This is a genomic window from Paraburkholderia phymatum, from assembly GCF_038900715.1.
Taxonomy (GTDB): domain Bacteria; phylum Pseudomonadota; class Gammaproteobacteria; order Burkholderiales; family Burkholderiaceae; genus Paraburkholderia; species Paraburkholderia phymatum_A.
In genome coordinates, this window is the sequence record NZ_JAYMRZ010000002.1 from 1 (window position 1) to 115,343 (window position 115,343).

General features: G+C 60.8%; 97 protein-coding genes and 3 pseudogenes (1 of these 100 running past the window's edge). 38 read left to right on the forward strand and 62 right to left on the reverse strand.

Features of this window, described 5'->3' with window-relative positions:
- Positions 1-89: DUF5372 family protein (locus tag VSR68_RS42730; protein ID WP_342944118.1), on the reverse strand; the 89-nt coding region annotated here is incomplete at its 3' end.
- Positions 90-106: 17 nt separating this feature from the next.
- On the opposite strand from VSR68_RS42730, the gene VSR68_RS03385 reads away from it, so the two are divergent.
- The gene (locus tag VSR68_RS03385) at positions 107-1,111 is read left to right on the forward strand and encodes a reverse transcriptase domain-containing protein (protein WP_342938440.1); all 1,005 of its coding nucleotides are present in this window, start codon (positions 107-109) and stop codon (positions 1,109-1,111) included.
- A 464-nt stretch (positions 1,112-1,575) separates the two neighbouring features.
- Here the strand turns inward: VSR68_RS03385 and VSR68_RS03390 are convergent, their stop codons facing one another.
- Positions 1,576-2,022 carry a GreA/GreB family elongation factor gene (locus tag VSR68_RS03390; RefSeq protein ID WP_342938441.1) on the reverse strand — a complete coding sequence of 149 codons (447 nt, stop codon included), beginning with the start codon at positions 2,020-2,022 and terminating at the stop codon, positions 1,576-1,578.
- A gap of 1,484 nt (positions 2,023-3,506) precedes the next feature.
- On the opposite strand from VSR68_RS03390, the gene VSR68_RS03395 reads away from it, so the two are divergent.
- On the forward strand, positions 3,507-3,923 hold the full coding sequence (locus tag VSR68_RS03395; RefSeq protein ID WP_428983446.1) for an EAL domain-containing protein: 417 nt from the start codon (positions 3,507-3,509) through the stop codon (positions 3,921-3,923).
- Positions 3,924-4,289: 366 nt separating this feature from the next.
- Here the strand turns inward: VSR68_RS03395 and VSR68_RS03400 are convergent, their stop codons facing one another.
- The gene (locus tag VSR68_RS03400) at positions 4,290-5,186 is read right to left on the reverse strand and encodes an ATP-grasp fold amidoligase family protein (RefSeq protein WP_342938443.1); all 897 of its coding nucleotides are present in this window, start codon (positions 5,184-5,186) and stop codon (positions 4,290-4,292) included.
- Between the two features lie 411 nt (positions 5,187-5,597).
- On the opposite strand from VSR68_RS03400, the gene VSR68_RS03405 reads away from it, so the two are divergent.
- The 6 genes from VSR68_RS03405 (at position 5,598) to VSR68_RS03430 (ending at position 11,875) form a co-directional block, all read left to right on the forward strand.
- Positions 5,598-6,776 carry a glycosyltransferase family 4 protein gene (locus VSR68_RS03405; RefSeq protein ID WP_342938444.1) on the forward strand — a complete coding sequence of 393 codons (1,179 nt, stop codon included), beginning with the start codon at positions 5,598-5,600 and terminating at the stop codon, positions 6,774-6,776.
- Positions 6,777-6,883: 107 nt separating this feature from the next.
- On the forward strand, positions 6,884-8,107 hold the full coding sequence (locus VSR68_RS03410; RefSeq protein ID WP_342938445.1) for a glycosyltransferase: 1,224 nt from the start codon (positions 6,884-6,886) through the stop codon (positions 8,105-8,107).
- Positions 8,108-8,529: 422 nt separating this feature from the next.
- Positions 8,530-8,718 carry a hypothetical protein gene (locus VSR68_RS03415; RefSeq protein ID WP_342938446.1) on the forward strand — a complete coding sequence of 63 codons (189 nt, stop codon included), beginning with the start codon at positions 8,530-8,532 and terminating at the stop codon, positions 8,716-8,718.
- 323 nt (positions 8,719-9,041) lie between these two features.
- Positions 9,042-10,277 (forward strand): Crp/Fnr family transcriptional regulator, encoded by a 1,236-nt coding sequence (locus VSR68_RS03420; protein WP_342938963.1) that lies wholly within the window; start codon positions 9,042-9,044, stop codon positions 10,275-10,277.
- Positions 10,278-10,353: 76 nt separating this feature from the next.
- Positions 10,354-11,118, forward strand: coding sequence for a flagellar motor protein (locus VSR68_RS03425; protein WP_342938447.1), 765 nt, complete (start codon positions 10,354-10,356; stop codon positions 11,116-11,118).
- A gap of 58 nt (positions 11,119-11,176) precedes the next feature.
- Positions 11,177-11,875 (forward strand): OmpA/MotB family protein, encoded by a 699-nt coding sequence (locus VSR68_RS03430; protein WP_342938448.1) that lies wholly within the window; start codon positions 11,177-11,179, stop codon positions 11,873-11,875.
- A gap of 675 nt (positions 11,876-12,550) precedes the next feature.
- Here the strand turns inward: VSR68_RS03430 and VSR68_RS03435 are convergent.
- Positions 12,551-12,780 (reverse strand): annotated as a pseudogene (locus VSR68_RS03435) (ATP-binding protein); the annotation flags it as partial.
- On the opposite strand from VSR68_RS03435, the pseudogene VSR68_RS03440 reads away from it, so the two are divergent.
- The 3 genes and pseudogenes from VSR68_RS03440 to dctA all read left to right on the forward strand — a co-directional run.
- Positions 12,771-13,163: pseudogene (locus VSR68_RS03440) on the forward strand (tyrosine-type recombinase/integrase); the annotation flags it as partial. The pseudogenes VSR68_RS03435 and VSR68_RS03440 overlap by 10 nt on opposite strands.
- A 208-nt stretch (positions 13,164-13,371) precedes the next feature.
- Positions 13,372-14,340: a LysR family transcriptional regulator gene (locus VSR68_RS03445; protein ID WP_342938449.1), complete on the forward strand. Its 969-nt coding sequence runs from the start codon at positions 13,372-13,374 to the stop codon at positions 14,338-14,340.
- Entirely contained in the window at positions 14,337-15,644 is a 1,308-nt protein-coding gene (dctA, locus tag VSR68_RS03450; protein WP_342938450.1) for a C4-dicarboxylate transporter DctA, read from the forward strand. Before VSR68_RS03445 ends, dctA begins: the two co-directional genes overlap by 4 nt.
- 40 nt (positions 15,645-15,684) lie before the next feature.
- Here the strand turns inward: dctA and VSR68_RS03455 are convergent, their stop codons facing one another.
- The 3 genes from VSR68_RS03455 to VSR68_RS03465 form a co-directional block, all read right to left on the reverse strand.
- Complete coding sequence (locus VSR68_RS03455) at positions 15,685-16,467, reverse strand: substrate-binding domain-containing protein (RefSeq protein WP_342938451.1); 783 nt, start codon at positions 16,465-16,467, stop codon at positions 15,685-15,687.
- A 53-nt stretch (positions 16,468-16,520) separates the two neighbouring features.
- Entirely contained in the window at positions 16,521-17,816 is a 1,296-nt protein-coding gene (locus tag VSR68_RS03460) for an MFS transporter (RefSeq protein WP_342938452.1), read from the reverse strand.
- A gap of 195 nt (positions 17,817-18,011) precedes the next feature.
- Entirely contained in the window at positions 18,012-19,835 is a 1,824-nt protein-coding gene (locus VSR68_RS03465; protein ID WP_342938453.1) for a helix-turn-helix domain-containing protein, read from the reverse strand.
- Between the two features lie 311 nt (positions 19,836-20,146).
- Here VSR68_RS03465 and VSR68_RS03470 point away from each other — a divergent pair, with 311 nt between their 5' ends.
- Positions 20,147-20,899 carry a GntR family transcriptional regulator gene (locus VSR68_RS03470; RefSeq protein ID WP_342938454.1) on the forward strand — a complete coding sequence of 251 codons (753 nt, stop codon included), beginning with the start codon at positions 20,147-20,149 and terminating at the stop codon, positions 20,897-20,899.
- A 236-nt stretch (positions 20,900-21,135) separates the two neighbouring features.
- Here VSR68_RS03470 and VSR68_RS03475 read toward each other — a convergent pair whose 3' ends face one another.
- Positions 21,136-22,164 carry an ABC transporter substrate-binding protein gene (locus tag VSR68_RS03475; RefSeq protein WP_342938455.1) on the reverse strand — a complete coding sequence of 343 codons (1,029 nt, stop codon included), beginning with the start codon at positions 22,162-22,164 and terminating at the stop codon, positions 21,136-21,138.
- 243 nt (positions 22,165-22,407) lie between these two features.
- On the opposite strand from VSR68_RS03475, the gene VSR68_RS03480 reads away from it, so the two are divergent.
- The 5 genes from VSR68_RS03480 to VSR68_RS03500 all read left to right on the forward strand — a co-directional run bounded on the left by VSR68_RS03480 (position 22,408) and on the right by VSR68_RS03500 (position 28,296).
- The gene (locus tag VSR68_RS03480) at positions 22,408-24,093 is read left to right on the forward strand and encodes a thiamine pyrophosphate-binding protein (RefSeq protein ID WP_342938456.1); all 1,686 of its coding nucleotides are present in this window, start codon (positions 22,408-22,410) and stop codon (positions 24,091-24,093) included.
- On the forward strand, positions 24,090-25,715 hold the full coding sequence (locus VSR68_RS03485; protein ID WP_342938457.1) for a GMC family oxidoreductase: 1,626 nt from the start codon (positions 24,090-24,092) through the stop codon (positions 25,713-25,715). The genes VSR68_RS03480 and VSR68_RS03485 overlap by 4 nt, the downstream gene beginning before the upstream one ends.
- A gap of 1 nt (position 25,716) precedes the next feature.
- The gene (locus VSR68_RS03490; RefSeq protein ID WP_342938458.1) at positions 25,717-26,166 is read left to right on the forward strand and encodes a carboxymuconolactone decarboxylase family protein; all 450 of its coding nucleotides are present in this window, start codon (positions 25,717-25,719) and stop codon (positions 26,164-26,166) included.
- Complete coding sequence (locus VSR68_RS03495) at positions 26,163-26,891, forward strand: N-acyl homoserine lactonase family protein (RefSeq protein ID WP_342938459.1); 729 nt, start codon at positions 26,163-26,165, stop codon at positions 26,889-26,891. Before VSR68_RS03490 ends, VSR68_RS03495 begins: the two co-directional genes overlap by 4 nt.
- A 76-nt stretch (positions 26,892-26,967) precedes the next feature.
- Positions 26,968-28,296 carry an MFS transporter gene (locus VSR68_RS03500; protein WP_342938460.1) on the forward strand — a complete coding sequence of 443 codons (1,329 nt, stop codon included), beginning with the start codon at positions 26,968-26,970 and terminating at the stop codon, positions 28,294-28,296.
- Between the two features lie 218 nt (positions 28,297-28,514).
- Here the strand turns inward: VSR68_RS03500 and VSR68_RS03505 are convergent, their stop codons facing one another.
- From VSR68_RS03505 to gcvA, 6 genes are all read right to left on the reverse strand, one after another.
- A complete protein-coding gene (locus VSR68_RS03505) occupies positions 28,515-28,697 on the reverse strand; it encodes a hypothetical protein (protein WP_342938461.1) in 183 nt (60 codons plus the stop codon).
- A 186-nt stretch (positions 28,698-28,883) separates the two neighbouring features.
- Positions 28,884-29,534, reverse strand: coding sequence for a phytanoyl-CoA dioxygenase family protein (locus tag VSR68_RS03510; RefSeq protein WP_342938462.1), 651 nt, complete (start codon positions 29,532-29,534; stop codon positions 28,884-28,886).
- Positions 29,535-29,580: 46 nt separating this feature from the next.
- The gene (locus VSR68_RS03515) at positions 29,581-29,931 is read right to left on the reverse strand and encodes a RidA family protein (RefSeq protein WP_342938463.1); all 351 of its coding nucleotides are present in this window, start codon (positions 29,929-29,931) and stop codon (positions 29,581-29,583) included.
- 37 nt (positions 29,932-29,968) lie between these two features.
- Positions 29,969-31,300, reverse strand: a complete 1,332-nt coding sequence (locus VSR68_RS03520; protein WP_428983464.1) for an NAD(P)/FAD-dependent oxidoreductase — start codon at positions 31,298-31,300, stop codon at positions 29,969-29,971.
- 23 nt (positions 31,301-31,323) lie between these two features.
- Complete coding sequence (locus VSR68_RS03525) at positions 31,324-31,542, reverse strand: hypothetical protein (RefSeq protein WP_342938464.1); 219 nt, start codon at positions 31,540-31,542, stop codon at positions 31,324-31,326.
- A gap of 101 nt (positions 31,543-31,643) precedes the next feature.
- Entirely contained in the window at positions 31,644-32,552 is a 909-nt protein-coding gene (gene gcvA / locus VSR68_RS03530) for a transcriptional regulator GcvA (protein ID WP_342938465.1), read from the reverse strand.
- A gap of 247 nt (positions 32,553-32,799) precedes the next feature.
- Between gcvA and VSR68_RS03535 the strand changes: the two genes are divergently transcribed.
- Positions 32,800-34,206 carry a lysine 2,3-aminomutase gene (locus VSR68_RS03535; protein WP_342938466.1) on the forward strand — a complete coding sequence of 469 codons (1,407 nt, stop codon included), beginning with the start codon at positions 32,800-32,802 and terminating at the stop codon, positions 34,204-34,206.
- Positions 34,207-34,269: 63 nt separating this feature from the next.
- The gene (fdxA, locus tag VSR68_RS03540; RefSeq protein WP_342938467.1) at positions 34,270-34,608 is read left to right on the forward strand and encodes a ferredoxin FdxA; all 339 of its coding nucleotides are present in this window, start codon (positions 34,270-34,272) and stop codon (positions 34,606-34,608) included.
- Positions 34,609-34,683: 75 nt separating this feature from the next.
- Here the strand turns inward: fdxA and VSR68_RS03545 are convergent, their stop codons facing one another.
- Both VSR68_RS03545 and VSR68_RS03550 read right to left on the reverse strand, forming a co-directional pair.
- Entirely contained in the window at positions 34,684-34,977 is a 294-nt protein-coding gene (locus tag VSR68_RS03545) for a DUF1330 domain-containing protein (protein ID WP_342938468.1), read from the reverse strand.
- A gap of 42 nt (positions 34,978-35,019) precedes the next feature.
- Positions 35,020-35,898 carry a LysR substrate-binding domain-containing protein gene (locus VSR68_RS03550; protein ID WP_342938469.1) on the reverse strand — a complete coding sequence of 293 codons (879 nt, stop codon included), beginning with the start codon at positions 35,896-35,898 and terminating at the stop codon, positions 35,020-35,022.
- A gap of 303 nt (positions 35,899-36,201) precedes the next feature.
- Here VSR68_RS03550 and VSR68_RS03555 point away from each other — a divergent pair, with 303 nt between their 5' ends.
- Entirely contained in the window at positions 36,202-37,461 is a 1,260-nt protein-coding gene (locus VSR68_RS03555) for an aromatic ring-hydroxylating dioxygenase subunit alpha (protein ID WP_342938470.1), read from the forward strand.
- An 81-nt stretch (positions 37,462-37,542) separates the two neighbouring features.
- On the opposite strand, the gene VSR68_RS03560 is transcribed toward VSR68_RS03555, so the two are convergent.
- Together VSR68_RS03560 and VSR68_RS03565 are read right to left on the reverse strand one after the other, a co-directional pair.
- On the reverse strand, positions 37,543-38,517 hold the full coding sequence (locus VSR68_RS03560) for an Ldh family oxidoreductase (RefSeq protein ID WP_342938471.1): 975 nt from the start codon (positions 38,515-38,517) through the stop codon (positions 37,543-37,545).
- A 112-nt stretch (positions 38,518-38,629) separates the two neighbouring features.
- Positions 38,630-39,682: a proline racemase family protein gene (locus tag VSR68_RS03565; RefSeq protein WP_342938965.1), complete on the reverse strand. Its 1,053-nt coding sequence runs from the start codon at positions 39,680-39,682 to the stop codon at positions 38,630-38,632.
- Positions 39,683-39,998: 316 nt separating this feature from the next.
- On the opposite strand from VSR68_RS03565, the gene VSR68_RS03570 reads away from it, so the two are divergent.
- Entirely contained in the window at positions 39,999-40,586 is a 588-nt protein-coding gene (locus VSR68_RS03570) for a dimethylsulfonioproprionate lyase family protein (protein WP_342938472.1), read from the forward strand.
- Between the two features lie 191 nt (positions 40,587-40,777).
- Here VSR68_RS03570 and VSR68_RS03575 read toward each other — a convergent pair whose 3' ends face one another.
- Entirely contained in the window at positions 40,778-41,854 is a 1,077-nt protein-coding gene (locus VSR68_RS03575; protein ID WP_342938473.1) for an ABC transporter substrate-binding protein, read from the reverse strand.
- A 799-nt stretch (positions 41,855-42,653) separates the two neighbouring features.
- Between VSR68_RS03575 and betI the strand changes: the two genes are divergently transcribed.
- Positions 42,654-43,322, forward strand: coding sequence for a transcriptional regulator BetI (gene betI / locus VSR68_RS03580; protein WP_342938474.1), 669 nt, complete (start codon positions 42,654-42,656; stop codon positions 43,320-43,322).
- 22 nt (positions 43,323-43,344) lie between these two features.
- Here the strand turns inward: betI and VSR68_RS03585 are convergent, their stop codons facing one another.
- A complete protein-coding gene (locus VSR68_RS03585; protein WP_342938475.1) occupies positions 43,345-45,018 on the reverse strand; it encodes an electron transfer flavoprotein-ubiquinone oxidoreductase in 1,674 nt (557 codons plus the stop codon).
- A 674-nt stretch (positions 45,019-45,692) separates the two neighbouring features.
- Here VSR68_RS03585 and VSR68_RS03590 point away from each other — a divergent pair.
- Genes VSR68_RS03590 through VSR68_RS03605 form a run of 4 tightly spaced genes read left to right on the forward strand, consistent with a single transcriptional unit; the run spans position 45,693 to position 49,174 of the window.
- Positions 45,693-46,880 carry an FAD-binding oxidoreductase gene (locus tag VSR68_RS03590; RefSeq protein WP_342938476.1) on the forward strand — a complete coding sequence of 396 codons (1,188 nt, stop codon included), beginning with the start codon at positions 45,693-45,695 and terminating at the stop codon, positions 46,878-46,880.
- A 10-nt stretch (positions 46,881-46,890) separates the two neighbouring features.
- Positions 46,891-47,478: a HutD/Ves family protein gene (locus VSR68_RS03595; RefSeq protein ID WP_342938477.1), complete on the forward strand. Its 588-nt coding sequence runs from the start codon at positions 46,891-46,893 to the stop codon at positions 47,476-47,478.
- Between the two features lie 16 nt (positions 47,479-47,494).
- Complete coding sequence (locus VSR68_RS03600; RefSeq protein ID WP_342938966.1) at positions 47,495-48,244, forward strand: electron transfer flavoprotein subunit beta/FixA family protein; 750 nt, start codon at positions 47,495-47,497, stop codon at positions 48,242-48,244.
- Entirely contained in the window at positions 48,245-49,174 is a 930-nt protein-coding gene (locus VSR68_RS03605; RefSeq protein ID WP_342938478.1) for an electron transfer flavoprotein subunit alpha/FixB family protein, read from the forward strand.
- A gap of 191 nt (positions 49,175-49,365) precedes the next feature.
- On the opposite strand, the gene hutG is transcribed toward VSR68_RS03605, so the two are convergent.
- The 6 genes from hutG to pruA form a co-directional block, all read right to left on the reverse strand.
- Positions 49,366-50,181, reverse strand: a complete 816-nt coding sequence (gene hutG, locus VSR68_RS03610) for an N-formylglutamate deformylase (RefSeq protein ID WP_342938479.1) — start codon at positions 50,179-50,181, stop codon at positions 49,366-49,368.
- A gap of 277 nt (positions 50,182-50,458) precedes the next feature.
- A complete protein-coding gene (putA, locus tag VSR68_RS03615) occupies positions 50,459-54,226 on the reverse strand; it encodes a bifunctional proline dehydrogenase/L-glutamate gamma-semialdehyde dehydrogenase PutA (RefSeq protein ID WP_342938480.1) in 3,768 nt (1,255 codons plus the stop codon).
- 41 nt (positions 54,227-54,267) lie between these two features.
- On the reverse strand, positions 54,268-55,104 hold the full coding sequence (locus VSR68_RS03620; RefSeq protein WP_342938481.1) for an ABC transporter permease: 837 nt from the start codon (positions 55,102-55,104) through the stop codon (positions 54,268-54,270).
- Between the two features lie 5 nt (positions 55,105-55,109).
- Positions 55,110-56,342: an ABC transporter permease gene (locus VSR68_RS03625; protein ID WP_342938482.1), complete on the reverse strand. Its 1,233-nt coding sequence runs from the start codon at positions 56,340-56,342 to the stop codon at positions 55,110-55,112.
- A 341-nt stretch (positions 56,343-56,683) separates the two neighbouring features.
- On the reverse strand, positions 56,684-57,760 hold the full coding sequence (locus VSR68_RS03630; RefSeq protein WP_342938483.1) for an ABC transporter ATP-binding protein: 1,077 nt from the start codon (positions 57,758-57,760) through the stop codon (positions 56,684-56,686).
- 45 nt (positions 57,761-57,805) lie between these two features.
- Positions 57,806-59,416 (reverse strand): L-glutamate gamma-semialdehyde dehydrogenase, encoded by a 1,611-nt coding sequence (gene pruA / locus VSR68_RS03635; RefSeq protein WP_342938484.1) that lies wholly within the window; start codon positions 59,414-59,416, stop codon positions 57,806-57,808.
- A 742-nt stretch (positions 59,417-60,158) separates the two neighbouring features.
- Here pruA and VSR68_RS03640 point away from each other — a divergent pair.
- Together VSR68_RS03640 and VSR68_RS03645 are read left to right on the forward strand one after the other, a co-directional pair.
- Positions 60,159-60,944 (forward strand): TetR family transcriptional regulator C-terminal domain-containing protein, encoded by a 786-nt coding sequence (locus VSR68_RS03640; RefSeq protein ID WP_342938485.1) that lies wholly within the window; start codon positions 60,159-60,161, stop codon positions 60,942-60,944.
- Between the two features lie 131 nt (positions 60,945-61,075).
- On the forward strand, positions 61,076-62,086 hold the full coding sequence (locus VSR68_RS03645; RefSeq protein WP_342938486.1) for a LysR family transcriptional regulator: 1,011 nt from the start codon (positions 61,076-61,078) through the stop codon (positions 62,084-62,086).
- A 61-nt stretch (positions 62,087-62,147) separates the two neighbouring features.
- Here the strand turns inward: VSR68_RS03645 and VSR68_RS03650 are convergent, their stop codons facing one another.
- The 13 genes and pseudogenes from VSR68_RS03650 to VSR68_RS03710 form a co-directional block, all read right to left on the reverse strand.
- A complete protein-coding gene (locus tag VSR68_RS03650; protein WP_342938487.1) occupies positions 62,148-63,092 on the reverse strand; it encodes an N-formylglutamate amidohydrolase in 945 nt (314 codons plus the stop codon).
- Positions 63,093-63,312: 220 nt separating this feature from the next.
- Positions 63,313-64,449 (reverse strand): branched-chain amino acid ABC transporter substrate-binding protein, encoded by a 1,137-nt coding sequence (locus VSR68_RS03655; protein WP_342938488.1) that lies wholly within the window; start codon positions 64,447-64,449, stop codon positions 63,313-63,315.
- 398 nt (positions 64,450-64,847) lie between these two features.
- A complete protein-coding gene (locus tag VSR68_RS03660; protein WP_342938489.1) occupies positions 64,848-65,744 on the reverse strand; it encodes a DMT family transporter in 897 nt (298 codons plus the stop codon).
- 158 nt (positions 65,745-65,902) lie between these two features.
- Positions 65,903-67,159, reverse strand: a complete 1,257-nt coding sequence (locus VSR68_RS03665) for an aromatic ring-hydroxylating dioxygenase subunit alpha (protein WP_342938490.1) — start codon at positions 67,157-67,159, stop codon at positions 65,903-65,905.
- A gap of 304 nt (positions 67,160-67,463) precedes the next feature.
- Positions 67,464-68,381 (reverse strand): LysR substrate-binding domain-containing protein, encoded by a 918-nt coding sequence (locus VSR68_RS03670; protein ID WP_342938491.1) that lies wholly within the window; start codon positions 68,379-68,381, stop codon positions 67,464-67,466.
- Positions 68,382-68,509: 128 nt separating this feature from the next.
- Complete coding sequence (locus VSR68_RS03675) at positions 68,510-69,511, reverse strand: glycine betaine ABC transporter substrate-binding protein (protein WP_342938492.1); 1,002 nt, start codon at positions 69,509-69,511, stop codon at positions 68,510-68,512.
- A gap of 228 nt (positions 69,512-69,739) precedes the next feature.
- A pseudogene (gene glyA, locus VSR68_RS03680) lies at positions 69,740-69,916 on the reverse strand (serine hydroxymethyltransferase); the annotation flags it as partial.
- Positions 69,917-69,942: 26 nt separating this feature from the next.
- A complete protein-coding gene (locus VSR68_RS03685; RefSeq protein ID WP_342938493.1) occupies positions 69,943-71,058 on the reverse strand; it encodes a glycine betaine/L-proline ABC transporter ATP-binding protein in 1,116 nt (371 codons plus the stop codon).
- Positions 71,051-71,887, reverse strand: coding sequence for a proline/glycine betaine ABC transporter permease (locus VSR68_RS03690; RefSeq protein WP_342938494.1), 837 nt, complete (start codon positions 71,885-71,887; stop codon positions 71,051-71,053). The genes VSR68_RS03685 and VSR68_RS03690 overlap by 8 nt, the downstream gene beginning before the upstream one ends.
- A gap of 110 nt (positions 71,888-71,997) precedes the next feature.
- On the reverse strand, positions 71,998-73,323 hold the full coding sequence (locus tag VSR68_RS03695) for an FAD-binding oxidoreductase (RefSeq protein ID WP_342938495.1): 1,326 nt from the start codon (positions 73,321-73,323) through the stop codon (positions 71,998-72,000).
- A gap of 18 nt (positions 73,324-73,341) precedes the next feature.
- Entirely contained in the window at positions 73,342-74,235 is an 894-nt protein-coding gene (locus VSR68_RS03700; RefSeq protein WP_342938496.1) for a dihydrodipicolinate synthase family protein, read from the reverse strand.
- Positions 74,236-74,239: 4 nt separating this feature from the next.
- Positions 74,240-74,365, reverse strand: a complete 126-nt coding sequence (locus VSR68_RS03705) for a hypothetical protein (RefSeq protein ID WP_342939000.1) — start codon at positions 74,363-74,365, stop codon at positions 74,240-74,242.
- A 61-nt stretch (positions 74,366-74,426) separates the two neighbouring features.
- Positions 74,427-75,149: a GntR family transcriptional regulator gene (locus tag VSR68_RS03710; protein WP_342938497.1), complete on the reverse strand. Its 723-nt coding sequence runs from the start codon at positions 75,147-75,149 to the stop codon at positions 74,427-74,429.
- A 723-nt stretch (positions 75,150-75,872) separates the two neighbouring features.
- Here VSR68_RS03710 and VSR68_RS03715 point away from each other — a divergent pair.
- From VSR68_RS03715 to fdhA, 3 genes are all read left to right on the forward strand, one after another.
- The gene (locus VSR68_RS03715; RefSeq protein WP_342938498.1) at positions 75,873-77,003 is read left to right on the forward strand and encodes a hybrid-cluster NAD(P)-dependent oxidoreductase; all 1,131 of its coding nucleotides are present in this window, start codon (positions 75,873-75,875) and stop codon (positions 77,001-77,003) included.
- A 131-nt stretch (positions 77,004-77,134) separates the two neighbouring features.
- Complete coding sequence (locus tag VSR68_RS03720) at positions 77,135-78,364, forward strand: Xaa-Pro peptidase family protein (protein ID WP_342938499.1); 1,230 nt, start codon at positions 77,135-77,137, stop codon at positions 78,362-78,364.
- 57 nt (positions 78,365-78,421) lie between these two features.
- Entirely contained in the window at positions 78,422-79,624 is a 1,203-nt protein-coding gene (gene fdhA / locus VSR68_RS03725; RefSeq protein WP_342938500.1) for a formaldehyde dehydrogenase, glutathione-independent, read from the forward strand.
- A 326-nt stretch (positions 79,625-79,950) separates the two neighbouring features.
- Here fdhA and VSR68_RS03730 read toward each other — a convergent pair whose 3' ends face one another.
- From VSR68_RS03730 to VSR68_RS03785, 12 genes are all read right to left on the reverse strand, one after another.
- The gene (locus VSR68_RS03730) at positions 79,951-80,973 is read right to left on the reverse strand and encodes an aldose epimerase (protein ID WP_342938501.1); all 1,023 of its coding nucleotides are present in this window, start codon (positions 80,971-80,973) and stop codon (positions 79,951-79,953) included.
- 21 nt (positions 80,974-80,994) lie between these two features.
- On the reverse strand, positions 80,995-82,074 hold the full coding sequence (yjfF, locus tag VSR68_RS03735; RefSeq protein ID WP_342938502.1) for a galactofuranose ABC transporter, permease protein YjfF: 1,080 nt from the start codon (positions 82,072-82,074) through the stop codon (positions 80,995-80,997).
- Positions 82,071-83,111: an ABC transporter permease gene (locus VSR68_RS03740; RefSeq protein ID WP_342938503.1), complete on the reverse strand. Its 1,041-nt coding sequence runs from the start codon at positions 83,109-83,111 to the stop codon at positions 82,071-82,073. The genes yjfF and VSR68_RS03740 overlap by 4 nt, the downstream gene beginning before the upstream one ends.
- Entirely contained in the window at positions 83,108-84,622 is a 1,515-nt protein-coding gene (locus tag VSR68_RS03745) for a sugar ABC transporter ATP-binding protein (RefSeq protein ID WP_342938504.1), read from the reverse strand. The genes VSR68_RS03740 and VSR68_RS03745 overlap by 4 nt, the downstream gene beginning before the upstream one ends.
- A gap of 136 nt (positions 84,623-84,758) precedes the next feature.
- On the reverse strand, positions 84,759-85,727 hold the full coding sequence (locus VSR68_RS03750) for an ABC transporter substrate-binding protein (protein ID WP_342938505.1): 969 nt from the start codon (positions 85,725-85,727) through the stop codon (positions 84,759-84,761).
- Positions 85,728-85,931: 204 nt separating this feature from the next.
- Positions 85,932-86,942, reverse strand: coding sequence for an L-arabinose ABC transporter permease AraH (gene araH, locus VSR68_RS03755; protein ID WP_342938506.1), 1,011 nt, complete (start codon positions 86,940-86,942; stop codon positions 85,932-85,934).
- 66 nt (positions 86,943-87,008) lie between these two features.
- Positions 87,009-88,559, reverse strand: a complete 1,551-nt coding sequence (gene araG, locus VSR68_RS03760; RefSeq protein WP_428983447.1) for an L-arabinose ABC transporter ATP-binding protein AraG — start codon at positions 88,557-88,559, stop codon at positions 87,009-87,011.
- Between the two features lie 42 nt (positions 88,560-88,601).
- Complete coding sequence (locus VSR68_RS03765; protein ID WP_342938507.1) at positions 88,602-89,606, reverse strand: arabinose ABC transporter substrate-binding protein; 1,005 nt, start codon at positions 89,604-89,606, stop codon at positions 88,602-88,604.
- 48 nt (positions 89,607-89,654) lie between these two features.
- Entirely contained in the window at positions 89,655-90,584 is a 930-nt protein-coding gene (locus VSR68_RS03770; RefSeq protein WP_342938508.1) for a Gfo/Idh/MocA family oxidoreductase, read from the reverse strand.
- Between the two features lie 5 nt (positions 90,585-90,589).
- Positions 90,590-91,549: a dihydrodipicolinate synthase family protein gene (locus tag VSR68_RS03775; RefSeq protein WP_342938509.1), complete on the reverse strand. Its 960-nt coding sequence runs from the start codon at positions 91,547-91,549 to the stop codon at positions 90,590-90,592.
- A 77-nt stretch (positions 91,550-91,626) separates the two neighbouring features.
- Positions 91,627-93,216, reverse strand: coding sequence for an aldehyde dehydrogenase (NADP(+)) (locus tag VSR68_RS03780; RefSeq protein WP_428983448.1), 1,590 nt, complete (start codon positions 93,214-93,216; stop codon positions 91,627-91,629).
- 19 nt (positions 93,217-93,235) lie between these two features.
- Positions 93,236-94,987, reverse strand: coding sequence for an IlvD/Edd family dehydratase (locus VSR68_RS03785; protein ID WP_342938510.1), 1,752 nt, complete (start codon positions 94,985-94,987; stop codon positions 93,236-93,238).
- 117 nt (positions 94,988-95,104) lie between these two features.
- Between VSR68_RS03785 and VSR68_RS03790 the strand changes: the two genes are divergently transcribed.
- Positions 95,105-96,061 carry a LysR substrate-binding domain-containing protein gene (locus tag VSR68_RS03790; protein WP_342938511.1) on the forward strand — a complete coding sequence of 319 codons (957 nt, stop codon included), beginning with the start codon at positions 95,105-95,107 and terminating at the stop codon, positions 96,059-96,061.
- A gap of 260 nt (positions 96,062-96,321) precedes the next feature.
- Here the strand turns inward: VSR68_RS03790 and VSR68_RS03795 are convergent, their stop codons facing one another.
- The gene (locus tag VSR68_RS03795) at positions 96,322-97,707 is read right to left on the reverse strand and encodes a gluconate:H+ symporter (RefSeq protein WP_342938512.1); all 1,386 of its coding nucleotides are present in this window, start codon (positions 97,705-97,707) and stop codon (positions 96,322-96,324) included.
- A 622-nt stretch (positions 97,708-98,329) separates the two neighbouring features.
- On the opposite strand from VSR68_RS03795, the gene VSR68_RS03800 reads away from it, so the two are divergent.
- Positions 98,330-99,094, forward strand: coding sequence for an alpha/beta hydrolase (locus VSR68_RS03800; RefSeq protein WP_342938513.1), 765 nt, complete (start codon positions 98,330-98,332; stop codon positions 99,092-99,094).
- A 41-nt stretch (positions 99,095-99,135) separates the two neighbouring features.
- Here VSR68_RS03800 and VSR68_RS03805 read toward each other — a convergent pair whose 3' ends face one another.
- Positions 99,136-99,702, reverse strand: a complete 567-nt coding sequence (locus VSR68_RS03805) for a hypothetical protein (RefSeq protein ID WP_342938514.1) — start codon at positions 99,700-99,702, stop codon at positions 99,136-99,138.
- A 360-nt stretch (positions 99,703-100,062) separates the two neighbouring features.
- Between VSR68_RS03805 and VSR68_RS03810 the strand changes: the two genes are divergently transcribed.
- Positions 100,063-100,332, forward strand: a complete 270-nt coding sequence (locus VSR68_RS03810; RefSeq protein WP_342938515.1) for a hypothetical protein — start codon at positions 100,063-100,065, stop codon at positions 100,330-100,332.
- Positions 100,333-100,382: 50 nt separating this feature from the next.
- Here the strand turns inward: VSR68_RS03810 and VSR68_RS03815 are convergent, their stop codons facing one another.
- Entirely contained in the window at positions 100,383-101,636 is a 1,254-nt protein-coding gene (locus VSR68_RS03815) for a serine hydrolase domain-containing protein (RefSeq protein ID WP_342938516.1), read from the reverse strand.
- Positions 101,637-102,143: 507 nt separating this feature from the next.
- Positions 102,144-103,397: a GDSL-type esterase/lipase family protein gene (locus tag VSR68_RS03820; protein ID WP_342938517.1), complete on the reverse strand. Its 1,254-nt coding sequence runs from the start codon at positions 103,395-103,397 to the stop codon at positions 102,144-102,146.
- Positions 103,398-103,993: 596 nt separating this feature from the next.
- Between VSR68_RS03820 and VSR68_RS03825 the strand changes: the two genes are divergently transcribed.
- The 4 genes from VSR68_RS03825 (at position 103,994) to VSR68_RS03840 (ending at position 108,090) form a co-directional block, all read left to right on the forward strand.
- Positions 103,994-104,362 carry a YciI family protein gene (locus VSR68_RS03825; RefSeq protein WP_342938518.1) on the forward strand — a complete coding sequence of 123 codons (369 nt, stop codon included), beginning with the start codon at positions 103,994-103,996 and terminating at the stop codon, positions 104,360-104,362.
- Positions 104,359-105,630 carry an RNA polymerase sigma factor gene (locus VSR68_RS03830; protein ID WP_342938519.1) on the forward strand — a complete coding sequence of 424 codons (1,272 nt, stop codon included), beginning with the start codon at positions 104,359-104,361 and terminating at the stop codon, positions 105,628-105,630. Before VSR68_RS03825 ends, VSR68_RS03830 begins: the two co-directional genes overlap by 4 nt.
- Before the next feature lie 450 nt (positions 105,631-106,080).
- Positions 106,081-107,394: a DUF2254 domain-containing protein gene (locus tag VSR68_RS03835; RefSeq protein WP_342938520.1), complete on the forward strand. Its 1,314-nt coding sequence runs from the start codon at positions 106,081-106,083 to the stop codon at positions 107,392-107,394.
- Between the two features lie 18 nt (positions 107,395-107,412).
- A complete protein-coding gene (locus VSR68_RS03840) occupies positions 107,413-108,090 on the forward strand; it encodes a carbonic anhydrase (RefSeq protein WP_342938521.1) in 678 nt (225 codons plus the stop codon).
- A 65-nt stretch (positions 108,091-108,155) separates the two neighbouring features.
- Here VSR68_RS03840 and VSR68_RS03845 read toward each other — a convergent pair whose 3' ends face one another.
- From VSR68_RS03845 to VSR68_RS03875, 7 genes are all read right to left on the reverse strand, one after another.
- Positions 108,156-108,920 (reverse strand): hypothetical protein, encoded by a 765-nt coding sequence (locus tag VSR68_RS03845; RefSeq protein ID WP_342938522.1) that lies wholly within the window; start codon positions 108,918-108,920, stop codon positions 108,156-108,158.
- 139 nt (positions 108,921-109,059) lie between these two features.
- Positions 109,060-109,812: a class I SAM-dependent methyltransferase gene (locus tag VSR68_RS03850; protein ID WP_342938523.1), complete on the reverse strand. Its 753-nt coding sequence runs from the start codon at positions 109,810-109,812 to the stop codon at positions 109,060-109,062.
- A gap of 67 nt (positions 109,813-109,879) precedes the next feature.
- Positions 109,880-111,274, reverse strand: coding sequence for a 3-deoxy-D-arabino-heptulosonate 7-phosphate synthase (locus tag VSR68_RS03855; RefSeq protein WP_342938524.1), 1,395 nt, complete (start codon positions 111,272-111,274; stop codon positions 109,880-109,882).
- Positions 111,275-111,718: 444 nt separating this feature from the next.
- A complete protein-coding gene (locus tag VSR68_RS03860) occupies positions 111,719-112,528 on the reverse strand; it encodes an IclR family transcriptional regulator (RefSeq protein ID WP_342938525.1) in 810 nt (269 codons plus the stop codon).
- Positions 112,529-112,613: 85 nt separating this feature from the next.
- Entirely contained in the window at positions 112,614-113,345 is a 732-nt protein-coding gene (locus tag VSR68_RS03865; protein ID WP_342938526.1) for an SDR family NAD(P)-dependent oxidoreductase, read from the reverse strand.
- A 14-nt stretch (positions 113,346-113,359) separates the two neighbouring features.
- Entirely contained in the window at positions 113,360-114,673 is a 1,314-nt protein-coding gene (locus tag VSR68_RS03870) for an MFS transporter (RefSeq protein WP_342938527.1), read from the reverse strand.
- A gap of 63 nt (positions 114,674-114,736) precedes the next feature.
- Positions 114,737-115,343 carry the 3' portion of an SDR family NAD(P)-dependent oxidoreductase gene (locus VSR68_RS03875; RefSeq protein ID WP_342938528.1) on the reverse strand. The gene runs 158 nt beyond the window's last position, so only the last 607 of its 765 coding nucleotides appear in the window; the start codon falls outside the window, past its right edge; the stop codon is at positions 114,737-114,739.

The following is a 115,343-nucleotide window of genomic DNA, read 5'->3' on the forward strand; positions in this document are numbered from 1 at the left end:
TCGATACCCGAGACGCGTCGCCTCTTCAGCACCGGAAAGCGTTGGCCCTTAAGCGGATGAAATGGATGACAGATCTCCGCCCAACCCAAATGCTCGTTGAGCGCTTGTGCAGTTCGCGCTGACCGTCTCGACCTTGCGTGATCGGGTGTGCATGACGGCAGCGATGCTGGTGCTCGAACCGATCTTCGAAGCGGACCTTCCGCCGGAGCAATACGCTTACCGTCCGGGCCGCAATGCCCAGCAGGCGGTGATCGAGGTGGAGGAACGGCTGCACCGAGGGCAAACGGACGTCGTTGACGCGGACTTGGCGGACTACTTCGGAAGTATTCCGCACGCCGAATTGATGTTGTCGCTCGCGCGACGCATCGTGGATCGGCGTGTGCTGCACCTGATCAAGATGTGGCTGGAATGCCCCGTTGAAGAAACCGATGATCGAGGACGGAGGAAACGGACGACGGAGGCCAGGGACAGCCGGCGAGGTATCCCACAGGGCTCCCCCATCTCACCGCTGCTGGCGAATGTGTACATGCGTCGGTTTGTGCTGGCGTGGAAGAAGCTCGGACTTCAGCGCAGTCTTGGCAGTCGCATTGTGACCTACGCGGACGATCTCGTAATCCTGTGCAAGCGAGGCAAGGCCGAAGAGGCGTTGCTGAAACTGCGCGAGATCATGGGCAAACTGAAGCTGACCGTCAATGAGGAGAAGACACGCATCTGCAAGGTGCCGGAAGGCACATTCGACTTCCTGGGTTACACGTTTGGGCGGCTGTACTCTGCGGTGACTGGGCAGGCCCGCATGGGCATGCGTCCGTCAAAGAAGAGTATCCGTCGCATGGTCGAAAAGATTCATGCGATGACCGCCCTCAAGACGGTATGGCAAGAGACCACGGAGCTGGTGGGCAAGTTGAACCGCACGTTGCGCGGCTGGGCGAACTACTTCAAGGTAGGAACGGACAGACCCGCGTATCGGGCGCTCGACAACTACACCGCTGCGCGGTTGCGTCGGTGGTTACGCAACAAGTACAAAGCCAGGCGAAGCAGGCGCGGGGGCTATCCACGCCCGCACCTCTATAAGCACTTCGGTCTTGTGCGCCTGACGGGGCCTTGGGTGTAACGTGCCGTGTACGAAGGCGTGATGTCTTGTCCGAGAGCCGGATGCGGGAGATCTGCATGTCCGGTTCGATGAGCGGGGTGTGGAAACGGGGCTACGGCGAGGTTACTTGGGCACCGCCAGACGAAAGGGGCGGCAACAGACAAACCGAACCTACCGCTACCGCGCCACATCTCGACTCTACCGGCTGCTGCCTGACGCGGTCGACGAGCGATGCAACAATCGCGACGGCACGATGTCAGGCAGGGATGGGCCATGTTCAGCCGTTCGCCCGCTCACTCGGCCGGACATTCAAACGTCGTTTTCATGCGGAAAGCTGCCGCTCGCTATGCTCTGTTTCCGGAAGCGGCTTGCCGTTGAAGCGCCGACTATGGGTTATTGCGCGCTTCCATCCACAACGGTTTAGCCGCCTGAAGGTTGTGACTGCCCGGCTACCACCTCGCGAGTGAGGTGGTAGCGCACCGGCGTCACTGCGCCAGGTGGCGACTCTCCGGCTGCAGCAATATCGCTTTGATCACGTAAAGGATCTGTGCGCCGCTCGGTGGTCGGCACACCACGGTCTGACCACATCGCGCACCCAAAAGTGAAATGCCGGCAGGCGACAGGACGGACAGACACCCCATCAGATAGTCCGCCTTATCGGGATAAACCAGCGTCCAATGATACGCGTTAGCGCTGTCGACAACTGTGCACTCAATGGTCGTGTTCATCGTGACGACGTCAGGGGGAATCTGCTCAGGGCTGACGAGTACAGCGGTGGTTTCGAGAGTTTCCACCATCGCTCGCTGCTGCGGCGTCACCGTCGGCAGATGTACACACGCCTTCAGTTGCACCAGGTCGCTTTCGGATACGATGCGCTCGGTTTCCCCAAGTGTGTTCGCATCCATGGAAAAATGAATTTGCGAGAGCAGCATGATTGCCTCCGGCAAGAAGACAGATTGCAGATGTCCGAGCAATGGCTGTCATCCCATATATTCAGCCAGGACTCATCGAAAAAGATTAGCCGCGTGACCGCGCCAGACTGATGCGCTTCGCGGACGGCATCCCGGTTGACGAATGCGCCGGGACGCTCCTCAGGAAAGACGACCTGCATGAGCGGGGCGAAGCGTTGGGTAACTTCAGCAAAGCTCGCGTCCGTTGAAGGTCTCGCAGCGCCAAGCCAGTAAAGCAGTGCTGCGGTCGGGTTGGCCGTATCCCGCAGGATAAAGCGCAGAGCCCGCGCGTCAGGCAGTGTGGTAAGGATGTGCATGACTGAGTACTCCCGAGTTGCGCGAACAGCATCAAGTCTGCCGTTCCACCGTGTCCATACGTATGGCTCTTTCTGCGATTTTTCGCAGTCGGTAATTGACCCATATCCTGCCCCATCGTGTCGCATAACCTAAGGCCTCTGCCGCGGTGTAGAAATAGTCTAGGGCGCGGAAGTGACATGTTGAGCACCCCGGGCGTTCAATCACAACATCAGCCGCATACAGATCGGTATTCGTTGGCTGCGCATGGGCTGTCAGACCGTAACCTTTATATATCGAGTAGTAACTCAATGAGCCGGCGTTTGGCGCCTGCGGAACAGGCATCTGCAAAACTGCGGGCCGATTCGTGCCCTCAATGGCGCGTGCCCGCCTGACTTGAACGACGTCGAAGGGATGTTTCGTTTGCTTTGTCATGGCTTTCCCGTTTCCCTAACACGCAGTGAGCCCCGCCGCTTTTCAAGCGCGGCACGTGCCGCGCTTTTAGCAACGCAACGGGGATCCCATGGACGCGGCACACGAGCGCGCTTCCCCGCGCGATGCTTACCTCGCCCGTTATCAGGTGAGGCGCGAGAGCAGGTAGTCGTGGGCCGTCAGGTCTGGTAGGGGGCCCGGTTCGTCGCTGTTATGCGAAGAACCGGGCAAAGGGAAGTGCTGACTTGTCCGCGGGAATAACGCGGCTCCGTGTGCGTTTCGCAGTCCCCGGGTTTTGAAGCCCACACGTGTGCTTTTCGGGCAGGCTCCGAAAATCGAAACACGCAAGGACAGGAGGATTCGAGACGAAATGCACGGCTATGGCCTCAAACAGGGCCGCTCGATGAGCGACTCGGGATGCAGACAGCCTCATTAAAGCTTGATTGTTAGAAATTTGCAAGCTTTGATGTGACTGTCCCCGTCACTCGCCGGCGTGCCCGTGGCGATTCGTGACTGCTGCTTACCGCAAGACGGAGCGAGTAGCGCGTCTGTGCCAGACTCGCTTGCGCTTAAATTCAGCTTCGAGCGACAGTTACTGCCACGAAGTTGCAGAAGAAGAGCTTCCATCAACAATTGACCGTTTGGAACCTGTCATTGCGGCTATGACTGGCTGAAGGGCTGTTCAGGGTGTGCGCCGTTCGACTTGGGCCCCAGGCGAGTTCACCAGGGTGTTGAGAGGAATGCCGCGCAGGCGTGTGGTGCTGGAACTCACGGAACATAGCCATGTGGCGGACTATGGAGCGCTTATCGAAGCCCTTGCGCCGCTCAGGGCGGCGTCAGTACGCGTCGCGGTTGATGACGCCGGTGCCGGTTTCGCCAGCATGCGTCACGTCCTGCGCCTGCATCCCGATCTCATCAAGCTCGACGCAAGCCTGATTCGTGGCATCGAAGACGATTCGAGCAAGCGTGCCCTGACATCGGCAATGGTGGTCTTTGCCAGGGAGACGCATTGCCTCCTCATCGTTGAGGGCGTCGAAACTGCCGCCGAACTGGCCATGCTACAGTCGTTGGATATCAAAATGGTGCAAGGCGATTTGCTTGCCCGCCCTATGTTGTTGGAAAGGGCCGCGGCATTGATCGATACCCAGTCGGGCTAACATTTGTGGCTGTGGACCTGGCAGGCGGTCTGGTGGAGAACGCTTCCATACAATAATGCGTCAACTTATGAGATAGAAGTCGACAATCAGCTACGTCGCCTTGTAATTCATCGAAGAAGGCTTGTTCGCCGCTTCGCCCGATGCGGTCACAAGCACTTCATCGTTGAAAACGATATCTTTCATTTCCCGGTATTTTCCTTGGTCCCCGCGCAATCCACAGCTTGAGCTGCCTTGAGCACAAGTGGGTGAGAGGCTTTACTTTCAACGATTACAGTTGGACTCTACCTGCACGCCCCGCCTGGCCAACCTTCGATCCTCGCGTTGTCGCAACCCCGGGCGTTCGCCGGTGGCTTGTGGGACTTATCCTTAAGCGACGGAGTAGTTGGCGTTTTTCAGGATACTTCCCCACTCATAATCGCAATGATCGGGGGTATAGGGCATCGTCCCGCCGCCGGGCGTAAACGTTAGCTCACCGAAAAATATCTGCTCGTCATGCGCGTAGAGATCAACGCGCACGTAGCCGAGCCCATCAGCCAGCAGCATGGCAACACTGCTCAGTTCTTCCCAATTCGACGGTCGCGCCACGGCGCGTTCGCTGCGCGCGTAGTCGCCCCACGCCAGGTCAAGCCTGTTCCACCGGGGGTCGTAGACATCGGCGCGAGGCTTGCCAAAACGATCGGAAATGATACCCGTATAAATCATCGGACCGTCTGGACCGTGGCCGAACATGTGCATTTTGTAATCGGCCGGAACGGTGCCGGATCGGTCGAGAAGCAGGGTCTCAAAGAAGATCCGGGGCTGAATGCCCTTGTAGTGCTGTTCACGCGCGACCCGGTAATAGTCAATGCTCAACCATCTGTCGGCGAGGCGACGCAGTTCTTCGAACGATCTCTTCGACTTGTCCCAGACGACTTCGACGAAGTTGGAACCGTGATTCGCTTTCATGACGAACGATGAGGGAAGTGAGTCGAAGACCTCTTTCGTAAAAACGTCGGGCGCCGCAAGCAACGGAATAAGGTGCTTTTCCCCGATGCGTTCCCTCACGTATTCGCGAACCCTCAGCTTGTCGGTCAGACCGCTCCAGCGCGGATCCGGGTGCAGGCATCGCATCAGAATCATTTCGTTGAAAGCCGTCGGATCCTTCATGTTCGGGAACCGCCCGATTCTTCGACGATGGGAAAGAGCCAAATACAAATCGTCGGGCATAAGCGACGCTGCACCTTTGATCACGCGACGCGTGCTCCTGAAGAAGAGATTCTTCATGGTTTTTTGTCCTCCCATGCGCTTACTACCTGCTCGTGCCCAACCAGCACTTCGCCTTCTCGCGCGTCGGCGCAGCAACTGACGCATAAATCACGCCAGCGGCCATTTGCAGCTCACCGCGCTTGGTGGGAAGCACTCCACTGGCATGAAATTGGTTGTTGACCCAATGTTCGTGCGCGTTGCCGATGGCGCAAACGAGCCAGATTCTGGCGTAAAGACGCACTAGTCAAAATGTAAAAAAGGGAGTCGGGCTGACGAGGCCAGTCCAATGATTGCAGTTCGGAGACGGCTTTTTTTCTCTGTGCGCCAGGCCGTTCGCATTGAGGCCAACTCGTTCGTGCGGACGGACGTCCCGCGCCTTCACGCAGCAGCAGCGAAATGCGATGTATCGCACCTGGTGAGACCGCTTCTATGCGCATTCAATTCGTTATCGGCAACCTCAGCGACTATCACATACCACGCTATCGCGCGCTCGTGCAGCTCGCGTTGAGACACGGATGTCAGGTATCCCTCGTAGAGCTGTTCGAATACACCAGCTTCTATGACTATCCGCAAAGCGATCGTAGGGCGTTCCTGCAAGATGTGCCGTCCGAGATGATTACAGTCTTCAAGGGTACCGTTGCAGGCCGCAAGCATTGGCTGACGATGGCGGCCCGGCTCGGCGTGATCGTCCGTGCCACGCGCCCCGACGTTGTCATCACGCTCGGCTACAACACCAGCTATTCGATTTACTTGTGTCTGCTGAGGACGCTGACGCGTCGATTCAAGCTGGTCTATATGTCGGACTCGAAGGCTGACGACGGCAAACGGCACCGACTCAAGGAAGCCTTAAAAAGAATCCTCGTCTCACGCTTCGATGGTGCACTTGTGGCCGGTGAGAAACATCGCCGATACGCCGAGTCACTTGGCATTCCCTTGCACCGATCACGTGTCGGCTTCGATGTCATCGACGTTGCGTACTTCCGCGACGGCGCAAGGCACGCGCGCGCGCACGCCGACAGCGAGCGATGCCGCTTCGCCTTGCCGACGCGATACGTGTTGTGCGTGAGCCGCTTTGTGGAGCGCAAGAATGTACCGCTCGTTTTGGAGGCATTCGCCTGCTCAGGAATTGCGCAAAGAGGGTTATCCCTCGTCCTGGTCGGGCAGGGTCCGCTCGAGCAGAGGATACGCGAAAAGGTCGCCGCGCTCGGGCTAAGCGAGCGAGTCCTGATTTTCAGGGCGGTGCTGAACAGCGACATGCCGGCCTTTTATGCCCTTGCCGACTTCATTGTGCTCGCCAGCGCATTCGACCAGTGGGGGCTGTGCGTCAACGAGGCGATGGCTGCGGGGCGGCCAGCGATCGTGTCGCAGACTTGCGGATGCGCGAACGAAGTCGTGTACGACGGAATCAACGGCTTCATCGTTCGACCCGGCGACGTCGAGCAACTCGCGAAGAAAATGCGGCAGCTCGCCGAAGACCATGCGCTTCGCGAAAAGCTCGCCCGCGACGCGGAAACAACAATCCATGACTGGACACCCGAGCTCTTCGCCAAAAACGTGTTTGCTCTCGCAAACGTATGCCTGAAGCGCAATGACGTCCACGAAAGCTAACAGGGTCGAAAGGGAATGGGAATTGCTGAAGAGGAATTGCTCCATCCCCGCAATGCTGTTAGAAGACGCATTGGCAGGGCCGATCGCGATTTAAAGGGCTCACTTTCATGGGTTTGCGAATTCTTCACGCCATCATCACGGTCGATCCTGCATATGGCGGGCCGATTGAAGGAATCATTCAGGCGGCCCGCGAGCATCGGCGCAGAGGAAATTCGATCGAGATCCTCACGCTCGACGGACCCGACGAGCGCTCACTCTATCAGTGCGAGATCATCTGCCACCCCGTCGGCCCGGGGTTCGGCAAGTACAGATATTCACCGAGCCTGGTCCCATGGCTGCAGGCCAACGCGCCGAAATACGACCTTGTCATTGTCAACGGCATCTGGAATTACACATCGTTTGGCGTTTGGCGTGCGCTACGCGGTTCGGCGATACCTTATTACGTATTCACGCACGGGATGCTGGATCCGTACTTCAAGCAACGCTACCCGTTAAAGCACTTCAAAAAGATGCTCTATTGGCCATGGGCGGACTACCGGGTGCTTCGTGATGCAAATGCCGTGTTCTTTACGTGCGAGGAAGAACGTCGACTGGCGCGCCAATCGTTCCGTCCATACCGCTGCAACGAACACGTCGTCAGTTACGGCACAGCGGGTGCCGTTGGCAATCCGGACATGCAGCGCGAACTTTTTCTGTCGAGGTTTCCGCATCTGCGCGGTAAAAAGAATCTGCTCTTTCTTGGGCGGATCCACGAAAAGAAGGGAATCGACCTTACCCTGAGAGCGCTGGCTCAATGTGTACGCGACACTCCACAGAACAGGATTAACGATGTGAAACTGATCATCGTCGGCCCCGATGACGGCGAGTACGCGAGAGTGGCGAAGACCCTGTGCTACGAATTGAAGTTGACAGACAGGGTGACGTGGACGGGAATGCTTGACAACGACCTCAAGTGGGGCGCATTCCTTGTATCCGACGCCTTTGTGCTTAACTCGCATCAGGAGAACTTTGGGGTTTCCGTGGCGGAAGCGTTATCTGCGGGTTTGCCGACGCTGATTACAGACAAGGTCAACATCTGGCGTGAGATCGAGCAGGCTGGCGCGGGTTTCGTGGACAAGGACGACCTCGCAGGGGCAGTGCGCTTGTTGAACCACTGGCTGGGCGCTTCGCGACGCGAGTGGGCCGACATGCACACGCGTGCCAGACAGTGCTTCACTTCCCGATTTCATATCGCTCAGTCCACGCAATCGTTGCTCGACGCGCTTGCCGTGTACAAGGTGCAACAAGGCTCAACCACGAGCGGTTGCGATGGAGCCGCCTCGACTGGGTGAAAATTTCAGAAAGGGCGGTGAAAAGTGAACAACACCGCCCTGAGCACAACATCGCTATATTGATTTTGCCGGCCTCGTTGAGAGAACGGCCGGTGAACGATTTCCCATGCGTTGCGCAATTGAGCCAAACGTTGCCGTTCTAAGTCGACCTTTCCACATGTCGACCTAGCAATGGAAATGGCCATTGCCATGCTGGATGGCGGTTGGCGCCAATGCGATCCAGTAGATCACTGATCGAGTCCGTCGTCTGTGGCGCACGGTCTTATACGACAGGAAAACTAAATATTTCTGCGAGGAATCCGGGTCGAAAATATTATGTGCCCAGACTCACTGCGGGTACGCATGACCGCTGCGAACGCCGTTATCCTTTGGAACACAGAAGGACAGGGTTCATTTCTTCCCATCCCTGCCGTTATACAGATATGGAAAAGAAAACGTCCCTACAGATCCTCCAGTCAGCTCATAGGGCTGCGCTGGCCATAGCTTCCGCACGCATCGATCTATCGGTGTGCGACCAGGAGACCCTGTACGACAAGGCCTTTTTGGGTTTGCTCGAAGACAGTATCCGCGTCATGAGCATTGAGCAGTTGCTGGACGTTCTGGCAGCGTGACTGTATCGCTGTCCTCGAATCCGCCGGCCCACGCCATCTGTAAAATTCTATATCACGGTGCGCCGTCCTCGCGCACCCTCCATCACGCAAATGCACCTGTCGACTATTGTCCGCGCCGCGGCAACAGTCGAGGTCGCGCAAACGATTGCGCCAGGACATTCTTTCGGCGACGCTTGGTAACGCCTGCACACGTTCAAAATCGTCGCTCGTGACGCTAAAGATGGGACCGGGCCTGTCGATAACTAGTCACAATTCGGCGCCGTCGAAAACCCCGCACAGGCGGCGTCGGCATGCGCATCGGCAAACGTTAACGGGGTATGAAATTGCAACAGCAGAAATCAACCTGGTCGCGAACGGCGGCACCGGGCGAGCTGATCTATTCCGAAGGATTCGGCGGGGAATCCGTCATGTACGTCATTGCGGACGGAAAGGTGGAGATTTCGACGCAGTGCGAGGACAAGAAAGTTGTCGTCGCCACGCTCGGCAAAGGCGAGTTCTTCGGGGAGACGGCGCTGCTTCCGGCCGAGCCACGAGGGAACACGGCAAAAGCGTTGACGTTCTGTCAACTGACAGTGGTCAATGCCCGTGTGGTTGAAGAGGAACTCGAACGTGTCTCGCCACTGCTCAGGCACATTGTGCGCACCATGATTCGCCGCGTGAAAAGGAAGGACGATCTGCTCGCGACCTATACCCATGCGGACTTCATGCCGGGCGTGATCTCCTACGCCCATGTCCTTTCGCTGATGGCGGGCGCCGAAGCGCCCGCCGAGCGCGGCTGGCGAAGCCAGACGGAAGAAGTCTCGGTGCCCTTGCGTGAGGTGATCAAGAAGTGCCGCGCCATCGCGGGGCACTCGCGTCTTCACGTGATGGTGATGCTCAGGCGCATGGAAAAACTCAACCTGATCTCGATGGAAGCCGGCCGCCCGGAATTCACGGGTTCAGCGGCCACCAGGCATAACGCGTCCGAAGGTGCATCGGACCGTCAACTCGTCACGTTCGATCCGAAGCGGATCACCGAACGTGCGCACAACGTCGCGGACCAGGATCTTGAAGTGTCGGTGGCGAGCGAGCTCGAGTTGATCGAACTGAACGACCTTGAGGCACTGATCGGCGTCGAGAGGAAAATGATCCTCAACAAGCTTTCCCGGGCCGAAATTGCCGAAGACGTCTTTGCCTTCCGCAAGACAAAGGTGTTGAACTACGTGGAAGAAAAAGGGATCACGTATTTTTCCCGGCCCGCGCGCCGCGCGCCGGGAGAGGTCGCCGCTTTCGAAGATCTCGAATTCGTCGACCAGCGCTCGCTCTTCGACGCGGTGAGCGCCTTTGACACCTACGATCTGGCCAAGATGCTCGTCGCGATGCCGGATCAGTCCATTGCAGACCGCCTGCTGGGCGTGATGACTGAGGCGCGAAAGAAAGAAGTGTCCTGGGTCATGCGGCGCGACATCAAGATCGATCCGGTGGAAGTCGGCGATATCGAACAGCGGTTCCTGGAGACCGTCCGGATGATCCGATCGTCTGCTTCGGCCGCGGGGCCGGCTCCGGCTCTGGGCGTCTGAGCGTACTGGCGGACAGGAAGCCACGACCGCACCCTTCCTGGATGCGGGCACGGCTTCGCAATTCATCGAGGATCTCATGGACCTTCTCACACTATTCGGCGCCCTGCTGGGGCTCGCGGCGATCGTGGTCGGCTTTTCGCTCGAAGGCGGGCACTTCGCTGCGCTGCTGCAGCCGCAGGCACTCGTCATCGTTCTGGGCGGCACGCTGGCCGCAGTGATGATCCAGAACACGTGGGCTCGATTCTTCGACGGCGTGGGCCAGATTCGCCTTGCGTTCCTCAAGGCACGCCAGGTTGACCGGGAAAACCTGGCGCTGTTGCTCGAGTGGGGCGATCAGGCCAAACTCAACGGCATGCTTGCGCTCGAGTCGATCGATACGGGGGGACTCAACCCATTCGCGCAGAAAGGCCTGGAGCTTCTTGCCAGTGGCGTCCCTACGGCGGTGCTTGAGGATGCCTTGCAGCGCGAACTGGATGCATACGAGCGCAACCACATGGCCGCGGCGCGCATCTGGCAACAGGCGGGGGGCTACGCACCGACGTTCGGCATTCTGGGCGCGGTGCTGGGTCTCATCCAGGTGACGGGACACATACTCGAACCGGCCGAACTCGGGCAGGGCATTGCGGTCGCCTTCGTGGCGACGCTATACGGGCTGGCCACCGCAAATCTCGTCTTTCTGCCGCTGCACGGCAAGATCAGGGCGCAGATCGATAGCGAGCTGCGCTTCCGCCGCCTGTACCTCGATGGCCTGCTGGCGATCTCGCGCAAGGAATCGCCGCACATGATCGAGACGCGGCTGGCAGGGGATGTCCGCAGGCGGGCTGCGGAGCTGCTCGCCTGACAGGACGGACGACGCGACTATCGCATTCGGGCGTAACTCGAAGAAAGGTATTCAGTCAATGGACACCCAATACGGCTACCGGCGTCAAGCCGCCACGACATCCGGCTCGCACGAGGAAGCCGACTCCGACGCAGGTTCGGATCGTTGGCTGCTCTCATATGCTGATCTGATCACTACGCTGATGGTGTTCTTCCTTGCGCTTTACGTGCTGCAGCTTGCCAAAACCAGGGAAGTCGAAATCAAGTCTCTGGAGGCGCACGCCAGTCACGACAGGGCCGCAGTGGCAAAGGGCGGCGTCGACGCAGTCGCTGCCGAGCGGGAGGCTGCCAGGAAGGATCTGCTGTTGCAGCTCGAGACGATCAAGGACAAGAGGCAGATCACGGTCAAGAACGATGTGCAGGGAGTCGAGATCGGCATCGATGCACGTGTTCTCTTCAATTCCGGCGACGCGCGCCTGCTACCCCAGTCATCCGATGTACTCGATGAGATCGCGACGGTCCTGCGCAAACAGACGGAGAACAACGTACTCGTCGAAGGGCACACGGATAGCGTGCCCATTTCGAATGTGCGATACGCATCGAACTGGGAGTTGTCGTCGGCGAGGGCGGGAGCCGTCGTGCGTTTTCTCGTCGACAGGGGTGTTGAACCACGGCGCCTTGCCGCTGTCGGCCGGGCTGACAACTTTCCGCTGATCGTAGGTGATGATCCCGTTGCACGCTTAATGAATCGTCGCGTGACCATTCTCGTCCAGTACTAGAGGCGAAGCATTTCCCTGCTGTTCCCAGCGATTGCGTGTTCGCGGCATCCACGTTCAGCGCTTCGTCAAGAATGATGTGCCAGCGTCGCCAGTTCAGGGAAACGGTTCTCGTGGAAATATGCCGTGACGCCTCCGATCACAGCGTGCATCGGACCTGGGGCACCTCTCGCGGTAAGTGTCAGGGGCGACGTCGGCATCCGCATCATCAGTATGCCTATCGACGCCAGTGACGGATTTCCCGATCGGCGTACACAGCGAGGAACAAACCGATCACGATTGCCGCCACGGCCAGCGATTCGTCCCCCCGGGTGGCGCGATGCTTCATTGCCAGCGTGTTGCGAACCGTGCGATGTTATCTCCACCGCAGCGTATCCCGGCATCCAGACGCTGCAAGACGACAAAACCACTACCTCGAAGCGTCGAAGCACTCGGGGACGCAGTTGGACGCATGACCATACGGGACGTGCACGATGCTGGCAGCCCCCCAACCGGAATCCACAATTCCTGTGTGGAACGGCCAGATAAGGGAATCGGCAACGCCCAACGTCGGGGCGTTGGAGTGTATGACGACGAAAATGTCACACAGGTCGCCGTCGCATACATTGAGACCGGTTTTGGGACTGCTGTCTGGACTGTTCATGACGATCATCGGGAGTTGTTTGTGATATTACGCGCGGGTTCGATGACCGTGCCCGTCGACCCCGGGAAGTACATCTTGACCGCGGTACCGTGATTTAACTCGCTATACAGACGGATGTGCCCGCTGCTCTGCTTGACGTACCCGTACGCCATGCGCTCAGGCCAAGGCCGCTACCTTCACCCTCCCGCTTGGTCGTGAAAAACGGATCAAACGCCTTCTGCATCACCGCCGGCGCCATGCCGGTGCCGGTGTCGGTCACGGCCAACGTTCATGCAGCAGAAGACGCAACGGCATGTGCAGTTCGCGATCACGGAGCAGACTTGGCAGAGTGTCGCGGCATGGATTACGGCGCAAGAACTGAAACCTGCCGACTATCTCTTTCCGAGTCGGCTACATACTTCGCCCCATGTGTCGACACGCCAGTATGCCCGCATTGTCCACCGCTGGGTCGCATCGATCGGGCTCGACGATGCGGCGTACGGTACGCACACGATGCGCCGTACCAAGGCTTCGTTGATCTATCGGCGCACAAAGAACCTGCACGCCGTTCAGCTGTTGCTGGGTCATACCAAGCTGGAAAGTACGGTGCGATACCTCGGAATCGAGGTGGATGACGCGCTCGAAATGGCCGAGCAAACTGAAGTCTGATTGAGCAAAGGTCGGCGAGCGGACGCTTGCCGGCGATGAAGAGACAGTTGCGTCCCTAACGCGAATGACGGCTGACTCTATAAAACCGGCCCGTCGCGCCTCACGTCCGTGGCACCTATCAAGGGCTGCGCAGACGGGCGTAGTCCCGATGGGCGCTCCCGGCTGAATCATGCAAAATACCCGGCATCCAAGATGCAGAGGCTGGCCCGTGGGCGTTAACTTCGACCTGAATGACTTGCAAGCTTTTCGCGCGGTGGTTGAACTGGGAAGCTTCCGAAAGGCCGCCGAGGCGGTCAGCATCTCCCAGCCTGCCTTGAGTCGTCGGATCGACAAGCTCGAGGAAGCGCTCGGCGTGCGTCTCTTCGAGCGCACCACACGCAGCGTCACGCTCACCACCGTCGGCCGCGTGTTCGCCCCGAGCGCGGAGCAACTTCTCGATGATCTCGACGTCGCGCTGCTCGGCATCCGCGACGTTTCGTCGAGCCGCCTGGGTCATGTGACCATCGCGTGCGTCCCTTCGGTGGCGTATTACTTTCTGCCGAACGTCATCGCGAGCTATCATCGCCGCTTTCCGCGCATCAGGGTCAAGCTGCTGGATTCGAGCGCGAACGAGGTGCTTGGCGCCGTCATCAGCGGCGAGGCTGATTTCGGCGTGAGCTTTATGGGCAGTCAGGAGTCCGAGGTCGAGTTCAAAGTGCTGCTTCAGGAGCGGTTTGTTGCTGCCTGCCGCCGCGACCATCCTCTCGCACGCAAGAAGCGCGTGACCTGGAACGAGCTGTACGAACACGAGTACGTATCGGTGGACAAGACTTCCGGTAACCGCCTGTTGCTCGACCAGGCGCTCTCGGCCGTGGCGCCGCGTGCGCCGAGCGTCTGCGAGACGCGGCACGTCACGACCATGCTCGGGTTGATTGAAGCGGGGCTTGGCGTCGCCGCGGTGCCGTCGATGGCCATGCCCGGACGTGACCACCCGATCCTCACGAGCGTGCCGCTCGTCGAACCGGTGGTGAAACGACGCGTGGGAATCGTAAGACGGCGCGGACGGCCGCTCACACCGGCCGCACAGGAGTTTCACCGGACGATCATCGAAACGAAGCGCGGCGGCGTCGCAGGCAGCGATGCCGTGGCCAATAATGTGACGACGACAGCGAAGACAAGAAGGAAGACCGCATCGTGAGGTTGGCAAGACCGCTTCGTTTGCTCTATGTGCAGGTCCTGCTGGCCATGGTGCTCGGCATGACCGTCGGCCACTTCTGGCCGCCAGCGGGCACGCTGCTCAAGCCCCTCAGCGACGCGTTCATTGGCCTTGTACGGATGATGATCGCGCCGATCGTCTTTTGCACGATCGTCTCGGGCATCACGTCGCTTGCGAGCGGGAAGGCCATCGGGCGCACGATCATCCAGGCGCTGGCGCTTTTCTATCTCCTGACAGCCGTCGCGCTCGCGCTCGGACTCGCCACTGCGTTCGTGCTGCGACCTGGCGCCGGCATGCACATCGACGCCCATTATCTGGACTCGAGCATCCTCGCGCAATATGCGAAGCACGCGCAGGAGCGCGGCCTTGTGGAGTTCGGGCTGAGCGTGATCCCGGAGACGATGCTCGGCGCGTTCGAGAAGGGCGAGGTGCTGCCGGTGCTGCTGCTCTCGCTGCTCTTCGGCTTCTCGCTAAATGCGTATCCGCGGGCTGGCCGGCCAGTGCTGGCGCTCATCGACGGCGTCGCCCAGATGCTCTTTCGCATCCTCGCGATGATCATGCGACTCGCTCCGCTCGGGGCATTCGGTGCGATGGCTTTCACGGTCGGCCGCTTCGGCATCCGCTCGGTCGGCTCGCTCGGCATGCTGATGGTGTCCTTCTACGTGGCATGCCTGTTGTTCGTTGCGCTGGTGCTCGCGCCCCTCGCGCGGCTGCACGGCTTCGCGCTTTGGCGGCTCTTGCGCTACATGCGCGAGGAATTGCTCATCGTCCTCGCGACATCGTCGACGGAGCCGGTACTGCCGCGCCTGATCGCGAAGCTGGAGGCACTAGGTTGTGACAAGGGAGTCGTGGGGCTTGTGCTGCCCGCGGGCTATTCGTTCAATCTGGACGGCACCGCGATCTATCTGACGCTCGCCTCGCTGTTCATCGCGCAGGCGTGCGATGTGCCGCTTTCCGCGCAGCAAATCGCGACGATGCTCGCCGTCATGTTGCTCACTTCCAAGGGCGCGGCCGGCGTGTCCGGCAGCGGGCTGGTCGCGCTCGTCGCTACGCTCACCGCGATTCCCGATCTACCCGTTGCCGGGGTGGCGCTTCTGGTGGGCATCGACCGCTTCATGTCCGAGGCGCGCACCCTGACGAGCGTGATCAGCAATGCCTGCGCAGTGATCTTCGTTTCGCTGTGGGAAGGCGCGTGCGATCGTGCGCGTCTCGCGCAGATGCTCAGGGTCGCCGAGCCAGGCTGCCCGGACGGTGCCAATGATGCCGCGACAGACACCCCGGTGTGACGGGAAGGCTGTCTGGGGCAAGCCTTCCCATGGTGCTGCCTTAATGTGCGGAAACGGAATCGAGCCCGGTCGATTTCACTTCTGCTTGTACATCGGGTGATGCGAGGTAGTCGAGGAGCGCCTTCGCTTCCTTCGGATGCTGCGCGCCGACGGGGATGCCGGCGGCGAAACGCGTGACGGACTGCAGAGACTCGGGAATCTTTCCGACGAAGGTCGCGCCCTGGACGGGCAGCAGCTCGCTCACCTGCTGGAAGCCAATTTCGTAGTCACCGTTCGCCACCACCGACGCCACTGGAATCCTCGGAATCATCTTCGCTTTCGACCTGACCTGATCCTCGATGCCGAGCTTCTTGAACAACTCTCGCTCGATATAGACGCCGCTCGCGCTGTCCGAGTAGGCGATCGACTTCGCATGCAGCAGGGTCTGCCTGAGGCCTTCGGCCGAGCCTATGTCGGGCTGCGCCGCACCTTCGCGCACGACCATGCCGATGCGCGAATCGGCCAGCTCGACCCGTGATCCGGGGATAACCTTGCCTTGCTCGATCAGTTCGTCAAGTGCGTAGCCGACCATGATGACGGCGTCCGCAGGCTCGCCACGCGCGAGCCTGTTGGGGATCGCTTCGGGCGATTTGCCCATCGAGGGCCCGAGCGCGGTGTCGAGCGTGTTGCCCGTCTGAGACGCGAACCTGGGACCGAGCGCCTTGTACGCGGCGGTGAAGCCGCCCGAGCTCATGACGTGCAGGTCGGCGGCCTGTACGTTCGCCGCAGCGGCCGAGGTTGCGACGAGCGCTGCCGCGCAAAGTTTCAGAAGCAGGTTTCTCATGATCGGAGTCGTGTCAGATTGCGTTGATAGGCGCTCGCGCAACGAGATGTGTATCAGTGCGCCGGCGTCAGCGTCACTGCGCGGCGGCGATAGAGCGCGAAAGTCGCCAAAAGGGCGCACGCTGCGGCGAAGCTCATCCAGTAGCCGGGTGCGGCCTTGTCGCCCGTCGTGTGAATAAGAGCCGTCGAGATCGCGGGCGTGAAGCCTCCGAACACGGCCGTAGCGAGGCTGTAGGCGAGCGAGAAGCCAGCGACGCGTACCTGCACCGGCATCACCTCCGTGAGCGCGACGACCATCGCGCCGTTATAGATGCCGTACATGAACGAGAGCCAGAGGAGGACGAGCAGCATGTTGACGAAGCTCGGCGCGTGAGCGAGCAGCGACAGCGCCGGGTATGCGGTCGCGATGGCGAGCACCGTCATGCCGACAAGGAGCGGCCGGCGGCCGATCTTGTCGGAGAGTGCCCCGCCAACAGGCAGCCACACGAAGTTCGACACGCCGACGCACAGCGTCACGAGCAGACTATCGGCGGTGCTCAGGTGCAGAACCGACTTGCCGAAGGTCGGCGCGTAGACCGTGATGAGGTAGAAGCTCGCGGTGGTCATCGCCACCAGCATCATGCCGGCGACAACGACGGCCCAGTTCTGGAGCAACGTGCCGAACACTTCCTTCATGCCCGGACGATGCTGGCGTGCCTTGAACTCCTGTGTCTCCTCCAGATTACGGCGCAGCATGAAGATGAACGGCACGATCATGCAGCCGACGAAGAACGGTACGCGCCATCCCCACGCGGCGATGGCCGCTGCGCTCAGCGATTGATTGAGCGCGAAGCCGAGGCCCGCAGCCACGACAATCGCCACCTGCTGGCTCGCGGACTGCCAGCTCGTGAAGAAGCCCTTGCGGCCGGGTGTGGCCATCTCGGCGAGATACACCGACACGCCGCCCAGCTCGGCGCCCGCCGAGAAGCCCTGCAGCAGCCGCCCGAGCAGCACGAGCGCGGGCGCCAGAAGTCCGATCGTGGCGTAGCCCGGTACGAACGCGATCAGGATGGTGCCGCTTGCCATGATCGAGAGCGTCACAATGAGGCCCTTGCGGCGGCCGACGTCGTCGATGTACGCGCCAAGCACGATCGCGCCCAGCGGCCGCATCAGGAAGCCGGCGCCGAAGACCGCGAACGTCATCATCAATGAGGCGAACTCGCTCACGGCAGGAAAGAAGACGTTGGCGATCTGCGTGGCGTAGAAGCCGAACAGGAAGAAGTCGAACTGCTCGAGGAAGTTCCCGGCCGTTACGCGGAAAACCGCAGCGGCCTTCGAACGTCCGGTCGAAAGGCTAGACGATGGGTGCATCGAGATGTCTCCTGAGATCCAGAAAATACGCGGTGATCCGGTCGATTGTGGTTTTGGCAATGTTCGCCGGGCGCCGGCAAAACGTTAAGTGCAATTTTCGGAACGATTGATGTTCGATCGTTATCAATCGAGGCCCGCTGACACCGCCGCGCCTCGCAACGCGAGCGCGCGGCGGCGGCCGTCACAGACCTTTGGTCACGCCACGAAGTGGCACTGCGAAGCGGCAGTGCGTGTATCCATATTGCGTCCACGGTTCAGGTGATCGTCGATTTCCGCGGCGCAGCCGACCATGCGCGGATAGAGAAAGATCGTGAAGGCGGCGGTTTCGAGATCCGCCTCGCTGAACTCTGCGCGCTTGAGCGGCTTCCACAGCATCTTGAGCAGCAGAGCGGCGATCACTGCGTCGACATTGACGCAATAGACGTTACGCGATACTCCGGCGTCGAAAAGCGCCTGCACCAGTACGCGGTAATAAGCATGGAACACGTTGTACTCGCCGCGTGCTTCATAGAGATCGGCGATAAAGACTTCGCGCGGGTCATGATTCACCGGCTTGTCTTTGAAGACGGGGTGATTGACACCCGGAAGTTTGGCAATGTCGAGGCTGCCCGTATGCTTCTGGCGCGCCTTGTACTGCGCGTAGCGCTCAACGGAGTTCCGCGCGAGCGCTTCGAGGTCCACGGTGTGGTGCGCATCAGTAGGATCATCAAGGCCGCTGCCGCGGAACGCCTCGTTGAGGAACGCGATGCCCTCGTAGCCGTTGCCGCCATGCGTATAACCAGTGTGTGTGAGGAACCCCACCAGCGCCTTGTTCAGTTGGACGCGCTCGGGACTCTCGGGGCCATCGGCGGATACCGCGCCCTTTGCGCCTTGTGCCGAAATTGCACCTGGTCCGTTTGTTAGCAACAAGCCGACGAGGGTCTTGAAGGCGAACAGGTCATCGGCCGTGGGTTTCAGGTTGAGGAGTGCCGCGAAGGCGATCTCGGTCAGGGAGCGTTCGCCGAGCAACTCCTCGTTCGCGAAGTCGCAAAAGCCGTCGGGACTGTGGCGCGACGCGTCCGCCGAGGCGCCGATCATGGTGCCGACGAGCTTCGTCCACCACGGCAAACTTTCCGCCGTCAGACGGGAGATGCGCTTGCGCATGAGCGGACCCCAGGCGAGCGTCGTCGTGATGGCCGCGAGTACTGCTTCCGAACGCGGATGCCCCGGGCCGCACAACAACCACCGGATGATTGCCGAACTCACGCGGCGCGAAGCGAGCCCCGCGAGCATCGCTTCGGCCTTCGGGTCGGGTTCATCGCAGAAGAGCGCTGCACTGCCGGCGCTCTCGACGGCATCGACATCGAAAGTCTCGTCGAACGCGTCCGTGAGCCTGGCTGCCGCGAAGCGGTCGATCATCAGCCTGGCCGCCTCTCGCGCCGCGCGCTGACGATTCGGTCCGATGATCGCCGCCGCAGCCGCGAGCACCGCGTTGGGCGCGTTGCCCGCCTCGCGCGAGGCCTGTGCGGCCGCCAGTTCCGGCGTGCCACATTGCGGTGCGCGCTGCTCGAACCACGCATGCTCGCTGCCGTCGATCTGGATCAGTTCGCCCACGCATGCGCGCCGCGCACGCGGCTGGTACACCTTCGGCGGACGCCGCCGGCGCGGCACCCACAGCCCGGCGTCCGTCATCAGCCGGCGCACCGTTTCCTTCGCCAGGCGGATGCCGTGGCACTCGTACAGCTTCTCGCAGGCCAGCGTCGGCCCAAAATCGGCGTAGCGTTCACGGATGATCGCCAGCACCCGGTCGGCCGTCGCTGTGTCCAGCCGGTTGTTGCTCGGCTTCGAGCGCCGGCCGGATACGAGACCACCTGGGCCGTGCTCCCGCAACCGGCCCACCAGCCGCCGGATCTGTCGTGTCGTCAGCCCGAGCCGTTCGGCGGCACGCCACAGCCTGAGCACACCATCGGCCACGTCCTGAATCACCTTGTACCTGTCCAGCTCGCGCATCGTCATCGTGATCGTCCCAGTCGCGTTCATCGCCGGCGCTCCCTGATGGATGTCCGGCGCTCAAACTACCCGGAACCCGACATTTCTATTTAGCGGAAACCCGACATTTCTATTTGGGACCTACAATAGGAACGTTGATAATTAAGATTATGTAAACTTATAACCGCGAACATAAACGCCAATCCGCTTCCGTCCGATCGACCTCGCGAACAACTCCAGCCGGCGCTCATCTCAATTCACACGCATCAGTCTCACGGCGCACTGCTACAATCGTTATACCCGATTCGTTCAAATGTCGACAATCGATCGATCGAATCCTGACATAACCGATACTGACAACCGTGCCTTCTTACGACACTGCCGTTTCGCCGTCGCCAGCGTTCATCCCCTCCGCTCTCGCCGGTACACTTGCCATCCAGATCGCGGACCAGATCGGCAATGCGATAACTGAGGAGAAGTTCGCGCCAGGCGAGCGACTGCGCGAAGTCAGTCTTGCCGAGACGTTCAACGTCAGCCGCGCAACGATACGGGATGCGCTGCGTATCCTGGAAAGCCGGGCGCTCGTGAAAATCCTGCCGCAGCGTGGCGCGCAGGTCGCGTTGCTGTCGACGGCCGAGTTGATGAACCTGTTCGATATCCGGGCGGCGCTGGTTGCGCTGGCATCCCGCCGCGCGGCCGAGCGTTACGTGCCCACGCATGAGCCTGTGCTCGCGGCCGGCTATGCGCGTCTGAAGGCTGCACAGAAAGATGCCAACGCCTATGCGCGCGCCAGCGCAATGCTCGTCGCAGATATCGCCGGCCTCTCCGGAAACGATCAACTGGCCGAGATGCTGGCGGGATTTGCACAGCGTATCGGCCGTTACGCACGGCTCGGATTGGCCACGCCGAAGCGCCGCTCGCAATCGCTGACGAACTGGGCGAAACTGATCGATGCAATTGTCGCCGGCGATGCCGAGCTTGCCGACGCGACGCACCGTACCCTGGCGCATGACAATCGCGACGCGGCAATCGCCGAAATCGCCGCGCGCAAGCGCGCCGAAGCGACGCCCGTCGCGAAACGCACCCGCCGCGCGCGCGCATCCGACGCCGCCTGATTCTCCACCGCGGCGCGCATTCGCGAGCGCGCTGCGCGTCGATCATGACGACTGCATCCATCAGCGCGGCACGGTGTGTCTTTCGTGCGTTCGAAACGCAGGCCGATCGGCAGTCCGATCAGCATCACAGAGAAAAGGTCCGCGAATACGGAAGGAATATCGAGCGAGTTCCGTCGGACGACGATGAGCGCTCCTGAACAGATCCTTAAACGAGAAGCCGTCGGATCGGCGCGCGCTCAGCTGCCGCCGGCCGCATGAGCCTCCGGGAAGAAAAAGTCTTTCCACGACGCAGGCTTGTGCCTGATCGTGCCGAGCCGCATCATCGTGTCCGCGTACGCCATCATGTTCTGCGGCACCTGCGTGACGCGTACCTCCGGCGATTCGAGTATCTGAAGCACGTCGTCGACGCTTTCCTTGCCCTTCTCGTCCTCGGTGTAGATCTGTGCAGCCTCCCTCTTGTGTGCGTTGATGAAATCGACGGCTTCGACCAGCGCGTCGTAATAGGCCTTGTACGTCCCCGGATTCTCGTCATGAAAGCGTGATGTCGACCAGACGCAGAGGAACGTCGCAGGCCCGTTGGTCACCTCGTATGAATCGAGCACGCGATGAATGCCGGGCTGCTTGAGTTCCTCATAGTGATAGGGAGGCGCGGCGAATTGCGCGGTGATGGTGCGGCGAGACAACAACGCGGCCATGCCGTCGGGATGCGCAAGATTGACCATCAGGTGATCGAAGTGCCGAAAGTCCTTGTCGCCGAAGTGCTTCGCGGCGGCCATCTGCAGCACGAGCGTCTCGATCGACGACCCGGCGCTCGCGATCGCGATGCGGTCCTGTTCGCTGAAGTCCTTGATCGATTTGACGCGCGGCGTGTTCGCGTTCAGGTACATGGGCATCGATGACAACGCGGCGACGCCCTTCACTTTCAGGTTGTCGTGCGTGCGGTCCCACATCGTCAGCAGTTGCGGCGGTCCGCCCGCAGCGAACGCCGTGCTGCCTGACAGCAACGCGTCGTTGACGGCCGAGCCGACGCCGATCTGCGTCCACGTGACCCTGGTGTCGAGGCCGGCCGCCTTCAGATGCTTTTCGAACAGATGGTTGTGCCGCATCACATAAAGCGGCAGGTAGCCGATACCGTACTGGATGGTCGCGTTCACGCTGCTCACCTCGGCATGCGCGCCCATCGCCGAAAGCGAAGTCAGCGCAAATGCGGCGAATGCGCCAGCGCACCTGCGCAACAGGCCGCGCCGCTGAGTCCAAACGTTCATAGGGTCTCCCTGGTTCGATTCCATCCATCATTGTCGTTATGTCGACATTGTTTCAATCAAGGTAAACCACCAGCAGGGTGTCACCGGCCCATTCAATGTACACGTGGCGACTGCATTCGCGTTTACCTCAATTTGACCGATTGTCGACATTTCGCCAATATTTGTCATGACCTGAGGACGTCGCAGGTGATACGGATGCAGCATGGCGTCTTCCAACCATTCCCTTATTCGAGGAATCAGACGATGACCAGCATGACAGGCGGCGGTGCCGTAGTGAAAACGTTACGCAACGAAGACGTGAGCCATGTATTCGGGCTGATCGGTTCGGCGGGCATGGAGATCTTCGACGCGTTGCACTGCACGCCCGAAATCCGTTTCATCGGCGTGCGTGACGAGCGCACGGGCACGCATATGGCAGACGGCTATGCGCGCGCAAGCGGCAAGGCGGGCGTGATCCTCGCCGGACAAAACGGGCCGGGTGCAACCAACCTCGTCACGGGGCTCGCGCAGGCGAACGCGGCATATTCTCCGGTGGTCGCGCTGGCTGGTTCGCTGTCGAGCCAGCACGTCTATCGCGACGCGTTCCAGGAGGTCGATCAACAGGCCTTGTTCAAGGCGGTCACGAAGAAGACATGGACGGCGACACAGACAAAGCGCCTGCCGGAGATGGTCCACGAAGCGTTTCGCACTGCGCTCACGCCGCGCCGCGGACCAGTCGCGTTGAATCTGCCGCGCGACATCCTCGCCGAGACGGTGGAGTACGACGCGGGCCCGAGCGCGTGGCACGGCGCGCCGCCGCCGGCCGGCGAACCCGACGCGGTCGCGCAAGCCGCGCGCCTGCTCGCCGGCGCCGCACGTCCGCTGATTCTCGCGGGCGGCGGCGTGAAGAACGGCCGCACGCATGCGGCCGTGCTGAAGCTCGCCGAACTGCTGAACGCGCCGATTGCGATGTCGCCCGGACACGGCGACGCGGTGCCCTGCTCGCATCCGTTGTACGCGGGACAAATCGGGCCGCGCGGCAACGTCGTCGCGACCGACTTCGCGAAGCGCGCCGATGTGATCCTCGCGCTCGGCACACGATTCGGTTTCAACACGACGTTCTATACGACCGACAACTTCAATCCACAAGCCGCGATCGTGCAGGTCGAGACCGACCCTCTCGCGCTCGGGCGGCTTGTGCCGGTGAGCGTCGGCGTATTCGGCGACGCGGGCGTGGTCGCCGCACAACTGACGCGCGAACTCGCCGGTCACGATGCGAGCGGCGCGCGGGCGTGGGCCGCGGAATTGCGCGAGAAGCGCGCCACCCTGATGAACGAGCGTGACGAAGCCGGCGCGAAAGGCCGCACGCAGCCGATGCAACCAGCCGCCCTCTTCGCGATGCTGCGCGCGCTCGCGCCCGCTGATGCGATGTTTACGATGGACGCCGGCACGCTCTGTCTGCAAGCCACCGATCAGATGCCGTATGTGCAGCCGCCCGCGCTATTCACACCGCTCGACTTCGGCCTCGTGGGCTTTTCGTACGCGTGCGGCCTCGGTGTGAAGCTCGCCTGTCCGGATCGCACGGTCATCAGTCTGATGGGCGACGGCGGCTTTGGCATGACGATGAGCGAGATCGGCACTGCCGTGCAAAGCGATATCCGTTCGATCTGCGTCGTGATGAACAACGGCTGCTGGGGTGCCGAAAAGGCGTATCAGCGCGACTTCTTCGATGGCCGCTATATCGGCGCAGACGTGCCGAATCCGCCGTACGACAAGGTGGCCGGGTTGTTCGGCGCGAAGGGTTTTCGCGTCGACGACGCGTCGCAATTCGAGCATGCGTTCGGCGAAGCGCTAGCGTGCGGCAAGCCCGCGATCATCGACGTGCAAATCGATCCCAACGCGCTCTACAGCTTCAGACGCGACTCCTTCAAGCATCGGACCAAGGCATGAGCAGCGACTTCGATTACGTGATCGTCGGCGCAGGTTCGGCGGGCTGCGCGCTCGCCGCGCGGCTGTCGGAAAGCGGGAGGCACAGCGTGCTGCTGCTCGAAGCCGGCGGTCCCGACAACAACATCTGGATTCACATTCCGCTCGGTGTCGGCAAGCTGCTCGGCAACGAACGCTACGCGTGGAAGTTCGACACCGAGCCGCAGACATCGATGATCGGGCAACGCGTCTATTCTCCTCGCGGCAAGGTGCTTGGCGGATCGAGCGCGTTGAACGGCATGGCCTACGTATGGGGCGACCCGGCCGAGTACGACAAGTGGGAGCGCCTCGGCTGCGAGGGCTGGAACTTCGGCGCCGTGCATCCGTATTTCAGGCGCCTCGAATGCTATCCGTACAACGACGATCCGGGCCGCGGTCATGACGGTCCCGTGCGCATCACCGATCGCGCGCGTCGCGACACCGATGCGCTGTCGGATGGCTTCATCGCCGCGTGCATGGAAGCCGGCGTCGCGCCGACCGACGACTACAACGCGCACCGATATGAAGGCGTGCGCTATCTCGAGCAGACGGCGTGGAACGGCCGGCGCTACAGCACGGCGGTCGCTTATCTGCGCGCGACGAAGCGTCGTCCGAACGTCCGCATCGAAACACATTCGCTCGCACTGCGCGTGACGTTCGACGGCGCGCGGGCAAGCGGCGTCGAATACGAGCAGCATGGGCAACGGCATGTCGCGCGGGCGCGCCGCGAGGTGTTGCTCGCGGCCGGCGCGATCAAGTCGCCGCAACTGCTCGAACTGTCGGGTATCGGCGATGCGGCGCGCTTGCAGCAGCTAGGCATTCCCGTTGTCGCGGCGAATGCATCGGTTGGCGAGCATCTGATCGATCATCTGCAATTGCGCTGCACCTATCGCACGATGCTGCCCATCACGATCAACGACGTGATGGCGAACACGTTCAGGCGCATGAAGGTCGGCTTGCAGTATCTGGTGTCGAGGCGCGGGCTGATGGCGGGCACGTCGTCGACCGCGCACGCGATCATGCGCACCGATCCGGCGCTGCCCGGTCCCGACGTGATGATCCGCATCTATCACATCAGCGGCAAGGACCGCTATTCGCGCACGCCGGGCGCGGGCATCGATCCGTTTTCCGGCTTTTCGATCGGCGGCTTCCGGCTCTATCCGCGTTCGCGCGGCAGCGTGCACATCGCGTCGCCGGACGCGCGCGAAGCGCCGCGTCTGCAGCCGAACTATCTTTCCGATCCCGACGACTCGCGTCACGCGCTGCAACTGCTGCGCACGATCCGCCATATCGCCGCGCAACCTTCGATGGCCAGGCTGATCGTCGCCGAGCAGCGTCCCGGCGACGCCGCCGCGCCCGCCGACGACGACGCGCTGCTCGCGTATGCGCGCGAGAGCGGCCAGACCGCATGGCATACGGTCGGCACATGCCGCATTGGATTGCCGGGCGATAGCGTCGTCGATAGCCGGTTGCGCGTGCATGGCGTCGCCGGCCTGCGCGTGATCGACGCATCGGTGATGCCGACGCTCGCGTCGTCGAACACCAACGCGCCCGCGATCATGATCGGCGAACGCGGCGCCGATTTCGTACTCGAGGAGGCACGCTGACATGGCCCGCAAGCAATCCACCGCGCAAACGCCTGCAACGATTGAAACGCCATACACCGATGCGCAGATCGCGCGCGGTGACTGGAACCCGCTATGGGACACGCTGCGCACGTGGGACCCGGCGTTCATGGAAGCATATCTCGCGTTTCGCAGCGTGCCGCATCGCAACGGTCCGCTGCCGCCGAAGGTCAAGGAGCTCGTGCTGATCGCGATCAACGTCGCGACGACGCACATGTACGGCGCGGGCGTGCGCCGCCATATGCAGAACGCGCTGAAGGCGGGCGCGACGCGCGAGGAGATCCTGGAAGTGATCCAGCTGACGACCGTGCTCGGCATTCACGCGTGCAATCTCGGCGTGCCGATTCTCGCCGAAGAAATCGAACGCTTCGCCGCATCGGCAGGCGATGCAAAGAAGCCCAGAAAAAGCCGGCGGTCGGGAGCGAAATCGTGAGCGACGTTGCTTACAAGATCGACGCCGTACAGCTGGGCAAGCGGATCGCCGATACGTCGATGTTCCTGTATCTGACCGATCCCGGCGTGCCGCTCGCGATTGCATACAGGTTGTGGCTGCTGCGATCGCCGGCTCGCACGATCGTCGTCGATACCGGGCCACCCATCGCCGAGGGACGCGAACGTCACCTGACCGAGACGCGCGATCTGCGCGAGGCGCTCGCGGTGCATGACGTCGATCCGCGCGACATCGATACGGTGTTGCTCACGCATCTGCATTGGGATCACGCGGCCAACGCCGATCAGTTTCCGAATGCGCGCTTCTACGCGCAGCGCGACGAAATAGCATTCCTTCGCGACGGACGCCACCAGCACCCCGCATTCGATCGCTTCTTCAGTACCCACGCCCATCTGGAACAGCTCGTCGACGACGGCCGCCTCGTGCCGCTCGACGGCGACATTGAGATTGCGCGCGGCGTGCAAGCGATTCGCGTCGGCGGACATACGCCGGGCTCGCAGATGTTCTGCGTCGATATTGCCGAAGGCCGCGCATTGCTGACAGGCGACGCCGTGCCGCTCAATCGCAACTACGTGGAGCGGATTCCGTCCGGGATTCTCGTCAACGTGTTCGAAGCAATCGCTGCGCTCGACAAGGCACACGCGCTCTCACCCATCAGGCTCTATACCGGACACGACCTCGCACCGTACCTCGATCTCGCGAACTGAGCGCGGCGGCATCGAAACATAAGTACGGGCTGACTATTACGACCACACGTTTTTCATCAGAGGATCAGGAGACGTCATGAAAAGCATGTCGCTGTTCGAAGCGTTCAATAACGCGCCGCTCAATGCGTTTCACCGGCGCGTCACTGTCCTGTCGGGCATGGGCGTATTTCTCGAAGGCTACGACTTCACCAACATCGCGTCGGCGCTGATCTTTCTGGTGCCGTACTTTGCCCTCAAGCCCGGACAGATTGCGCTGCTCGCGACGTCGACGTATGTCGGCACGATCGCGGGCGCAGTGTTCATCGGCTATCTCGCCGACCGGCTCGGGCGCAAGTTCATGTATATGACCGACATCACGCTGTATGCGGCGTTCGCGCTGATGAGCGCGCTTGCGGTCAACTATGAAATGCTGGTCGCGTCGCGCATCGGTCTCGGCTTCGCAATCGGCGCGGATCAGGCGCTCTCCTTCACGATCATTGCGGAGTTCGCGCCGCGCAAATTGCGCGGAAAGCTGAACGCATCGACATGGGTGATGTGGACGGTAGCGAGCGCGAGCACTTACCTGCTGTCCTATGCACTCGATCCGCTGCTCGGCCGCGAGACATGGCGCGTGCTGTTCGGCCTCGCGGTGATTCCGTCGGTCATCGTGTTCTTCGGGCGCCGCGAGATTCCCGAGTCGCCGATGTGGCTCGTGCGCCAGGGAAGGCTCGACGAAGCGCGGGCGGCCATGGACGCGGTGGTGCCCGGCAGCGGCGCAAGCCTGACGGGCGCGATCAATACGCCGAAGGTCGCCGTCACGAGTTTTGCCGCGCTGTTCCGTTCGAAGGCGCAGAGCTTCGGTACGCTCTACATCTTCTTCATGTGGTTCTGCATTACGTTCAACACGTACGGTGTCGGCTATTTCACACCTTATGTGCTGCGCACGCTCGGCTTCACCGACGCCTTGTCGCTGCTCGGCGGTGTCGTGGTCTCGCTGTTCGCGGTCATCGGCTCGATCGTCATGTTCCTGTCGGTCGAGAAGACCGGGCGCAAGCCGCTCGCGGTGGCCGGCTTCACGCTGCTCGCGCTGATCGATTTCGGGCTGGCGATGGCGAGCAACTCGCATGAATTCGCGGTGCTGCTGTTGCTGTTCAGCGCGTTTCAGCTCGTCGCGTGGATCGGGCCCGCGGGCCTCGTCGGCGTGGTTGCGCCGGAGGTGTTTCCGACCGATATCCGTTCGTTCGGCACGGGGATCGCGGCGGGACTCGGACGCGCCGGCGCGATCGTCGGCATCGTGATGTTCCCGATCATGATGCGTGCAGGCGGACTCAAGTGGGCCATGCTGATGTTCTGCGCCGACGCCGCGATCGCGGCGATCGCGATGGTGGTGTTCGGGCGCGAGACGAAGGGCGCAATGCTGGAGTGACTCCGCCGCTCGCCGTCGCTTCGTGCGCCCGTCCCGTCGGATGTGGCGCGCCCCGCGCACCTGCAGCTTCGAGCCGCTTCCAGCGATTCCACCGTGCGCCTCGGCGTTTGCGGCGCAAACGCGGTGACGACCAGCCTACCCGCGATCTTGATGCCGACGCCGATCATCATCGACAGATGCAGACCCGTGTTCGCCAGCAGCACGGGAAACACCGCCGTTCACACGATGCCGCCGAAGAAGCGGCCCCCCCCCAACCCTTCGACGACGCTCGTAGCGATTACAGGAATCGCGATGTTTGCAATCGCTGCGTCCAGGTTGTTCATGAAAGTACCCGGCAGCACAGTGAATATTGCCAGATAAAACTTGAAGCCTTGCAGACGTGCAATCTCACTGGTTGGCAATTCTTTTCCAAACCAGAATCAAAAAAATAAAACGCCGCACGTGGCGGGGTTCATGGCATTACGCGAGCTATATACATCCAGATTGAAAAAGCTTCGGCGCGACGAGCAGGCCGCGCCATCTCCATGAAACAGTCGAGAGAATATCAACGGCAGATCATTCCTCTACGCTTATCGGCCCGCTTCCGCTCAGTACTTCGCGGCCTGCTCCGCGATCAGCTGCTGGAACTTGCCAACCGAGTAAGCGTGCGCCGCCCGCTCAGCTTCGCCGTAATCGACCTGCGGACGCGGCTCGTCGTCGTAGTAGTCCCACTTGTCCTCGCCGCGCACCAGCATCGCGGTCATGCGCAAGTCGCTCACGCAGCGCGACGACGCCGGGATATAGCTGAACGCCATCCCCACGCGGCGGAAATCCGCCTGGTTCGGCCCGGATGCGTGAATCAGATAGGTGTCGTGCAGCGAGCACTGCCCTGCCTTCACCGGCATGAACTCGGTCTGCGAGCGGTCGTATGGCACGTCGATCGTCTGGCCGCGCGACAGCAGAATCGTGTCCGACGGCACTTCCAAGTGATGCAACTGGCCGAGCTTCTGCGAGCCCGGCACGACTTCCATGCAGCCCGCCTCCACCGGCGCATCGGCGAGCGCAACCCAGACGGTGATCTGCGACGCCGGATCGAGCGCAAAGTAGGTCGAATCCTGGTGCCAGCTGATGTATGCCGGATCGCGTGGCCAAGTACTGAAATCGCATGTATTGCGTCGCGCGAGTGCGAATGCTCGGCCCGCGCCCTCTCGCACTACTTTCAGCGACGTGCGCGACGCGTCTTGGAGAAGTTGCGGCACGGGTTTCGCGAGATCTGCCGCGCTAGAGCCCTGGCCGCCCCCTTCCCTAGGCGGCGGCCACGATCACCACCTCGATCAGCTTCTCCCGCTGTGCCAGGGCAGCCCCCACAGTGGCGCGAGGCGGCGTGTGCCCCGGCGTCACCCACGCGTCCCATACTTCGTTCATCGCCGCAGCCTGTGACATGTCGGACAAGAAGATCTGGCACGACAGGATGCGGGACTTGTCCGATCCGTGTTCTGCAAGCAGTGCATCTATCGACGCCAACACCTGACGCGTCTGGCCGGCCATATCCTGAGTGACGTCTTCGGGCACCTGACCTGCAAGGTAGATCGTTCCCTGATGGAAGGCGACCTCCGACAGCCGCTTCCCTATATGGCTGCGCTTGATTTCGGGCATCTTCACTTCTCCTCGGGTGATATTGAGCGATGAAACACTAGCGTTCAGGACCGGCGATCGCGGCCTGATATTTGATCGATGAAACGACGCCAATGCGTCTGATCGGTTCTGGAGGCAGCCAGCTCGGGCCTTCCAGACTGAGCGCGTCGGACAGTTGCGAGGACTGGGCGCCCATGGCCATTTCGCCTAGCAACTTGCCGTATGTGGTGCCTTTCAGCACACCAGCGCCATTGCAGCCCAACGACGCGAACAGGCCAGGGCGCAATTCCCCAAAGAACGTGGCGCCGTTCCGAGTCAGCGCCGTCGCCCCTCCCCACACATACTCGAAATCATGGGACTTCATATTCGGATAGCGGCGCTGATAGCAACTCGTCAATTGAGCCAGCGTATCGGAAGGCGACTGCTCCCGCTCATATGAGTAGGCACTGCGCACCATGAAACGACCGCCCTGGACGCGGCGCAATGTCGTGCCCAGGCGATTGGCGGGTATGACGCCCCACTCCTGGGTATCGCCGAGTTTCTTTAGCTCCGGCTCGGGGAGTTTGGGAGTGACGGCCGCATAGGTGAAGATCGTGATCAGTCTGTCACGCAGTATGCCTAGCGCTTTTGCGAACCCGTTGTTAGCCAGAATCACGCGATCAGCGGTGTATTCCGCTGCGGAGGTGGTAATCCGGAATGGAGACGACTCGCTTAGCGCTATGACGGGCTCGCTCTCGACCAGAACGACGTTTGACGGCTGACTGTCAGCCAGCCCTCGAATCAGTGCGGCAGGCTGAACGAAAACGTTATTGGGCGAATGAAACCCGTAACGATAGTAGCCGGTGCCGAGCTTTTCCCGCAGCGCGTCGCGATCATACTCTTCGAAACTAACTCCCCATTCGCGGTATTGAGCCAACGATGCGCTGAGGTTCTGAACGCCTGCTTCGCTCGCCGCGGCATGGAACTTCCCGACCGGGTTCCAGCCACAGTCAATGCGATGTTCGCGAACGAGCTGCTCTAGCCAGTGCAAACCCGCGTCATACAAGCGAATCTGCTTGCGAGCGACTTCGAGTGGACTGGTGTGGCCACCCATTTTCGTGTTGTGCGGCAGATTGATAACGAAACCCGAATTCCGCCCAGACGAGCCTTCGCCGATGGTGGAGGCTTCAAGCACCAACACGGGTTGGTCGGGCTGCATCTCTGCGATGCGGCGCGCTGCAGCAAGACCCGTGTATCCTCCGCCGATCACAATCGTACCGAACCGCCGAATGCTCGTTCGAGAACTGTTTGGACGCTCGGGCAGCATCGCGTTCCAGCCCGAACCAAGCTGATATGTCGGGTACTTCCCGGCGGCCACGTCGGAAGACGGAAGATGTTGCTGGTTATGCATGGAATCACCGCTGCGGTCGAACATCATTGCACTCGCGCCTCGATGCCTGCGAGCGAATAGCGCACCTTGTCAAAGCCCGCACCCTTTCGCACAAGGAAAAGGAAGCGCGCTTGCTCGATGGCTTTGTCTCTTCTCATCATGCCGAGGAAGCCGCAACATCCGCCCAATATCAGCAACGCAAATGATGAGCGTAACTGCCGTTTGATTTTCTGGCGGGCACTGCGGGCAAAAAGAAGATGCATCGATGCACACCGTGTGATACCGGATGTCACGATCGTAGAAGTAGTCGCGCGTGATGCAGGACTATGCAATCCGTGACGACAACATCGCGTGGACGCCGTCGTCAGCGCTCGCGTTCGGCATATCGGCCGGCTTCTCCAAGCAGCCATTGCGCGAACGCCTGCAACTGTGGCGAATTTTGCTTGGATTCCGGATAGACAAAGTAGTATCCCTTTTCGCTCTGTAAAGACATGCTGAACGGTAGCACTAGCTCTCCCGTCGCCACCTCGTGGGATACGAAGAACCGAGGAACAAGTGCGATGCCCAGTCCGGCACGCGCCGCTTCAACAAGCATCGAGAACAGTTCATAACGCTGCCCTCTCATGCAGTCGACGTCATCAGCAATGCCTGCCTGTGCGAGCCATTGCCTCCATGCATCCGGTCGCGCCGACTGATGCAGCAACGTAAACGTCGTGACGTCCTGAGGTTCGAGCGAGTTTCTTCCCTGCAATAGCCGTGGACTGCAAACAGGCGTCATCTCCTCACCGAAGAGATAGGTCGCGATGGACCCGGGCCATACGGGGTCGCCAAAGTGAATAGCCGCGTCAAACGGTGTGTCTGTGAACAGGAATGGTTCGGCTCGTGTCGTGAGATTGACCGTAACGTGTTGATGCTCCGCGTAGAACTGTGGAAGCCGCGGAATCAGCCATCGCGTCGCGAACGTCGGAATGACAGCAAGCTCGAGAATCCCGCCCGCGTTCCGATGCGCCATTGCCGCCAGGGCATTGCGCTCTATCCGGTCCAGATCTTCGCGGACCTGCCTCGCATATACCTCGCCTATCTCGGTCAGGCTGAGCCTCTTCTTCACACGGTTGAAAAGCGGTACACCCAGATAATCTTCCAGGCTCGCCACCTGACGACCGACAGCGCTCTGCGTCAACGCCAGTTCATCGGCGCTGCGGGTGAAGCTCAAATGGCGCGCTGCTGCCTCAAAAGCGATTAGCGCTTCGATACTCGGGATTCTTCGCCTCACGTTCGTTCCTCAAACGCACAACGTTGCGAGTTTATATCGTTTGATGCCCGCCGACCATGAAGTAACAATGGTTTCTATGACATGCGGGAAGTGCCCCGTTCTTTCCTTCACCAGCTCTCTGGTCATCCGGATGAGTTGGTCCGCGGTATAGCGCTCGCTGCCGGACACATGATCTCTGGCACGCGTGAATGACAGCGTTGCTTCGCATTCCTTTTTATATGACCTTCCACTCTACAGAGGATGCTTCATGACTTCCGACTTTCTTCCTGCAAAGTTCAAGCCTTATACCCGCCAGACAATCAGCCAGGCGCCTCAATGGCAACTACTCCCCGAAGAACTTCGCGAAGCCATACAGGTCGTCTCCCGGGTCATGCCGTTCAGAACCAACCAGTACGTGATGGACGAACTGATCGACTGGAACAATGTTCCCGACGATCCGATCTACCGTCTGACGTTTCCGCATCAGGACATGCTCTCTCCATCCGACTACTCGAACCTGAGAGACCTCGTACTGGTGAAAAAGGATGAGGCCGCCATCGACGACGCAGTTCGTGCCATCCGGCTCGCGATGAATCCCCATCCCGCCGGCCAGATGACACACAACGTGCCTTTTATGAACGGTCAACCCGTGAGCGGTCTGCAGCACAAATACAGGGAGACGGTCCTCTTCTTTCCCAGTGCCGGGCAGACGTGTCACGCATACTGCACGTTCTGTTTCCGTTGGCCGCAGTTCGTCGGAATGGACGATCTGAAATTCGATGCGCGTGAATCGAGCGAACTGGTCGAGTATCTCAAGCTGCATCCCGAAGTTACCGACGTGCTGATCACCGGGGGCGACCCGCTCATCATGAACACTCGCTCGCTCGCTGGTTATATCGAGCCCCTGCTCGCGCCCGAACTCGCGCACATCCAGAATATCCGTATCGGCACGAAGTCCGTTGCCTATTGGCCTCAGCGCTTCGTGACGGACAAGGATTCGGATGATCTGATGCGACTGTTCGAAAAGGTCGTCGCCGCGGGCAAAAACCTGGCGATCATGGGCCACTACAATCATCCGGCCGAGCTTCGAACCGCTATCGCACAGCGGGCCGTGAAGCGAATCGTATCGACGGGTGCGACGCTGCGCATGCAGGCCCCACTGATCCGCCATATCAACGAAGACCCGAAGGGCTGGGTAGAACTTTGGACGACGGGCGTACGGCTAGGCGCCATTCCCTACTACATGTTTGTCGAGCGGGATACGGGCCCGAGCCACTACTTCCAGTTGCCGCTCGCCCGGGCATACGAGATCTTCCAGTCCGCCTACAGTTCCGTATCGGGTCTGGCTCGCACGGTCCGCGGACCTTCGATGAGCGCATTTCCGGGCAAGGTCGTGATAGACGGTATCGTCGAGATCGCTGGCGAAAAGGTGTTCGCGCTGCAATTCCTGCAAGCGCGCAAGCCCGAGTGGGTCCGTCGTCCGTTCTATGCGAAGTTCGATCCTAATGCGACGTGGCTCCATGATCTCGTTCCTGCATTCGGAGAAAAGAAGTTCTTCTTCGAAGCCGAAACGGACGCACCGCATAAAACCCTGCAGCTTGTCACGAGACACACGGGCCGATATGTGCCGGGCGCGACATCAGGGACGCCGGAACCACTCGCGATTGAAGCGTAACTTCGGCAAGGCGGCCCGCCTGCGCGGGCCATAGTCCCATTCATTTCACGCCCCGGAGGAGAAATGACGTACGTTGTAACCGAGAACTGCATCCAGTGCCGCTATACAGACTGTGTCGAGGTCTGTCCCACCGACTGCTTCCGCGAAGGTCCGAACTTTCTCGTCATCGATCCGGACGAATGCATCGATTGCGGCGTCTGTGCGCCCGAGTGTCCGGTCGATGCCATCGCCCCAGCCGAAGAGATCGCGGGAGGCGAGCAGCACGCTTTCATCGAACTCAATGCCTCGCTCGCCAAACAATGGCCTGCGATCACAACCCGGCAACCACCTCTACCGGGCGCGGAAGAGTGGAAGGATGTGCGGTCCAAGCTGTCTCATCTCGCTCGCGACACGGTAATTTAACTATCACGTTGCGTCCGCGCCGCCCGTCGCATCACGATGCCGATGTAGGCGCGTGCCACCATGATGCAAACGCGTTTAGCTCAATTCACCTTGCAGAACCAGCAACTCCCGGTTGGACGCCTGTAGCGCAAATTTCGCAGCCTCCTGATAGGCCGCGTCGGCGTAGCACGCCTTCGCCTGTTCGTAGGATGGAAACTCGACAACGACCACTCGCGTGGTCGTTCGGGCCTCTTTTAGCACCGCATGCGTATCAAGGACCTTAACCTTCGCATCGTACCTGGCGGCAATCGGTGCCCACAGCTCACCATAGCGCTTTTGCGCATCGTGATCTTTAACATCGTCGCCTAAAATGAGCCAATAGCCTTTCATCCTTTTCCTCCAATGAGATCGTTCAGTACTACCCGTATCCATTCAGATCGGAGACGGATCTTCGTTCAGCCATTCGATGAGTCCGGTGATGGATGAAGTGATCGATCTGCCGTGCGGCACCACGATGTAATACCCGTCCCGCATCTTGCATGTATCCGTCTCCAGTCTCACCAACTCGCCTGACACCAGGAGATCGTGGACCAGCCGCCCCCAGCCGAGCGCAATGCCCTGACCGTACCGGGCTGCCTGCACTGCATCGGTGTAAATGCTGCACCGGAGCGCATAGTTGAGCTTTGGCGGACGGTGTCCCACAGACGCGAACCACTCGTCCCATCCCATCCACCCCTCGGACGTCGAGTCTGACTCGACCAGCGGAAGTTGCGCCAGCTCTTCAAGCGACTGAGGCGCCGCGTTTTCCCGCAGCCAGCGCGGCGAACATACGGGAAAGACCTCTTCATCGAAGAGCAACGTCGACGAACCGTCTCGCCACGTGCCATCACCGAACCTGACGGCTACATCCACCTCGTTATGCCGTAGATCAGCCGTGAACATCTGGGTCGTCAACCGGAGCTTCAATCGTGGTTGTAGCTTCTTCAGGTTCGCCAGGCGCGGCAGAAGTCGAAGCTGGGAGAAGGCGGCGGTGGACGCAAGAACCAGTTCCTGCTGCTCGATCCCGGTAGACAGGCGATCGAAGACACCCGCGATCTTCTGCATCGACTCGGCGACGACGAGGTAAAGCGATTCTCCCTCGACGGTGAGCGATATCGACCGATGCAACCGGTGGAAGAGCTTTACGTCGAGCGTCTCTTCAAGGAATCTGACCTGCCGGCTCACTGCGGCTTGGCTCACCCCGAGTTCCGCTGCCGCATTCGTGAAGCTCGACAGACGCGCAACCGCCTCGAATTCGACGAGCGCGGTCATTGACGGGATGATCCGTCGGTATCCCTTGGGGCCTCTTGTAATTTTCATCGCTGACTGTCTCTACTTGAGTAATGAAGCGCGATCCAAACCTCGCACATGTCGCGAGAATGCCGGGGTTTTCCCCGCAGCGGATCAGCTACTCGGCGCCGATTCCCCAAGCCACGCAAGCGTAACGTTTCACATAACATAGAGTAATACCGGCAGCACAATAAAGACCGTTGACGCTCCATATTTGCACTTCAATACTGGCATTGCGGCTTAACGCCTTCGCCCCGCTGAAATACAACGTGATTGGAGCCAAACGTGTCTGTCATTCCTGTCAAAACCCATCGTGAACTGCTCGACAGCCGGGTCCCCGGCTGCGGATTCCCCGGCGAAATTTTCAGCCGTCAGGACGTCTTCGAAAACGATCTGGATGTGTTCTTCAACAAGCTCTGGATACTTGTCGGCGTAACAGCCGACGTACCCGAACCCGGTGACGTGTCGACCGTCGAGATCGGCAAGGCATCGATCATGATCGTTCGCGACGACGACGAGAACATCCGCACGTACCGGAACGTCTGCCGACATCGCGGATCGCGCATCATAAAGGAGCCCGGCAAGGCGAGCGTGGGCATGCTGGTCTGTCCATATCACCAGTGGACCTACGACCTCGATGGCAGCCTGAAGCACACCTCGCACATGGGCAAGGATTTCGACGCGAAATGCCGGAGCCTGATCCCGGTTCACACGAAAGTGGTCGGCGCGCATATCTTCGTGTGTCTTTCCGACGATCCCCCGGCCGACATAACGAAGCTGGAAGAAGTGATGACGCCCCGCTTCGCGCCGCATCAGATGCAGCGCACGAAGATCGCTTTCGAGTCCGAGCTCATCGAGAACGGCAACTGGAAGCTCGTGATGGAAAACAATCGCGAGTGCTACCACTGCGAAGGCACTCACCCCGAGTTGACCAACTCGTTCCTCCCGGAAGATTTCGGCTTTTGTCCGGATGGTCTCGGGGAGGAAGAGATGGCTTCGTATCACGCCTACGTGGCGCGCAACGCGGCAAACCAGGAGAATTGGGAAAGCGAAGGTTATATCTGCTCGATCTTCGAGTCGCTCGACGAAAGCGTGCATACGAACTTCCGCACCCAGCGCCTCGTGATCGCCGGAAGCAACGAGTCGCAAACGATGAGCACCAAGGTAGCGAGCACGAAGCTCATGGGAGACCTCACGCGCCGCGATCTCGGCGACGTTCATATGTGGGGCCACAATTCGTGGACCCATGTGATGAGTGATCATTCGATTGTCGCTTTCATTCTTCCTATCGCACCGGACAAGACGCTCGTCCGCACGAAATGGCTCGTTCACGAAGACGCCGTGGAGGGCGTCGACTACGACGTGAAAACCCTCACAGAAGTGTGGCTGGCAACGAACCAGCAGGATGCCGACCTTGTCCAGGGCACTCATAGCGGCACGCAAGACCCTGCTTACGTCCCCGGACCCTACTCGAAGTACACGGAGGCGGCGCTCGACCAGTTCTGCCGGTGGTATGACGCGAAACTGAAGGAACAAGGCATCTAGCCAGCCTGCTGGCGTCAGTTCGAACGGCACACCTGACGCCAGCCGATCATCCGGTGGCACAAACGCTACCGGGCCATGCACCTACCCAGTGGTGCGTCCAAACGAACGCACCCTCTCCATCACGTCGTCCGGGACGTCGATCTCACGCACCTTGATGTGGCTACCTGGAATGCGGACACCCGCTTGCGCGAGTCTGCTAATCTGCGCGGCGACGCGGGCTTCGAAACCTTCCGCAAAGACGTCGGCCTTCAAGGCCACGAGAAAAAGCCCGACTCCGGGCGTCTCGCTTCCTTCCGCATAATGCGGGGCGTCCATTGACCAGTTGGCCCCCGTCATGCCTGCTGCAAGAATCTCCATCATCATCGCAATGTTGGCGCCGCGGGCGCCACCGAATGCCAACAACAGGCCGTTGACGGCCGCTTTCGCGTCTATGGTTGGCGCGCCCTGTTCGTCCACCGCCCAGCCCTCGGGCAGGGTCTCTCCCGCTTCCGCAGCCCTTCGAACATTGACGAACGCGGTGGCACTCGACGCCTGGTCGATGACGAGAGGCCGATCGTTCGCGACCGGTGCCGCGAAAGACACCGGGTTGGTGCCGTAAATCGCCTTTCCGCTTTCGAGCGTCGTCATCTGTGCTGTTGCATTGCATGTACCCAGCGCGACAAGACCCACTTCCGCGAGCCGCCGGGTGTAGTAGCCAAGCTCACCGACTGTGAAGCTGTTGGCTATTGCGAGCGCGACAACGCCGTATGTTTTCGCCCTCTCGACGACTTCATCGAAGACGCGATCGTATCCGAGCTGTGCGATTCCACGCTGCGCGTCGACCCGCACGGCCGCCTGGGCCGGAAAGGCGACCTGCGGCTCGGCATTCGTCGCAATTCTGCCCTTCACAAAGCCGTCCAGATAGTCGGGAAGGTGTGCAAAACCAACCGCCTTGCTGCCGGCAAGCTCGGCCGATATCACCGCTTCGGCGAGCGAATGAGCGATCGCCTCGTTTGCACCGGCCGTCGTGATCGCATCGAACGCTATTTGCCGCGCTATTTCAGTCTCGTATCTCATCGTTTCATCACCTCAACGCAAGCGGTGGCGATACGAGCCGGTGCATCGAACTCGTATCACCCACATGCATGCTGATGCCTTCCGATAGACGGTCCATCACGACCGCAATGCGTCAGGCCCAGATGTCACCCATCGTGAAGCCGTTCACGAAGGGATCGTCGGGGTCGAGCACATAGGTGTTGTAGCCATAGATCCACGAGCGGCCCGAAATCGTCGGCACGACGGCCTTGATGTCACCGATGTTCGTCTGCTCGACGAGGTTTCCCGTGAACACGGTTCCCAACACGCCTTCATGCCGGAAGGGCTGGTTCAGATCCAGTTGGCCCTTCGCATGAAGCGTGGCCATCTTCGCCGATGTGCCCGTTCCGCAAGGGCAGCGGTCGATCGCGCCCGTCCATGTTGCCGGGTTATCAAAGTCGATCTCCCCGCTCGCAACCGTGACAGCGTTCTTCCAGTCTGCATTCGGGTTATCGGTCGGGCCAGACAGTTGCGCGATCGTGATGCCGTATCCGGGATAGTGCGGATGTGCGACGGGCAACTGCTCCTGGGCCGCCTTCAGGATCAGCGCAGAGACCCGGGTGATCTCACGACCATGTTCCGGTCTCAGCTCTAGCCCCTTGAACTGGCGGACATCGGCAATGACGTAGAACATCCCGCCCCAGCCCACATCCACCGTGACCTTGCCGAGGTGCGGCACGTCGATCACCTTCTCGATGTGGGCCGCAAATGCCGGCACGTTCCGGAACGTAACCGACGTGACCTTTCCGTTGCTGCACTCCGCCCGGATACCGATCAACCCTGCCGGCGCTTCCAGCTGAAACTCCGTGACCGGCTCCTGCATCGGAATCATCCCGGTTTCCAGAAGCACAGTTGCAACCGAGATCGTGTTGCCGCCGCTCATCACCGGATACTCGACCTGCTCCATGATGATGTAGCCCGCTGCTGCATCCGGATGTTTCGCCGGCACCACCAGATTGCAGCACAGCGGCGGATAGCCGCGCGGCTCCCGGAGCATCAGCATGCGGATCTGGTCATCGTTTTCTTCGAGCCACTTCATCTGCTCATAGACGGTGTTGCCCGGAATATGCGGAACGCCGCCCGTGATCACGCGCATCGGCTCACCGGAGTGAGTCTCGACGGCGTGGAAAGTGCGTTTGAAAGTCATGATCTTCCCGTTTCGTACATCGTTGCCAAATAATGATGTTTCTCGACATCGCACGAGGTGACGCCGCGAACAGTGGAAGCGCCGCAGCTTGTCGGCATTCCGCGACATGTCCGATCGTGTTTTCCGGATCAGGTCTCCGCCCACCAACCCAACAGTCAACATACTCCGTTCAAGCAGGCGCTCCGCCAGATTTGGCGCACGTTGTATTGATCATAAGCGCGGCTTAGGTAACGGGCGGAACCGATGCCGCGGACCATCATCGGACTCGCCACATTTAGCCTTTGGCTATTGCACTGCCTTCAATCACGAGGTAACGATGACGACCCGTCCCGACGTTGTGAACGAATTCATCCATGTCGCCCGACAACACTTTGCATCAGACCGCCTTCCCGCCGAGGCCCGCAAGATGGCCGAAGCGGTATTCGCAAGGCTGGAGGTCCCGTCGGACGATGGACAGAGGTTGGGTACACGCTATCCGGCCTGTGAATGGCTCGACGCATCGATAACGCCCCTTTCTGGAGATGCGAGGTTCAGTGACATTGCAAAGGCGCTCAAGTCGGTTGAGCCGCTTCTCGGGTGGCGCCGAAGAGCGTCCGGTGTCAACGGCAGTCAAGGCTACGTCGAACGACACGCGAACGGCTTCGTTTGCGGGCCTGGCGGAGCCGAAAGCCGAAGCGACGTTCAGATTGGCATTACGATCATGCTTCCCAACACCCGCTATCCCGATCACAGCCATCCGCCACAGGAGGCGTATGTGCTACTGAGCCCTGGCGAGTTCCGGCAGGGCGATGGCGAATGGATCGATCCGGGGCCAGGCGGCGGCATCTATAACACGCCAAACATGCTGCACGCGATGCGCTCCCGTACATCGCCATTTCTCGCCCTATGGTGCCTTCTTGTCTGAGCTGTCACACGCGACGAAAACATCGACGCCGCTGGCGAAAGTTGTGCATCGGCAGTAGAACGCAAAGAGCGCCGCAGTGTGTCTGCGACGCTCCCGCAACCGGGATCAGAAAAAAAAGCGCCACGCTCAACCGCACTAACAGCGGGTGGGCGTCTTCTCTGCCGTGAGCATCCGCCCTCCCGCGTGATCCGTTACTTGGTGCCGAGCCACACCGCGAACTTCTGATTCAGGTCGTCGGAATGATCTGCCCAGAAGGCTACGTCGACGTCGACTGCTGTCTTCTCGTTAGCCGGGTTAGTCGGCAGATACGGGCTGACCGAAGGATCGACCATGGAAATCGACGATTTGCGCATCGGTCCCAATGCAGTCGCAGAACCGAGCTTCGCGAGCTGTTCCGTGGATGTCGAGAAGTTAAGAAAGTCCTGAGCGGCCTTCAGGTTCTTGGTACCCTTCACGACCGCGAGGCCCTCGATGTTCTTCACTTCCCCATCCCACACGAATCCGAACGGCTTCTTGTCCTGAGCGATGGCGGTCCAGATGCGGTTGCAGTAAGCGCTCGTCATCGTGACCTCGCGGTCGGCAAGGAGCTGGGGCGGCTGAGCACCCGCTTCCCACCAGACGATCGATGACTTGATCGTATCCAGCTTCTTGAACGCGCGGTTGACACCCGCCGGCGTGGCCAACACCTTGTAGACGTCAGCCGGCTTTACGCCATCGGCGAGCAGCGCCCATTCAAGAGCCGCTTCGGGCGATTTGCGCAGGCCCCGCTTACCGGGAAACTTCTTCAGATCGAAGAAATCCGCAACTGTCTTCGGCTCGCCGTTCTTGAAGGCTTCCTTGTTATAGGTAATGACAGTCGACCACGCTACATTGCCGACCATGCAGTCCGTGACACCGCCTGGCAGGAAATCCGACTTCGCAGGCGTTCCGTTTTTGGCAGCGGGCAACCCGGCGACATTGACCTTTTCCAGCAGTCCTTCATCGCACGCCCGGATAGCATCGGCCATCTGGATGTCGACGACGTCCCAGGTCACGTTGTTGGTCTGAACCTGACTGCGAATCTGCGCGATGCCGCCGTTGTAGACGTCACTCTTCACGTTGGTGCCGGCCTTTGCAGCAAATGGCTTCACCGCAGTTGCGATCTGGGCGTCCTGGTAGGAGCCGCCCCAGCTCGCAAATACGATATCAGCCGCGCTAGCAGTGACACTCACAGCCGCCGTCGCGACCAGCAACGCAACCTTCGCTGAATGCTTGATTTCCAGTTTCATGCTTTTGTCCTTCCTATTGACGTCTAGTGGCACGGTGAAGCCAATCGTCTCGGTTAAAAAGAAAAACACTCCTGATGTGAACTGCCAACTTCAAACCATTACCTCGTCGTATCGCAAAGCAGAAAAGAACCAGGCGTCACGACGATGGACAATCCTTTGCCGCTGCCGTTTGTCTGGTCATCCGCTCAAGTTCGACTTTCTCTTCTGTCCTCGATCAGTAATAAGGCGTACTACCTATTGCGTCGTGTCCCGTGGCACTAGCGCGTGGGCGGACGTTGCGAGACCAGCGCTCGTCTGCCCGAACCTGCAAACAATTTCACGGCGGGTGTCGGTGGGCTTCGACTATGCACCACGGAATCTATGCCCTACCACAGCGCCCGAAAGTTGAACCACCGACCAGCCACAACATCATCAAATCACAAGAATTAGTCAGCTTTAAACTGAACGTTTGTTCAGCATCGATCGCTTGAAGTTCACTATATACGCGATTTCTCGTTGTCAAAAATAATTTTTCAACGTATTTCCTTTTGAACAAGTCGGTTTTAGGCAAGAATTCGGGTATTCACCTACGATTCGACCCTCGTCACGATGAACGAACGTTCAATGCTTGAGTTACTACGACACCCCAAGCTATGAACAAGCGTTCAGTTAAATGACCGCGGTAAACCGGTTTGCGAACAGGGCTGCCAAGGCTTCGCGGCAGATCGGGCGAATCAGGTCCCAATAAGCGTTCGGGGTAAACTGGCGCACTTACGCTGTTCGCCCTGGACGGCGGATGCACAGAACAGACGAGGGAGCCATGAAAACAACAACGACGACGGCCGCTGCGAAGGATGACCGAAAGGACGATCCGGGGCCCTATGAGGGAATGCGGCTGAAGCTTATCGATGCGACGCTGGCGGTCGTCGGCGATGTCGGCCTCGAGAATTTGACAATCCGTCGAGTCAGCGAACATGCACGCGTGTCGGTCGGCCTTGTTCACCATCACTTTGAAAACAAGAAGAGCCTCGTCTACAAAACGTTCGAACATATGATTCGGAGGGTGCGGGATCAGTTGACGAGCGGCCGCCGGGGCATCGAAGATCCCGTCGAGCGGATGAAGTTCACGGCAGACATGTGCTTCAGTGACGAGGTGATGAGCCCAGGTGCAGCCAACGTCTGGCCACACATGTGGAGTTCGTCGGCTCACGATCCGGAAGTGCAGCGACTCTGCGCTGCATTTTCGAAGCGCTTGCGATCCAACTTCATCTTCGATCTGCGGCAGGCTGGGTGCGATCACACGATCGCACGAATCCACGCCATTCAGGCGCTTGCGCTCGTTCATGGGCTCTGGATCGAACATCGCGTCGCGGCAAGCGTGACGCTCAGTGAAGTCATCGGCATCTTCCATGGGATGATCGACGACGCCACCAGACAGATCTGGAAGATGAACATGTCCAAAGCAGCGACGTCAGTTCCACGCAGTTGAACGCATACAATTCGCACACCGTCTACATGTTGGGGTAGTTGGGGCCACCGCCTCCCTCCGGCGTGACCCACACGATGTTCTGCGTCGGGTCCTTGATGTCGCACGTCTTGCAGTGCACGCAGTTCTGCGCGTTGATTTGCAGGCGTGCTCCGTTTGCTTCGTCTTTGACGAATTCGTAGACACCCGCAGGGCAGAAACGCGCTTCGGGGCCCGCGTACGTTTGCAGGTTCACCTTGACGGGCACCGACGGATCTTTGAGCGTCAGATGCGCGGGCTGGTTCTCTTCGTGGTTCGTGTTCGAAATGAACACCGACGAGAGCCGGTCGAATGTGAGCTTGCCATCAGGTTTCGGATAGTCGATCGGCTTGCACTGAGAAGCGGGCTTCAGCATCTCGTGGTCCCAGTGCTGATGATGCAGCGTCCATGGCACGTTGCCGCCCAGCAGCTTCTGCTCGATGCCGACCATCAGCGTGCCCAGATACAGCCCCTTGCTCATCCACTGCTTGAAGTTACGCGCGCGATAAAGCTCCGTGTGCAGCCACGAGGTCTTGAACGACTCAGGATACGCGGCGAGTTCATCCGACTGGCGGCCAGCCTGAACCGCATCGAACGCGGCATCGGCGGCCAACATGCCCGTCTTGATCGCCGCATGCGAGCCCTTGATCCGCGATGCGTTCAGAAAGCCCGCGTCATCGCCGACGAGCGCGCCGCCCGGAAATACGAGCTTCGGCAGCGACATCAGCCCGCCTGCCGTAATCGCGCGCGCGCCATACGACACGCGCTTGCCGCCTTCGAGGTACTTGCGGATTTCCGGATGCGTCTTGTAGCGCTGGAATTCCTCGAACGGCGACAGATACGGATTCGAATAGCCGAGGCCCACCACGAAGCCCACCATCACCTGGTTGTTGTCGATGTGGTAGAGGAACGAGCCGCCATACGTCTGCGTATCGAGCGGCCAGCCGGCGGTGTGGATCACGAGACCGGGCTTGTGCTTCGACGGATCGATTTCCCACAGTTCCTTGATGCCGATGCCGTAAACCTGCGGATCAGCGCCGTCGCGCAGTTTGAACTTGTCCGACAGTTGACGGCCGAGATGTCCGCGCGCGCCTTCGCAGAACAGCGTGTACTTCGCGTGCAGCTCCATCCCGAGCTGGAAGTTCTCGGTCGGCTCGCCGTCCTTGCCGATGCCGAGGTTGCCCGTCGCCACGCCCTTGACCGAACCATCGTCGTTGTACAGCACTTCCGCGGCCGCGAAGCCCGGGAAAATCTCGACGCCCACCGCTTCGGCCTGCTGGCCCAGCCAGCGTGTCACGTTCGCCAGGCTGATCACGTAATTGCCGTGATTCTTGAAGTTGTCGGGCAGCGCCCAGTTCGGCACGGACTTCGCGGCGGTTTCGGAGAGGAACAGGAAGCGGTCTTCCGTCACTTCGACGTCCAGCGGCGCGCCTTTTTCCTTCCAGTCCGGAATCAGTTCATTCAACGCGCGCGGGTCCATCACGGCGCCCGAGAGGATATGCGCCCCGATTTCCGAGCCTTTTTCGAGCACGCAGACGCCGAACTCGACACCTTTCTCCGCCGCGCGCTGCTTGAGCCTGATCGCGGCAGCAAGACCCGCCGGGCCGCCGCCGACGATCACCACGTCATATTCCATCGATTCCCGTGGACCGAATTGCTCGAGCAGACTTTGCGCGTTCATATTCAAAAATACTTGCGAACATACGGAGGAGGACATGCCCGTGGGACATGGTACTCACAAGGTTCCGATCGCATATCGACGATCAACCGAGGCGGATCGTAGAACGGACAAATTTGCGAGGCGGAAGACATAACAGCCGCTTATGCTAGTTTCAAGAATCATTTGGATTAGCTCGACTCCCGTCAGTCTCGCGGCACCATTCATCCATGGAGCTGGATACGCGAACCGCGACCGTTGGTGTGGACCTCCATGCACTTCGGGCGTCCGTGGCAGTCTGCGAAACGCGATCCCGTTCACCGCGACCTTCGGACCGCACCTGTCGAGTTGCCAGGTCCGCAAGTCAGCGATCTGACGATTTCGTCGGGCCACTTCGAACAGATCGTGCGCGAACGCCCTCTTCTACGCTACAGCGCCGACTCGCGAATGGGTACGCAGATTGAGCGCTTCATGCGCCAGACAGGCGTGTTCGCACCGAAGCGATATGAACTCGACAGCACGTCGAAGCACTCAGGAGTTTGCGTCGGGGTAAGTCCTCTTGGTCGTCCTTAGCTGCAACATCCACTAGTCCGCCCTCGCGACACTTAAATTAAAAATAGAGCGTGCTTATATTCCCGCACGAAATTATTTCTGGTCGCACACTTGACTCACACCTTGCTCAATGAAGGACGCAAACCGTGAACAATTTCGATGTGGTTGTGATTGGCGCCGGCGTTATCGGCAGCTCCGTGGCTTTCCAGCTTTCCAGGCTCGGAGCAAAGAACGTTCTGGTACTGGATCGCGGATTGATCGGCGCCGGAACGACATCACAATCCTCCGGCATCCTGCGCACCCACTACTCCGTCAAGGAAAACGTGGAACTGGCGAGAAAATCGTGGGAAGTCTTCAACAACTTCCCGTCCTACCTTGGCGACGAAGAAGCGTCATGCGGTCTCGTGAAGTGCGGCTACATGATCGTAGCAAGCGAAGGCGACAAGCTCGAGCCTCTGCGCGCCTCGCTGAATCAGCAGAAAGAACAAGGCATTCCGCTCGAACTGCTGACGCAGCAGCAAGCCAGGGAGTTGATGCCCATCGCCCGGTTCGATGACGCCGCTCTTATCGGCTATGAGCCGGAAGCCGGATTCGCGGATGCATACCTCGTCGCAACGAGCTTTGCGCGCGCCGCGCGCCGTGCCGGCGTGACGATCAAGGAAAACGTCAACGTCAACAAGATCTTGTTTGAGAACGGCAAGGTCGTCGGCGTATCGACGAGCATCGGCGACTTCAGCACGTCCACCGTGATCAGCACGCAGAACATCTGGACACCCGAACTCGCGGGCTGGACTGACCGCGACCTTCCGGTCATGCCGGAGCGCCATGCCGTGCTCGCACTCGAATGCGACGCGGCGAAGTACACATTCAAGATGCCCGTCTTCAAGGATCTGGCATCCCCAGGCATGCTCTACTACCGCAGCTACGGCGGCAGTCAGATGCTGGTCAGCGAAGGCGTTGTCGGCGAGAAGCTGAACACGGCCGACACCGAGCAGGGCGACATTCCAATGGACTACATCGTCGACGTCGGCGCCCAGGTCGCCGAGCGGTTCCCGGAGTACGAAACGGCGGGCATCGCTTCGTCGTGGACGGGCGTGTACGACGTCACGCCCGACTGGAATCCCGTTCTCGGCAAGCTGCCCGGAATCGAAGGTCTGATCGTCGGCTACGGCTTCTCGGGACACGGCTTCAAGCTGTCACCGACGGTGGGCCGCGTGCTCGCTCAGGAGGCGCTGGGTATGCCGACAGATGTATCGCTCAAGCCCTATTCGATCGAACGCTTCGCAACGGGCGAGCTGTTGACGGGCAAGTATGGTCTGGGCGCCGTCTCCTGAGGGCCAGTCGATGTCCTCGATGCAAGTGTGCGATATCGCGTCGATACCTTCCGGGACATGGCGCAACGGCAAGGGCGTAACGCGAACCCTCGCTGCGGAAGGTACAGACTGGCGCGTGAGCATTGCAGAGGTCGAGCGCGATGGTCCGTACTCGATGTTCGAAGGCATGACCCGCTTATCCGTCATTCTGCGGGGCAAGGGGGTCGTGCTTCGCGCAGGCCGCTTGACAACGAGTCTGACTCCGTTCGCAGTCGCCGAATATGACGGCGCGACTGCATGGGATGCTTCGTTGACCGATGGTCCTGTGACTGTGCTCAACGTCATCTGCAAAAGGCACGTCTACCGTCCGACCGTGCGGGCACTTTCAGGCCCCGTGACCGTACCCGCAGGTGTGACGGCCATCGTGCTGGCTGCGGGTCGTGCATGTCATGGCGCGGCGTCGTCAGAGGCAGCACCGCACCGGATCGCCGTAGACCAGTTTGCTGTCTTTCAGAAGCTGGAACATCCGGTTCGGATCAGCCCCGACCCGGTCGACGGAAAAGATGGAGGCTTTGGAACCATCCCACATCTGGTGATCATTGAACCAGCGACCGTCTGAACTCGAGGAACATGAAATGAAGGTACTGACTGCAGTAAAGCGCGTCGTTGACTACAACGTGAAGGTGCGCGTGAAGGCCGATCAAAGCGGTGTCGATATCGGCAACGTGAAAATGTCGATGAATCCATTCGACGAGATCGCCACGGAAGCGGCGACGCGTCTTAAGGAAGCAGGAAAAGCCACGGAAGTGATAGCCGTATCGTGCGGCGTGCCGCAATGCCAGGAAACGCTTCGCACCGCGCTGGCTATCGGTGCAGACCGTGGTGTGCTCGTCGAGACCGATGCCGAACTGCAACCTCTTGCGGTCGCCAAGCTGCTCAAAGCCGTCGTCGACAAGGAACAGCCGCAGCTCGTCATCCTCGGCAAACAGGCGATCGACGACGACGCCGGACAGACCGGTCAGCTGCTCGCGGCGCTGCTCGATTGGCCTCAGGCAACGTTTGCCAGCAACATCGAAATCGGCGACGGCTCGGCCACCATTACGCGCGAAGTGGATGGCGGCCTTGAGGTGATTACTCTCCGTCTTCCGGCAATCGTCACGACGGATCTGCGTCTTAACGAGCCGAGGTACGTGACGCTGCCCAACATCATGAAGGCGAAGAAGAAGCCTATCGACACCCTGAAGCCTGCCGACCTGGGTGTGGACCCTTCTCCTCGCCTCAAGACGCTCAAGGTGGTCGAGCCTGCGCCGCGCAAGGCCGGTGTGATCGTCCCCGACGTTGCGACGCTGGTCCAGAAACTCAAATCCGAAGCAAAGGTGGTTTAAATGACGACGCTTGTTATCGCGGAACACGACAACACTCAGGTGAAAACCTCGACGCTGCACACGGTGTCGGCGGCACAGAAGATCGCGGGCGGCGTGCATGTACTGGTCGCCGGCAGCGATGCCCGTCCCGCAGCCGAAGCCGCAAGCCGGATTGCGGGTGTCGAGAAGGTCATCTTGATCGATTCGCCTCATCTCGCCGATGGACTGGCCGAGAACGTCGCAGCGCAGATCGTCGGACTGGCCCGCGACTATACGCACGTCTTCTTTCCCGCGACCGCGGCCGGCAAAAACACGGCGCCGCGCGTCGCCGCGAAGCTCGACGCGTCGCAGATTTCTGATGTGATCGCGATCGATGCACCGGATACCTTCCAGCGACCCATCTATGCGGGCAACGCGATCGCGACCGTGCAGACGAGCGATCCCGTGAAGGTCGCGACGATCCGCACCACCGCGTTCGATGCAGCCCCTGCAGGAGGCGGAAGCGCCAGCATCACCGAAGTGGCGGCAGCGGCCGACACCGGTCTGTCGACATTCGTTCGCCGCGAGATCGCGAAAAGCGACCGTCCGGACCTGACGGCCGCGCGCGTCGTGGTATCGGGCGGACGGGGCCTCGGCAGTGCCGAGAACTTCGCGATCCTCGATCCGCTCGCTGAAAAGCTCGGTGCCGCGATCGGCGCTTCGCGCGCCGCAGTGGATTCGGGCTACGCCGCCAACGATCTGCAGGTCGGTCAGACGGGGAAGATCGTGGCGCCGGAACTCTATGTGGCTGTCGGCATTTCCGGTGCGATCCAGCATCTGGCGGGCATGAAGGACTCGAAGATCATCGTCGCCGTCAACAAGGACGCGGAAGCGCCGATTTTCGGTGTCGCGGACTACGGCCTCGTCGCCGATCTGTTCGACGCTGTTCCGCAGATCACGCAGTCGCTTTAACGCTGCAACGTCCGCGCCGCACGATTTCCCCATCTCCTTGGGCAACTGGCCGACACCGCATGAAACACGCGGTGTCGGCATTTTTTACGCAGGAGTATTGGTGAAACCTGGAGGTAAAGCGCTCAGGCATCGGTAGCCGGCAGGGCTCGAAGCCCTCAACGCTGACCGGCGCATATCGTACTTGCTTGTGATCAGGAAATTCCCACGCGGAGTTTTAACGTCGCGGCAGTGGCCGCGTACATCATGCGCTCGATCACAGGTTGAACCCGTTCAGCAAGATCCTGCCGATAACTGAACGGGGCATCTTCATCCATATAGGTCGACTGGCACATCTCGAGCTGCACCGCGTGGATACCGTTCGATGGCTGACCGAATGCCCGCGTGATATAGCCACCTTTGAACCGGCCATTCGCGACCCATGTGAACGGCTGTCCGTTGACCAGTTCGGATGAAATTGCATCCAGAATGCTGGCATCACAGCTGGCGCCGCTGTTCGTGCCAATATTCAGGTCAGGAAGCTTGCCTTCAAATAGTCGCGGCAGAACGCTGGCAATCGAGTGGGCTTCCCACAGCAGCACTTGCCCGAATTGCTGCTTCATCCTGTCCAGTTCGGCGCGCAGCTTTTCGTGGTACGGCCGCCAGTATCGTTCGAGACGCCTTTGCACTTCGTCCTGCTCCGGCTCCTTTCCTGCCACATACAGCGGTTCGCCGCGAAACGTTTCCGTCGAACAAAGCGCTGTCGTCGTCTGTCCCGGATACAGGCTTTCGCCACCGGGCGGCCTGTTGAGGTCGATGACATAGCGCGAGAAGCGGGCGCCCAGGACGGAAGCGCCAGCAGATTTCGCAAAGCTGTATAAACGATCGAGATGCCAGTCCGTATCGGCGACGGCACGAGCCGCGTCCGTCATCTGCGCGGCGTTCGCCGCCGGAATCTCCGTGCCCAGATGTGGAATGGAAACGAGGAGCGGAATCCGCCCTTGATGGAAAGTGAACATTGCTTCCTGCACGGCAGAATCTCCTGATGCCAGGTCATTTGAACGCCACCGCCGATAGTCGGGACCTGCTGACCTGTTCCTGTTCGACGCCCTCACGGCCACGTCGATCGCCTCCAGTGCGAGGCGGTCGTTTCGCTTGCAAGCCAGCGCATCGCCATCGGCCGCAATGAACCGCTGACGAGACATAAAGACAGGCAAAGCCCGGCAGCGTTTGGAATACGCAATCCGGCCGCACAAGCTATCGAAAGCGCATCTTGCGGGACGGCTTGCAACCGCCCCGCTTTCCCGCCTAGACCACGTCCTCGCTCATCACCATCAGCTGCGTGTTGCCGCCTGCAGCGCTCGCATTGACAGTCGTGATGCGCTCGCGAACCAGTTGCGTCCAGTCGTAGGTGCCGTCGTCGTGCGTCACTGCAATGCCGATCATCCGCTGTGCCGCCATCCGACGCAGATTGCCCACGCCGCGCTGGTCAGCCGTCGCGAGGACCACATCCGGGCGAACGCCGGGCACCTCGCCATCGAGAACCCGAGCGGCATCCGCAGCGTTGATGACACGGCAACCGCTACCGAGAGCGGCTGCAATTTCATCCGCAACTGACGATTTCAGCAGCAGCACTTCATTGCCGAACGCGCACGCAGCCGTTGCCTGACCCAGCAGCGCCTCGACAGAGTCCGCTACACAGAAGGCCTGGCCGCGAGGCAGGAGCTCGACGGTATTCTCCTCACCTGTCAGGGCAGGCAGGCTCAGAGGCCGGAAGCTATCGGCGAGGCGAAGAAGCTGCGCTCTGTACCGCGCGAGTCGCGCTTGCGCGTCGGCGTTGAGACGCCGTGCAGCGGACGTGTTGGCGATCGCCTCGACGCGTTGCGCGGCGCTGGCGCGGGCCTGGGTCTGCGCGATCATCCGGGCAACGAAGCGGCCGTCCGCCGAAGCGACCGGAAACTCGAAATACTTGTCGCTCACGGCAGCAGGCGATGGCGCGAACGGTCCCGAGTCCGCTGCATACGCGTTGGCAGTGGAACGCGTGAGGCCGATCAGCGTCAGCGGACCGGCGACCATTGAGCCCGTACCCGACGCTCCGTTACCGCCAACGGGTTGCATACCCGGGAAGGCAGCCAGCATCGCCCGATTGACACAGATACTGCTCGCCTCCGACAACGACAGCAGCGTACCCGCTGCTTCGTTGATCCGTGTGTGCAAGCCTTGCACGCCACTGCCCAATCCGTTCAACGCCTTGATGAGCGCTTCCATGTTGCCGGTTTCGTAGCGCACGACATGCAGGATGGGCCCAGTTACCGACGGATCGATTGCGGCAAGCGATCCGATATCGCCAATGTCCACGATCGTGGGCGCAACGAAATTTCCATTGCCGGCGCCCGTGCCCAGCTTGCCCCGGGTAATCCGGAAGCCGCGGCGCTTGAGCTGCTCGATGTATGTCTCGGCGCTATCGCGTGCCTTGCGCGTGGCCATCGGCCCGATGTCGGTCGCACCGCTCAGCGGGTCACCCGTATTGCGCTCGCTGAGCATGCCGTTGAGCATGCGCAGCACCTTGTCTGCCGTCGAGTCCTGCAGACACAGAACGCGTAGCGACGACGCCTCTTGTCCCGCCGATCTGAACGCGGAGACAATGGCGTCCGAGATGACCTGCTCTGGCAGAGCGGAACTGTCAACGATCATCGAGTTGACGGAACCGTAGGTGGCGATGAATTTTGCCGGCTGCGTGGAAGCGGAGAGTTGCGCGGCGATAGAACGGGCCACCTCACGAGAACCGGCAAAAAGGACTGCGGCCACGCGTTGATCGGATACGAGCGCTTTACCAACCGTCGCCCCGTCACCCAAGGCGAGATGAAGCACGTCCTGAGGAACGCCCGCGCCGTGGAAGACCCGGGTGGCTTCGAACGCGATCAGCGAAGCGTCCGACGACGGCTTCGCAATGACAGCGTTGCCGGCCGCGAGGGCCGCCGATATGTGCCCGACGAACGAGCTCAGCGGACACGCCGAAGGCGTGAGACTGATGACGGTTCCCAGCGGCTGCACGTCTGCGAGAGTCGTGTCGCTCGTCAACTGGAACGCGTATAGCCGGCACAGGTTGACGGCGGTTCGGACCTCTTCCACAGCCTCGGAAAGCGTTGCTCCATTTTCGAGCGATAGCAGTGCGCCAATTCGCGACGCGTTCGCTTCCAGATCGCTCGCAACCCGTTCCAGAACGTCGGCGCGGCTGACCGTCGTTCTGAGAGCCCAGGTGGAAACGGCCCGAGTTGCAGCGTCGAACGCTGCCGCCAAACGGCTCATCTTGCAGCTGGCGAAAGTTCCAATAGCCTCCGCGAGATTACCCGCGCTATAGACCACCGCAGTCGATTCGGATTTGGCATCTCCTTCTCCCGCGAGCAACGAATACGCGTTCACGCGATTCGCGCGAATGTCCGCCACGGTTCGCTCGAACTCCGGTGCCCCGGAAAAATTCAGCGCCGCCGCGTTGACACGGCCCGGCAACAGATTGCGCGGCGATGCGATGCCGGCATGCGGCTTACCGCCCGTTCTTGCCGCCTTTGCGACGGGATCTTCGACGATGTCGGAAATGCTGACGGCCGGATCGACGATCTGATTGACGAACGAAGAGTTCGCGCCGTTCTCCAGCAGACGGCGGACCAGGTAAGCAAGCAAGGTCGCGTGCGGCCCCACGGGCGCGTAGATGCGGCACGGACGGTTCAGTTTGGCGACGCCCACTACCTGGTCGTATACGGTCTCGCCCATGCCATGCAGACACTGGAACTCGTAGTCCTTGTCCCCGGCAAGCGTATGCACTGCCGCGACTGTGAACGCGTTATGGGAAGCGAACTGCGGGAAGATGGCATCGGGCGCATTGAGCAAGGCTTTCGCGCACGCGATGTAGCTGACATCCGAATGCACTTTCCGCGTGAAAACCGGGTAGCCCACCGCGCCGGCATCTTGCGCGAGCTTGATTTCGGTATCCCAGTAAGCGCCCTTGACCAGACGGATATTGATCCGTCGCCCGTTCGCGCGAGCAAGCGCGATGATCCAGTCCGCCACCGCCCTGCCGCGCTTCTGGTACGCCTGCAACGAAATACCGATGCCATTCCAGCCCTTCAGGCTGGGCTCGGCGCACAGGCGCTCCAGCATCTCCAGTGTCAGGTCGAATCGCGCCGACTCCTCCTGGTCAAGGTGGAAGCCGATGCCGTACTGCTTCGCGATCTGTGCGAGTTGCAGCAGTCGCGGATACATCTCGCTCAACACTCTGTCGCGTTGCGCCAGCTCATATCGCGGATGCAGGCCGGAGATCTTGACCGAAACGCCAGGCCCGTCGATGGGCCCCTGGCCTTTCGCTTCCTTCCCGATCGCTTCAATCGCATGGCGGTACGACTCGAAGTACGCTTGCGCATCCTCATCCGTGAGCGCCGCTTCGCCGAGCATGTCATAGGTGTACCGGTATCCACCCGACTCACGCCCCTTGGCCACGCCGATCGCTTCTTCGATCGTCTGGCCCGTGACGAACTGCTTGCCAAGCATCCGCATCGCGTACGCGACGCCAGCGCGCACGACCGCCTCGCCCCCCTTGCGAACGACGCGCGACAGCGCTTCCGCGAGCGCGTTCTCGTCCGGTTGCTTCAGCAGCTTCCCGGTGAAAAGCAGGCCCCACGCCGTTGCGTTGACGAACAGCGACGGGGATTTGCCTATATGCGCGCGCCAGTCCGCGTCGACGATCTTGTCGCGGATAAGCTGGTTGCGGGTCTCCGTATCGGGAATCCGAAGCATCGCCTCGGCGAGGCACATCAGCGCGATGCCCTCGCGACTGTCGAGCGAGAACTCCTGCGTCAGGAGATCCACGCCGCCCGCGTTGATACGTGCGTCGCGCACGCCCTGGGCGAGCCGTGCGGCAAGAGCCTGGGTCTTTGCGAGCGTCGGCGCATCCATGCGCGCCTCTTCGATCAACCCGCGCACGACGACATCCTCCGCAAGCGCCGAGGCGTCGCGAATGCGCTGACGCAGTGTTTGAAGATCCGCCGTACCGCTTTGCATCGATTGGATTTCCGACAGCATGATGAGGTTACCTGGTGAATGCCTGTTTGTTGACGAATTGATCAGAACTGGTTGGCCGTTCCACGCAGACGCTCGGTTCTGCGCCTCAGCAGTTCGAGCGTGATGAGCAGCAGCGTCGAGATGACGACGAGCACGCTTGCCACGGCCAGAATGGTGGGACTGAGTTGCTCACGGATACCGGCCCACATTTGCCGCGGTACCGTTCGCTGGTCGGTGCCCGTCAGGAAGAGGGCAACGACAATTTCATCGAATGAGGTTGCAAACGCGAACAGCGCACCCGAGATCACGCCAGGCGCAATGATGGGTAGCTTCACCTGCATGAAGACGCGCAGCGGCGAAGCACCCAGGCTGCGGCCCGCCCGGGATAGCGTTTCGTTGAAGCCGGCGAGCGTCGCCGTAACGGTGACGACGACAAACGGCACCCCAAGCGCGGCGTGTGCAAGGATCAGACCCGTCAGGCTGTTGACAAGACCGAAGGGACTGAAGGCAAAGTACACGCCGACTGCCGTAATGATCAACGGCACGATCATCGGCGAAACAAGAATGCCCGTAATGAGCGCCCTTCCCTTCAGGCGTGGATGAGTCAATCCGAGAGAAGCCATCACGCCCAGCGTGGTCGCGAGCAGCGTCGAGACAACGCCCACAATCAGCGTATTTTTCAGCGCGAGCATCCATTCCGGGCTATTGAGAAAGTCCTGATACCAGCGCAGGCTGACGCCTGGCATCGGATAGGTGAAGTACGGCTGCGAGTTGAACGACAGCGGCATCACCACCAGGATCGGGGAAATCAGGAACACCAGTACCGCGACCGACAGGATCACATGCGCCCACCGTCCCAGACGTCCCCAGACCGTTACATATGCGGGAAAACTGAACATTTCGATCACCCCAACTTGACGCCGGCGCCGCCGGTCATGCGGACAAATACGCCGTAAATGAGCAGCACCCCTGCGAGCAGAATGGACGCCAGCGCGCTCGCCAGGCCCCAGTTCAAGGTGTTGTTGACATGATTGGCGATGTAGTAGCTGGCGAGCTGATCATCCGGGCCTCCGACGATCGCCGGCGTGATGTAGTAGCCGACGGCGAGAATGAATGTCAGCATCCCTGCCGCTCCGACACCCGGAAGCGTCTGCGGGAAATACGCCTGAAAGAACGAGCGGATCGGACCCGCGCCAAGTGAACGTGCCGCTTTCATGTAGATGTTCGGGACACCCTTCATCACCGAATAGAGCGACAGGATCGCGTAGGGCAGCAGAATGTGCGTCATCGCAACGAGTACGCCGAAGCGGTTGTAGATTAGCGGTAATCCGTGGTCCGTCAAGCCGAGGTGCTTGAGCACGTCATTGATCACGCCATGAGCCTGGAGCACCACCACCCATGCAGTGGTCCGCACCAGGATCGACGTCCAGAAGGGCAACAGAACCATGATCATGAACAGGTTGCTGTAGCGTGCCGGTATGTTGGCGAGGAAAAACGCAACCGGGTATCCGAACAGCAAACAGAGCGCGCTGACCGCAATGCTCACCCACGCGGTCCGAACGAAAACGTCGACGTAGAGCCGCTCGCTCTCGCTCTGGCGCACGATCGCGCCATGATCGTCACGTTTGAAGTCGAATGCCTTCAGGTAGTAGCCCAACGTCCACGGCGACGAAGCGTATTTGAGCGTGGACCATGCAGCGATGTCATCCCAGCGCGCGTCGATCGCCGTGAGGCGCTGATGCCACGAACCCGTGCTTTCATCGCCCAGACGACGAGCCGTCTTCATAAGGAGGCTCCGCATGCCGGCTTCATCGTAGTTCAGTCGCGACGCAATCCGGCTCACGCCCTCGCTTCCCTTGGCCGCGAGAAGATCATGGGCAAATGCGTCATACACCTGTTCCCCCGGCAGCTTGTCGCCGCTCGGGTCCCATTCCCGAAGCAGCGCGGACGCGTGCGGCATCTCCTGGGAAAGCGTCGGGTCCCGGAAGCTCTTCATCAGCAGGCTTCCAATGGGAACAAGGAAGGTGACAAGGAGGAACACCAGCAGCGGTGCTACCAGAAGGAAAGCCTTCACGCGCTCGGTGCGTTCAGCGCTGCGGAGCTTCGCCTTGAGGCTTTTCGAATCCTTCACAGTCATTTGAGGTGACTGGTCTGTGGGCACGGCCATATCGTTGGGAAGTATCATCATCGTCCAGCGGCTAGCGCCGCGTCCTCCTCGTCAATTCAACACCAATCCTTCGTACCCGGATGGGAGCATGGTCGCCATCCGATGCAATCCTTCACGGAAAAGCCGGGTAGCCTGCTTTTCGTGCAAGAAGGCAGCCTTTCGTGGAAATGCGGTAGAGGCGTCCGTTGAAACTCGTTCGCTCCGCATCACTCCGAGGCACGCAGCCCGGGTTTCGTCTCCACTAGTTGTACTAATTTGTTTCTTGTGATTCCGCTTGCGTCACACCGATTCGCTACGCGGTGTTCAAGCAGTTACTGCAGCGCGCGGCAGCATTCCGCCATCCACCCGACGTGTACCGAATCGCCAATACGCAGTTGACGCGCGACGCCGTTGTTCGGCAGCTTCACGATGAAGTCGTTTCTGCCGCATACCTGCATGACAACGCGAAGATGATCGCCGTAGTAGATGAGATCCTTGACACCGCCCTGAAAGACGTTGTCACAGCTCTTTGCCAGATCGCCGACTGTCACCCGCTCCGGACGCAAGGAGATGCTGGCGGATCCAGTCCCGCGAACGCTCGGGCCAGCGAATGCCTGGATGTTCTGTCCGCTTTCGAGCTTGACCGTGCAGCGCTCGCGATCCACGGCCGCGACCGTTCCAAGCAGTTCATTGCTTTCGCCGATGAAGCGGGCGACAAATGCATTCTCAGGGTTCTCATACAGTGCAGGCGGCGGCGCGAGCTGCTGGATGATGCCGTTGTTGAACACGGCAATCCGGTCGGACATCGTCATCGCCTCACCCTGATCGTGAGTGACATACACGACGGTCAAACCGCTCTGCTCATGAATCTGCTTGATCTCGTATTGCATCTGCTCGCGAAGCTGCTTGTCGAGCGCGCCAAGCGGCTCGTCCATCAGCACCAGCGCAGGTTCGAACACAAGCGCCCGCGCGACAGCGATGCGTTGCTGCTGCCCGCCCGAGAGCTGGGCCGGCATGCGATTGGCGAACTTTTCCATGTTCACCATGTTGAGCGCGCGCTTCACCTTTCGCGCGATCTCGTCCTTCGACACTTTCCGCACCTTCAGCGGAAAGGCCAGGTTTTCAGCGACGGACTTGTGCGGAAAAAGCGCGTAGCTCTGGAACACCATGCCGATGTTGCGGCGCTCCGGCGGAATACGGTTGATCGGCTTCCCCTGAAGCAGTATCTCGCCATGTGTCGCAGTCTCGAAGCCCGCAAGCATCATGAGACACGTTGTCTTTCCAGAGCCCGACGGCCCGAGCATCGTCAAGAACTCACCCTCCTGGATTTCGAGGTTGAGGTTTTTGACGACGAGCGTCTCGCCGTCGTACGTCTTTTGAACATTCTTGAAAGAGACAATCGTAGACATGACATTTCCTCAGGAGAAGCCGGAATCAGATTTAAGCGCCGAACTTTAAGCGCCGAACTGCCAGTCGCGCGGAGGCAGATACGTTTCCTTGACCACGCGCGGGGATGCCCAACGCAGAAGGTTGAGGTAGGAGCCTGCCTTGTCGTTCGTTCCGCTTGCGCGACCGCCGCCGAACGGTTGCTGGCCGATCATCGCGCCCGTCGGCTTGTCGTTGAGATAGAGGTTGCCCGCGGCGTTGATCAGAACCTGCTCTGCGCGATGCAGGGCGAAGCGATCGGTGCAGAAGATCGAACCCGTCAACGCATAGGGGCTGGTCGAATCGATCAGTTGCAGCGTCTCTTCCCAGTTCGCATCGTCATAGACGAACACTGAAAGAACGGGACCGAAGAGTTCTTCTTTCATCAGAGCATGCTTCGGATCGCTCACTTCCAATACCGTCGGCTCGACGAAATAGCCCGGCTCCGACCACGTCTTCCCACCGGACACGATCTTTACGCTCGCGTCTTCCCTCGCCGCTGCCAGCACCCGGCTCAACTTCTGATGCGAAGCCTGCGAGATCACAGCGCCCATGAAAGTATCGGACTGTGCGACATCGCCAACTTTCAGTTGCGCGAGGCGGTCGCGCATTTCCTGGCTCACCGCCGCCCAGAGACTGCGCGGGATATAGGCGCGCGACGCGGCGCTGCACTTCTGGCCTTGATACTCGAACGCGCCGCGGATCAATGCGATCGCAATTTCCGATGCATTCGCCGATGGGTGCGCCAGTACGAAGTCCTTCCCACCCGTCTCGCCCACGAGTCGCGGAAGGGTGCGGAAGCTGTCCACTTTCGACGCAACGCCCTTCCAGAGAGACTGGAACACAGCCGACGAGCCGGTAAAGTGAATGCCCGCGAGGTCCGGTGAAGACAGAGCGACACGCGTGGTCAGCTCCGCATCGCCGGGAACGAAGTTGATCACACCCGGCGGCAGCCCGGCTTCTTCGAGCGCTTCGTAGAAGATCCAGTTCGCTAGCGCCGACTTCTCCGACGGCTTCCAGAGAACCGTATTGCCCATGATGGCCGGTGCCGTCGTGAGGTTCGCGCCGATCGCCGTGAAATTGAACGGCGAAACCCCGTAGACGAACCCTTCCAGCGGACGCCAGTCCGCGCGATTGACCGCCGTGGGAACCGACATCGGCTGCTCCGCATACACGCGTTGAGCGTTATAGGCGTTAAAGCGCAGGAAATCGATCAGTTCGCATGCGCTGTCTGGCTCGGCCTGATCGATCGTCTTGCTTTGCCCGAGCATCGTCGCCGCATTGATGCGCATCCGCGAACGCGTCGCCACGATATCCGCGGCCCGATGAAGGATCGTCGCGCGGCTCGCATGCGTCAGGCTTGCCCAGTCCTTCGCGACAGACGCCGAACTCTTGATCGCTTCGGCGATCTGGCTTTCCGTCGGACGATGAATGCGCGCGAGCACTCGCTGCGTTTCGTGCGGTGCGCGCACTTCGACGGTATCGTTCGAGTAGTAGCGCTTACCGCCGATCACCGTCGGAATGTCGACTACTTCTCGTTGCTCCAACGCTTTGGAAAGCTCTGCCGACGCAGCGGTGCCGGGCCGGAAACTCACTTCGGCTTCGTTTGCTGGCAACGGGAATTGTGGGCCTGAGATCACGCTAACTCCTTTACAAAAAGCAATTGGGACGGACTACGGGGAAGCGCAGGGCCTGCGGTTATCGATTGAAAGCGACAACGCTTTTGGCCACGTCACTCCTCAACGCTTTACCTCACCGCCGAGAGTAGTCTTTAAAGAAAATCCGGCTTGCTGTTCAATCAAACGTTATGCTTTGGTTTCGCCCGTCGTTATGAAAGACATCTCGCCTCAACGAGTGCACGGCAGGCGCGCAGATAAGTTCTGTCCGTCGACGCGTGATTCACTCTGGTCGTTGACCGCAACTGACCTGAAGCGAATCCACTCGCTGCCCGAAGTAATGCGCCGGGCAGTACCCTCGTCGAGCACGACCCTCACGCCGCTCCGCATGTGATAGCCGTTCGCTGCGTTCAGCCGCGGCGCAAATGCCCCCGACCTTTGCCCGTGTTCGGCCGATGCCGACTGGCTGTTTCCGCGCAAACATCTCGAACATGTTGATCAACGGTTCAGGAAAACAAACATCCTGCGTGCGGCGCATTCGTCGACGAAGCGCAAACTTCCCAACATCGCCCCCTCTAATTGAACATACGTTCAGCAAATTCATCGTTGCAACAACTATATATTCAAACCAGCCGCAGCCAAAAATCATTTTTCAGCCCTTGTCATAAGGGAAAACACGAAGCCACGAACTGTTTTCGGGGTTTTCACCTACTTAAATGCGTGTCGTTTTCGTGAACAATTGTTCAACATGAATGCCAGCGCGACGATGCCGGCTTGCGTGCGGCGAAATGAACATCCGTTCAGATGCAGATCGTTGACTGACGCCTGCCGTCGCGCTGTCAGCGGCTCATGTCGCGAGGCGCTACTCAATCAACTGTGGGATCGGGAAATGCAAGAACAGAAGTCGCGGGCCGCTGAGATTGAGAGCCGGAAAGACGACGCTAGCCAATATGAAGGAATGCGTTATCGACTGATCGACTCGACGCTCGAAGTCGTGGGCCACGTTGGGCTCGAACACCTGACGATCAGGAAGGTCAGCGAGCACGCCGGCGTTTCCGTCGGTCTCGTGCATCATCACTTCGAGAACAAGAGCAATCTCGTCTACAAGACGTTCGTCTATCTGATTCGAAGAGTGCGCGAACAGCTCACGGCGGGACGTCGCGGCATCGTCGATCCCGTCGAACGCATGAAATTCACTGCGGATATGTGCTTCAGCGACGAAGTGATGAGCCCTGGTGCCGCAAACGTCTGGCCGCACATGTGGAGTTCATCGGCATACGACAAGGATGTTCAACGGCTTTGCACCGCCTTCTCGCGTCGACTACGGTCCAACTTCATATGGGATCTGCGTAAAGCCGGCTGCGATCAGACGATGGCGACAATCTACGCGATGCAGGCGATGGCGCTGGTGCACGGGTTATGGATCGAACACCGCGTTGCCGGAACGATGACCATTACCGAGGTGCTTGGTGTTTTTCACGGTGTCATCGACCACGCGACAAATCGCGGATGGAAGACGAGCATGATGTGCCACGCCGGCACCAATCACTGATTTCATCGAGCACGCATGGGCCGTGATGAAAGAGCGTGCCACATCGGATCAGTGCATCGACACACGTTGAAACTGACGGGCGCAAGCCAGTCGGGCGAAGGACGATAGATTTCTAGCAGGCAGACACCGTCATGGCGATCGTGAAAGAGAGTGTTCCCGAGCAGTTCCCGGATTGGGGGCTCCTCGCGAGTTGGGTTGCAGTTGTCGAAGCCGGATCTATTTCCGATGCTGCCAGTCGGCTTGCCATCTCCCAGGCGGGCGTTTCCCTTCGGATAAAGGCTCTGGAATCGATATTGGACACGAGCCTTCTTGACCGCACTACCCGGCCGGCAAGACCGACGGCCGCAGGGCAGCGGCTGTTCGAACACGCTACCGTTCTGCTGCAGGGCGCCGATCAGATGGTCGAGAGCGTGCGAAACGTCACTCGCGCAAAGCGTGTCGTCGTCCGCCTCGGCTGCGTCGACTCGTTCGCTGCGACCATCGGCCCGATCATCATCAAGGCTCTGTCGGGCACATCGCATCAGATCAGATTATGGTCCGGAATCACGCCGACCCTCGACGCACAACTGGAGGCACGACAGGTCGATATGGCGGTGACGACGACGAGCTTTTCAAACGCCCCGGGCATCAAGCGGCAGAAGCTTTTCACGGAGCCATACGTCGCCGTTTTACCCAAGAGCTTCGAAATCGATCGGATCACGACGCTCGCGGAACTGAGCCGTCACCTTCAGTTCATCCGATACAGCTCGCGCTCCGTCATTGGTCAACATGTCGACGCCTACCTTGCGTCACACGGTGAAGATATCGATCGCACGTGCGAGTTCGACGCGACAGATCCCATGCTGAGCCTGGTTGCCGCCGGACTCGGATTCGCGCTCACGACGCCGTTGTGCTTATGGCAATCGCGACACTACCTGCCGGAAATCCGCGTCGTGCCGCTCACCATGTTCTCCCGGCAAGGACGGCCCTATCAGCCGTTAAGCAGATCGTTCTTCCTCGCCCATCGCGAGAACGAACTGGGACATTTGCCCGCCGATCTCTATGATCTGCTCAAGCGCGCCTTCGAAAAGCAGGTCTCGCGAGACATCGCCAAGGCACTGGCGTTGCGACCGGAGGAAGTCTACATTCCGGACGAGCAGTAAATCGAAGGCGGTTTTCGTCGAACCGCGTCTCAGAGGCGCGTTCCCGCCGATACCGGTAAAGCTAATCCAGACACGCGTCGCGAAGATCGCAAAATAGATCCCCCGCAACACGAGGCGCAGCCAGACCGTCAACCGCGTGTTCAGCGGCACATAGAATCTCCGCGATAAGCGCGTCAGACCCGGCGTCGCCGTGCGCGTTGCTTTGCGCAAGCTCGAGTTCTCTGCGCCACCGACCGGCGATTTCCAGTTCGATGACGTGAACACCACACTCCGGTCGACCATAGCGCTGCGCCGTGAACGCGTCGGTCATCTTCCCGTTGACGACCCACGACCGTTCAAGTGCCTGCGCCGCGCGGGTCATGGCGCTGACGATTGCTCTGTCGCTGGATGCACCGTGATTGGTGCTGAAGTTGCAGTCAGCCGCGCCCGGCTGCGTCCGATACGGAGACAGTCGTGCGCCGGCGTGCGAGACCAGCATCAACACGTTATCGTGCGTTTCGCGAAGCCGGCTCAGTTCCGCCAGAATCGACGCATGGAACGGCTTCCAGTGCTCCTCGACTCGACGCTGCACATCCGCGTCACCGGGCTCGGCCCCTGGCAGGTAGAGCGCTTCTCCCCGCGACGTGTGCGTACGGCAAAGGCCCAAGCGGTTCAATCGCTGAGACAAGGCGGTATGGTTCGCTGCAACGTTCAGGTCAATTACGCACGGGTGAAGTGCGGCGGCTATGCATGTGATGCCGCGTTTGCGCGCGACTGCACCAAGCGCCTCTCCTCCCGGGTCCGATAGTCGGCCATTGACGGCCTCCCAGGCAGAATGAACAAGGAGATCCGGGGGAACCAGTGTCCCGCTGTGTGGTGTTACGACCATCACCGATGACTGACCGCGAACAATCGCGCGTTCGTTTCCCATCATTCCCTCTTCCCGCTCTAGCGTTAGCGCTTCCAGACTCACATGCAAAAACATGATCAAAATAGCCCAGTTGAAGCGGGGAAAACGGTACTCCAAGCACTGCTTGCCCTATGTATAAGCTTCCCTGATGAGCCCGCTCGCCGATGACGCGCAGGCGGAAAACTACTTCAACGAAACGTCGCCTCCGACGAGAGCGATGCCGCCGCGAAGAGCAGCGCGCGCCCTGACTTCACACGCGATCGCTATCCGCACCGTCTCTGTGGCTGAGCTTTCGCAATCCATCTATTCATCGATTCACGACATGCGGCGGTCTACTCTACTTCTCCGCACCGATGGTCGTTACCGGTTGCCATTTCATCGACTTGACCTGATAAAGCGTCGACGTCGGATTGTTCAGATCCCCATATTTATCGAACGAGATGTGTCCGGTGATGCCGTTGTATTGAATCGTGCGGAGCGTTTGCATAAAAACAGCGGGCTTCACGGAATTCGCCTGTTTCATCGCGGTGATGGCGAGCCACGCGCAGTCATACGCGAACGGTGCATAGGTCAGCGTATCCGCGCCGAAGCGCTTCTTGAATTTATCCGCGAACGCGCGGCCTTCGGGCAATGAATCGACCGGCCTGCCGTATTCCCAAGCCATCGCCCCTTCGGCCGCGTTTCCCGCCGAACCGATGAACACGCTATCGGCAATGCCGCCGCTTCCGACGAACTGCGCGTGCAGTCCGAGTTGCTTCATGCGCTTGACGATCAGGCCCGCCTGGCCGTCGAGCCCGCCGAAGTAGAGAAGATCCGCGTTGGCCGCCTTTATGTTCGTCAGCTGTGCATTGAACTCGACGGCTTTGTCGTTGGTATATTCCTCGGCCACGATTTGTCCACCGGCTGCTCGCACGGCCTTCTTGAATTCTTCGACCGCTCCTTGTCCAAAGGCTGTGCGGTCATCCATCACTGCGATCCGCTTTGCTTTCGTGACCTTTACAGCATACGTGCCCGCGTTACCGGAGTTCTGCGTGTCGGTTGCGATGATGCGGAACACGTTGTTCAAGCCCTGGCGTGTGATCGCCGGATTCGTCGCCGCTGGATCGATCAGCGGGATGCCCGCGCGCGCGAAAATCGGCGAGGATGGAAGCGCTACACCAGAGTTGTAGTAGCCGACCACGGCGACGACGCCGTCGTCGACGAGCTTCTGCGCCACCTGAACGCCGATGCGCGGATCGCCCTGATCGTCGACGGATGCGAGTTCGAACTGAACCGGCTGTCCGCCAATGTTGAGGTGCTGCGCGTTCGCCTCTTCGACTGCCAGACGCACGCCGTTTTCGATGTCCTTGCCATTGGACGCGCCCAGGCCGGTGAGCGGCGCCGACACGCCGATTCGAACGATTTGCTGTGCGCCGGCGACAAGCGGGGCAATACAGAGCGCGGTCGCCGCGAAGAGGGAAAGGAGCGTTTTCATGACAGGCCAATCAGATAAGAGGAATGACGCAGGTTCGAGCCGACATCGAAAGCCATCAGATCAAGCATTTCCAAACATTCGTGCAAACGGTTCTCGATTCGGGCCACTGCTCCACAGATCAATATTTCGGAAGCCATTTTCCGTCGAATCACGCTCCTTTGTTTCTACGGGCAAATACTTACCCGTCGGGCCATGAGTCTTGAACACACCGTTTCCGTCTCGAGCACCGACAGCGAAACCCGCCGAGGAGCGGCAACAGTCATTGCTCGAATGACATGCGTATAAACGCAAGAGCCCGCGTCAACTCGAGGATGACGAGCGGAGCGTACTACCCAGGCAGATTCGAAGATTGGCCGAACTGCAACGCAGCGGAGGCGTCGATTCCGACCGGGCCTCAGTTACTGGACGCAGGAAGACACTGCCCGTTGTTGCCCGATCTGAACCATGGCAATGCTGGCAAAAACCAGAGCGATGGCCACGAGCTCCAGCAGCCCGAACCGCTCGCCGAGAGCCCAACCTATCAGCAAGGCTACGGCGGGAGCAAGGTAGTTCGCACTTGACGATGCGACGGCACCTAGTTCATCGAGCAAGTAGTAGTAGATAAGGAAGGCCACACCCGTTCCCAGAAACCCAAGGCCAACGACTACACCGGCAGTCGCGCGCCAGTCCATGAGCAGTCGGCCCATTCCGGTAAAGTCCGTGCAGAAAGACAGAATGAGCAGGGCCAACCCCATTTGCCATGTGGTCAAGGCGAGGGGCGGCAAGTTTGCCGGAGACAGGAAAATGCGAACGTAGATGTATGAAAGACCCAGGACGCACGCGCTCGCCAGCAACCACAAAACGCCTATAGCGCTAATCGCACCGCTTCCGCTCTCCCATGGGCGAGCGATCAGGACGATACCCGCGAAGCCAAGGATTACAGCGGTGGCCATCACTATCGTCAACTTCTCGGTTCGCAAAAAGAGCAGAGAAAAAATCGCCGTGAAGAGTGCAATCGAGCCGCCAAGAACGCCTGCGATGCCCAATGGAACCATCGCGGTCCCTTTGATGATGGCGACAAAATAAAAAGCCGTGGCGCCCGCTGCCATGATCAAAAAATGAGGCAGCAGGCGCAGTTGATCGCGCGTGATTGCGCGTTGGTGCCACGCTGCAAGCGCCAAGGGCAGGAAGCCGAAAAGGACACGCAGGAACGCCACCTGAATCGGGCTGATGAGTTCCGTGGCCCATTTCATGTAAACGAGATTCATGCCCCCAAGGAGGCCCAGGAGAACAAAAGTGACCGTTGAAAGTTTCATGGCTCTCTAGTCGCAAGGAAACAACAAAGGACGGAGCAAGCCCGTCCTTCCTTCGTGAAGCACATGCTGTCGCACGTGGGTAAAAACCTGTGCGCAGCGATCTCGTGCAGACCCAACGGACACGTGAAGTGTCCACTTGCTCAAGTGCGTCCGGTGAGTCAGATTCCGTGCGCTTTCAGACGCCCTGCATACCAATCGACGAACTGGTCGACGTAGTTCTCGGTAGACGGCGAGTACGGGCCGGGAATGTATCCCGGGTCCTGTGCACCACGGTGATTGATGGCCACGAGACTGGCATCCTGGGCGTTCGTTGCGACCCAGACCTCGGTCAGCTTCGCGAGGTCATAGTCCACGCCCTCCACCGCGTCAGCGTGGACCAGCCACTTCGTGCGAACGAGGGTCGTTTCCGGAGTGAGCGGAATGATGTAGGAAATCATCGCGTGGTCACTCATCACGTGCGTCCACGAGTTGTGCGTCCACATATGTGTGTCGCCCAGGTCCCGGCGGGTGAGATTACCGAGCAGTTTCTGCGACGCGACCCTGGTGTCCATTGTCTGCGACTCGCCGTGGCCCGCGATGACCAGTCGCTGGGTGCGGAAATGCGTGGCGACGTCTCCGCTGAGTTCTTCAACCGCTGTGCAAAGCAATCCCTCGCTTTCCCAGTCTTTCTGGCTGTCAGCAGTGAGCTTGTTATATTCGTCGAAGGCTTTCAGCGACGCCTCATCCATTCCGTCCGAGCTCGAACTGGTGGACTCGGGTATGAACGACATCTTCAGTTCCGGATGCCCCGCTTCGCAGTGGTAGCACTCCCGGTTGTTCTCCATGACGAGCTTCCAGTTGCCGTCTTCGATAATCTCCGACTCGAACGCAATCTTCGTGTTCTGCAACTCGTACGGGGCGAAGCGCGGTGTCATCGTTTCTTCGAGCTTCGCAATGTCGGCCGGGGGCTCACCTGCAAAACACACGAATACGTGCGTGCCGACAACCTTGAGATGCACGGGCAGCAAACTGCGACAGGTGGCATCGAAGTCCTTCCCCATGTGCCTGGTGTGACGCAAGCTGCCGTCAAGGTCGTAAGTCCACTGGTGATATGGGCATACGAGCATGCCTATCGTCGACTTGCCAACTTCTTTCAGACGCGCGCCACGATGACGGCACACGTTGCGATACGCGCGAATGTTCTCGTCGTCATCGCGAACAATGATGACCGACGCCTTGCCGATGTCGACGACGGAAACGTCACCCGGCTCCGGAACATCCGCCGTCACGCCGACCATAATCCAGTGCTTGTGAAAAAAGATATCGACGTCAGTTTCGAAAACATCCTGTCGGCTAAAAACCTCTCCGGGCAATCCGCATCCTGGCTCGCGGCTTCGAACGAGTTCACCAAGGGGCTTCAACACGAACTCAGACATCGTCTTTCTCCAACGTTTAGGGGTATCGGGATTTCGGATGTTCCCGCGTTAGCCCTGAGTATTGGATTACCCAAAAACGGCGTCAATGCGCTTTATTTTCCCGGAAGTATTACTTTAAATTATAGGTCCGGCGTGTCCGGCAAACGCCGGCCCGTCGCGGCGAGTCGCGCTTTTAAACGGGGCGAGAAGATGTCGGACCATGCCGGGAATGGAAGCGCCGGAACACGGCGCAAAGCTAGCTTGACGCGCAGCATATTCGCCGAGACGTTCAGGCGCTGCGCACCACCTTCCGGAAAGTCGCTTCTCAGGAAATCCCGACTGCGTTTCTCAACGTTTCAATCAGCGTTTGAATCGTCGGGGACATGGCCTTGCCGTGTGGCACGACCAGATAATAGGCGTCGTTCAACGTAATGGAAGCGCTCGTCAGACGCACGAGTTCGCCTGAGGCGAGGTGCTCGTGCAGCAGACTGCCAAAGCCAAGGGCAACCCCCTGGCCGAGCCGGGCCGCCTGGACCGCATCCGTATAAAGACAGGTACGCACGCCGTATTTGAGTTTCGTTGAACGCGCGCCCACTGCCCGGAACCATTCCTCCCAGGTCAGCCATCCTTCGGACGTCGGGTCGTATGCGATGAGCGTCATGTTCGCGAGTTCTTCGAGGGATGCGGGGGCGCCGTACTCGTCTTTCCAGGCTGGCGAGCACACCGGAAACACCTGCTCGCCGAAAAGCAGATGTGATGTTCCATCGCTCCACCGCCCGTTTCCCCAGCGAACCGCCGCATCGACTTCGTTGTGGCGAAGGTCCGCCGTGAACATGGTCGTGGTAAGGCGAATGCGCAGCGTTGGCTGAAGACGCTTGAGCCTTGCGAGACTGGACATCAAACGGAAATGCGAGAACGCGGCGGTTGTCGCAAGCACGAGTTCCTCGTCCTTGATTCCCGTCGACAGGCGGTCAAAAACGCCCGCGATTTTTCCCATTGCCTCTGCAACGACCGCGTATAAAGCCTCGCCTTCGCTCGTAAGCGTTGTAGTGCGATGCAACCGGTCGAGCAGGCGGACGCCAAGCATTTCCTCCAGGAGTCTTACCTGCCGGCTAACGGCTGCCTGGGTGACGCCAAGTTCGGCCGCAGCGAGTGTGAAGCTTCGCAGTCTCGCGACCGCCTCGAACTCGACCAGCGCCGTTAGCGACGGTATCAGTCGACGATAACCCTTTGCGCTGTCCATAGCTGCTTTCATCGTGAGCTTATGAGGGAAATAGCTCTTCCTGATATGACTTCGGTGGACGGCAATCGCCGCCCACCGGAGACCCGCCTCTCAAACTGAACGAGCGAGCAATCCATCGTGCCGCGCTTTCACAGCGATGCCTTGATTTTCTCGGCTGCTGCCGGCGTCACCCACTTCGTCCAGATTTCCGGCTTCTCTTTGAGGAAGTGCCTTGCGGCATCGTCGCCCGTTGCCTGGTTGTCGGTCATCCAGGCCATGGCTTGCTGAACGTCGACGGTCGTGAACGTGCGCGTATTCAGATACTTCATGACGTCCGGGTTTGCCTTGTCGGCGAACGGCTTTGAGACCAGTGTGAACAGTCGGCTTCCCGGCCACCCTGTCGGCTTCGGGTCAGGGCAGCTAGCGACGGTCGTGCACCGCTTCCACTCGGCCTGGTCGACAGGCACGCCCTCGCTCAGCTTAACCATCTTGTACTTCCCAAGCAGTGAAGTCGGTGCCCAGTAAACGCCGAGCCAACCTTGCTTGCGTTCATAGGCTTTGACAAGAGAACCGTCCAGACCGGCCGCAGAACCCGTGTCGACCAGCCGGAACCCCTTCTGCTCAGCACCAAACGCCTTGTACAACTGCGCGGTGTTGACGGTCACGCCCCATCCCTGCGGCCCATTGTAAATTGCGCCTTTGCCGGGATTTTCCGGGTCCGGAAACAGCTCCGGGTGCTTCAGGGCATCGGGAATCGTTTTGATGTCGGGATGCGCATCGGCGACGTACTTGGGAATGTACCAGCCGTAGACCGCGCCTTCCTGAATGACATGGCCCGCCAAGATGATTTTCTTCGAATCAATGCCCTGCTTGGCGACGGCGGGCAACAGGTCGATTGCGCCTTCCGGCACGATATCAGGCTTCCCCTTGTCCACCATGGACGTGATCGTCGGAACCGTGTCGCCAACCACGCTATTCACCGAGCAGCCGTAGCCATCCTGCAGAATGACCTTGTCGACAGCGGCTTCGAGTTCCGCGCTCTGCCAGTTCATACTGGCAATCGTCACGTTCCCGCAACTGGCGGCATTGGCTGGCGAGCTGGTCCAGAGAATCCCAACCGCGACAAGCGTCCCTAGAAATTTCAGTTTCATTGCAGTTCCCAAAAAGTTGCCGGAGCTTCCCCGGTATGCGTTGGTCCATGTGCTATTCACGCTTCCATTTGAATCGGAAACCTAAAGAATGCACGACGATCATTACCTGCGATCTCTTGAATCACCAGCCTGACAACAAACGCCAGTCTTCCCTCGGAATCGACTTTCCAACATCAGTCACCGCATCGGCGGCTATCAATGCGGCTACGCTTGGCGGCAAACTCCGCAGCGCTTGCCGGGGTAGCCGTCCGCATACTTGTTCGTCAACTGCGAGCCCTGCGCCGCCATCACAGCCGGCGACGTGTAGTTTTCCGACGCAATCAGTTCGATGTGGTCTTCCTGGTTGATTGCTTTGAGCAATTCCGGGTCAATCGCTTCGAGGGTGTGTTCGGTTCGGTTAAACATATCGGCTCAGTGATTGGAGACGGTATTCATACACGGGAAACCGCGACCGGGGCATCCGTTCGGACGCGCGCGTCGGCGGGCATCCGGACCGTGTCGCAACCTTCTTCAGACGTAATCAGCGCGCACGCCAACTGACGAAGATTCACTGTGCCAAGTGACTGGTTTTCCGCGCCAACGACAGTCAGTTGCTCGATTGAAGGGTTGTGCGTCAGTATCGAAATCGCTTCCTCAATCGTCGTGCCGGCGGCAACGTGCTTTCCAGCAGATGCGACTCCCCCACGCGGCGGAGACATCACAGACTCGACACAGACAACTCGCCCACGATTCACTTGCTTCACGAAGTTCGTCACGTACTCATCGGCCGGGCGCAGGACGATGTCCTGCTTCGTGCCTTGCTGAACGATGCATCCGTCGCGAAGGATGGCGATCTGGTCGCCAAGGCGGAGCGCTTCGTCCAGGTCGTGTGTGATGAAGACAATCGTCTTCCTGATTTCCTTCTGGAGGTCCAGCAGCACGGTCTGCATGTCCATGCGGATGAGCGGGTCGAGCGCCGAGTACGCCTCATCCATGAGGAGAACAGGAGCATCCATCGCAAGTGCTCGCGCGAGACCGACACGTTGCTGCATGCCGCCCGACAACTGGTTCGGAAAGCGCTGCTCGAAGCCCGTGAGGCCGACGCGGTCAATCCAGCGCATTGCCGTCTCAACGGATGCGCCGCGCTTCACGCCACAGATTTCGAGTCCGTAGACGACGTTGTCGAGCACATTCCGATGCGGAAGCAGCGCAAACTTCTGGAAAACCATCGCCGTTTGGCGGCGACGAAATTCGCGCAGACCGCGAAACCCCATCTTGCAGACATCGATGCCGCCAATCAGGACTTCCCCGGCAGTCGGATCGATAAGCCGATTGATGTGCCGGATGAGCGTCGACTTGCCCGAACCGGACAAGCCCATGATGACCTGAATGGAACCGGCCGGGATGTCCAGATTGATGTCTCTAAGTCCCAGGACGTGACCTGTCTCTTTCAGCAAATCTGCCTTGGACAGGCCATTCTTGACGGCTTCAACGTAGGACGTAGCCTTGGGTCCAAAAATCTTGTAGAGATGCTGGATTCGGATGCCGCCGGATTTGATGTCAGCCATGGACCACCTCCTGATGCTTTTGGAGCCGCTTGCCATATGCCTGACTGACGCGGTCGAAGATAACCGCGATACCCACGATAGCAAGGCCGTTGAAGATACCGAGCGTGAAGTACTGGTTCGCGATCGCTTTCAGGACAGGTTGTCCGAGGCCCTGAACGCCAATCATCGCTGCGACGACCACCATCGCCAGCGCCATCATGATGGTTTGATTGACGCCTGCCATGATGGTCGGCAGCGCGAGTGGAAGTTGGACCTTGATGAGCCGCTGCCAACCAGAAGAGCCGAATGCATCAGCGGCTTCGAGGATGTCGCGGTCGACCAGCCGGATGCCGAGATTGGTCAATCGAATCATCGGCGGAATCGCGTAGATGACCACAGCGATAAGGCCGGGCACACGTCCGATACCCAGCAGCATCACGACGGGAATCAGATAGACGAAGCTCGGCATGGTTTGCATCACATCGAGGATCGGGTCTACCAGCTTGCGGACGCGGTCCGACTTCGCCATGAGAATCCCGATCGGCAAGCCAATGACAATCGACAGGAACGTGCACACGAAAATCATCGACACAGTGCGCATCGTGTCCTGCCACATGTCGAGGTAGCCAATGAGGGCAAGCGTGACGAAGCACCCGACAACCACCTTCCAGTTCCTGCTTGCACCCCATGCAATGACCAGCACGAGCAGCATGATGACGGGCCACGGCGTCTGGGTCATGAAACGCTCGGCCGCCATCAGGAACTCCTGCAACGGATGGAAGAAGTTATCGATGGGGTCGCCGTATGCCGCCGTGAATGCGCGAAAGCCGTCATCGATTGAACGCTTCATGTGCAGAAGCGCCTCATCCTGCATATGTGGGAATTTGTTTATCCAGTCCATGTGTTCCTCCATCATTCAGTCGCTTGCCAGCGCTTCCTGTCTCGCGACGCGAAACGTGACTACTCCAATCCGGCTGACCACTCCTTCATGCTGAGATTTGCCGTTGCGCCTATCGTCAGGAAAGGTTGAGGCGGCAGCCGCTTCGGTGCTGCAAAACCCTGGAACACCTGAACCAGCCACGATTCCTGTCCCAATGCAGCCTCAGCGGCTGCTATCCCGGACGCAGTTGCCTTCGTTGCGCCCACTCCATTGCACGCGATTGCGGCGAATACTCCGGGCTCGATTTCCCCGAACGCGGGAACACCGTTCCAGGTCAACGCCATCGCGCCCGCCCATCGGTACTCCATCGGGACGCCCTTCAGCATCGGGAAGCGTGTTTCGAACTTCCGGTCGTGCACCCGGCCGGCACGGGCGATCGCGCTTTTACTCACCTGCATGCGAGGGTTATAGGTGTACCGGGAGCGAATCAGAATCCGGTCTCCCTTATCGCCTTCAACCCGACGGACAGTCGTTCCCATTGGAAACGCAGGTGTCGCCGCCCACGAGCGCTGGCCACCCAGCCGCTTCGGATCGAATGTTTCCGTCATCGAAGCGTAGGTATAGACGTGCAAAAGTTGTCCACGGAAGAGACCGAAGCTTTGCGCCTGTCCGTTGTTCGCAAGGATGATTTTTGCCGCGTTGACAGAGCCTTTCGGCGTCTTGACCAGCCAGGATGCTCCCCGTCGTTCGAACGACAAGGCAGGCGTGTTCTCGTAAAGCTTCACGGGGCTGCGGAAAGAATCGGCCAATCCCCTGATATAGGCTGCGGGCTGGATGATGACGGTGCCGGGCGTGAATATCGCCGATGTGAACGAGCTGGTTCCAGTGACGGCAGCAATCTCGTTCGCATCAAGCAGCCGATACGGTTCATTCACCTTGTTCAACTGCTTCGCGTAGGACGTGACATGCTCGTCGCCACGCGGTCCCAACGCAACGTTGTACTTGCCGCAGGGGTCGAAGATGTCTTTACCCCACCCCTTCTCATTTGCCAATTCCTGCGCAAGTGCAATTGCGACACGGTGGACCTTGATATCGTGCCGCCGCGCGTTGGTATCGGACCCGCCGTAGTCTTCGGAAGACACTTCATGAGGCAGGTCGATGATAAAACCCGAGTTGCGCCCCGTAGCGCCCTCCGCGATTTCCCCCGCCTCAAGGATGACGACTTTCAGGCTCGGGTCGAGTTGTGAAAGACGCCTTGCTGCTGACAATCCCGCGAAGCCGCCACCGATAACCGCGATGTCGGCATTCACCGTTCCGTTGAGTGTTGGACGCGGCGTCCTGGGCGGCAGCATGGACACCCACCCGGATTGGCCGAGGTGTTGCGGAAGTTTGCTCGCGACGAACATGATATTGGGCCCAGTTACTTAAACCGCGAGCTTTTCGCGCTCAACCAGTTCGCCGAGCGCACCGCGCAAGACGTCAGCCTTTTTTGCCGGAAGACGGGAGAGAGGTCGACGCGGGCTTCCCGCTCCATAACCGGTCATTTCCGCTGCGGCATAAACGGACTGGACGTAGTCCCCCTCCCAGATCAGCGACATGGCAGGCTCCAGCAGTCGCCAGAGTTCCCTCGCGTCGTCCCAGCGATGTTCTTGCGCCGCCATGACGAACTGCGTGCACGTCTTCGGGGCAAAGTTTGCACCGCCCCAGATGAGTCCACGGACGCCTGCATACATCGCGTAAGGCATGAGCGGGTCTGCACCGTTCATCATCGGAAGCCCTGTGCGAACAAGCGCTGCCTGCTTGCTCAAGTCTCCGCTGCTGTCCTTCACGGCGAGGAATTCGGGAATCTCGCAGAGACGGCGCATCAGCGACGGGGTGATTTCCACGCCAACGGCCTGCGGCACGTTGTAGCCGATGATCGGCAGGCCGGCGCGCGCGACGGCGGCGTAGAACTCGAAGACACCGTCGTCGTCCGTCGGCCCTTCGAAGAACGGCGGCAGCACCATCACGGCGCCAGCGCCGGAGTCGGCCGCGTGACGCGTGCGCTCCACAACGTCCTCGACGAGCAATGCAGACGTCTGGGCGATGATGCGTGCTCGTCCGTTAATGACTTTCGCACCGAACGCCACCAGCGCCTTCGACTCTTCCTGTGACAGATAGACGTGCATGCCCGTGCCCGAGCTGAGCACGAAGCCGCGAATGCCCGCAGCAAGATATCGTTCGATCAGTTGCTCCAGTCGGGCATGGTCCGGTTTCCCGTTTTCATCGAAAGGAGTACTAATTGCAAGGTTGATGCCAGTAAAAGAAAAATCTTTCATGTCGTTACTCTTCGTCCGCTTCGTTGTCGTTCAGGTCGAGCCAGATGGTTTTCAGCTGCGTGTACTGGTCGTGCGCGTGAAGCGGGTTATCGCGTCCGCCAAAACCGGACTGCTTGAAATCATCAGTCATATCAGTCTCTCGTCGACACAGAGTTTCGTGAGGAACCGAACAAACTACCCGGTTCGCAAGGCTAAAAATTCATCGGCACATCAACACCGTCCGGTGCTACGTACGACGCCATGTTTCGCCGCGCGAGATACACATGCGCACGCACTATTTCGCCGGCCGCATCTGCATCGCGACGCTGAATGGCGTCAATGATGTCCTCGTGCTGCTGTACAGCTTCCGCAAGCTCCGCGTCCATCCGCTCATCTCGCGGCTGATAGAAAGTCTTGCCTAGCCGGGCATGGTCAATCAGCAGCCGGCACAAACTCGGCAACAGATACGGGTTGTGAGCCATCTTCCCGATTGCAAGATGAAACCCGTCGTTCTGTAGAACCCGTTCGTCCACGTCGGCGCCCGTCACTGCTGCCCGAAACCGCTCCTGAATTCGCTTCAAGCCGTCAATCTCGGCTTGCGTCGCGTGAACTGCTGCAAGCTTGGTCGTCGCAACGTAAATCAGCGGTGCCGCTAAAAAGTAATTGCGCAATGAGTCGTAGTTCATTGAAGCAACGCGCGCCGCGCGGTTCGCTTCAAGTTCGATGTATCCCTCGGCAGCCATCTGCCGCATCAGTTCGCGCACCGGCGGACGCGACAGCCCAAACTCTTCGGCCAATGCCACTTCATCCAGCGACGCACCCGGCGCCAGTTCCATGCTGAGGATGCGGTGGCGCAATGCCTGTCCCAGAGCTGACTTGCGGTCAAGGGACGATGCCTGCCCATCCTCACGGTCTATTTCAACGACGTTCGCCATGTGCTCTCCTGTTGCAAATATCGTGTGTCTACAAATTGTATTCGTCAAGCCGACAATGCGTCTAATAAGGGAAGTCACTGAGACAGACTGCCCGGAAGCCGGCGATAACTCGCGGCCATCGATGCTCCGCAACCATGCATCCGTCGATGGTTTTTCCTCGAATCCAATTGCTACATGGAATTTCCTTTCATCTTTGGCGTGTCGCAAAGGACCGAATAACCCGGGGCCGAGACCGGTCTACCTCCCTGGCTTATGGTCGTCGTCGTCGTCGCCGAGGCGCGTGGCTTTATTGGCTCGTCCCATATCGGACGAGATTGCCGACGCGCAGTAGGCACGACATCGAAAGAATGCAGAAAGACGAAGCCCAGTCGGCTGCCTTGGACGTTGCTCGCTCTTCTTGAGGGCAACGACTTGGGGAAATTGAATCCGCTAATGCGGATGTTGTCGACACGTTCATGCGCGCGCCGGCCGGGCTTCCAGGCGACGCATAACTTAATGTAATAGCGCCGCGAAAATAAAGCGCATTGACGCTCATTTATCGCACACCAATACTCAATGCACAGCGAAGGCAGTCCGAACGAAGAGAAGCAATATCAGAAGAATCAAGCCTGGCAGTGATGCTGAGCGGCACCCGCCTTCGCGATTTACGCAACGCACGTTGAGCAGTTCACGCGCTGGTACGCAGCCGAATGAGCGCAAGGTGTTCCAACAGATTTAAATGCTATGAACTCGGTAGAAAGAATGTTCGATCCTGCGCTGGAAGCCGAAGACAGATTGTCCAACGCGAGTACATGGGAAAGTGGTGGAAGCCCGTGGCCGAGCAGCGAGCAGCAGACTCTGACCTGTTGTCGCGTGGTTGACGAGACGCATGATGTCAAGAGCTTTGAATTCCGGGTGGGCGACGGTTCCCCCGTGCGTTTCGAGCCTGGGCAATTCATGACCGTGTCGGCGAACGTACAGGGCCAATCGGTCGAGCGCTGCTACACGATTTCTTCCCCACCTACGCGCCCCTTCCTGTTGTCCATTACCGTAAAGCGAGTGCCGGGCGGCACGATGTCGAACTGGCTTCACGACAACATGAAACCCGGAAACCAGTTGCGCGCGTACGGTCCATCGGGAAGCTTCACCCCGACATCTGCACGGGCCGCGAAGTCGCTATACCTGTCCGCTGGCTCGGGCGTTACGCCGCTGATGTCGATGACGCGCGCGAGCATCGACCTCGGACTGGACAGGGACATCGTATTTGTTCATAGCGCAAGGACACCCGGAGATATCGTTTTCCGGAAAGAACTGCAAAGGCTCGTCGAGCTATCTCCTCGGCTTCGCACGTTCTTTCTGTGCGAAGGCATCGGGGATGAAGAGGATTGGTCGGCACCGACCGGTCGACTCAGCCTGGAACTTCTCTGCGAATGGGTGCCCGACTATGCGGAGCGCGAAGTGTTCACTTGTGGCCCGGCTGGCTACATGACGGCAGTACGCGCATTGCTCCACCAAGGTGGGCACGATCCGGCACGCTACCACCAGGAAAGCTTTGATTTCACCGCTGCTGTCGTGCCAGAAGCCGCAGCACCGGAAAACGATACCGCTCAAGAGACCTTCAACGTGAAGCTTTCGCGCTCGTCGAAGACGTTCACGATGAGCGCTTCGGAGACTGTACTTTCCGCCGCAAGAAGAGCCGGAGTCGCAATCCCGTCGTCTTGCAGCCAGGGGATATGCGGTACATGCAAGACCAAAGTGCTCGAAGGCACAGTCGACATGAATCACAAAGGCGGGATTCGCGACAGGGAGGTCCAGAAGGGATTCCGCCTGCTCTGTTGCAGCCGGCCGACATCCGACCTGGTGCTGGAGCTTTGACTGTCACCCGCATCTCTTTTGCCAGATAAAAGAGGCGTCCGATATCGCGCGGCGGCCTAAAAGCCGACCGGCCTGGCGGCTTGTTACTTCGAGCGACCCCACATTCCAATTAATGTCAGGAGCAGCAAAGAATGACGGATGACCAGCTCTTCGATGCAGGTACTACAGTCGAATCGGCCGGAAAGGAAAGCATACTTCGCGACGTTCGAGCATATCGTCTCGCTCGTGTGCAGGAGCAATTGCGGAAGCACAAATGTCCCGCGATTCTGCTCTACGACCCGGTGAACATTCGATACGCCACCGACACGTCCAACATGCAAGTCTGGGCGGGCCGCAATCCCGCACGATACGTGATGGTCTTCGCCGACGGTCGCATCGTCGCATGGGAGTTTCACAGCAGCGAGCACGTATGGGACGGACTGGACCTGAACGTCGAGCTGCGCGGCGCACTCAGCTGGACGTTCTTTAATGCAGGGCACGAAGCGGAGCGCCGCGCTGAAACCTGGGGCGCCGAGATAGTTGACGTGTTCCGCAAGCATGCTCCAGGTGACTGTCTGTTGGCAGTGGACCGGCTCGACCCGTTCGGCACGGCCTATCTGGAAAAGCATGGAATTACGCTGCTGGACGGGCAGGCCTTGATGGAGACGGCTCGCTTGATCAAGTCACCTGGTGAGCTCGTTCTGATCGGCGAGTCTTTGCGCACCGCCGAAAAGGGAATCGAGCGCATGCGTCGCGAGCTCCGTCCGGGACTCACTGAAAACGACATCTGGGCAAACCTGCACTACGAGAACATTCGAAACGGCGGCGAGTGGATTGAAACGAGACTTCTCGCGTCCGGTGATCGAACCAATCCCTGGATGCACGAATGCTCCAGCCGGGTTTTGCAAGCTGTCGACCTGCTGGCATTCGACACCGATATGGTTGGGCCCAACGGTTACTGCTCGGATATATCGCGCACGTGGCTCGTAGGTAACGGCCGCCCTTCCGACGAGCAACGCAAGCTGTACGAGCATGCCTACGCGCAGGTCCACTTCAATATGGACGTTCTGCGTCCGGGCATGACGTTCCGCGAGTTCTCGGAAAAGGCATGGAAGATTCCGGACCAGTTCATCAAGAACCGATATTGCTGTCTTGCTCACGGCATCGGGATGGTCGACGAGTACCCGTCGATTGCGCACCAGGTCGATTGGGAGAGCGCGGGTTACGACGGCGTGTTCGAAGTCGGCATGACGGTATGCGTCGAAAGCTACATCGGCGCGGAAGGCGGTACTCAGGGCGTGAAGCTCGAGCAGCAGGTCGTGCTCACGGAGAAGGGTTGCGTCTCTCTCACCGATTGCAGTTTCGAGACCGACTGGCTGTGACGTTCTTCGAACAGGACCGCATTTGCATTTCATCTACACATGACATCAGGAGACGGCATGTCAGGCAATCGTGGAGTCGTATATATCGGACCTGGAAAGGTCGAGGTACAGAACATCGCATTCCCGGAACTCGTTGACCCAGCCGGCAGGAAAGCCAATCACGGCGTCATCCTTCGAGTCGTCGCAACGAACATCTGCGGCTCGGATCAACACATGGTTCGTGGAAGAACAACCGCTCCGGCCGGGCTTGTCCTTGGTCACGAGATCACTGGCGAAGTGATTGAAGTCGGCTCCGACGTCATGACATTGAAGAAGGGCGATCTGGTCTCCGTCCCGTTCAACGTGGCATGCGGCCGCTGCCCGATGTGCAAGGCGCAGAACACGGGCGTCTGTCTCAACGTCAATCCGGCACGCGCCGGAGGCGCATATGGCTACGTCGATATGGGCGGCTGGATTGGCGGTCAGGCCGAATACGTCATGGTGCCGTACGCCGACTTCAATCTGCTGAAGTTCCCCGACCGCGACCGCGCCATGGCCAAAATCCGCGACCTCACCTGCCTGTCCGATATTCTGCCGACCGGCTATCACGGCGCGGTGACCGCTGGGGTCGGACCTGGCTCGACTGTCTATATCGCCGGCGCAGGCCCTGTCGGAATGGCCGCTGCGGCGTCCGCGCGACTGCTTGGCGCTGCCGTTACCATCGTTGGCGACGTCAATCCGATACGGCTCGAACACGCTAGACGGGTCGGCTTCGAAACGGTCGACCTGTCGGACGATGCCTCGCTTGCTGAACAGATTGCCAATCTCCTCGGCGAACCAGAAGTCGACTGCGCCATTGACTGCGTTGGCTTTGAAGCTCACGGCCATGGTCACTCGGGTTCGCAAATCGAGGCCCCGGCCACCGTTCTGAACTCACTCATGGAAATCACGCGAGCTGCTGGCAAGATCGGCATCCCGGGTTTGTATGTGACCGACGACCCTGGCGCCGTCGATGCCGCAGCGAAGCACGGGAGTCTCTCTGTACGCTTCGGCCTCGGCTGGGCGAAGTCTCACTCCTTTTTCACCGGTCAAACGCCCGTGATGAAGTACAACAAAAATCTGATGCAGGCGATTCTGTGGGACCGGTTAAATATCGCCGAGGTCGTCAACGTGACCGTCATCGAACTTGACCAGGCACCCAGCGGCTACGCGGAATTCGATTCGGGTGTACCCAAGAAGTTCGTCATCGACCCGCACGGCAGTCTGAAAGCCGCTGCCTGACACAGGTGGCTACAACGTCGGGAAAGGCTGTGTGTATGTCTCTGAGGTGAGTACTTTGCGGCCGGTCGGAAGACCGGCTCTTTTTTTGGCGGAACGAAAACAGACAGCCCACTTAAGCTGGACATCTCCGCAAACTACCCCTTCCTGATTACGAACGCCGAATCATGGCGCCCGTATGTCGTTCCGCGAACACAGCACACAAGCAACGGCGCGTCGTGCCGATATCCATCCGCGATTTCTGCGCCTGACCGAAACGTTGCTCACGCTGCCTGCGCTCGATTTTCTCGAAGAGCACATTCTCGAATTTATTGGCCGCGCATCCCGTTCTAAGAAACGTCTTTACGCCGATCAGAGACACGATCGCGCGCGCCGAACTTTGCAAACGATCCAAGACGTTCGACGGTGAACGTGAACCGGCGAGACATTCTTGCACCGTCGCGAACGAGTGCCGGCCAACCTTCGTGGACTTTCGTAGCGCTTGCGGCTCGATCCAGAGCGTCGCAGGGCTGAAAAGAGAAGAAGCTCTGGTGATGTGGCGCATGAAGCCTGTAGCTGCCAGCGTCTGATGAGATTTCGAGCGAGAACTGGCGCGTGGGCCATTCGAACAGCGCACGGCCGCCCCAACCCGTAAAAACGTGATCGACCTGCGACCGAGGCAACGGATAGGTCACACCGAATTGCCAGGCGGGTGGTGTCGGTACATGCCGCGAGCGCTCGTCCCCGTCCGCTGAAAGCCACAGGCCACTGGCAGGCGCACACACCGACGTATCGGCATCACGGATCAGGAATGGACGAATGCCAATCGAAAACGGCATTGCCCTGTCCTTCCTGTTTTCGATCTCGATCTTCACGGTTAGCGTCGGGCCGTCAAGCTGGTATTCCTGAATAGCACGATACGACTCATGCAAAGTACTCGTCGCACACAGCTTTACGCTTCTCGCATCTATCCGCTCGATTTGCCAGTCTTGCACACCAACGGCATCCGCTAAACCAGGCTCTTCCGCGCAACTCCCGAATGCCCCGCGCAGATCTTTCGCAAGGCTCGACTGACGTCGGCGAATGCAGGGGCGCTGCAATAGCGGATAACACGCCAATTGATGCTTCTCTACAGCCGATGCCATTGTCGAAGGCCGCACGAACACGGGCGTCCAGATACCGCGATCGTTCCAGTCGAACTGCGAAATTCCTCCTCCCAAGCCCGCCGAAACTTCGAGCTTCAGGTAAGCGTTCGCAAGCGTCGCATGACTACTGATATGACTCGCTTTATTTGTATGCCCGATGACCGTCGGCGTGGTGTCCATGACGGCCGAACCCGTCGCGTCGATCTCGCGCGCTCGCAACGTAGACATATCTTCCTTCCTATAGGTGGGTCACACTGTCTTGACAAGCGCTGTCTCGTCGGGGACACCCGTGTCCGGTCGCCGGGTTCCGGGCGGCGAATCGGGTTTCGTGCCCAGACCCGTGCCGCCCGACTGCCGTCGTGCCGCATGGCGCTCGATGATTCGCTGCAGCACACAGAAGACACATAACAATGCGCCGATCACGATGCGCGTCCACCATGAACTGAGCGTGCCGTCGAACGTGATCAATGTCTGGATCGTGCCGAGTATGCCGACGCCGAACAACGATCCGATCAGATAGCCGACCCCGCCTGTCAACAACGTGCCGCCAATCACAGTGGCGGCGATCGCGTCGAGTTCCATGCCCTGCGCCTGCAGCCCATAGCCGCTCAGCACGTAGAGGGTGAATACGACCCCTCCCAGCGCGGAACACAGCCCGCTGAGCGCATACACGCCCACCTTCGTGCGCGCGACGGGCAGTCCCATCAACAGCGCTGACCGCTCATTGCCCCCGACCGCATAGACATTCCGGCCAAAGCGCGTGAAGTGCGCGACGTAGATCGAGAATGCGAGCATGGCGATCGCGATGAGCGCACCCGCGTTGAGTGACCCGCCGCCAATGCGGAAACTCAGGCTGGCAATCGCATGAAAGGTCGGCTCGTTGATCGTGATCGACTGCGTCGTAATGAGGAAGCACGCGCCGCGTGCGAGAAACATGCCGGCGAGCGTTACGATGAACGGCTGTAGCCTGAAAAAGTGGATCAGCGCGCCCATTGCCGCGCCGTACAGCGCACCAAAGGCCAGTACGAGCGGCACGATGACCCAGATCGGCCAATGCAGGCGTTCGGCGCCCATCGCACAGAGAACCGTCGTCAATGCAACGACTGCGCCGACGGACAGATCGATGCCGCCCGACAGGCTCACAAACGTCATGCCGATCGCGACAATCAGAAGAAACGCATTGTCGACGAACAGGCCCGTCAGCACCTGCATCGAGAAGAAGCCGGTGTACATGACCGAGCCGAATCCGAACAGCGCGGCAAACAGCAGGATAGTCACGGCGATGGGCAGCGTACGAGGGTCGGCCAGGCGGCCAATGAGCTTGTTCATGACGTCGTCGACTCTGTGGCTGCGCTCGACCGCGCGGAAGGGAGGACCCGCCTGATCTCTCTGATCAGCAACCCGCGCGTTGCTTCGGACTGGATCATGCTGACCACGATCACGACGACGGCTTTGACGACCAGCGTCGCTTCTGGCGGAACCCCGATCGAGTACGTCGTGTACGTAAGCGTCTGGATGATGAGTGCGCCGAGCACCGTGCCCGCGAGGCTGAAGCGGCCGCCGAGCAGCGATGTACCGCCGAGCGTCACCGCCAGGATCGCGTCGAGTTCGAGCAGCAGCCCCGCATTGTTGCCGTCGGCACTGCGCACGTTCGAACTCGCGATGATCCCCGCAATCGCCGCCATCGCTCCGCAAAACACATAGACGCTAAACACGATCGCGCCAGAGCGCAGTCCGACAAGGCGGGTCGCGACGGGATTCACGCCGATCGAGCGGATGAAGAGACCGAGTGCCGTGCGATGGATGAGCAGCGCCGTCATCGCCGTGACGGCTATCGCGATCCACACCGAACAGGGCACCGTTGCAAAGTAACCGTCACCGAGCTTCAGGTAACCCGGCGCGCCGATGGGAATGATCTGTCCGCTTGTCAGCAGCTGCGCGACGCCGCGCCCCGCGACCATCAGGATGAGCGTGGCGATGATCGGCTGCATGCCGACGAACGCGACGAGCACGCCATTCCAGACGCCCGCGAGCACGCCGACGCCGAGCGCCGCAAGCAGCGCGCCGCCAACATTCGAAGGATCCGCCTGCAAGACGATAGCGGCCGCCGCACCTGCAATCGCAACGATGGCGCCGACCGAGATGTCGATACCGCGTGTTGCGATGACGAGCGTCATGCCGAGCGACACGATCACGAGCGGCGCCGCGCGGTTCAGGATGTCGATCGGCGCACCGAACAGATGACCGTCGAGCAGCGTGATCGAAAGGAAGCTGGCCCGATGCGCGAGGTCGAGCGCGAACAGCAGCACGAGCGTCAGCGCAGGCCAGACCAGCTGATGGTGAAGCCATGTTCTGATCCGGTTCATGACTGCCCCCCTGCAATGAGCCGATACACCTGATCTTCCGACACGCCTTCGCCAGATATCTCCGCGACCTTGCGCCGGTCGCGCAGCACGGCAATCCGGTGACTCACGCGCACGACCTCGCTGACTTCCGATGAAATGAACAGAATCGCGAGACCTCTCGCGCACAGCGAGAGCACGCGATCCATGATGTCGAACTTCGCCGCCACATCGATGCCGCGCGTAGGTTCATCGAGGATCAACAGCCTGGGTTCGGTGGCGAGCCACCGGGCAAGCAGCACTTTCTGCTGGTTGCCGCCCGACAGCAGGCCGATGGGTTGCTCCGCATCGCGCGCCTTGATATCGAGCCGCGCGATGTACTCGTCCGCAATCTCGCGCTGGCGCGACGGCCGGATCATGCGCCACCAGCCACGTCGTGCCTGGAGTGCGAGGATGATGTTCTCGCGAATCGACAGCGCGGCAACGATACCCTCCTTCTTGCGATCCTCCGGACAATACGCAATGCCATGGCGCACTGCCTGATGCGGCGACGTCAGCTTCACGTTCGCACCGTCGACCTGCGTCGAGCCCGTGTCGGCGCGCTCGGCGCCGAACACGAGGCGCGCGGTCTCGGTACGCCCCGAGCCGAGCAGTCCCGCAAGGCCCACGATCTCGCCCGGCCGCACTTCGAGATCGACGGGATTCATCAGCCCTCGCCGGCCTACGCCGCTCATCGACAGCAGCGGCTGCGTGCGATTGTCTGCGCGCGCCGCCTCCGACGCGCCTTCCTTGAGCCGCTCGCTCATCCGTTCGTGGCCCGTCATCTTCGCGACCAGCACGTCGACGGGCAGGTCGCTTGCCCGATACTCGCCCTCACGCTCGCCGTTACGCATCACGGTAATGCGATCGGAGACGGCATAGGTTTGCTCGAGGAAGTGCGTGACGAACAGTATCGCCATCCCCGATGCCTTGAGTCGCCGCAGGACGGAAAACAGTCGCGCGACCTCGCCGTCGTCGAGGCTCGATGTCGGCTCGTCGAGAATCAACACGCGCGCGTCGACCGAGACCGCGCGCGCGATCGCGACCATCTGCTGCACGGCGATCGGATAGGCGTCGAGCGAGCGCGTGACGTTGAGGGAAAGATCGAGGTCCGCAAGCACCTTGCGGGCGCGTATATGGATGGTTTTCCAGTCGATCGCACCACGCTTCATCGGCTGCCGGCCGACGAAGATGTTCTCCGCCACCGACAGGTTCGGGCACAGGTTCACTTCCTGATAGATCGTCTGGATTCCCGCCGCTTCGGCGTCGAGCGGGGCCGCGAAGTGCACGGTCTTTCCGCCCAGCCGGATTTCGCCTCGATCATGTCCGTACACACCCGTCAGCACGTTGATGAGCGTCGATTTGCCCGCGCCGTTCTGACCCATCAGCGTATGGATCTCGCCGGGAAAGAGCCGGAAATTCACCTGCTGCAACGCCTTCACGCCCGGAAACGTCTTCTCGATGCCGGACATCTCGAGGATCGGTGTTGAATTCATGGCCATACGCACCTGAAAAGCGCACCTGAAAAGCGCACCTGAAAACCGCGCTGCCAGAAGGATCGTGAACAGGCGGCAGCGGTCCGGCTGGCAGCACCAGACCGCCTTGCGAAAGCCGTCGGCTTCGGGCGCCCCGTCAGTACTTTCGGCTCGGGAGAGTCTGCGCCGCGACGTTCATCGGGAAAACCGTCTCGTTCGTCACGATGCGCTTGGGCACCTGCTTGCCTGCGACGACGTCTTTCACGGCCGACATCAGCTGTGGTCCGAGAAGCGGGCTGCATTCGACGTCCACGTTGATCTTGCCGGCGATCATCGCCTCGAAGCCGCCTTTGGTTGCGTCGAACGATACGACGGTCACGTCCTTGCCCGGCTTGATGCCCGCTTCCTCCATGGCCTGGATCGCACCGAGCGCCATGTCGTCGTTATGCGCGTACACGACGTTGATCTGCTTGCCGTAGGACTTGGCGAACGCTTCCATCACCTGCTTGCCGCCGGCGAGCGTGAAGTCGCCGCTTTGCGAAGCGATGATCTTGAACTTCGGGTCCTTCTTGACCACTTCCATCAACCCTGCGTGACGATCGTTGGCGGGCGCCGAACCGACTGTGCCTTGCAGTTCCGCGATGTTGATGGGACCCGGCTCGTTCTTGTAACGTTCTTCGAGCCACCGGCCGGCTCGTCGTCCTTCCTCCAGGAAGTCGGAGCCGATCATCGTCACATACAACGAAGTATCTTTCACGTCGACGGCGCGATCGGTGAGGATCACCGGAATGTGCGCTGCCTTTGCTTCGTTCAGCACGGGTTCCCAGCCGGATTCCACGACCGGCGAGAAAGCAATGACATTCACCTTTTGCGCGATGAACGAACGGATTGCCCTGATCTGGTTTTCCTGTTTTTGCTGGGCATCGGAGAACTTCAGGTTGATCCCCGCATCCTTTGCCGCACTTTTCACCGACACGGTATTTGCCGTGCGCCACGCGCTTTCTGCGCCGACCTGTGAAAACCCGAGCGTAATCTGCTTTTCCTGAGCCGACGCGCTGCTACCGGCCGCAAACATCAGTGCCGTACTGACAAGCGTGCCGAATGCAAGCCTGCTGATGAGTCTCATGTTCTGTCTCCTATGTACTAAATCTGTTAGTACTGCCTTCCCGCTTGATACGGGCCGACGTCTCGACGTGGCATAACGACCATCTGCGCGGTCAGAGCGCGTCTGCGAGGCCCTACTTCGCTCGTGTCCTCCTTCCCGGAATGACTGATTACAAGAGCCCGCGCACGCTGGTCCGGACTCTTCGCCGCGCGGGCCCGGTTAAAGTCAGACCGCCCGCTTGCTGCGGCGGAACTGGTCGAACAACACCGCGAGCAGCAGAATGCCGCCGCGAATCAGGTATTGATAGAAAGTGGGCACGTTCATGAGGCTCATCGCGTCCTGAACCGCGCCCATGATCAGCACGCCGACCAGCACGCCCGAAATCGTCGCCACGCCGCCCGTGAGGGACACGCCGCCGAGCACACATGCGGAGATCACGCCGAGTTCCAGTCCCACGGAAGTCTTCGGGTCCCCGAGGCTCATCCGCGATGCGAGCATGACGCCGGCAAAACCCGTCACGAGACCTTGCAGGACGAACACTGCGACCTTGATGCGCGTGACGGGCAAGCCCGCTAGCAGCGCCGCTTCGCTATTTCCGCCGACCGCGAGTACGTTCTTGCCGAACACGGTCTTCTTGAGCAGAAAGCCAAAAACGGCGAAGCCGATAATGTTGCTCCAGATCGGAAACGAGATGCCGAGGAAAGAGCCGCCGCCGAGATCGAAAAAGCTCTCCTCGGAAATCATCACGGCATCGCCGTTCGAAGTCAGGAACGCGAGGCCGCGCACGGCTTCCATCATCGCAAGCGTGGCGATCAGCGAGTTGATCTTGAAGCGGGCGATCAGCACGCCGTTGACGAGCCCTACGGCTCCGCCCGCGAGCACACCCGCAGCGACACCGAGCAGCACGCTATGCGACTGCGTAATCACGGTCGACGCGACGACACCTGAAAACGCGACGATTGAAGCAACGGAAAGGTCGACCTCGCCCAGCGCGAGCACGAACATCATCGTGACCGCGATCGAGCCGATCAGCGTGACCGACAACAGAAGGCCCTGGATGTTGCGGGTCGTGAGGAAGTCCGGCACCGTTACGGAAAGCACCGCGAACAGCACCACGAATACCACGACGATGCCCGACCTGTTGATCATGTCCCACGCGCGCGCACGCGAAGGCGTGATCGGCGCGGCGGACTGGTTGGCGGCGGAAGTGCCCTGTGATTGCATGGCTTGACTCATCTCTGGTTCATCATTCGAATCGTGAGCGCCGCAGATGCTGCGAGCACGCACGGCAAATCCGTTGCGTTAGTGCGGCAGCGCCATCCTGATCAGTTCATCAGGCGATGCCTGGGCCTTCGGCACGCAGCCCGCTATGCGCCCTTCGCGCATGACGATGATGCGATCCGCCACGCCGATCACTTCGGCGAGATCGCTCGACACCATCACTACCGTGCGCCCCGCTTCGGCCAGCTCGTACAGCAGGTTGTAGATCTCGGCACGCGCGCCGACGTCGATGCCGCGCGTGGGTTCGTCCATCAGAAACACTTCGATGCGTTCGGCGAGCCAGCGCGACAGGATGACCTTCTGCTGGTTGCCGCCCGAGAGCGTGCCGATCGCTGTTTCGCCGTTGCGCGTCTTGATCGCGAGCTTCTGGATGTAGTCCTGCGCCAGTTCGCGCTCGCGCCTGGGATCGAGCAGGAACCGCGCGGGACTGAAGTGACGGCGCGCGCTGATATTCAGGTTGTCCGCCACCGAGGCGATCGCGACGATCCCTTCCTGCTTGCGGTCTTCGGGACACAGCGCGATGCCCGCGCGCACGGCATCGCGCGGGCTCGCGAAGTTCACGCGCTTGCCGTCGAGTTCGACGTGCCCTGCACTGGCGCGCGTCGCCCCGTAGATCAGCTTCATCAGCTCCGAGCGGCCCGCGCCCACGAGCCCGAAGAAACCGACGATCTCGCCGCGCCGTGCCGTGAACGAGATCGGTTCGGCAAGTCCCGGCCCGAGCAGTCCCTTCGCTTCCAGCAACACGTCTCCGGCCTCGCGCGGACGATAGCCGTAGACATCGGAAATCGAACGGCCCACCATCGCCGCAATCAGCCGATTGCGGTCGAGTTCGGCGACGGACTCGAAAGTCTCGATGCGCTTGCCATCGCGAAACACCGTGACGCGGTCGCACAGCTCGTAAACCTCGTCCATGCGGTGGGTGACGTAGATGATCGCGCGCCCTTCTGCGCGTAGCGCGTTGATGATGCGAAAGAGGTTCTCGGTTTCGCGCGCCGAGAGCGAGCTCGTGGGCTCGTCGAAGGCGATCACGCGCGCGTCGCGCATCAGCGCCTTGCCGATCTCGATCATCTGGCGCTGGCCGATCGAGAGGTTCTTGACGGGCGTGCGTGGATCGATGCGCTCGCCGAGACGCTTGAGCTCGTCCATCGCACGCTCGACGAGCGCGCGCTCGTCGAGCACGCCCAGGCGATTGGGGAGTTGTCCGAGCATCAGGTTTTCAGCGACCGTCAGCTCGGGCACGAGATGCAGTTCCTGATAGATGATGGCGATGCCAGCCTCGATCGCGGCCTTCGTCGTCGTGAACTTCTGTTCGACGCCGTTCAGACGCAACGTGCCTTCCTGCGGCTGATTCACACCCGACAGCACCTTGAGCAGCGTGGATTTACCCGCGCCGTTCTCTCCCATCAGGCCGTGCACTTCACCAGCGCGCACTTCCAGCGACACTCCGTCGAGCGCGCGCACGCCCGGAAAACTCACGGTGATTCCGTGAAGTTCCAGATAGGCGCGCTTGCCCTGTTGAGCCTCAGCGTTCGCCGCTTCCGTCGCGCCCGCACAAGTCATGGTTTCAGTCATTGCATCCCTGCCCTTCTTTCGCCTTTACGCTCGACGCGATCGTCAGATACCCAGTTCCGTGCGCACCGCCTGCCAGTTGTCGCGCGTCATCAGCTTGCCGGTGGTCTGGGTGTCCGCGGCCGGCTCTTTGCCGCTGCGAATCCAGTCGATCAGGTTCTGCGCGCTTTGCTTGCCGTGGTTCGTCGAGCTGACAGCGATCGTGCCGAAGAAGCCCGTCGGTTCCTTTTTCTGGAACTCGGCGAACGCCTCACCCGCGCCATTGATACCGACGCCGATCACGTCCGCTGAAGGAATGTGCAGCTGCTCGGTCGCACGCACGCCGCCCAGCACGCTTTCTTCGTTCAGCGCGAAAACCACCCACTTCTTGATGTTCGGATGCTTGGACAACACGGGCGATGCTGCATTGAAGCCGCCTTCGTCATCAGTGGTCTTTTGCGGCGCGTCGAAGATGTTGTCCTTCTTGAAACCGTTCGCGAGCAGCGTCTGCGTCGCGCCATCCGTGCGCAGCTTCGCCGTCGGCAGTTCATAGTCGGTGATGCGGATCGCACCCACTTCTTCCGGCTTCCAGCCGCGCTTCTTCATCTCATCTGAGATCGCCTGGCCCACCTGGTTGCCGATCTTGAACGCGGACATGCCGAGGTGCGGAACGTCGCCAAGCGGCTTGCCCGACGAGTCGACCAGCTGGTCATCGACGGTGACGAACTTCATGCTGTAGCGCTTTGCGCGAGCGCGGATAGCCGGTCCGAGACGCACGTCGGGCGCGCAGATCACGAAGCCCTGTGCCCCTTGCGCACCGAGGTTGTCGATCGCGGCGAGCACCTTCTCGCCGTCGGGCGTGCCGATGTTGACGACCGAGAAGTTCTCCTTCTGGCCAAGCGCCGTGGCAGCCTTCTGCTCGTTGATGAACCACGCCTGCTCAGGCATCTTCACGAGAAAGCCGATCTTGGCTGGCGAATCGGCGTGGGCCGCCATGTTCATGCCGAGCGGCGCGATACACATTGCCGCAAACATCGCACGAAGCGTGAAACGGCGGATTTTGCTGGTCATGTTGCTAGTCTCCTCTGATATGGTTGTTGCGAAGGGTCGATAAAGCGTCTAGCGGCCGAAGGCCTCAACTTCAATCTGCTTGCCAAGCAGGAATGCATCGGCGACGAGGCGCAACGGTCGCACGTCCACGTCGTCGGTGCCGTGCGCGATGAGCCAGTGAAAGCGTTCATAAAGCGCCGCGTACTCACGCTCCGGGCCGAGTTCGATCGGGTCGCCCGCGATTGCGAGGCGCTTGCCGCCTTCGCTGATCGAAAGCAGGCCATCCGTCGTTTCGACATCGATTTGCCATTGCTCGACAGGGCCGTGGCGCCAGTCGAATTCGACGCGCACGGGCGCGCCATCGGCGTCGATGCAGTCGAGTTCGGCAGCGATGGGCGTTGCGCAATCTGCCGGCACATGCAGCGTTGCGTCGCGCAGCAGTACTTCATGCGGCAGGATGCGCGTCACAATAGACAGCGCGTTGATGCCCGGATCGAACACGCCGAGGCCGCCCGGTTCCCAGATCCATTGCTGCCCCGGATGCCAGCGCCGCACGTCTTCCTTCCAGCGCACATGCACCGCGCGGATCGTGCGTTCGGCGAGCCAGCTGCGCGCGGGTTCGACAGCGCTGGCACAGCGGGAATGCCAGGTGGCGAACAATGTCCGGTTCTGCTTGCGTGCAAATTCAGAAAGCGCGATGACCTCGCTCACGCTCGCACCAGGCGGCTTTTCGAGCATCACATGCTTGCCCGCTTCGAGCGCGGCGCGCGCCTGTTCATAGCGGACCTGCGGCGGCGCACAGAGCGTGACGGCATCGAGGTCGGTTTCGGCCTCGAGCATTGCGCCGATGTGCGTGTAGTTGCGCACGTTCTCCACGTGCGCATTCCGGCTCGCGGTCGCGACGAGCGCGAACCCCGGGTTGCCTGCGATTGCCGGCAGATGTTGGTCGCGCGCGATCTTGCCCACGCCGACGATGCCCAATCTGTAGGGTGCGTTCATGCTTTTCATTTACCCCACTGCAGCACAAGCGGATTCAGACGACGCGCGATGTCGATCAGCTCGGCGCGTGTATCCGGATGCATCGCGGGCAACGGATGGCGCGGCAATTCGCACGCAATCACGCCGCCTTCTTTCATCAGCGACTTGCAGGCGAGCAGACCGGCCTGACGGTTCTCGTGATTGATGAGGGGCAGCCACTTCTGATAAAGGTCGAAGGCGTCGTCGATGCGGCCTTCGCGATGCGCTTCGATGATCGGGCGAATGCCGTCCGGAAACCCGCCGCCCGTCATCGAGCCCGTCGCGCCCGCGTTCAGGTCCGCTAGCAGCGTGATCGCTTCTTCGCCGTCCCACGGTCCTTCCACCGCATCGCCGCCGAGCCGGATCAGTTCTCGCAGCTTGTTTGCCGCGCCCGGCGTTTCGATCTTGAAGTACGAGACCTGCTCGATTTCGCGCGCCATGCGTGCGAGCAACGGTGCCGAAAGCACCGTGCCGCTCGCGGGCGCATCCTGAATCATGATCGGAATATCGATGGCGTCGGACACGCGTGCGTAGAACTCGAAGATCTGCGACTCGGGCACGCGGAACGTAGCGCCGTGATACGGCGGCATCAGCATGACCATTGCCGCGCCTTGCTCCTGTGCGCGCCTGCTGCGCGCAGCGGCCACGTTGGTGCCGTAATGCGTGGTGGTGACGATCACGGGCACGCGGCCCGCGACGTGTTCGAGCACGGTGCGCGTGATGACCTCGCGTTCGTCGTCCGAGAGCGAGAACTGCTCGGAGAAGTTCGCGAGAATGCATAGACCGTCCGAGCCCGCGTCGATCATGAAATCGACAGCGCGCTTCTGGCTGGCGAGATCGAGTTCGCCGGTCTCCGTGAAGGTAGTCGGCACGACGGGGAAAATGCCCCGGTAGCGGGGCGTACGGCTCGTATTCTTGCCGGGTTGCGGCACCTGTGGATTCGTCATCCTGTCTCCTCATTCATGTCACCAGTCCGCGTCGCATCGCAAGGTCGTGTGGCGCGCGGATCTTCCTGGTCAGCGCTCTACGAAGTGCGCTGCGTTTCCGGTTTGCCCGCAAAGCGTCGGCGCAGGTTGAGCGGATTGGCGTCGCGCAGCGCGTCGGGCAGCAGGTTATCGGCGAGATTCTGATAGCAGACCGGGCGCAGGAAGCGCTCGATCGCCGCCGTTCCCACCGAGGTACTGCGGCCATCCGACGTGGCCGGAAACGGGCCGCCGTGAACCATCGCGTCGCACACTTCGACGCCCGTCGGAAACCCGTTCGCGAGCACACGGCCCGCCTTGCGCTCGATGAGCGGCAGCAGCGAGCGCACGAGTTCGCCGTCGGCGGATTCTGCGTGCAGCGTGATCGTCAGCTGACCTTCAATGTTGCGCAGCACCGCGCGCAGTTCGAGCGCATCGGCGCATTCCACGAGCACGCTGCTGGGTCCGAATACTTCTTCGCCGAGCGTCGGGTCCGCGAGCAGAGCCTTTGCGCTCACGCGCAACAATGCCGCTTGTGCGCGGCCGGGCGCTGCGTGACCGCGTGCGAGCGTTGTCACATGCGGATGTCGTATCAACCGCTCGATGCCGCGTTCGTAGTTGCTCAGAATGCCCGGCGTCAGCATCACGCCCGCGCTCGCACCGCTGAATTCCCGAGCGGCATCGGCGGCGAAGGCGTCGAACTCGTTGCTCGAAAGCCCGAGCATCAGGCCGGGATTGGTGCAGAACTGCCCGCAGCCCAGCGTCGCCGATGCGGCGAACTCGCGCGCCAGCGTCTCGCCGCGCGCGGCAAGCGCGCCGGGCAGCAGGACATTTGGATTCACGCTGCTCATTTCGGCGTAAACCGGAATCGGCTCTGCGCGCGCCGCCGCGAGCTTGATCAACGCAAGACCACCTGCGCGCGAGCCGGTGAAGCCGACTGCGCGTATTGCAGGATGCCGGACAAGCGTACTGCCCACGTCGTGGCCCGCGTCGAACAGCAGCGAAAACACGCCCGCAGGCAAACCGGCCGCCGCCACCGCGTCCTGGATGGCGCGGCCCATGAGTTCCGACGTGCCCGGATGCGCGGGATGGGCCTTCACGACAACGGGACAACCGGCTGCGAGTGCCGAGGCCGTATCGCCGCCCGCAACCGAAAATGCCAGCGGAAAATTGCTCGCGCCGAATACCGCCACGGGACCGACGCCGATGCGCCAGAAGCGCAGATCGGTTCGCGGCGGCTGACGCTCGGGCAACGCGGGTTCGATGCGCGCATCGAGTGCGTCGCCGCTGCGCACGAGTGCTGCGAACATGCGCAACTGGTTCGCCGTGCGCGCGCGCTCGCCTTCGAGACGCGCGCGCGGCAGACCACTTTCCGCCATCGCGCGCTCGATGAGTTGATCGCCGAGCGCTTCGATACGCACCGCGCAATCGTCGAGGAATTGCGCGCGCTTTTCGGCAGGCAACGCGCGATAAACGTCGAACGCTTCGTCGGCAAGCTCGCAGGCTTTGTCGACGTCGTTGCTCAATGCGCCGTGGAATACGGGTTGCGCAATGGCTTCGCCGGTTGCCGCATCGAGCGCGTGGAATGGCGCGCCTTCGCCGCGCTTTGCTCGGCCCGCGATCAGCAGTTCACCCGTGAGTTGGATCGTCATGATCTGCCTTCGATGCGCGTCAGTGCGAATGGCGCGGCACGGCGGCGCCACGTTGTCCAACGAGGAAATCGAGGTCGCAGCCTTCGTCGGCCTGCAGCACGTGATCGACGTAGAGGCGCGCATAACCGCCCCTGCCCGCCTGCTCGGCGACGCCCGGCGCAGCGGCCGGATCGATGTCGGAGAGGCGGCGCCTGAGTTCTTCCTCGCTGATGTCGAGATGCAGGCGCCCCGCTTCGCAATCGAGCTCGATCCAGTCGCCGTCGCGCACCGCGGCAAGCGGACCGCCCGCCGCCGCTTCCGGCGCGACGTGCAGCACCACCGTGCCGTACGCGGTGCCGCTCATGCGCGCGTCGGAGATGCGCACCATGTCCTTGACGCCCTGGCGCAGCAGCTTCGGCGGCAAGCCCATGTTGCCGACCTCGGCCATGCCCGGATAGCCTCGCGGTCCGCAGTTCTTCATCACGAGGATCGAGTCTTTATCGACGTCGAGCGATTCGTCTCCAATCGCTGCCTTGTAGTGATCGAAGTTTTCGAACACCACCGCGCGGCCGCGATGCTTGAGCAGCTCAGGTGTAGCCGCCGACGGCTTGAGCACGGCACCACGCGGGGCGAGATTGCCGCGCAGGATGCAGATGCCGCCGTCCGCGATGAGCGGTCTGTCCAGCGGGCGAATCACCTCGTCGTTGTAGTTGGGCGCCTCGCGTACGTTGTCCCAGATCGACTTGCCGTTGACGGTCAGCGCGTCGGGATGCGGCAGCAGGTTCGCCTCGCCCAGGCGCCGCAGCACTGCAGGCAGGCCGCCTGCGTAATAGAACTCTTCCATCAGGAAGCGACCCGACGGTTGCAGATCGACGATGGTCGGCGTGTTGCGGCCGATGCGCATCCAGTCTTCCAGTTCGAGCGGCACGCCGACGCGTCCCGCGATCGCCTTCAGATGAATGACGGCATTGGTCGAGCCGCCGATCGCCGCATTCGTGCGGATCGCGTTCTCGAATGCCTCGCGCGTAAGGATCTTCGAGAGCTTCAGATCTTCGAGCGCCATCTGCACGATACGGATGCCCGACATGTGCGCGAGCACGTAGCGGCGTGCGTCCACGGCCGGGATCGCCGCGTTGTGCGGCAGCGATACGCCGAGCGACTCGGCCATGCAGGCCATCGTCGAAGCCGTGCCCATCGTGTTGCACGTACCCGCCGAGCGGGACATGCCCGCTTCCGCCGACAGGAAGTGATGGAGATCGATCTCACCCGCCTTCAGCGATTCGTGCAGTTGCCATACTGCAGTGCCCGAGCCGATGTCCTTGCCTTCGAGCTTGCCGTTGAGCATGGGACCGCCCGTCACGACGATCGCGGGCACGTCGACGCTTGCGGCGCCCATCAGCAGCGCGGGCGTGGTCTTGTCACAGCCGCACAGCAGCACGACAGCGTCGATGGGATTGCCGCGGATCGCTTCTTCCACGTCCATCGACGCGAGATTGCGCGTGAGCATCGCTGACGGACGCAGGTTCGATTCGCCGTTCGAGAACACGGGGAACTCGACGGGGAAACCGCCCGCTTCATAGATGCCGCGCTTGACGTGCTCGGCGAGCTTGCGGAAATGCGCATTGCAGGGCGTGAGCTCGGACCACGTGTTGCAGATGCCGATGATCGGACGGCCGTCGAATTCGTGATCGGGGATGCCCTGGTTTTTCATCCAGCTTCGATACATGAAGCCGTTCTTGTCCGTGGTGCCGAACCACTGTTGGGACCGCAGTTTGGGTTTGGTTGCCGACATCGCCTGTCTTTTGGGAGGGTCAGATTTGCGTGCAGTGTATGAACAAAATTGATAACCTACTAATGAAAACTTGGACGCTTACGATATCGGTTCATATATTGGTATTAATACTTAGCCATGCTGGACACGAACCCCTGGTATGTGCGCACGCGCCTGAAGACCCGGCAATTGCTGCTGGTCGTCGCGCTTGCGGAGGAAGGCAACATTCATCGCGCCGCGGCGGTGCTGAACATGACGCAGCCAGCCGCTTCGAAGCTGCTGCGCGAACTGGAAGAGATGGTTGGAGCAGTTCTATTCGAACGCATGCCGCGCGGCGTGCGGCCAACGCTCTATGGCGATGCGCTCATCCGGCACGCACGCGTCGTGCTGGGCAGTCTCGAACAGGCCCAGGACGAACTCGCCGCCCTTAAGGCAGGACGCCTCGGTCACGTTGCAGTCGGCGCAATCACGTCGCCGGGAGTGCGGCTTCTTCCGGCAGCTGTCGCGGCTGTCAAGCGCATGCACGCGAACATCCGCGTCTCGGTTGAAATAGACACCAGCAATGTGCTGCTCGAGCATCTGGGGCAAGACAAGCTCGACATCGTAATCGGGCGGCTATCGGCTGAGCATGACAAGCTTCAGCTGCGCTACGAGGCGCTCGCCGGCGAACCGGTCCGCGCCGTGGTTCGCCGAGGTCATCCGCTGCTGACCGGGACGCCGATCGAGCTGGCTGACGTCCAGCGCAGCGCGTGGATCGTGCCGCCAGCGGGCAGTGTGCTGCGGCACCGTTTCGAGCTGATGTTTCAGCGTGCAAGCCTCCCGCCGCCGTCGAACGTCGTCGAGACGGCTGCGTTGCTCTTCGTCACGCGTGTGCTGGAAAAAAGCGACATGATTGCGGTGCTCGCCGAAGACGTTGCGCGCTACTACGCGGCGCACGGCATGGTGGAAATCCTGCCCCTGCCGATGGAATGCAGAATGGACGACTTCGGGTTGATCACGCACGGTGAAAAACTGCTGTCGCCCGCAGCGGCTCTGATGATCGACGCGCTGCGCGCGGCGAGCCGCGAGACGTATGACCTGCCCTGCCGTGTCTGAACAGGCGCTGTTGATGCGCTTACGACCAGGTTGAGCGCGGAAGTAGACACGACGCAGGGTTCATGACAGCCGCGCGATCTCCGGTTGTGACGTCGGCTTCGTTTCAAATGAATCGACCTCTGGAAGGCGCCACGTCTGTTCCGCACTCGACCTGATCCCTCCTTCCTCTTTCCTCTGCCCGAAGCCGCCGCGTCGAAACGAGCGCATGGCCGTATCCACAACCGGATAGAGGTGGGGCCTTACAGCGAATGAATCGCGATTCAGTGAACAGGAATTGCTGCGTTGAAAATCAAGACCATGATCAAGCCCACCACAGCCACGATGGATTGAACCACCGAGATGGTTTGGGTGGCTTCGCCCATGGTCATGCCAAAGGTTTCCTTGACCATCCAGAAGCCGGCATGGTTGGCATAGTTGAAAAACAGCGAGCCGCAGCCAATGGACAAGGCCAGCAAAGGCAGGTTGAGGCTGGGATCGGCGCCGGCCAGCGGTGCGAGCAAGCCAGCCGCGCCCACGATACCTACCGTGGCCGAGCCGGTGGAGACGGACAGCAGCATCGCGATCAACCAGCCCAGAATCAGCGGGGGAAAGGCAAACTGCTGCGTCAGATGCACGATGGCATCGCCGACCTTGGCACTGGTCAGCATCTGCTGAAAGGCGCCGCCTCCCGCGATAATCATGATGATGGAGGCAATGGGCTTGAGACTCTTGCCGAGCGCATCGCGCAGCGTGTCCGCATCGCCTCCGCGCGCGATGACCAGGGCCACCGTGGCGAACAGCACGCCCAGCAGCATGGCGATCAACGGATCGCCCAAAAAGCTGGTCACATGCATGACGGGAGTCCCTTTCGGCATCACCATTTCGGCGACCGCATGAACCAGCATCAGGATCGCGGGTAGCAAGGCTGCGAGCACGCCGAGCGCGACGCCGGGCCGCTGGCCATCGCCCGCCTTCCCGGTGACGGTGAACTGGTCCAGCAACGCCTGGTCGGGTTTGGTGCTCATGCGCGGCGAAATGAATGCGCCATAGAGCGGGCCGCCCAGAATCATGGCCGGAATGGCTGCCAGAAACCCGTACAGCATGGTGGGGCCCACGGCGGTTTTGAGGCTGGCGATGGCTGTCAGAGGGCCGGGGTGAGGCGGCACCATGCCATGCATGGCAGCCAGAGCCGAGATCACGGGAACGCCGACGTACACGTAAGCCGAGCCTTTGAAGCGAGAGTGGCTTTCCAGCTTGCGCGCCACGCTGAATATCAGAGGCAGCATGACCACCAGACCCACTTCGAAAAACATGGGGATGCCCACCACAAAGGCCACTAGCGTCATGGCCCAAGGGATCATCCGATCCGAGGCGCGTCTCAGAATGGCTTCGGCGATTTGCTCCGTGATACCGGCGTCAGCAAGGATCTTGCCCAGCATGGCGCCCAGTGCGATCACGACGCCCACCGCGCCCAATGTCTTGCCCGCGCCGTTGATCAAGTGCTTGACGATGCTTTCCGGCTCCATGCCGGTTGCAAAGCCCACACCAACGGAAACGACGAGCAAGGCTAGAAGCGGGTGCATTTTGATGCGCGACACGATGAGCGCGACCAGCACCAACACGCTGACCAACGCGGTCAACAACAGCTGTATATCCAGATGGGTCATGAATCACTCTTGGTTTTGGCTGGCTTTCCCGACACGTCCTCCGCATTCGACCATGCAACAAGGTCCAACTGAAAAAGGCATGCAGACTCCGGTTGCAGCGTGTTGCTGTTGCCGTTGCTGTTGCCGCGACGCAAGATCGATGGGAAAAGTCTTCTTAGGAGGGCGCCAGCTATGTTGTGAGGTGACTGGGTTCGAAACAACGGAAGTTTTGCCGTACGCAGGGAAGCGAATGGAATTGACTGTTCCACCTTAATGCATGGCCATTGGGTTCGAGAAAAAATTCCGCGGACCTGAGACTATCGTGGAACGCCCGGTGATACAAGCGCGAGTCGGCGTTTGCGCGCCCATCGCGATGGAGTGCGCCTGCCTGGATGACACTGACGCGTCCATGTCGCGCAGGCCCTTCTTGTGGGTCGGGATATAAGCAACCACCCCTCCCCGCCACGCACAATGGCCTTCTATAAAACGCCCCGTCCCAACGGGAACCAACGGGAACCAACGTCGCCGCATATCAGTCATCCTGATTCCACCAGGCGCGCACGCTCACCGTTCGATCGAACTCGCGACGCCTGAACGATGCACGATAAGATTCAGCGAGACAACAATCGAGGCCCTTGACACCATGCCGAGCGGAACAACACCTCACGCTTGCACCCGCACAACGACTCACACCTTTCTGCTAATTCACGGCGCGTGGCACGGCGGCTGGTGCTGGCGCTTCGTCGTCGATCGTCTCGTCGGGCGAGGTCATCGCGCGTTTGCGCCGACGCTGACCGGCCTCGGCGAGCGTCGTCATCTGGTCGAAGCGGCCACTTCGCTCGATGTCTCGATCAACGACATCGAGCATCTCATCGAAGCGGAGGAACTGAGCGATGTGATCCTGGTAGGCCACAGCTTCGGCGGGCTCGTCGCTTCCGGCGTGGCGGACCGGATGCCTCACGCGATCCGCTCGCTCGTGTTGCTCGACAGTCTGCTCGTCGAGAACGGAAAAGCGGCCTTCGACGTGCTGCCGAAAAGCGTCGTCGAAGAGCGCATGGACTCGGTGAAGGCAAGCGGCCAGCATCTGGCGATGCCCGTCAATGGACTGAAGGGCACGGGCATCCCGGACGATCATCCGCTCGCCGACTGGGTGCGCCGCCGGCTCACGCCGCATCCGCTCGCGACTTATACGACGCCCCTCACGCTGAAGCATCCGCTGGGCAACGGACTGCCCCGCACCTACGTACACTGCGCGAGCCCTTCGTATGACACGCTCGCACCCGTGCGCGAACACATCAAGACCTTGCCCGGCTGGAACTGGGAAACGATCGACACTGGCCACGACGCGATGGTGCTCGCCCCCGACCTGCTAGTCGATCTGCTGGAACGGCTCGCGGAAAAATCATAACGAGGCAACGCGAGCAAGCCGCGTTGCCTCGTAAAGCGCTTTCAGACGGCCAGCGCCTCCGCCTGCCCGAATGTCTTGGGCAATCCGGCGCGCGCGATTGCGCCCGTGAACGGTTCCCCCTGCAACCATCCGGCGATGGTCTCGCGAATCGCGAGCAGCTTGCCGATGTCGACGCCCGTCTTCATGCCCTGCGCTTCGAGCATGAACACCGTGTCTTCCGTGTTGATGTTGCCCGTCGCGTTCGGTGCGAACGGGCATCCGCCGAGGCCGCCGAGCGACGCATCGAAAGCGCGCACGCCCGCGTCGAGCGCGGCCATCACGTTGGCGAGGCCGAGGCCGCGCGTGTCGTGGAAATGGCACGCAACGGGAAGCGGGCCCGCCAGCTTCATCACCTGACGCATCAGCGCATTGACCTGCGAGGGGTTCGCATAGCCGACGGTATCGGCGATGGTGATTTCGCCCGCGCCCGCGTCGATCAGCGCTTCGACGAGGCCGAGCACGGTGCCCTCGTCGATCCTGCCCGCGATCGTGCAGCCGAAAGCCGTCGCCACGCCCGCGCCGAGCACGATCGCCGGATCGGTTTTATCGCGTGCCGCGACGCGATTCACGATTGATTCACGACGGCGCGGAACGCCGTCGCCGCCTGATCGCGGGCATGGGTGCTTGCCAGTCGAATCCAAAAAAAGAAGCCCGGCACATTGTCCGGGCCCGGGAAAAATGGTCACTGCCGGCGAGTTCAACCACGTCGCCATGTTCGACCGGCTCTTGACCATCCGCGTGGATACCCCCTCCATCGCTACTATCGATTCGGAGTCTAGCGTCCAATGCTTAACGGTTACTTAGCCCAAGTCGTTCGACATGCCGGTTGGTTGCCGGAACATCGGTCTTTCATATGGCTTAGCGAGTGCCCGTCGCGTTCGGGCGCGGGCGGTGAGGATCAGCGGGCGCTCGCGAAAAACGATGCGCTCGTGCGGAGTCTCGCCAAGCGCGTGCGCGATGACGGCTTCGGCTCGCATCATGGCGACTGGGCCGCGCAGGCGAAGATCAGCGCCGTCGCGGTGGCGATCGTGTCGCACGAGCGCGTGCCCGCGAGTCTGAGCGTCGTGTTTCTGTCGCTCGCGTTGAGTCTCGCGGACGCAACGCGGCGCTACGTGCCGGAGTCGCAGAAGGCAGCCGCCGAGATGGTGGCGGCGCTCGATGCTGTCGGGCACAAGTCGCGTGCTCGCGACGCGTCTTGACGGCTGCGCACATCATCAAATCCATGCGACAGCCCGCCGCATCGCTTCAGCTAAGGCCGCCCCTCGCTCGGCACTTCCGATGCCTTGCTGAGTTCTCCCATGAGAATCCGCGCGATGAAATTCGCGGGCGGGCGGCCATCGGGCGCCGCAGCCGTCGTCGCCCACGTGACGATTGTCGTTTTCGTTGCAGGATCGTAGCCCATGAACGTATTGAAGCCGGGTATTTCGCCCGTGTGCCCGTAAAACGTGCCGAATTTGGCCAGGCCGAGGCAGTAACTGGCCGCCATCGGGTCCGACGGCTGGACCGACTGGCAACTGGCGAGCCGTTGTGCCTGCAGATCGGCGTTCAGATAGCCGCCGCCCACCATCCGTTGCACGTACGCCGCCAGTTCCTTCACGGTCGAGATGCCTGAGCCGGCAGTCCAGGCCCAGGATGTGTTCACGCCCGTCACATCGGTGGGTTGCAACGTCCCGTTCTTCGCGGCCGCCTGACGCTCAGGGGATAGCGCGTCGCTATCCGCCGTCTCGGCATTGGTACCCCACTGGTAGCCATGCGGCGACGGCGCAGGCAACGACGTGTCGTCCTGCGGCGGAAGCAACGTATCGGTCAAGCCGAGCGGCGCAAAAAGACGCGCCTTCATTGCGTCTGCGGCACTCATCCCCGTTAGCTGCTCGATGACGAGTCCAAGCAACACTGTGTTCGTGTTCGAATAGCGAAAATCCGCCCCTGGTGCGAAATACACCGGCTGGCCAAACCCGATGTTCAGCAGTTCCGTGGTGGTCCACACTTTGTTCGGCTGCGAATCGAGCGTCTGGTTGAACGCGAGACTGGTCGAATAGTTGTAGAGGCCGCTGCGCATCGTCAGCAACTGTTCGATCGTGATCTGGTCGCCGTTGGGCACGTTCGCGATGTATTTGCCGATGGGATCGCTCAGCTTTAGCGCCCCTTCCTGCACGAGTTGCAGAATCACCGTGCCAGTCCAAGTTTTCGTCACGCTGCCGACGCGAAAGTGAGCGGTCGTCGGTATCGGCGTGTTCGTGCCTCGCACTGCCGTTCCGAACGATTCGAGCCAGTCGCCGTTCGGCGATTGCACATACACGACGGCACCCGACGTCATCGTGTCCGCGAGCAATGCGTTGATCTGCGGGCGCGCTGCGGTAGCGAATGCCGGCTCGCCCGATGCTGGCGTGTCGTCACCGCCGCAACCGGGCACCGCCACGCCGATTGCAGTTGCCAATACAACCGCATACAGGCCACGCGAAAGCACGCGCGCTGAGTACGTAACAAAGCGGGAAGTTGCCATTGATTTTTCCCTTCATGATCCTGGCGCCATGTCGCGATGGCCGGTACAGCATCGCTGGATACAGGCTGCTTCACGAGCGGGCGCTTACCGAAACGGACAAACCTGAGGAGAGCGCGCTGCACTTCGGCTTTCGGGGCTATCGCCTTTCGTTCTTTTTCCGTGCGTGCTGAACAACTATAGGATGTGAATTGCAAATCGGGCGTGCAATTCACGGAAGCAGGAATCGGCTGCCGCGTTCGGCGTATTGCCTTTGCAGCAGAAACTTAAGAGGGCTTCGTTAGATGAGCGGAAACCAGGCAGCCGGTACGCCGCCCTGCATTGCGGAATCGACGTCGCGCGAATTGCGCCAAATTCGAATACGGGCGAGAGATTCGGGCGACCGTATTGCAAGCCAACCCAATGCCTCAAGATGACCGCGCCAGGAAGTTCGACGCTAACAACCGCGCCCGGACGGCCGGCGTCCTTTGTTGAGAATGCGCGCAGGAAGAGAAGCCCACGCCGACGTCATCACTTGAGGCTATTGAGGTCCAATGCGTCGGCGATCGCCTGCATGCCAGCATCGTTCGGATGCAGGTTATCGCCACTGTTAAAAGCCGGCAGAAAGGAGGCTGCGTCAGCGGGATCGCTCACGGCGCGAGCCTGGTCCAGCACGGCATCGCAGCCGCTCGACGGACTCAGCACAAACGCGTTGATCTGTCCTCGCGCAGATTCGATCGCAGGCGTCCAGAACGGCGTGCCGCGAAACGGTGTGAGCGTAGAGCAGACAACCTTGACGCCGACCCGATGCGCACGGGCGATCAACTGTTGAAACGCGCCGATCAGATCCTGTGCGCTGGATGGCGCCGGGCTGTTGAGGTCATTGACGGCATCGTCGGAGACGATGATCCACTTCACTCCCGGCTGGCCCAACGCGTCGCGATCGAAGCGCTTGAGGCCGGCTTCACCGCCGCCATCGCTGAAAAAGGTGTTGCCACTGATTCCCTCGTTCAGTACACCGATCGCCATGCCGGCGTTGAACAGGCGCACGGCAAGATCGTTCGGCCAGCGGTGATTAGTGTTGCTGCTGGATGCGCGCCCCTCGGTGACCGATCCACCGAATGCCACCACGGCGCCCGTTGCGTGCGCGTTCTGGACATCGACGTTCGTCAAAAAATAGTAGGCCTGACCGGCGGGGTTAGTGGTGGAACCGGTGAAAGCCGGATCGGCGCCGACGTTGCCCGGCGCGACATAGACGTCCTGTAGCGAGCCGTCGTGACCCGTCGGGCGCGGCGGCGCTGCGCCGGGCAGATACAGGCTCACGGCAATATCCGCGAGTGGCGGCACGTCGAAGGAAACAGGGTCGCTTGCGATTGACGCGCCCGCGGGCAGCGTCACGCTTTGTTGGCCGCCGAACGTCACGGTTCTGGTGCTGCTGGCGACCGTCATGGGACCGCGATCGCGCAGGGCAACATAAACGTTGCCGAGCACGACTGCCTCGCTCCCGTAAAGGTTCGACAGCTGCACACGCACGGCAGACCCGCCAATGCTGGTGTGCACAATCTGACGCACGGTCTCGTTGTTAAAGCCCGGTGCATCGGTGACCCATGGTGCGACAGCCCAGGTACCGACCCACGGGATCGATGACGTGCCGACGGATGCCGAGCTATCAGACACGCCTCCACCACCCCCGCCACAGGAAAGACAGGCCACCGCGAAAAACGCGATCAGCGCGCGTCGAGGCCACGCGCGAGTAATATCGGCCAAGCGCTGCAACTGGTCCATGGGTGCCTCTCGAAGCGGTCGTGCGAACCGCAAGAACGTCAACCTGCACGCGAACAATCGCTTCGATAAAGTCAGCACCTTTCATACCCGCAGGTGTTGTTGCGCCGGAAATTCACCGATTAGCGCCGTCTACGGTCAGCTTGCGGACGCGGGTGCGAGATCCAGGGCCTGCCGCGCAGGCCATATTGCGCGACTGAGTGAAGATCGAATGTGCAGAGACCGTTTTGTGCCCGGCTCTGGATGGAAACGGAGAAGAAGGAGGCGGCAAATCGATAGCGGCCTCGCCAAAGAATGGTGCGTACCGCAGCGTGCATCTGCGCAAAGGCGTGCCCATTCAGTTACCTTTATGGCTTGGTGGTAGTCCGTTCACGAACCGATCAACATCTGACTTTTGCCGGCGCGGTGTGGTGTTCCGGCAGCTGCGCGGGAACGGCGAGCTTGTCTGAAGTGCCCGCGCGCAGGCTTCCACCGAGACGAACGAACAAGGCCAGTACGCGATTTTTTCAACGCCGCCTGTCCGTCAGCGAGCGGCCCGTGCGTCATTGTGAAGGCGGCCCGATGTGATCGACCGCCTCAACCCCATGACGGAGGCTCAAATGCAATACCTGTTGATGATCTATTCCGAAGAAAACCGCTGGAGCCAGATGACCGACGGCGAGCGGCAGCAAGGCGTCGCCGCGTATCAGGCGTACACCGAATCGTTGAAAAAAGCCGAGGCGCTCGTGGGCGCCAACCGGCTACAGCATACGAATACGGCGACCACGGTGCGGCTCGTCGACGGCAAGCCGCAGGTGCTCGACGGACCGTATTCCGATTCGAAGGAGCAGCTCGCCGGCTACTATCTGATCGACGTGCCCAACCTGGACGCGGCGATCGCGTGGGCGTCGCGTTGTCCCGGCGCGGCGCACGGCATGATGGAAGTGCGACCCGTCTGGACCGCTCCCTACGATGCGCCGTCTGCATGAGTCTGTCCGGCTGCGGCCGCGACGCTGACGGCGCCGCACGTTCGATTGCCGAGGCGGTCGCTCGCCGCAGCTACGGCAAGCTCGTCGCGCTGCTGGCGATGCGCACGCGCGACGTCGCCGCAGCCGAGGACGCGCTGGCCGACGCCTTTGCGGCCGCGCTCGCCGACTGGCCGGAGCGCGGCTGCCCCGCGAATCCCGAAGCGTGGCTGATGACGGTTGCGCGCCGCCGGGCGATCGACGGCGCGCGCCATCACCGAATCGGCGGCGAAGTGGCGAACCAGCTTGCGATCCTCGCCGACGAGATCGACGAGCACGAAGCAGGCGCGTTACCCGACCGGCGGCTTGCGCTGCTGTTCGCGTGCACGCACCCCGCGCTCGAAGCCGCGATTCGCACGCCGCTGATGCTGCAGGTGGTGCTGGGACTCGAAGCGAAGACGATTGCGTCGGCGTTCCTGATGTCGCCGTCCGCGATGAGCAAGCGCCTCGTGCGCGCGAAGAACAAGATTCGCGAAGCGGGCATACCGTTCAGCATGCCCGAGCGCGAGGAGTTGCCCGGCCGGCTCGCTGCCGTGCTGGAAGCCGTCTACGCGACGTATGCGGAAGGCTGGACCGACCCGGTCGGCGGCGATACCGGGCGGCGCGATCTCACCGGCGAGGCGCTCTTTCTTGCGCAACTGCTCGTCGAGCTGCTGCCCGAAGAGCCGGAGACGCTGGGTCTGCTCGCGCTGATGCTGTACGCGCAGGCGCGTTGCGACGCGCGACGCGATGCGGCCGGCGACTATGTGCCGCTGTCCGCTCAAGACCCGGCGACGTGGAACGCGCCGATGATCGACGCCGCCGACGCATTGCTGCGGCGCGCGAACGCCTTCAACGCAATCGGACGCTTTCAGCTGGAAGCCGCGTTGCAGTCGGCGCACGTGTATCGCTGCCGGACCCATCGCGCGAACTGGGATGAGATCGTGCAACTCTATGACGCGCTGCTCGCGATTGCAGCGTCGCCCGTGGTCGCGGTGAACCGCGCGCTCGCGCTTGCGGAACGCGACGGCCCGCAGGCGGCGCTCGACGCGCTCGAACCGTATGCCGACGATCCGCGGCTGGCCGACTATCAGCCGTATTGGGCCGCGCGCGCCGATCTGCTCGCGCGTGCTCGCGCGACGGCCGAAGCGCTCGGTGCTTACGAGCTCGCGATCGGCCTCGAACGCGATCCGGCCGTGCGGCGCTTTTTGCAGCGCAAGCGCACGGCGCTGTCATCGTCGTCGAGCAGCTAGAAACAGCGCGTTGCGTTTGCCATGCGAGCTGGCAAGCCGTCAACTAACGCGCCTTGGTCGACACGAAACACCCGCCCCATCGACGCGCTTTTTTGCAAAGTCGACGTCCCCGATCTATTGGACCAAAGTCTCATTGACCGTCCCAAAGTTCGCGTGTCTGATTGGCGGAAAGGTTCACGCGTCCGTGACCTGGTCCGCGCCAGCGGAACTCCCCATGACCGGCGGATTCAGTTCATCGAGCGGGTCGAGGCCGGCGGCAATCCAGCCTCAAGCCGTGCGATCGGACAGCACTGGAATGGCGCCGACCGCGATCCCGAGATGACACGGAAGGAAGTGACCGCGAGCAAGCTCAGCCGCGCGTGCGCGCGAGGGAAGCCTCGTTCGCATGCCACCTGGTGACCCGCGAATACCTTGGTCTCCGCCGCAACGTGAATCGTAGGGAGAGCAAACATGGACTGGAATCGCTGGTACAGCTTGAAGAGCTACCTGAGAACTTCGCTGTGGACTGTGCCGCTCATCGCAGTCGCGATCTATGCCGTGCTAAAGCCCCTCACTGAATTGGCGGGACGGTGGATGATCAGTCAGGGATTCCTTGATCCGAAAACCGGCTTTCTCGGGCTGTCCATGACGGGGGCGCGGTCGCTGGTCGGCGACATCGTTTCCGCAGACCTGGCGTTCCTGGTGTTTACGTTCGGCTCGCTGCTGGTCGCGATCCAGGTCGCGGGCGGGCAGTACACGCCACGGATCATCGCGACGACGCTGCTGCGCGACAACATCATCCGCAGCATCTCGGGGCTTTTTGTTTTCTCACTGCTGTTCGCCAACAGGACGCTCGGCTGGATGGGCGAGAACGAAGTACACCAGCTTCAAGTGTTCATCGCGGCGCTTTGCGGATTCGCTTCCGTCGTCGCTTTCCTCTTCCTGATCGATTACGCCGCGAAATCACTGCGTCCCGTCAGCCTTGTGGCTCGCGTCGGCGCGCAAGGGATCGCCGTCATCGAGAGCGTTTATCCCGCTCCGACCACGGGTGCGATTACCCAGCCGGAACGCGACAAGGAGCGAGGCATACCCGACCACATCATTCGTCAGCGCGGAACGTCCGGCATCGTTCTGGCCGTGAATCTGGAGTTGCTGGTGGCCAAGGCGCGGCGCACGGGCGTAGTCATCGAATTCGTGCCGCAAGTCGGCGATTTCGTCGCGGTGGACGATCCCTTGTTCTATCTATACGGCAACGCCGATGCCATTAACGACGACAGGCTGCGCACGCTCGTCGCTTTCGGGACGGAACGCACGATCGAGCAGGACCCGATGTTCGCGTTTCGCATCCTCGTCGATATTGCGCTGAAGGCGTTGTCGGCGGCGATCAACGATCCGACCACGGCCGTGCTCGCGATCGACCAGTTGCACCGGCTATTGCGCATGGTGGGCAAACGGTCCCTGCACGTCGAAGAGATCATGGATAAGTCGGGACAGGTGCGCGTGATCTTGCGGACGCCCAATTGGGAAGACTTCGTGCATATCAGTTTTCGCGAGATTCGCCAGTGTGGCGTGGGCAGCATTCAAATCGCGCGGCGTCTGCGCGCGGCGATAGAGAACCTCATCCAGAGCCTGCCGGAGCATCGTCATGAGGCGTTGCGCGTCGAGTTGATATTGCTCGATCGCGCAATCGCGTCGAAGCATCCGTTCCCCGAGGACCTGGCGTTGGCCCGTATCCCCGACTCGCAAGGGCTTGGAGGTTCGGCTGCCTCCACTGCAAACAAATAGCGCTTTCGGAGGCGTGCCATGCGCAAGCTCATCATGGGCATCGTTGAATTCCGCGAGAACATGCTGCCGCAATACGCGAAGCAGTTCAGCAAACTGGCACTTGCGCAGACGCCCGATGCCCTCTTCATCACGTGCTCGGACAGCCGGGTTGTACCGGACCTGCTGGCCTCGACCCATCCGGGCGATCTGTTCACGATGCGTAACGTCGGCAACCTGATACCACCGGCGACTGCGGAGGGAACGTCCACGGGCGACCTATCCGAGGCAAGCGCGATCGAGTATGCGGTGCTGGTGCTGAAAGTCGCGAATATCGTCGTGTGCGGGCATTCCGAGTGCGGCGCGATGAAAGCCGTCTATACACGCAACGCCAGGCTGAAAGCGCCGAACCTCGATAAATGGCTTTACCACGCCAACAATGCAGCGTTTCGCCTCGAACACGAAGGTCCACTCGATGGCAGGCTGAAACGGCACGATCAATTGTCGCAACTCAACGTGCTCGTGCAGCTCGAGCATCTGATGACATATCCGATCGTCCACCAGCAGGTCACGGCCGGGGCATTGGTATTGAGCGGCTGGTGGTTCGATATCGCGACAGGCGACATGTATGCGTATGAGCGCACGACACGCTCGTTCGAAGTCATCGACCGCGCGATGGCTGAACGCATGATCGCGCGCCTTGCCGCGCGAGCGCGGTGAAGCTGTGAAGCGGTGAAGCGGTAAGGACATCATGGCGGGCGTCCACGCGGCACGCCGAACAGGCGTCATGTCCCGAGCGATTGCAGAAGCCTCGCGAGGTTCTGCGGCTGAACGTGGATGATCCCGCCTCGCGGACTGTCGATATCCGCGATGAGCGCAAGCGACAACGCAACCGTCATCGGCAAGATTGCGATGAGCAAGCCTCTTCGAAGATCACCCTTTGCGCCGTATCCCTGCACCACGCATCCGAACAGCGCGACCACGATCATCAAGACCCATGCGCCGATCGGAATGCGATTGAGAAGGGCCGCCTCGGAGTAATCCTGCGAATTGAGCACGTCGTTCATGCCCGTGACGATCACGGCCGCAACAGGTGTCGGGTTTTCAGTGGCCACCCGCGCCGCGAGGCGCCATAACTCGGACTGAAGGTCGGCCGTCTCGCGCTCGTTGCGCGCGATCTCCTGCGCGTCTCTCGTCAGATAGTGGGCCCGTCTGAGCCGGGTATAGCGAACCAGCGCGGCCTTCATCTGCACGGTGATGGCGGGACCGGCCAGATCGGCACGCGCGTATTCGGTGCCTATCGCGTTCGCCTCGCTTTCCTCCAGATTCTTGCGCTGATCATAGCGGCTGACCGCCATCGAGAGACTGAATCCGATGAGCAATGCGAGCAACGTCAGCGTCGACGTCTGCACGATGTTGAAGTCTTCCGGGTGCTCGCCGGAAAGCGCCGGTATGCGTCTGAGGACGAATGCGCCAAAGGCGATTGCCGTGACCATGAGCACCAGAAGCACAATGAACAGGATAGCCGGATGATCGACGAATGCTGTCATGCGTAACCCTCAATGAAGGCCTCCAGCCAGGCGCTGTCGGCGTTCGTCCGGCAATATTTTTCTACGGCATCAGCTTAATAACCGCGTGATGGTTTTGATATTGGTCTTTGGTCCAATACACCTGAGAGAGCGGCGGCGTTCAACCCACGATGCCGCGGACCGCCCAGGCGACATTGGCGAACGAGCGCGGGCCGTCGGACCGACCGGCTTCATAGGCGTCCCGCACGGCGGCCTCCGTGCGCGCCCGTTCGGCGGCATCGAGTGTCGTCATGTATTGACCGAGCGGCCCCTCGCCCGCGGCAATGGGCGCCCAGTAATCGTCGAAGTTCCGGTAATCCATGCGGACCATCAGATCCGTTTCCTCGACGTCCGCGAGTCCTTGCTCGATGAATGTCTGCTTCATCTCGCCAGGCTGCATCATCGGCTGGAAGCAATAGCGGCTGCGCAACTGGCGACCGGATTCGCTGAGGGCGGCCACCGTGTCCACCATCATGCGCATGCCGGGCATGCCGCCGGGATGATCCCACACGACGGCAGCGACCACGCCGCCCGGCCGCACGACGCGGCGCATCTCCGCCACCGCCTTGCCGCTGTCCGGCACGAAATGCAGCACGAGCAGGGCCAATGCACCGTCGAAGCGTGCGTCCTCGAAGGGCAATGCGCAGGCGTCGGCCTGCTGGATCTTGATGCGCGGATCGGTGTTGCGCCGGATCGCCTCTTCGACGAAGACGTTCGAGTAGTCGATTGCGGCGATTTCTTTGAGGCCGGCGTTCTTCGCCAGCTCGAACGTCAGGCTGCCGGTGCCGCAGCCGACGTCGAGAACGCTAGCGCCATCGCGAAGCCCGGCGAAATCGACGAACAGCGGAGCGAGCCGTTTGCTCCAGCGGCCCATCAGCTGTTCATAGCCGGCCGCCGCCTGGACATTGAAAGTTGATGTCATGGGCGCCCTCAACACGTGATCAACTGTCTTCAGCCACGCCGTCGATCGCAGCGAGCAGATCTTCAGTATGTACCATCAGGTCACGCACCTGGCGCAGCATCGGATACTGGTGAAGCACGGCACGCCATCGAGGCGATGCCAGCAACTGATGCCAGACCGGCTCGAGGTTTTGCGGATCTGCATGTTGCCCGTCCGCCAGGGCGCTCGCGAATTCGAGGCTCGCCTGCGCGGACAAAAGCTGCATACGGCTGGCGGCACCAAGCAAGCGCGGCGACGTTTCCGCTGGCGCATCGCAACAATAGAGAACCGCTTTGGTCAGACCCGCCTCGTCGGTTGTCAGCGCGCGCAGCGACGCCCCGCGCAGACGCACCTTCCCTTGCCGCGTCTCGAATGAATAAGCGATGTCTTCATCGGCGTGTGCGAGCAGGCGCAATCCACGCAGCAGCCGCGAGAGATCGGTCGTTGCGGCATCGACTGAGGCCTTGGCTTCGACGAGCAGGCAAACGTCCCAGACGGCTGCTTCGTCATCGGCGTTCGCACGTCCTAGCAGGACCACGTCCCATTCGGTTTTGGCGCGCTCGGAGCTGGCGGGCAATGAAGGCGGCGCGCGCATCGACGTCACGACGCGATATGACGCGCGACCTCCGGCTGTCTCGTTGAGCCGTCGAGCCAGCGCTTCAAGCGCCTGTGCGGCCAACGCTTCGACGGCAGCGCCACGCTTTTGCGACGCAGCGCCTTGCGCAACGGCGCTGGAACTTCCCGGACGAGGCCCGTGCCGATCCCATAGCGATCGGTACTGACGCACGAGATCATCCGACGCCAACGCATCGAGACGCTGCAAGCGTTCCAACGCAGGACTGTCGAGTAGTCGACTCAAGCCGCGCCCGACTGACGATTCGTTCGCGATCTCCGGCATGCGAAGCAGACGTCGCGCGGCATCGTGGAGTTCTGACCAGGACGAGGACGACGCATACGCATGCAATTGCGTCAGCGCGTCACGTTGCGGACCCGGCAGGATTCGTTGCTGTTTGCCCGGATGCGCGATCGCATTGACGGTCGCGTGAATCGAACGGCGATCCTGATCCGCGTGAACGGACAGCGATGCGTACTCTTGCACCTGCGCCGCCCGGTGCCGAAGTACCATCGCCTGAAAAACAGGATCGCCGGATTGCGCGCGCCTCGCTTCATGGATCAGGCGCGCGAGCGCTTCGACGAACAGGCGCTTCACTGATTCGGGCGGCACTTCTCCGCGCGCCACTGCCCTGCGGGCCTGCTCGATTGCAATCGCGAGCGCCGTCGATGGACTGGCGTTTGGTGTCTGATCAGGTGCGTCGGCGAACGGCGGCAAACGATAGCGCCGAGCGACGGTCCGCAACACTTGGTCAATCAACGGAGACGATGGCAGCAGGGACATGACGATGGAGACTGTATCCGCCGTTGTAGTGGCGCAGATCATTTGTCAACGCCGTAAGCAGATCTACGGCTGAACCGATGGTAACGACGTTTCGGGCGATTCTCCACTTCGACGCTACATCTAATTGCAACGGGACGTGCCGGGCCGACGACCCGCGAGTACGATAGAAAGAATTGACCCACGAGTTTCAGGAGGCACCATGAAAGCGGTGTGCCCGCTGCACGGGCCAACGACTATCATCCGCACGAACCAGTACGGATTTCCGGTTTATGCATGCTGCTGCAATGACGTGCCGTATGTAGCAACGCCGGATGCGTGCACGAGAGCGCCGACGCAACGCGGCGCCGAGCCGAAGCAGCAGCCGGAACCGGACAAGACGAAAACGGAGTGACGGTGACGGTGTCGCATCATGCCTTATGACCGGCGTGAACCCGACCCGCAGCCTCAACCCGCCGCACGAGGCGCCGGCCCCAGCCTTTTTGCAACGGCCGCGCACGCGGCACGCAATGGCGCAACGTAGGTTTCGAGCGGCGTCTCGCTGCGCCTGAACAGCGGAATGCTGACGCTGATACACGCGATCGGCAGGCCGTCCGCGCTGCGAATCGCGCATCCGTAGCAGAAGATCTGCGCTTCGTTTTCTTCGCGGTCTTCCGCATAGCCGCGCTCGCGCGTCGCATCCAGTTCGGCGCGCAGCGCTGCGGGCTCGATGATCGTGTTGGGCGTGAAGCGTGTGAGCGTCAGGCCTTCGAGCAACGCGTCGCGCGACGCGCGATTCAGTGCAGCGAGATACGCCTTGCCGACAGAACTCGAATACAGCGTCACGCGCGTGCCGATCCGCGATGCCATGCGCACCGCGTGCGGGCTCTCCAGTTTTTCGATGTAGACCATCTCACTGCCGCTGCGCACGGCGAGATGCACGGTTTCCTGCGTCGCGTCGCGCAACGCCTGCAACGCGTCCGCTGCGGCGACGCGCACGTCGGAGCGCTCCCAGCTGCGGCTTGCGAGCATCATCAGTCGCGGGCCCAGCTCGAACGTTCCGCCGCGCAGACTCTCGACGACGAGCCCTTCAGCGATCAGCGCACCGACGATCCGATATACCGTCGGACGCGGGTAGCCGCTCGACGCAGCCAGTTGCGCCACACTCGGCGCATCCTTCGCATCGGCGATCAATTGCAGCACCGACATGAACTTCGAGAACGCGGCCGTGCCCGTCGCGCGCGCGGCTTCGATGGCATCGGTGGCGGAATTGGACATGATCGCTTCGTGAACGAAAAAAGGCGATGCGATTATAGCGAGCCGCCGTGCCGCGCCGTTTAAGCATCGATGGGCGGCGATGGTGTCACGCGACCAGGTATCCTCCATCGACGGGCAGCACGGTCCCCGTGATGAACGACGCGCCCGGCGAACAGAGAAACGCGACGGCGGGACCGATATCGTCGGGCGATCCCCAACGTCCGAGCGGCGTGCGCTCGAGAATCGCCCGTGAGCGTTCGTCGTTGTCCTGCAACGCCTGCGTAAGCGGCGTCGCGATCCAGCCGGGCGCCACGGCATTCACGCGGATGCGGTCGGTCGCATAGGCAATCGCGAGCGACTTCGTCAACTGCGCGACGCCGCCCTTGCTCGCGCTATAGCCGGGCACGAGCCCGCCGCCAAAAAAGCTCAGCATCGAAGCCGTATTGACGATCGCTCCGCCGCGCTCGCGCAACAGCGGCCGAGCCGCTGCGCACGCGCGCATCGTGCCCGTCAGGTTCACGTCGAGCACTTGCGCGAACACATCGGGATCGAGTTCGTCGCCGCGACGTATCACGCCCGCACAATTCACCAGCATGTCGAGCGACGTCAGCGACGCGAACAGCGCATCGACATCGCCTTTCGATGCGACGTCGAGCGATGCGGTCTCGATGCCATCGGCGGCAAGCGCGCTGCGTTGCGCGTCGGTCGGTGCGAGCGCTGCCGCGATCACGCGCGCGCCGAGCGCGGCCAGACAGCGCGCGACGCCCGCGCCGATGCCCTGCGTGCCGCCTGTGACGACGGCTGTCTTGCCTGCAAACAGATCGTGTTGAAACGTCATGTCGATGTGCGAGTTCAAGATTGGGTCACGCGGGCTTGCGCGGCGGCGCCTTGCTCGCCCTTGTCCTCGATCGGCACGCGCACGACGAACATGTACACGAGCGCCGCTGCGAACGCCACGCCCGCGCTGATCAGAAACGCGTTGACGAACGAGTGCGTCTGGTCGACGACCATGCCCGTGATGAACGGTGCAAACGATCCGCCGAAATAGCCGCCGAAATTCTGGATGCTGCCCAGCGACGCCACCAGATGACGCGGCGTCGCGACACTGACGAGCGCCCACGCCGCGCCGCTCGCGAGATTCACGAAGTACATCGCAAGCGACAGATAGACGATCGCGAGCGTCAGCGTCGGCGTGTAGGCGGCGGGCACCGTGAACACGGCCGCGCCGATCAGCCCGCAACAGATCGGCCACTTGCGGCTGCGCATCGGCGCCATGCCGCGCGCCATCAGGCCATCGGCGATAAAGCCGCTCGACAGCATGCCGAGCGTGCCGAAGATGTATGGAATCGACACGACCCAACCCGTCTTCGCAATCGTCAGATGACGTTCGTGTTCGAGATATGCGGGCAGCCACGTCAGATACAGCCACACCATGTAGATGACGCCCATGAAGCCGAAGATCATCCCCCACGTCGTTGCGGACGCAAACAGGCCGCGCCATTCCGCGAACGTCATCTTGCGTTCGGCGCGCGCGAGCGGTTCTTCTTCCGTCAGATGCCTGACCTCGTTCGGCTCGAGCGTCACGTCGCCGCGATTGCGATAGATCAGGTACCAGCCGATCGCCACTGCGATGCCGAGCACGCCCATCACGACGAACATCCAGCGCCAGCCGAACGCCAGCAGCAGGACCGTGAGGATCGGCGGCGCGAGCGCGGGGCCGATCGTCGACGAGGTCGTGAAGATGCCCGTCGGCCGCCCGCGCTCGCGCAGCGCGTACCATTCGCTGACGACTTTCGCGCCCGCAGGAAATTGCGGCGCCTCGCCGATGCCAAGTGCAATGCGCGCCGCCAGAAACTGCGGCAACGTGTGAACGAGGCCGCCGCACAACTGCGCGCACGACCACACGAACATGCCGAGGCCGAGCATCACGCGCGCGCCGAAGCGGTCGAGCATCGCGCCCACGGGAAGCTGCGAAAACGCGTACGCAAACGAAAATGCCGACAACAGCAAGCCCATCTGCGAAGCCGAGAGGCCCAGTTCGGTGCTCACCGAATGATTGGCGATGGACAGCGTGCTGCGATCCAGATAATTGACGATGCCCGCCAGCGTCAGGAACGTCAGCGCGATCCATTGAATGCGCCGCAGGCGCGGGGTCTTCGATTGCATGTATTGTCTCCTCCGAATGCTCTTTTGAGTCTATGTGGAAGGGTGTGTGTCGACGACGACGAATCAGTAAGTGGCGCGGCCTCCGGATAAATCGAACACCGCGCCCGTGTTGAACGAGCACGACGACGAACAGAGCCACAGCGCGAGCTCGACGACTTCATCGGGTTCGCCGAGACGCGTCATCGGGCTCTTGTCGATCATCGTCTGCACGTGCGACGGCGACATCTGTTCGAGCAGCGACGTGCGCACCGCCGCGGGCGCAATCGCATTGACGAGCACGCCCGTTTGCGCAAGCTCCTTGCCCAAGGACTTCGTCAACGCGAGCACGCCGGCCTTCGCGGCGCTGTACGCCGACGCGTTCGGCGTGCCTTCCTTGCCCGCAAGCGATGCGATGTTGACGATGCGTGCGTGTCGCTCCCGGCGCAGTGCGGGCACCAGTTGACGGCAAACATTGAAGGTGCCGGTCAGGTTGACGTCGACGATGCGCGACCATTCGGCGGGATCGTATTGTTCCAGCGGCATCGTCGGCCCCGCGTAGCCCGCGTTGTTGACGAGCAGAGCGATGCCGCCGAAGCGTTCGAGCGTTGCGTTCGCGGCGCGCTCGACGGACGCGAGATCCGTGATGTCGACGGCGAAGCGCGCGATGCGCGAATCGCGGGTGCTGGCGTCG

Coding starts and splice junctions, on each gene's coding strand:
- VSR68_RS03410 (WP_342938445.1), top strand. CDS start 6,884: ATGGGTTTGCGAATTCTTCACGCCATCATCACGGTCGATCCTGCATAT.
- VSR68_RS03640 (WP_342938485.1), top strand. CDS start 60,159: ATGCCGGCTTGCGTGCGGCGAAATGAACATCCGTTCAGATGCAGATCG.
- VSR68_RS03430 (WP_342938448.1), top strand. CDS start 11,177: ATGGACACCCAATACGGCTACCGGCGTCAAGCCGCCACGACATCCGGC.
- VSR68_RS03730 (WP_342938501.1), bottom strand. CDS start 80,973: ATGTCTACGTTGCGAGCGCGCGAGATCGACGCGACGGGTTCGGCCGTC.
- VSR68_RS03565 (WP_342938965.1), bottom strand. CDS start 39,682: ATGACTTTCAAACGCACTTTCCACGCCGTCGAGACTCACTCCGGTGAG.
- VSR68_RS03865 (WP_342938526.1), bottom strand. CDS start 113,345: ATGACGTTTCAACACGATCTGTTTGCAGGCAAGACAGCCGTCGTCACA.
- VSR68_RS03585 (WP_342938475.1), bottom strand. CDS start 45,018: ATGAACGCGCAAAGTCTGCTCGAGCAATTCGGTCCACGGGAATCGATG.
- VSR68_RS03870 (WP_342938527.1), bottom strand. CDS start 114,673: ATGCAATCGAAGACCCCGCGCCTGCGGCGCATTCAATGGATCGCGCTG.
- araG (WP_428983447.1), bottom strand. CDS start 88,559: ATGACTGAAACCATGACTTGTGCGGGCGCGACGGAAGCGGCGAACGCT.
- VSR68_RS03600 (WP_342938966.1), top strand. CDS start 47,495: ATGAAGGTACTGACTGCAGTAAAGCGCGTCGTTGACTACAACGTGAAG.
- VSR68_RS03800 (WP_342938513.1), top strand. CDS start 98,330: ATGCCGAGCGGAACAACACCTCACGCTTGCACCCGCACAACGACTCAC.
- VSR68_RS03795 (WP_342938512.1), bottom strand. CDS start 97,707: ATGACCCATCTGGATATACAGCTGTTGTTGACCGCGTTGGTCAGCGTG.
- VSR68_RS03825 (WP_342938518.1), top strand. CDS start 103,994: ATGCAATACCTGTTGATGATCTATTCCGAAGAAAACCGCTGGAGCCAG.
- VSR68_RS03780 (WP_428983448.1), bottom strand. CDS start 93,216: ATGACGATCCAACTCACGGGTGAACTGCTGATCGCGGGCCGAGCAAAG.
- VSR68_RS03475 (WP_342938455.1), bottom strand. CDS start 22,164: ATGAACGTTTGGACTCAGCGGCGCGGCCTGTTGCGCAGGTGCGCTGGC.
- VSR68_RS03625 (WP_342938482.1), bottom strand. CDS start 56,342: ATGACTGTGAAGGATTCGAAAAGCCTCAAGGCGAAGCTCCGCAGCGCT.
- VSR68_RS03840 (WP_342938521.1), top strand. CDS start 107,413: ATGCGCAAGCTCATCATGGGCATCGTTGAATTCCGCGAGAACATGCTG.
- VSR68_RS03465 (WP_342938453.1), bottom strand. CDS start 19,835: ATGAACGCGACTGGGACGATCACGATGACGATGCGCGAGCTGGACAGG.
- VSR68_RS03490 (WP_342938458.1), top strand. CDS start 25,717: ATGGCCCGCAAGCAATCCACCGCGCAAACGCCTGCAACGATTGAAACG.
- VSR68_RS03480 (WP_342938456.1), top strand. CDS start 22,408: ATGACCAGCATGACAGGCGGCGGTGCCGTAGTGAAAACGTTACGCAAC.
- VSR68_RS03390 (WP_342938441.1), bottom strand. CDS start 2,022: ATGCTGCTCTCGCAAATTCATTTTTCCATGGATGCGAACACACTTGGG.
- fdhA (WP_342938500.1), top strand. CDS start 78,422: ATGTCAGGCAATCGTGGAGTCGTATATATCGGACCTGGAAAGGTCGAG.
- VSR68_RS03500 (WP_342938460.1), top strand. CDS start 26,968: ATGAAAAGCATGTCGCTGTTCGAAGCGTTCAATAACGCGCCGCTCAAT.
- VSR68_RS03695 (WP_342938495.1), bottom strand. CDS start 73,323: ATGTTCGTCGCGAGCAAACTTCCGCAACACCTCGGCCAATCCGGGTGG.
- VSR68_RS03570 (WP_342938472.1), top strand. CDS start 39,999: ATGACGACCCGTCCCGACGTTGTGAACGAATTCATCCATGTCGCCCGA.
- VSR68_RS03660 (WP_342938489.1), bottom strand. CDS start 65,744: ATGAAACTTTCAACGGTCACTTTTGTTCTCCTGGGCCTCCTTGGGGGC.
- VSR68_RS03535 (WP_342938466.1), top strand. CDS start 32,800: ATGACTTCCGACTTTCTTCCTGCAAAGTTCAAGCCTTATACCCGCCAG.
- VSR68_RS03575 (WP_342938473.1), bottom strand. CDS start 41,854: ATGAAACTGGAAATCAAGCATTCAGCGAAGGTTGCGTTGCTGGTCGCG.
- VSR68_RS03525 (WP_342938464.1), bottom strand. CDS start 31,542: ATGCATCTTCTTTTTGCCCGCAGTGCCCGCCAGAAAATCAAACGGCAG.
- VSR68_RS03745 (WP_342938504.1), bottom strand. CDS start 84,622: ATGAATTCAACACCGATCCTCGAGATGTCCGGCATCGAGAAGACGTTT.
- VSR68_RS03460 (WP_342938452.1), bottom strand. CDS start 17,816: ATGCACCCATCGTCTAGCCTTTCGACCGGACGTTCGAAGGCCGCTGCG.
- VSR68_RS03830 (WP_342938519.1), top strand. CDS start 104,359: ATGAGTCTGTCCGGCTGCGGCCGCGACGCTGACGGCGCCGCACGTTCG.
- VSR68_RS03520 (WP_428983464.1), bottom strand. CDS start 31,300: ATGCATAACCAGCAACATCTTCCGTCTTCCGACGTGGCCGCCGGGAAG.
- betI (WP_342938474.1), top strand. CDS start 42,654: ATGAAAACAACAACGACGACGGCCGCTGCGAAGGATGACCGAAAGGAC.
- VSR68_RS03850 (WP_342938523.1), bottom strand. CDS start 109,812: ATGGGCCGCTGGAGCAAACGGCTCGCTCCGCTGTTCGTCGATTTCGCC.
- VSR68_RS03605 (WP_342938478.1), top strand. CDS start 48,245: ATGACGACGCTTGTTATCGCGGAACACGACAACACTCAGGTGAAAACC.
- VSR68_RS03620 (WP_342938481.1), bottom strand. CDS start 55,104: ATGTTCAGTTTTCCCGCATATGTAACGGTCTGGGGACGTCTGGGACGG.
- VSR68_RS03425 (WP_342938447.1), top strand. CDS start 10,354: ATGGACCTTCTCACACTATTCGGCGCCCTGCTGGGGCTCGCGGCGATC.
- VSR68_RS03700 (WP_342938496.1), bottom strand. CDS start 74,235: ATGAAAGATTTTTCTTTTACTGGCATCAACCTTGCAATTAGTACTCCT.
- VSR68_RS03400 (WP_342938443.1), bottom strand. CDS start 5,186: ATGAAGAATCTCTTCTTCAGGAGCACGCGTCGCGTGATCAAAGGTGCA.
- VSR68_RS03405 (WP_342938444.1), top strand. CDS start 5,598: ATGCGCATTCAATTCGTTATCGGCAACCTCAGCGACTATCACATACCA.
- araH (WP_342938506.1), bottom strand. CDS start 86,942: ATGAGTCAAGCCATGCAATCACAGGGCACTTCCGCCGCCAACCAGTCC.
- VSR68_RS03715 (WP_342938498.1), top strand. CDS start 75,873: ATGAACTCGGTAGAAAGAATGTTCGATCCTGCGCTGGAAGCCGAAGAC.
- VSR68_RS03770 (WP_342938508.1), bottom strand. CDS start 90,584: ATGAACGCACCCTACAGATTGGGCATCGTCGGCGTGGGCAAGATCGCG.
- VSR68_RS03395 (WP_428983446.1), top strand. CDS start 3,507: ATGCCGCGCAGGCGTGTGGTGCTGGAACTCACGGAACATAGCCATGTG.
- VSR68_RS03710 (WP_342938497.1), bottom strand. CDS start 75,149: ATGGCGAACGTCGTTGAAATAGACCGTGAGGATGGGCAGGCATCGTCC.
- VSR68_RS03550 (WP_342938469.1), bottom strand. CDS start 35,898: ATGACCGCGCTCGTCGAATTCGAGGCGGTTGCGCGTCTGTCGAGCTTC.
- VSR68_RS03750 (WP_342938505.1), bottom strand. CDS start 85,727: ATGAGACTCATCAGCAGGCTTGCATTCGGCACGCTTGTCAGTACGGCA.
- VSR68_RS03655 (WP_342938488.1), bottom strand. CDS start 64,449: ATGAAAACGCTCCTTTCCCTCTTCGCGGCGACCGCGCTCTGTATTGCC.
- VSR68_RS03790 (WP_342938511.1), top strand. CDS start 95,105: ATGCTGGACACGAACCCCTGGTATGTGCGCACGCGCCTGAAGACCCGG.
- VSR68_RS03690 (WP_342938494.1), bottom strand. CDS start 71,887: ATGAAGCGTTCAATCGATGACGGCTTTCGCGCATTCACGGCGGCATAC.
- VSR68_RS03820 (WP_342938517.1), bottom strand. CDS start 103,397: ATGGACCAGTTGCAGCGCTTGGCCGATATTACTCGCGCGTGGCCTCGA.
- putA (WP_342938480.1), bottom strand. CDS start 54,226: ATGCTGTCGGAAATCCAATCGATGCAAAGCGGTACGGCGGATCTTCAA.
- VSR68_RS03630 (WP_342938483.1), bottom strand. CDS start 57,760: ATGTCTACGATTGTCTCTTTCAAGAATGTTCAAAAGACGTACGACGGC.
- VSR68_RS03765 (WP_342938507.1), bottom strand. CDS start 89,606: ATGACCAGCAAAATCCGCCGTTTCACGCTTCGTGCGATGTTTGCGGCA.
- VSR68_RS03675 (WP_342938492.1), bottom strand. CDS start 69,511: ATGAAACTGAAATTTCTAGGGACGCTTGTCGCGGTTGGGATTCTCTGG.
- VSR68_RS03815 (WP_342938516.1), bottom strand. CDS start 101,636: ATGGCAACTTCCCGCTTTGTTACGTACTCAGCGCGCGTGCTTTCGCGT.
- fdxA (WP_342938467.1), top strand. CDS start 34,270: ATGACGTACGTTGTAACCGAGAACTGCATCCAGTGCCGCTATACAGAC.
- VSR68_RS03515 (WP_342938463.1), bottom strand. CDS start 29,931: ATGCCCGAAATCAAGCGCAGCCATATAGGGAAGCGGCTGTCGGAGGTC.
- VSR68_RS03845 (WP_342938522.1), bottom strand. CDS start 108,920: ATGACAGCATTCGTCGATCATCCGGCTATCCTGTTCATTGTGCTTCTG.
- VSR68_RS03835 (WP_342938520.1), top strand. CDS start 106,081: ATGGACTGGAATCGCTGGTACAGCTTGAAGAGCTACCTGAGAACTTCG.
- VSR68_RS03545 (WP_342938468.1), bottom strand. CDS start 34,977: ATGAAAGGCTATTGGCTCATTTTAGGCGACGATGTTAAAGATCACGAT.
- VSR68_RS03560 (WP_342938471.1), bottom strand. CDS start 38,517: ATGAGATACGAGACTGAAATAGCGCGGCAAATAGCGTTCGATGCGATC.
- VSR68_RS03665 (WP_342938490.1), bottom strand. CDS start 67,159: ATGTCTGAGTTCGTGTTGAAGCCCCTTGGTGAACTCGTTCGAAGCCGC.
- VSR68_RS03670 (WP_342938491.1), bottom strand. CDS start 68,381: ATGGACAGCGCAAAGGGTTATCGTCGACTGATACCGTCGCTAACGGCG.
- yjfF (WP_342938502.1), bottom strand. CDS start 82,074: ATGAACAAGCTCATTGGCCGCCTGGCCGACCCTCGTACGCTGCCCATC.
- VSR68_RS03855 (WP_342938524.1), bottom strand. CDS start 111,274: ATGTCCCTGCTGCCATCGTCTCCGTTGATTGACCAAGTGTTGCGGACC.
- VSR68_RS03485 (WP_342938457.1), top strand. CDS start 24,090: ATGAGCAGCGACTTCGATTACGTGATCGTCGGCGCAGGTTCGGCGGGC.
- VSR68_RS03595 (WP_342938477.1), top strand. CDS start 46,891: ATGTCCTCGATGCAAGTGTGCGATATCGCGTCGATACCTTCCGGGACA.
- VSR68_RS03720 (WP_342938499.1), top strand. CDS start 77,135: ATGACGGATGACCAGCTCTTCGATGCAGGTACTACAGTCGAATCGGCC.
- VSR68_RS03705 (WP_342939000.1), bottom strand. CDS start 74,365: ATGACTGATGATTTCAAGCAGTCCGGTTTTGGCGGACGCGATAACCCG.
- VSR68_RS03455 (WP_342938451.1), bottom strand. CDS start 16,467: ATGAGAAACCTGCTTCTGAAACTTTGCGCGGCAGCGCTCGTCGCAACC.
- VSR68_RS03645 (WP_342938486.1), top strand. CDS start 61,076: ATGGCGATCGTGAAAGAGAGTGTTCCCGAGCAGTTCCCGGATTGGGGG.
- VSR68_RS03860 (WP_342938525.1), bottom strand. CDS start 112,528: ATGTCCAATTCCGCCACCGATGCCATCGAAGCCGCGCGCGCGACGGGC.
- VSR68_RS03685 (WP_342938493.1), bottom strand. CDS start 71,058: ATGGCTGACATCAAATCCGGCGGCATCCGAATCCAGCATCTCTACAAG.
- VSR68_RS03415 (WP_342938446.1), top strand. CDS start 8,530: ATGGAAAAGAAAACGTCCCTACAGATCCTCCAGTCAGCTCATAGGGCT.
- VSR68_RS03775 (WP_342938509.1), bottom strand. CDS start 91,549: ATGACGAATCCACAGGTGCCGCAACCCGGCAAGAATACGAGCCGTACG.
- VSR68_RS03785 (WP_342938510.1), bottom strand. CDS start 94,987: ATGTCGGCAACCAAACCCAAACTGCGGTCCCAACAGTGGTTCGGCACC.
- VSR68_RS03740 (WP_342938503.1), bottom strand. CDS start 83,111: ATGAACCGGATCAGAACATGGCTTCACCATCAGCTGGTCTGGCCTGCG.